General features: G+C 72.1%; 102 protein-coding genes and 3 pseudogenes (2 of these 105 cut by a window edge). 45 read left to right on the forward strand and 60 right to left on the reverse strand.

The genetic code is table 11. From position 1 onward, the window contains the following. The 3 genes from ACH34Q_RS00915 to ACH34Q_RS00925 form a co-directional block, all read right to left on the reverse strand. A protein-coding gene (locus tag ACH34Q_RS00915; RefSeq protein WP_395980727.1) for a CaiB/BaiF CoA transferase family protein crosses the window boundary here: on the reverse strand, positions 1-1,021 show its 5' portion. Its footprint begins 128 nt before the window's first position; 1,021 of the gene's 1,149 nt are visible here — the first part of the coding sequence; it begins with the start codon at positions 1,019-1,021; the stop codon falls past the left edge of the window. Positions 1,022-1,118: 97 nt separating this feature from the next. Then, entirely contained in the window at positions 1,119-2,996 is a 1,878-nt protein-coding gene (locus ACH34Q_RS00920; RefSeq protein WP_395980728.1) for a hypothetical protein, read from the reverse strand. 100 nt (positions 2,997-3,096) lie between these two features. Continuing rightward, positions 3,097-4,506, reverse strand: a complete 1,410-nt coding sequence (locus tag ACH34Q_RS00925) for a carotenoid oxygenase family protein (RefSeq protein ID WP_395980729.1) — start codon at positions 4,504-4,506, stop codon at positions 3,097-3,099. A gap of 221 nt (positions 4,507-4,727) precedes the next feature. On the opposite strand from ACH34Q_RS00925, the gene ACH34Q_RS00930 reads away from it, so the two are divergent. After that, entirely contained in the window at positions 4,728-6,497 is a 1,770-nt protein-coding gene (locus ACH34Q_RS00930) for a protein kinase (RefSeq protein WP_395980730.1), read from the forward strand. A gap of 116 nt (positions 6,498-6,613) precedes the next feature. Here ACH34Q_RS00930 and ACH34Q_RS00935 read toward each other — a convergent pair whose 3' ends face one another. Both ACH34Q_RS00935 and ACH34Q_RS00940 read right to left on the reverse strand, forming a co-directional pair. Beyond that, a complete protein-coding gene (locus ACH34Q_RS00935; RefSeq protein ID WP_395980731.1) occupies positions 6,614-8,770 on the reverse strand; it encodes a fibronectin type III domain-containing protein in 2,157 nt (718 codons plus the stop codon). Positions 8,771-8,906: 136 nt separating this feature from the next. Beyond that, positions 8,907-9,050 carry a hypothetical protein gene (locus tag ACH34Q_RS00940; protein WP_395980732.1) on the reverse strand — a complete coding sequence of 48 codons (144 nt, stop codon included), beginning with the start codon at positions 9,048-9,050 and terminating at the stop codon, positions 8,907-8,909. A 42-nt stretch (positions 9,051-9,092) separates the two neighbouring features. Here ACH34Q_RS00940 and ACH34Q_RS00945 point away from each other — a divergent pair, with 42 nt between their 5' ends. After that, a complete protein-coding gene (locus tag ACH34Q_RS00945; RefSeq protein WP_395980733.1) occupies positions 9,093-9,731 on the forward strand; it encodes a hypothetical protein in 639 nt (212 codons plus the stop codon). A 16-nt stretch (positions 9,732-9,747) separates the two neighbouring features. Here the strand turns inward: ACH34Q_RS00945 and ACH34Q_RS00950 are convergent, their stop codons facing one another. The 3 genes from ACH34Q_RS00950 to ACH34Q_RS00960 all read right to left on the reverse strand — a co-directional run bounded on the left by ACH34Q_RS00950 (position 9,748) and on the right by ACH34Q_RS00960 (position 14,180). After that, entirely contained in the window at positions 9,748-11,949 is a 2,202-nt protein-coding gene (locus tag ACH34Q_RS00950) for a DUF3488 and transglutaminase-like domain-containing protein (RefSeq protein ID WP_395980734.1), read from the reverse strand. Next, complete coding sequence (locus ACH34Q_RS00955; protein WP_395980735.1) at positions 11,946-13,079, reverse strand: DUF58 domain-containing protein; 1,134 nt, start codon at positions 13,077-13,079, stop codon at positions 11,946-11,948. The genes ACH34Q_RS00950 and ACH34Q_RS00955 overlap by 4 nt, the downstream gene beginning before the upstream one ends. 111 nt (positions 13,080-13,190) lie before the next feature. After that, entirely contained in the window at positions 13,191-14,180 is a 990-nt protein-coding gene (locus tag ACH34Q_RS00960; RefSeq protein WP_395980736.1) for an AAA family ATPase, read from the reverse strand. Positions 14,181-14,485: 305 nt separating this feature from the next. Here ACH34Q_RS00960 and ACH34Q_RS00965 point away from each other — a divergent pair, with 305 nt between their 5' ends. From ACH34Q_RS00965 to ACH34Q_RS01000, 8 genes and pseudogenes are all read left to right on the forward strand, one after another. Then, a complete protein-coding gene (locus ACH34Q_RS00965) occupies positions 14,486-15,238 on the forward strand; it encodes a M50 family metallopeptidase (RefSeq protein WP_395980737.1) in 753 nt (250 codons plus the stop codon). A gap of 247 nt (positions 15,239-15,485) precedes the next feature. Next, positions 15,486-16,778, forward strand: a complete 1,293-nt coding sequence (locus ACH34Q_RS00970; protein WP_395980738.1) for an SWIM zinc finger family protein — start codon at positions 15,486-15,488, stop codon at positions 16,776-16,778. After that, positions 16,775-18,319 carry a DUF5691 domain-containing protein gene (locus ACH34Q_RS00975; protein WP_395980739.1) on the forward strand — a complete coding sequence of 515 codons (1,545 nt, stop codon included), beginning with the start codon at positions 16,775-16,777 and terminating at the stop codon, positions 18,317-18,319. The genes ACH34Q_RS00970 and ACH34Q_RS00975 overlap by 4 nt, the downstream gene beginning before the upstream one ends. Next, a complete protein-coding gene (locus ACH34Q_RS00980) occupies positions 18,316-19,398 on the forward strand; it encodes an AAA family ATPase (RefSeq protein ID WP_395980740.1) in 1,083 nt (360 codons plus the stop codon). Before ACH34Q_RS00975 ends, ACH34Q_RS00980 begins: the two co-directional genes overlap by 4 nt. Beyond that, positions 19,395-21,779, forward strand: a complete 2,385-nt coding sequence (locus ACH34Q_RS00985) for a DUF5682 family protein (RefSeq protein ID WP_395980741.1) — start codon at positions 19,395-19,397, stop codon at positions 21,777-21,779. The genes ACH34Q_RS00980 and ACH34Q_RS00985 overlap by 4 nt, the downstream gene beginning before the upstream one ends. A 153-nt stretch (positions 21,780-21,932) precedes the next feature. After that, a pseudogene (locus ACH34Q_RS00990) lies at positions 21,933-22,046 on the forward strand (IS607 family transposase); the annotation flags it as partial. Continuing rightward, entirely contained in the window at positions 22,043-23,494 is a 1,452-nt protein-coding gene (locus ACH34Q_RS00995) for a zinc ribbon domain-containing protein (RefSeq protein WP_395980742.1), read from the forward strand. The pseudogene ACH34Q_RS00990 and the gene ACH34Q_RS00995, both read left to right, overlap by 4 nt. Then, positions 23,481-24,641, forward strand: coding sequence for a VWA domain-containing protein (locus ACH34Q_RS01000; RefSeq protein WP_395980743.1), 1,161 nt, complete (start codon positions 23,481-23,483; stop codon positions 24,639-24,641). The genes ACH34Q_RS00995 and ACH34Q_RS01000 overlap by 14 nt, the downstream gene beginning before the upstream one ends. Positions 24,642-24,672: 31 nt before the next feature. On the opposite strand, the gene ACH34Q_RS01005 is transcribed toward ACH34Q_RS01000, so the two are convergent. Then, a complete protein-coding gene (locus tag ACH34Q_RS01005) occupies positions 24,673-26,217 on the reverse strand; it encodes a protein kinase (protein WP_395980744.1) in 1,545 nt (514 codons plus the stop codon). A 101-nt stretch (positions 26,218-26,318) separates the two neighbouring features. Here ACH34Q_RS01005 and ACH34Q_RS01010 point away from each other — a divergent pair, with 101 nt between their 5' ends. Genes ACH34Q_RS01010 through ACH34Q_RS01020 form a run of 3 tightly spaced genes read left to right on the forward strand, consistent with a single transcriptional unit; the run spans position 26,319 to position 28,737 of the window. Beyond that, a complete protein-coding gene (locus tag ACH34Q_RS01010; protein ID WP_395980745.1) occupies positions 26,319-27,269 on the forward strand; it encodes a DUF6777 domain-containing protein in 951 nt (316 codons plus the stop codon). Between the two features lie 32 nt (positions 27,270-27,301). Further along, entirely contained in the window at positions 27,302-27,691 is a 390-nt protein-coding gene (locus ACH34Q_RS01015; protein ID WP_395980746.1) for an ArsR/SmtB family transcription factor, read from the forward strand. Then, a complete protein-coding gene (locus tag ACH34Q_RS01020) occupies positions 27,688-28,737 on the forward strand; it encodes a cation diffusion facilitator family transporter (RefSeq protein ID WP_395980747.1) in 1,050 nt (349 codons plus the stop codon). Before ACH34Q_RS01015 ends, ACH34Q_RS01020 begins: the two co-directional genes overlap by 4 nt. Positions 28,738-28,791: 54 nt before the next feature. On the opposite strand, the gene ACH34Q_RS01025 is transcribed toward ACH34Q_RS01020, so the two are convergent. Further along, a complete protein-coding gene (locus tag ACH34Q_RS01025) occupies positions 28,792-29,712 on the reverse strand; it encodes an amidohydrolase family protein (protein WP_395980748.1) in 921 nt (306 codons plus the stop codon). A 93-nt stretch (positions 29,713-29,805) separates the two neighbouring features. After that, a complete protein-coding gene (locus ACH34Q_RS01030; protein WP_395980749.1) occupies positions 29,806-30,777 on the reverse strand; it encodes an alpha/beta hydrolase in 972 nt (323 codons plus the stop codon). Between the two features lie 226 nt (positions 30,778-31,003). Between ACH34Q_RS01030 and ACH34Q_RS01035 the strand changes: the two genes are divergently transcribed. After that, complete coding sequence (locus tag ACH34Q_RS01035) at positions 31,004-32,005, forward strand: diacylglycerol/lipid kinase family protein (RefSeq protein ID WP_395980750.1); 1,002 nt, start codon at positions 31,004-31,006, stop codon at positions 32,003-32,005. Positions 32,006-32,093: 88 nt separating this feature from the next. After that, positions 32,094-32,798, forward strand: a complete 705-nt coding sequence (locus ACH34Q_RS01040; protein WP_395980751.1) for a maleylpyruvate isomerase family mycothiol-dependent enzyme — start codon at positions 32,094-32,096, stop codon at positions 32,796-32,798. 24 nt (positions 32,799-32,822) lie between these two features. On the opposite strand, the gene ACH34Q_RS01045 is transcribed toward ACH34Q_RS01040, so the two are convergent. Then, entirely contained in the window at positions 32,823-33,407 is a 585-nt protein-coding gene (locus ACH34Q_RS01045) for a PadR family transcriptional regulator (RefSeq protein ID WP_395980752.1), read from the reverse strand. Positions 33,408-33,471: 64 nt separating this feature from the next. Continuing rightward, the gene (locus ACH34Q_RS01050; RefSeq protein WP_395980753.1) at positions 33,472-34,347 is read right to left on the reverse strand and encodes an aldo/keto reductase; all 876 of its coding nucleotides are present in this window, start codon (positions 34,345-34,347) and stop codon (positions 33,472-33,474) included. Between the two features lie 97 nt (positions 34,348-34,444). Between ACH34Q_RS01050 and ACH34Q_RS01055 the strand changes: the two genes are divergently transcribed. Further along, entirely contained in the window at positions 34,445-35,113 is a 669-nt protein-coding gene (locus tag ACH34Q_RS01055) for a DNA-binding response regulator (RefSeq protein WP_395980754.1), read from the forward strand. 18 nt (positions 35,114-35,131) lie between these two features. Here ACH34Q_RS01055 and ACH34Q_RS01060 read toward each other — a convergent pair whose 3' ends face one another. Genes ACH34Q_RS01060 through ACH34Q_RS01070 form a run of 3 tightly spaced genes read right to left on the reverse strand, consistent with a single transcriptional unit; the run spans position 35,132 to position 39,794 of the window. Then, complete coding sequence (locus ACH34Q_RS01060) at positions 35,132-35,524, reverse strand: hypothetical protein (RefSeq protein ID WP_395980755.1); 393 nt, start codon at positions 35,522-35,524, stop codon at positions 35,132-35,134. Further along, a complete protein-coding gene (locus ACH34Q_RS01065) occupies positions 35,524-37,893 on the reverse strand; it encodes a DUF4132 domain-containing protein (protein ID WP_395980756.1) in 2,370 nt (789 codons plus the stop codon). The genes ACH34Q_RS01060 and ACH34Q_RS01065 overlap by 1 nt, the downstream gene beginning before the upstream one ends. Further along, a complete protein-coding gene (locus ACH34Q_RS01070; RefSeq protein ID WP_395980757.1) occupies positions 37,890-39,794 on the reverse strand; it encodes a DUF4132 domain-containing protein in 1,905 nt (634 codons plus the stop codon). Before ACH34Q_RS01070 ends, ACH34Q_RS01065 begins: the two co-directional genes overlap by 4 nt. Before the next feature lie 167 nt (positions 39,795-39,961). Here ACH34Q_RS01070 and ACH34Q_RS01075 point away from each other — a divergent pair, with 167 nt between their 5' ends. From ACH34Q_RS01075 to ACH34Q_RS01105, 7 genes are all read left to right on the forward strand, one after another. Continuing rightward, positions 39,962-41,473 carry a flavin-containing monooxygenase gene (locus ACH34Q_RS01075; RefSeq protein ID WP_395980758.1) on the forward strand — a complete coding sequence of 504 codons (1,512 nt, stop codon included), beginning with the start codon at positions 39,962-39,964 and terminating at the stop codon, positions 41,471-41,473. A 23-nt stretch (positions 41,474-41,496) separates the two neighbouring features. Further along, positions 41,497-42,264: an SDR family NAD(P)-dependent oxidoreductase gene (locus tag ACH34Q_RS01080; protein ID WP_395980759.1), complete on the forward strand. Its 768-nt coding sequence runs from the start codon at positions 41,497-41,499 to the stop codon at positions 42,262-42,264. 168 nt (positions 42,265-42,432) lie between these two features. After that, complete coding sequence (locus ACH34Q_RS01085; protein WP_395980760.1) at positions 42,433-43,386, forward strand: DMT family transporter; 954 nt, start codon at positions 42,433-42,435, stop codon at positions 43,384-43,386. A 54-nt stretch (positions 43,387-43,440) separates the two neighbouring features. Beyond that, the gene (locus ACH34Q_RS01090) at positions 43,441-44,367 is read left to right on the forward strand and encodes an NAD-dependent epimerase/dehydratase family protein (protein ID WP_395980761.1); all 927 of its coding nucleotides are present in this window, start codon (positions 43,441-43,443) and stop codon (positions 44,365-44,367) included. Between the two features lie 9 nt (positions 44,368-44,376). After that, positions 44,377-44,697, forward strand: coding sequence for a GroES family chaperonin (locus ACH34Q_RS01095; RefSeq protein ID WP_395980762.1), 321 nt, complete (start codon positions 44,377-44,379; stop codon positions 44,695-44,697). Between the two features lie 146 nt (positions 44,698-44,843). Continuing rightward, on the forward strand, positions 44,844-46,013 hold the full coding sequence (locus ACH34Q_RS01100) for a nucleotide disphospho-sugar-binding domain-containing protein (RefSeq protein ID WP_395980763.1): 1,170 nt from the start codon (positions 44,844-44,846) through the stop codon (positions 46,011-46,013). Between the two features lie 103 nt (positions 46,014-46,116). Next, positions 46,117-47,151, forward strand: a complete 1,035-nt coding sequence (locus ACH34Q_RS01105) for a hypothetical protein (protein ID WP_395980764.1) — start codon at positions 46,117-46,119, stop codon at positions 47,149-47,151. On the opposite strand, the gene ACH34Q_RS01110 is transcribed toward ACH34Q_RS01105, so the two are convergent. The 4 genes from ACH34Q_RS01110 to ACH34Q_RS01125 are packed head-to-tail and all read right to left on the reverse strand — an operon-like array spanning position 47,120 to position 49,548. Continuing rightward, a complete protein-coding gene (locus ACH34Q_RS01110) occupies positions 47,120-47,584 on the reverse strand; it encodes a DUF1772 domain-containing protein (RefSeq protein WP_395980765.1) in 465 nt (154 codons plus the stop codon). The genes ACH34Q_RS01105 and ACH34Q_RS01110 overlap by 32 nt on opposite strands. Beyond that, the gene (locus ACH34Q_RS01115; RefSeq protein WP_395980766.1) at positions 47,581-48,438 is read right to left on the reverse strand and encodes an LLM class flavin-dependent oxidoreductase; all 858 of its coding nucleotides are present in this window, start codon (positions 48,436-48,438) and stop codon (positions 47,581-47,583) included. The genes ACH34Q_RS01110 and ACH34Q_RS01115 overlap by 4 nt, the downstream gene beginning before the upstream one ends. 1 nt (position 48,439) lies before the next feature. Then, on the reverse strand, positions 48,440-48,820 hold the full coding sequence (locus tag ACH34Q_RS01120; protein ID WP_395980767.1) for a SchA/CurD-like domain-containing protein: 381 nt from the start codon (positions 48,818-48,820) through the stop codon (positions 48,440-48,442). After that, on the reverse strand, positions 48,820-49,548 hold the full coding sequence (locus ACH34Q_RS01125) for an SDR family NAD(P)-dependent oxidoreductase (RefSeq protein WP_395980768.1): 729 nt from the start codon (positions 49,546-49,548) through the stop codon (positions 48,820-48,822). Before ACH34Q_RS01125 ends, ACH34Q_RS01120 begins: the two co-directional genes overlap by 1 nt. A gap of 205 nt (positions 49,549-49,753) precedes the next feature. Here ACH34Q_RS01125 and ACH34Q_RS01130 point away from each other — a divergent pair, with 205 nt between their 5' ends. From ACH34Q_RS01130 to ACH34Q_RS01140, 3 genes are all read left to right on the forward strand, one after another. After that, on the forward strand, positions 49,754-50,776 hold the full coding sequence (locus ACH34Q_RS01130; RefSeq protein ID WP_395980769.1) for an NADP-dependent oxidoreductase: 1,023 nt from the start codon (positions 49,754-49,756) through the stop codon (positions 50,774-50,776). Between the two features lie 214 nt (positions 50,777-50,990). Beyond that, on the forward strand, positions 50,991-52,001 hold the full coding sequence (locus tag ACH34Q_RS01135) for a methyltransferase (RefSeq protein WP_395980770.1): 1,011 nt from the start codon (positions 50,991-50,993) through the stop codon (positions 51,999-52,001). Beyond that, on the forward strand, positions 51,998-53,704 hold the full coding sequence (locus tag ACH34Q_RS01140) for an AMP-binding protein (protein ID WP_395980771.1): 1,707 nt from the start codon (positions 51,998-52,000) through the stop codon (positions 53,702-53,704). Before ACH34Q_RS01135 ends, ACH34Q_RS01140 begins: the two co-directional genes overlap by 4 nt. Positions 53,705-53,806: 102 nt before the next feature. Here ACH34Q_RS01140 and ACH34Q_RS01145 read toward each other — a convergent pair whose 3' ends face one another. Next, positions 53,807-57,658, reverse strand: a complete 3,852-nt coding sequence (locus ACH34Q_RS01145; protein ID WP_395980772.1) for a type I polyketide synthase — start codon at positions 57,656-57,658, stop codon at positions 53,807-53,809. A gap of 214 nt (positions 57,659-57,872) precedes the next feature. Here ACH34Q_RS01145 and ACH34Q_RS01150 point away from each other — a divergent pair, with 214 nt between their 5' ends. Next, complete coding sequence (locus ACH34Q_RS01150; RefSeq protein WP_395980773.1) at positions 57,873-58,916, forward strand: LLM class flavin-dependent oxidoreductase; 1,044 nt, start codon at positions 57,873-57,875, stop codon at positions 58,914-58,916. On the opposite strand, the gene asnB is transcribed toward ACH34Q_RS01150, so the two are convergent. Next, positions 58,892-60,751 carry an asparagine synthase (glutamine-hydrolyzing) gene (gene asnB / locus ACH34Q_RS01155; protein WP_395980774.1) on the reverse strand — a complete coding sequence of 620 codons (1,860 nt, stop codon included), beginning with the start codon at positions 60,749-60,751 and terminating at the stop codon, positions 58,892-58,894. The two genes, ACH34Q_RS01150 and asnB, sit on opposite strands and share 25 nt — an antisense overlap. Positions 60,752-60,934: 183 nt before the next feature. Here asnB and ACH34Q_RS01160 point away from each other — a divergent pair, with 183 nt between their 5' ends. After that, on the forward strand, positions 60,935-61,999 hold the full coding sequence (locus ACH34Q_RS01160; protein WP_395980775.1) for a methyltransferase: 1,065 nt from the start codon (positions 60,935-60,937) through the stop codon (positions 61,997-61,999). 44 nt (positions 62,000-62,043) lie between these two features. Here ACH34Q_RS01160 and ACH34Q_RS01165 read toward each other — a convergent pair whose 3' ends face one another. The 17 genes and pseudogenes from ACH34Q_RS01165 to ACH34Q_RS01245 form a co-directional block, all read right to left on the reverse strand. After that, positions 62,044-62,892 (reverse strand): NAD(P)H-binding protein, encoded by an 849-nt coding sequence (locus tag ACH34Q_RS01165; protein WP_395980776.1) that lies wholly within the window; start codon positions 62,890-62,892, stop codon positions 62,044-62,046. Positions 62,893-62,903: 11 nt separating this feature from the next. Further along, a complete protein-coding gene (locus tag ACH34Q_RS01170; RefSeq protein WP_395980777.1) occupies positions 62,904-64,115 on the reverse strand; it encodes an FAD-dependent monooxygenase in 1,212 nt (403 codons plus the stop codon). After that, entirely contained in the window at positions 64,100-65,104 is a 1,005-nt protein-coding gene (locus tag ACH34Q_RS01175) for a methyltransferase (RefSeq protein ID WP_395980778.1), read from the reverse strand. Before ACH34Q_RS01175 ends, ACH34Q_RS01170 begins: the two co-directional genes overlap by 16 nt. A 12-nt stretch (positions 65,105-65,116) precedes the next feature. Then, positions 65,117-65,278, reverse strand: coding sequence for a hypothetical protein (locus ACH34Q_RS01180; RefSeq protein WP_395981085.1), 162 nt, complete (start codon positions 65,276-65,278; stop codon positions 65,117-65,119). A gap of 39 nt (positions 65,279-65,317) precedes the next feature. Continuing rightward, a pseudogene (locus tag ACH34Q_RS01185) lies at positions 65,318-65,425 on the reverse strand (FAD-dependent monooxygenase); the annotation flags it as partial. 848 nt (positions 65,426-66,273) lie between these two features. Next, positions 66,274-66,351: pseudogene (locus ACH34Q_RS01190) on the reverse strand (hypothetical protein); the annotation flags it as partial. Next, positions 66,351-67,208, reverse strand: coding sequence for an LLM class flavin-dependent oxidoreductase (locus tag ACH34Q_RS01195; protein ID WP_395980779.1), 858 nt, complete (start codon positions 67,206-67,208; stop codon positions 66,351-66,353). The pseudogene ACH34Q_RS01190 and the gene ACH34Q_RS01195, both read right to left, overlap by 1 nt. Positions 67,209-67,301: 93 nt before the next feature. Beyond that, positions 67,302-68,855: a right-handed parallel beta-helix repeat-containing protein gene (locus ACH34Q_RS01200; RefSeq protein ID WP_395980780.1), complete on the reverse strand. Its 1,554-nt coding sequence runs from the start codon at positions 68,853-68,855 to the stop codon at positions 67,302-67,304. A gap of 183 nt (positions 68,856-69,038) precedes the next feature. Continuing rightward, positions 69,039-70,664, reverse strand: a complete 1,626-nt coding sequence (locus ACH34Q_RS01205; RefSeq protein WP_395980781.1) for an FAD-dependent monooxygenase — start codon at positions 70,662-70,664, stop codon at positions 69,039-69,041. Further along, the gene (locus tag ACH34Q_RS01210) at positions 70,664-71,395 is read right to left on the reverse strand and encodes an SDR family NAD(P)-dependent oxidoreductase (protein ID WP_395980782.1); all 732 of its coding nucleotides are present in this window, start codon (positions 71,393-71,395) and stop codon (positions 70,664-70,666) included. Before ACH34Q_RS01210 ends, ACH34Q_RS01205 begins: the two co-directional genes overlap by 1 nt. A gap of 31 nt (positions 71,396-71,426) precedes the next feature. Beyond that, on the reverse strand, positions 71,427-71,900 hold the full coding sequence (locus ACH34Q_RS01215) for an anthrone oxygenase family protein (RefSeq protein ID WP_395980783.1): 474 nt from the start codon (positions 71,898-71,900) through the stop codon (positions 71,427-71,429). Beyond that, positions 71,897-72,376, reverse strand: coding sequence for an SRPBCC family protein (locus ACH34Q_RS01220; protein WP_395980784.1), 480 nt, complete (start codon positions 72,374-72,376; stop codon positions 71,897-71,899). The genes ACH34Q_RS01215 and ACH34Q_RS01220 overlap by 4 nt, the downstream gene beginning before the upstream one ends. A gap of 20 nt (positions 72,377-72,396) precedes the next feature. Next, positions 72,397-72,660, reverse strand: coding sequence for an acyl carrier protein (locus ACH34Q_RS01225; RefSeq protein ID WP_395980785.1), 264 nt, complete (start codon positions 72,658-72,660; stop codon positions 72,397-72,399). A 34-nt stretch (positions 72,661-72,694) separates the two neighbouring features. Next, positions 72,695-73,915, reverse strand: a complete 1,221-nt coding sequence (locus ACH34Q_RS01230; protein ID WP_395980786.1) for a ketosynthase chain-length factor — start codon at positions 73,913-73,915, stop codon at positions 72,695-72,697. Further along, positions 73,912-75,180, reverse strand: a complete 1,269-nt coding sequence (locus tag ACH34Q_RS01235) for a beta-ketoacyl-[acyl-carrier-protein] synthase family protein (protein WP_395980787.1) — start codon at positions 75,178-75,180, stop codon at positions 73,912-73,914. Before ACH34Q_RS01235 ends, ACH34Q_RS01230 begins: the two co-directional genes overlap by 4 nt. Continuing rightward, positions 75,180-75,653: a cupin domain-containing protein gene (locus tag ACH34Q_RS01240; RefSeq protein ID WP_395980788.1), complete on the reverse strand. Its 474-nt coding sequence runs from the start codon at positions 75,651-75,653 to the stop codon at positions 75,180-75,182. The genes ACH34Q_RS01235 and ACH34Q_RS01240 overlap by 1 nt, the downstream gene beginning before the upstream one ends. Continuing rightward, positions 75,646-75,972, reverse strand: coding sequence for a TcmI family type II polyketide cyclase (locus ACH34Q_RS01245; protein WP_395980789.1), 327 nt, complete (start codon positions 75,970-75,972; stop codon positions 75,646-75,648). The genes ACH34Q_RS01240 and ACH34Q_RS01245 overlap by 8 nt, the downstream gene beginning before the upstream one ends. Positions 75,973-76,149: 177 nt before the next feature. Between ACH34Q_RS01245 and ACH34Q_RS01250 the strand changes: the two genes are divergently transcribed. Beyond that, positions 76,150-77,013 (forward strand): NAD(P)-dependent oxidoreductase, encoded by an 864-nt coding sequence (locus ACH34Q_RS01250; RefSeq protein ID WP_395980790.1) that lies wholly within the window; start codon positions 76,150-76,152, stop codon positions 77,011-77,013. Positions 77,014-77,041: 28 nt separating this feature from the next. Here ACH34Q_RS01250 and ACH34Q_RS01255 read toward each other — a convergent pair whose 3' ends face one another. The 5 genes from ACH34Q_RS01255 to ACH34Q_RS01275 are packed head-to-tail and all read right to left on the reverse strand — an operon-like array spanning position 77,042 to position 80,845. Next, complete coding sequence (locus ACH34Q_RS01255) at positions 77,042-77,416, reverse strand: SchA/CurD-like domain-containing protein (RefSeq protein ID WP_395980791.1); 375 nt, start codon at positions 77,414-77,416, stop codon at positions 77,042-77,044. Positions 77,417-77,447: 31 nt separating this feature from the next. Then, positions 77,448-78,212, reverse strand: a complete 765-nt coding sequence (locus ACH34Q_RS01260) for an SDR family NAD(P)-dependent oxidoreductase (protein ID WP_395980792.1) — start codon at positions 78,210-78,212, stop codon at positions 77,448-77,450. Continuing rightward, positions 78,209-78,946: an SDR family NAD(P)-dependent oxidoreductase gene (locus tag ACH34Q_RS01265; RefSeq protein WP_395980793.1), complete on the reverse strand. Its 738-nt coding sequence runs from the start codon at positions 78,944-78,946 to the stop codon at positions 78,209-78,211. The genes ACH34Q_RS01260 and ACH34Q_RS01265 overlap by 4 nt, the downstream gene beginning before the upstream one ends. Next, entirely contained in the window at positions 78,943-80,160 is a 1,218-nt protein-coding gene (locus ACH34Q_RS01270) for a cytochrome P450 (protein WP_395980794.1), read from the reverse strand. Before ACH34Q_RS01270 ends, ACH34Q_RS01265 begins: the two co-directional genes overlap by 4 nt. A gap of 13 nt (positions 80,161-80,173) precedes the next feature. Continuing rightward, entirely contained in the window at positions 80,174-80,845 is a 672-nt protein-coding gene (locus ACH34Q_RS01275; RefSeq protein ID WP_395980795.1) for a TenA family protein, read from the reverse strand. 114 nt (positions 80,846-80,959) lie between these two features. Here ACH34Q_RS01275 and ACH34Q_RS01280 point away from each other — a divergent pair, with 114 nt between their 5' ends. The 3 genes from ACH34Q_RS01280 to ACH34Q_RS01290 are packed head-to-tail and all read left to right on the forward strand — an operon-like array spanning position 80,960 to position 82,349. After that, positions 80,960-81,715, forward strand: coding sequence for an SDR family NAD(P)-dependent oxidoreductase (locus ACH34Q_RS01280; RefSeq protein WP_395980796.1), 756 nt, complete (start codon positions 80,960-80,962; stop codon positions 81,713-81,715). Between the two features lie 20 nt (positions 81,716-81,735). After that, positions 81,736-82,047, forward strand: a complete 312-nt coding sequence (locus tag ACH34Q_RS01285) for an antibiotic biosynthesis monooxygenase family protein (RefSeq protein WP_395980797.1) — start codon at positions 81,736-81,738, stop codon at positions 82,045-82,047. Beyond that, positions 82,044-82,349, forward strand: a complete 306-nt coding sequence (locus tag ACH34Q_RS01290; protein ID WP_395980798.1) for an antibiotic biosynthesis monooxygenase family protein — start codon at positions 82,044-82,046, stop codon at positions 82,347-82,349. The genes ACH34Q_RS01285 and ACH34Q_RS01290 overlap by 4 nt, the downstream gene beginning before the upstream one ends. Here the strand turns inward: ACH34Q_RS01290 and ACH34Q_RS01295 are convergent. From ACH34Q_RS01295 to ACH34Q_RS01305, 3 genes are read right to left on the reverse strand one after another with little or no spacing between them, the layout of a single operon-like run. Next, complete coding sequence (locus tag ACH34Q_RS01295; protein WP_395980799.1) at positions 82,343-83,734, reverse strand: acetyl/propionyl/methylcrotonyl-CoA carboxylase subunit alpha; 1,392 nt, start codon at positions 83,732-83,734, stop codon at positions 82,343-82,345. The two genes, ACH34Q_RS01290 and ACH34Q_RS01295, sit on opposite strands and share 7 nt — an antisense overlap. Further along, complete coding sequence (locus ACH34Q_RS01300) at positions 83,731-84,225, reverse strand: acetyl-CoA carboxylase biotin carboxyl carrier protein (RefSeq protein ID WP_395980800.1); 495 nt, start codon at positions 84,223-84,225, stop codon at positions 83,731-83,733. The genes ACH34Q_RS01295 and ACH34Q_RS01300 overlap by 4 nt, the downstream gene beginning before the upstream one ends. Further along, positions 84,222-85,919, reverse strand: a complete 1,698-nt coding sequence (locus ACH34Q_RS01305) for an acetyl-CoA carboxylase carboxyltransferase subunit alpha (protein WP_395980801.1) — start codon at positions 85,917-85,919, stop codon at positions 84,222-84,224. Before ACH34Q_RS01305 ends, ACH34Q_RS01300 begins: the two co-directional genes overlap by 4 nt. Before the next feature lie 127 nt (positions 85,920-86,046). On the opposite strand from ACH34Q_RS01305, the gene ACH34Q_RS01310 reads away from it, so the two are divergent. After that, positions 86,047-87,396, forward strand: a complete 1,350-nt coding sequence (locus ACH34Q_RS01310) for an FAD-dependent oxidoreductase (protein ID WP_395980802.1) — start codon at positions 86,047-86,049, stop codon at positions 87,394-87,396. A 74-nt stretch (positions 87,397-87,470) separates the two neighbouring features. Here ACH34Q_RS01310 and ACH34Q_RS01315 read toward each other — a convergent pair whose 3' ends face one another. The 5 genes from ACH34Q_RS01315 to ACH34Q_RS01335 all read right to left on the reverse strand — a co-directional run bounded on the left by ACH34Q_RS01315 (position 87,471) and on the right by ACH34Q_RS01335 (position 93,691). After that, positions 87,471-89,639: an MMPL family transporter gene (locus ACH34Q_RS01315; RefSeq protein WP_395980803.1), complete on the reverse strand. Its 2,169-nt coding sequence runs from the start codon at positions 89,637-89,639 to the stop codon at positions 87,471-87,473. Positions 89,640-89,896: 257 nt separating this feature from the next. Further along, positions 89,897-90,544, reverse strand: a complete 648-nt coding sequence (locus ACH34Q_RS01320; RefSeq protein WP_395980804.1) for a PadR family transcriptional regulator — start codon at positions 90,542-90,544, stop codon at positions 89,897-89,899. 119 nt (positions 90,545-90,663) lie between these two features. After that, positions 90,664-91,860: a cytochrome P450 gene (locus tag ACH34Q_RS01325; protein WP_395981067.1), complete on the reverse strand. Its 1,197-nt coding sequence runs from the start codon at positions 91,858-91,860 to the stop codon at positions 90,664-90,666. Positions 91,861-91,862: 2 nt separating this feature from the next. Beyond that, positions 91,863-92,075, reverse strand: coding sequence for a ferredoxin (locus ACH34Q_RS01330; protein ID WP_395981068.1), 213 nt, complete (start codon positions 92,073-92,075; stop codon positions 91,863-91,865). A gap of 470 nt (positions 92,076-92,545) precedes the next feature. Further along, complete coding sequence (locus tag ACH34Q_RS01335) at positions 92,546-93,691, reverse strand: FAD-dependent oxidoreductase (protein WP_395980806.1); 1,146 nt, start codon at positions 93,689-93,691, stop codon at positions 92,546-92,548. A gap of 791 nt (positions 93,692-94,482) precedes the next feature. On the opposite strand from ACH34Q_RS01335, the gene ACH34Q_RS01340 reads away from it, so the two are divergent. Next, a complete protein-coding gene (locus ACH34Q_RS01340) occupies positions 94,483-96,507 on the forward strand; it encodes an AfsR/SARP family transcriptional regulator (RefSeq protein WP_395980807.1) in 2,025 nt (674 codons plus the stop codon). Here the strand turns inward: ACH34Q_RS01340 and ACH34Q_RS01345 are convergent. The 3 genes from ACH34Q_RS01345 to ACH34Q_RS01355 form a co-directional block, all read right to left on the reverse strand. Further along, positions 96,467-96,967 (reverse strand): hypothetical protein, encoded by a 501-nt coding sequence (locus ACH34Q_RS01345; RefSeq protein ID WP_395980808.1) that lies wholly within the window; start codon positions 96,965-96,967, stop codon positions 96,467-96,469. The genes ACH34Q_RS01340 and ACH34Q_RS01345 overlap by 41 nt on opposite strands. 230 nt (positions 96,968-97,197) lie before the next feature. Next, positions 97,198-97,428, reverse strand: coding sequence for a hypothetical protein (locus ACH34Q_RS01350; RefSeq protein WP_395980809.1), 231 nt, complete (start codon positions 97,426-97,428; stop codon positions 97,198-97,200). Next, positions 97,425-97,709, reverse strand: a complete 285-nt coding sequence (locus ACH34Q_RS01355) for a hypothetical protein (RefSeq protein WP_395980810.1) — start codon at positions 97,707-97,709, stop codon at positions 97,425-97,427. Before ACH34Q_RS01355 ends, ACH34Q_RS01350 begins: the two co-directional genes overlap by 4 nt. 194 nt (positions 97,710-97,903) lie before the next feature. Between ACH34Q_RS01355 and ACH34Q_RS01360 the strand changes: the two genes are divergently transcribed. The 4 genes from ACH34Q_RS01360 (at position 97,904) to ACH34Q_RS01375 (ending at position 101,740) form a co-directional block, all read left to right on the forward strand. Next, positions 97,904-99,223: a hypothetical protein gene (locus ACH34Q_RS01360; RefSeq protein WP_395980811.1), complete on the forward strand. Its 1,320-nt coding sequence runs from the start codon at positions 97,904-97,906 to the stop codon at positions 99,221-99,223. A 152-nt stretch (positions 99,224-99,375) separates the two neighbouring features. After that, complete coding sequence (locus tag ACH34Q_RS01365) at positions 99,376-100,380, forward strand: hypothetical protein (protein ID WP_395980812.1); 1,005 nt, start codon at positions 99,376-99,378, stop codon at positions 100,378-100,380. Beyond that, positions 100,380-101,144: a hypothetical protein gene (locus ACH34Q_RS01370; RefSeq protein ID WP_395980813.1), complete on the forward strand. Its 765-nt coding sequence runs from the start codon at positions 100,380-100,382 to the stop codon at positions 101,142-101,144. The genes ACH34Q_RS01365 and ACH34Q_RS01370 overlap by 1 nt, the downstream gene beginning before the upstream one ends. After that, on the forward strand, positions 101,111-101,740 hold the full coding sequence (locus ACH34Q_RS01375; protein WP_395980814.1) for a neocarzinostatin apoprotein domain-containing protein: 630 nt from the start codon (positions 101,111-101,113) through the stop codon (positions 101,738-101,740). Before ACH34Q_RS01370 ends, ACH34Q_RS01375 begins: the two co-directional genes overlap by 34 nt. Positions 101,741-101,818: 78 nt before the next feature. Here ACH34Q_RS01375 and ACH34Q_RS01380 read toward each other — a convergent pair whose 3' ends face one another. Beyond that, complete coding sequence (locus ACH34Q_RS01380; RefSeq protein ID WP_395980815.1) at positions 101,819-102,418, reverse strand: TetR/AcrR family transcriptional regulator; 600 nt, start codon at positions 102,416-102,418, stop codon at positions 101,819-101,821. Positions 102,419-102,518: 100 nt separating this feature from the next. Between ACH34Q_RS01380 and ACH34Q_RS01385 the strand changes: the two genes are divergently transcribed. Further along, positions 102,519-103,184 carry a heme oxygenase (biliverdin-producing) gene (locus tag ACH34Q_RS01385; RefSeq protein ID WP_395980816.1) on the forward strand — a complete coding sequence of 222 codons (666 nt, stop codon included), beginning with the start codon at positions 102,519-102,521 and terminating at the stop codon, positions 103,182-103,184. 85 nt (positions 103,185-103,269) lie between these two features. Here ACH34Q_RS01385 and ACH34Q_RS01390 read toward each other — a convergent pair whose 3' ends face one another. From ACH34Q_RS01390 to ACH34Q_RS01400, 3 genes are read right to left on the reverse strand one after another with little or no spacing between them, the layout of a single operon-like run. Then, entirely contained in the window at positions 103,270-103,461 is a 192-nt protein-coding gene (locus ACH34Q_RS01390) for a ferredoxin (protein WP_395980817.1), read from the reverse strand. After that, a complete protein-coding gene (locus ACH34Q_RS01395; RefSeq protein WP_395980818.1) occupies positions 103,458-104,681 on the reverse strand; it encodes an NADH-ubiquinone oxidoreductase-F iron-sulfur binding region domain-containing protein in 1,224 nt (407 codons plus the stop codon). Before ACH34Q_RS01395 ends, ACH34Q_RS01390 begins: the two co-directional genes overlap by 4 nt. 9 nt (positions 104,682-104,690) lie before the next feature. Further along, positions 104,691-105,353, reverse strand: coding sequence for a heme oxygenase (biliverdin-producing) (locus tag ACH34Q_RS01400; RefSeq protein WP_395980819.1), 663 nt, complete (start codon positions 105,351-105,353; stop codon positions 104,691-104,693). 174 nt (positions 105,354-105,527) lie between these two features. Here ACH34Q_RS01400 and ACH34Q_RS01405 point away from each other — a divergent pair, with 174 nt between their 5' ends. The 6 genes from ACH34Q_RS01405 (at position 105,528) to ACH34Q_RS01430 (ending at position 111,867) form a co-directional block, all read left to right on the forward strand. After that, on the forward strand, positions 105,528-106,328 hold the full coding sequence (locus ACH34Q_RS01405) for a DUF1838 family protein (protein WP_395980820.1): 801 nt from the start codon (positions 105,528-105,530) through the stop codon (positions 106,326-106,328). Positions 106,329-106,458: 130 nt separating this feature from the next. After that, on the forward strand, positions 106,459-107,439 hold the full coding sequence (locus tag ACH34Q_RS01410; RefSeq protein ID WP_395980821.1) for an ABC transporter permease: 981 nt from the start codon (positions 106,459-106,461) through the stop codon (positions 107,437-107,439). Next, positions 107,436-108,353 carry an ABC transporter permease gene (locus ACH34Q_RS01415; protein WP_395980822.1) on the forward strand — a complete coding sequence of 306 codons (918 nt, stop codon included), beginning with the start codon at positions 107,436-107,438 and terminating at the stop codon, positions 108,351-108,353. The genes ACH34Q_RS01410 and ACH34Q_RS01415 overlap by 4 nt, the downstream gene beginning before the upstream one ends. A 16-nt stretch (positions 108,354-108,369) precedes the next feature. Then, positions 108,370-109,926 carry an ABC transporter substrate-binding protein gene (locus tag ACH34Q_RS01420; protein WP_395980823.1) on the forward strand — a complete coding sequence of 519 codons (1,557 nt, stop codon included), beginning with the start codon at positions 108,370-108,372 and terminating at the stop codon, positions 109,924-109,926. Then, positions 109,919-110,866 (forward strand): ABC transporter ATP-binding protein, encoded by a 948-nt coding sequence (locus ACH34Q_RS01425; RefSeq protein WP_395980824.1) that lies wholly within the window; start codon positions 109,919-109,921, stop codon positions 110,864-110,866. The genes ACH34Q_RS01420 and ACH34Q_RS01425 overlap by 8 nt, the downstream gene beginning before the upstream one ends. Beyond that, on the forward strand, positions 110,863-111,867 hold the full coding sequence (locus ACH34Q_RS01430; protein ID WP_395980825.1) for an oligopeptide/dipeptide ABC transporter ATP-binding protein: 1,005 nt from the start codon (positions 110,863-110,865) through the stop codon (positions 111,865-111,867). Before ACH34Q_RS01425 ends, ACH34Q_RS01430 begins: the two co-directional genes overlap by 4 nt. 53 nt (positions 111,868-111,920) lie before the next feature. Here ACH34Q_RS01430 and ACH34Q_RS01435 read toward each other — a convergent pair whose 3' ends face one another. After that, a protein-coding gene (locus tag ACH34Q_RS01435) for a neocarzinostatin apoprotein domain-containing protein (protein ID WP_395980826.1) crosses the window boundary here: on the reverse strand, positions 111,921-112,395 show its 3' portion. Its footprint extends 146 nt past the window's final position; the window shows 475 of its 621 coding nt (coding positions 147-621); its start codon lies off the right edge, out of view; the stop codon is at positions 111,921-111,923.

Here is a 112,395-nt window from a genome sequence, read left to right on the forward strand (position 1 = left end):
AGAACCGCGGGGCGGGCGCGGGCTGGTGGTGGCCGCCGCGCTCGACGAAGACCTCGCGCTCGGTGTTGTACGGATGCTCGTAGGCCTCCTTGAGCGACAGCACCGGGGCCACGCACGCGTCGCTCGGCAGGAAGACCTTGGCCCATTCGTCGCGGCTCCGGGTCTTGAACGCGGCGGCGAACCGCTCGCGCAGCTCGGGCCAGCGCTCCTGGTCGTGCTGCCCGGGCAGGCCCTCCTCGCCGTCGAGGCCGAGCAGCCGCAGGAACTCGGCGTAGAACTGCGGCTCGATCGCCCCGACCGCCATGTGCGCGCCGTCGGCCGTCTCGTACACGTCGTACCAGGGGGCGCCGGTGTCGAGCATGTTGACGCCGCGCTCGTCCTTCCACATCCCGGCGGCCAGGAAGCCGTGGATGAACGTGCTCAGGTGCGCGGTGCCGTCCACGATGGCGGCGTCGACGGCCTGCCCCTTGCCGCTGATCTTGGACTCCAGCAGCGCCGCCAGCACGCCGACCACCAGGTACATGCTGCCGCCGGCGAAGTCGCCCAGCAGGTTGGCCGGGATCTGCGGCGGCCCGCCCGCACGGCCGATGGCGTGCAGCGAACCGGTGATGGCGATGTAGCCGACGTCGTGCCCGGCGCTCTGCGCGAGCGTGCCCTGCTGGCCCCAGCCGGTCATCCGCCCGTACACGATCCGGGGGTTGCGGGCTAGGCAGTCGTCCGGCCCCAGGCCAAGCCGCTCGGTCACGCCCGGCCGGAAGCCCTCCAGCAGGATGTCCGACTTCTCCACCAGCCCGAGGACGACCTCCTTGCCGCGCTCGCTCTTGAGGTCGACGGCGATGGAGCGCTTGCCGCGGTTGGTGAAGTCCGCGCCTCCCGTGGTCCTGCCCTCCCTGGCGGCGGACGCGCGGTCCACCCGGATCACGTCGGCACCCAGGTCGGCCAGCAGCATCGCGGCGAACGGCCCCGGCCCGATCCCGGCCAGCTCGATCACCCGTACCCCGGACAGTGGCCCCTTGCCCATCCCAGACCCCTCTCAGCCCACACACTGAACGTTATTCGGGTCTAGTGTGCCCGATCTCGGTAAGTATGTCCTGACTGGGCTCGGTTCAAGGCTCGGTTCAGGACGGACGGGCCGTGAGCGTCACCGGCTCGGTGGGCCGCTCCCCTTCCTGCGAGGGCGTCGCGGTCAGCAGCCGCGACTTCACCGTCACCGATTTGAACGGCCCGTCGGCGTGCGGGACGAAGCCCCGTCCCGCGGCGGCCAGGTAGTACCACTTCCCGCCCGGGGACTGCCACCACGTACCGCTGACCGGCCGCCGATCATCACACCATCCGGTCGCCCGCGCGCCCTTCCCGTCCAGGAAGGCGGCCTGCGTGGCGTTCCCGCCACCGGCGAAGGCCATGTCGGTGCACATCCACTGTGCCCGTCCACCGCCCTTGGGCAGCTTGCCGGACCAGAACTCCCACGCCGTCGCCTCGTTCACCGGACGCAGGGGCCGGGAGGTCGTGCAGGCCACCCGTTCCCAGATACGTATCCCGGCCGCGTCCAGGCGGCCCTTCTCCGCCGGCTTCTCGGCCGACGGAGACGAGGTGGGCGATGGCTCCACGCCCACGCGCGACACCGCGGCCGACAGCAGCATCGCGGCGGGCTCGCGGACGGCCCTGGGAGCCCGTTCGGTGACGGCGTCGTAGAGATCGGTGAGCGCCTGTAGCGCCGAGGGCGCCCGGCCCGGTTCGGGCTTCTGCATGGGAGCGGGCTCGGGCGTGGGCGCCGGCTTCTTGGTCTTCGCGGGTGTCCTCGCGGGCGCGGACCTGCTCGTGGCGGACTTCTCGGGCTTGGCCGCCTTGGTGGTCGGGGCCGCCGCCGCTTCCGGGCCGCCCCGGGACTCCTCGCGGGAGTCCTTGGCGGAACGGTGGGTGAGCGTCACTGGGCGGGGGCCGCCGAACTCACCCACCGTGCGCGCCTTGCCGTCGCCGATGAGGTGGAGCACCGGGCCCCGCCCGCAGCGTGTACGGGCGGCGGCGGACTCGGTGATGCCGTCGGTCACGCTGACCTTGCCGCCGGTGAGGGTCTCGGCCCGCTGCCAGGGCGCGAGCAGGTAGCGGCCGGCGCCGGCCGACATCGGGTGCTCGGGGTCGGTGGAGACGGTCGAGACCGCCAGCGGGCCGTGCGGGCCGGTGAAGCGGGCGAGCCGGTCGGCGCGGCGCAGCAGGGCGACCGGACGGCCGTCGACATGGCCGGCGAAGAGGAGTTGGGGATTGCCGGGCGCCCCCGTACGGCCGGCCTCCGTCTCCTTGATCCAGGCGCGGAGGGCGCGGTCCGTGAACGCCTTGTCGGCGGCCAGATCGCCGCGAGCGGGCCAGACGTCCAGGCTGCGCGGGGCGTTCCGCCAGGCGTCCGGTACCGCCGAAACCAGGCGCAGGTTGCGGGCGGCGGCGGTGGAGGTGCCGCTGAGGTCGTTCTCGCTGACCACCAGCGCGCCGACCAGGACCACCGTGAGGGCGGTGGCGACGGCCACCGGCAGCACCGACCGGGCCTGGACGGGCCGCAGCGCCTCCGGGCCGAAGGGAGCGGCGTCCGGCGGTTCCGGTACGGACGAGGTCGCGCGGGCCTCCTCGGCCGCCTCGATCGCCGCCCAGGGCTCGCGGACGCGGAGCCTGACGAGCTGGTCGCGCACCGCGTACCGGGGCGACTCCGCCACGTACAGGAGCACGTACGCGACCCGTACCGGCGGCTCCAGCCTGGACAGCGCGGACGTCAGGACGGGGTCGGGCAGCCGGGCGGGCATGGCGCGCAGCCACGGGCCCAGGCCGGTCCGGAACCGGCGCGAGGGGCGCATCGCGCGGCGCAGCACGCGGGTCCTGCGCCGCGCCGGGTCGCGTCCCTCGGTGCGGTCGACGATGCGGCGGGCGACGGCCAGCCGGTAGATCCGCTTGCCCTTACCCGGCAGGACGAAATACGCCAACCTGACAAGGTCCTGATCCTCTGCCTTCATGCCGCTCCCCCGAGGTCATGCCGACTGGTGCGGAGGAGACATTAGGCAGCCGCGGGGCCGGGGGCGGCGAATTTGGCGGAACGATTAAGCGAGCGGGAGGCTATCTCCCGATATGGGCGACGCGTTCGGTGAACGAGCCGTGGAATCCCATCGGAATGTGGTGCCGCAGCGGGACCACGGCGAGGGGCTCGGCCTCCATGTCGCGGGCGTCCAGGACGAGCAGCCGCGAGCGATGCTCGTCCGGGTCGTAGGCGAGGGTGAGCAACCACCCGTCCCCTTCCGGGGCGGCGGGCGTACGCGGCGCGAAGACCGGCTCCCCGAAACCGTGGCCGGGCGGGAGTTCGTGCACCTTGCGGGTGCCCGTGCCGTGGTCGTACGCGTGGATGCCGATCCGGTCGCCCGAGCGTCCCGCGAAGTAGGTGTACCGGTGGGGACGGCCCGCCTGGCGGATGTCCGCGTGCGGCAATTCCATGGGAAGCGCGCAAATCTCTTCGCGCTCGATCCTGGACGACGGGGTGATGCGATAGCGCATCAGAGCGCAGCCCCAGGGGAAGTCGTGAGTACGGAAATCGCGGAAGGCCCTGGCCACCCCGTCCCAGTCGGCGAACCGCACGAACTCCACCACGATGTCGTCGCCGTCTTCGAAGGCGTTGACGAAATGGAAGCCCAGGAGCGCCTCGTGCTCGATCACGCGGGCCCGGCCCCCGTCCCGGGGAACGATCGTGAAGCAGGTCGGCCGGTGCGGCTCGTAGGCCAGCGCGTCGGCGATCGAGCCGGTGCCCAGCAGGATGCGCCCGGCCTTGGGGATCACCGGGTTGATCACGAAGACGAGATGGCGGCGGGTGAGCGCGAAGTCGTGGTTCCACGGCGTGTACGGGAGCCGCACGCGCGGCAGATGGTGCAGCCGCCCGCCCGGGTCGACCCGGTAGCAGCGCAGGCTGCGCGTACGGGTGAAGTCCATGCCGAAGTTGAACAGCTCGCCCGTGTCGGGGCAGCGGGACGGATGCGCCGAGAACGCGGCCGTCATGCGGAGCCTGCCGTCGAAGGAGTGCTCTCCCAGCGTCTCCAGGCTGTCGGGATCGAGCCGGAACGGTCGCCCGCCCTCCCACAGGGCCAGCAACTGCCCGCCATGCAAGACGACCCCCGTGTTGGCCACATTGGCCGGCGGCCGGAGCATGTTGGCGAGCATGCCCCCTGGACGCTGCGTACCGAGTCCGCGTAGCCCGACCCTGCCCTTGCGCTGCCCGTAGCGGTAGTGGCGCGTCCGCACGTAGCGGTTGCGGTAGTGGACGCTGCCGTCGCCGGGGAACGTGAACATCGACAGCATCCCGTCGCCGTCGAAGATGTGGTCGAGCAGGCTCTCCCCCACCTGCCAGCGCCCGGGGCCGTTGCGGTAGAGCGTCCCCGTCAGTTCTTCCGGGACGCCGGTCCCGTCCACCACGTAGTCGTGCTCGTCGTCCAGCGCCGCGTACATCTGGTGCCAGGCGTCGTCATCGGTACGGGTCGTCACGGATCGCTCCCTCGCTCCAACGGCACTGTGCTTCACGGCACTGGGCCGCAGCGTGGCATGGCCGAGATGCGTAGTTCAATACCTAACGACTACTCCGACCGGCATGCCGCCGTTTCGCCCCGTACTACTGTGGCGCTGCGGGGGAACCTGCGCCGACGACCCGGCGTCGTACTCCCGACACCTCCCCGAAGCCCCTCCGCGCCCTAAGGATCCGCTCTGCCATGACCGAGGACGTTCCCGGCTACCGGGTGCTCGAGCAGGTCGGCGAGGGCGGTTTCAGCATCGTCTACCGGGCCCACCAGGAGCGGCTGGACCGGATGGTCGCGCTCAAGGTGCTGTCGATCAGCGCGGTCGACGACGGCGCGATGCGGCGGTTCCAGCGCGAGTGCAAGATCACCGGCCGGCTGTCCGGGCACCCCAACGTGGTCACCGTGCTCGACACCGGGACGACGCGTTCCGGCCGCCCCTACATCGCGATGGAGTACTTCGAGCACGGCGCGCTGACCGACCGGCTCGCGCGGGAGGGGCCGCTGCCGGTCGCCGAGATCCTGCGCATCGGGGTCAAGATGGCGGGCGCGCTGGCGGCCACGCACGAGACCGACGTCCTGCACCGCGACGTCAAGCCGCAGAACATCCTGGTCTCGCGGTACGGGGAGCCCGCGCTGGCCGACTTCGGCATCGCCCGGCTGGTCGACTCGTTCGACGCCACCCACACCCAGGCGTTCACGCCCCACCACGCGGCCCCCGAGGTCCTGGAGGGGCGCACGCCGGGCGTGGGCTCCGACATCTACTCGCTCGGCTCCACGCTCTACCAGCTGCTGGCCGGGCATCCCGCGTTCAGGGGGCCCCAGGGCGAGGGCATCGCGCAGCTGATGCTGCGGATCCTGAACAACGATCCCCCGCCGTTCCAGCGCGCCGACGTACCGCCGCCGGTCGCGGAGATCATCGGCCGCGCGATGGCGAAGGCGCCCGAGCACCGGTACGCGAGCGGGGTGGAGTTCGCGCAGGATCTGCAGCGCCTGCAGCACGAGCTCGGCCTGCCCATCACCGACCTGCTGCACAGCGGTACCGGAACGGCCGCCGTGTTCCCGTCGCCGTCGTCGTCCGCGTCCACCCTGTCGCCGCCGCACCCGAGCGAGGCGCCGCCCGCGCCCTTCACCCATCCCAAGGCGCCGCACGTACCCGACTGGGCGCCCACGTCACCGGGATCCACGCAGGAGCAGCGCACGGCCGTCGCCCCACTGTCGCCCTGGCACCCGGCCGCCGAGCAGCAGCCACCCCAGCCGCAGCCGCAGCCGCAGCCGCAGCCGCACGCAAGCACGGCGCCGCAGCCACAGCCACAGCCGAACAGCAGCGCGATTCCGCCGCCTGCGCCACCCCCTCCGCCGGCTCCGCCGCTCGCCCCGGAATCGTCCCCTGGCTGGCCGCCGCCGCGACAGGACATGGACATGACGTCCGTGGCCGCCTCCGACGGGCCGCGCCGTGGCCTGATCATCGCCGCCGCCGTCGCGCTGGTCGGCGGCCTGACGCTGGGCATCGGGGCGCTCGCGCTGACGGGCGGTCCTCCGGACGATCCGCAGGACGGGCAGCCGACCGGCGCCCAGGCCGCGCAGCCGTCCGCCGGCGCCCAGGGCGGCGACGGCACGGTGGGCGGCGGGAACGGCCAGGAGCCGATCCCTCCGGCGCAGTTCCTCGCCACCCGCCCGCGCAACGTCAAGGTCAAGGCGATCGACACCCGGGCCGTCGTGGTTTGGACCGTGCCGCCCGACGCCCGCCAGCTTCCGATCATCGTGCAGACGCTCCCGGCCGGAAGCGCCGCGGCAGTGCCCGCGGTCAAGGGCACGCGCTCGGCCACCGTGACCGGCTTGGCCCCGACCAAGGGCTACTGCTTCCGGGTCGGGGCGCTGCTGCGGATCAACGAGGGCAAGCCCGCCACCATGTCCTGGTCCAAGCCGGCCACCTGCATCCGAGGCGCCCGCGTCCAGAACTGACGCCACCACCGGCTCCGCCGGCCAACCCCTCCCGTTGACTCGTGGCGTGTTCGCCTATCCGAGGCCGCAGACAGACGAACACGCCACGAGTCAACAGAGCAGGGTCAGGCGATGATCTAGCACCGCCACAGTGGCAGGCCCTTGTACGACTTCCAGTTGCTGTTGGTGTCGATCAGGTAGCCGATGATGTAGCCCGTGTCGCCGCTGTAGGTCATCCGCAAGTACATGTTGCCGGAGAGGTTCTTGTCGTTGGGGTGGGTGTACTTCGTGCCCGTGGTCTGACAGAGCACGGGCACGCTCTCCCCGTTGTTGTCCCTCATGGTGGCGACCACGTCGTTGTCGTTGTTGGCGTTGGCGCTTTTGTGGATGTACGCGGTGGAATTGCCGTTGCTCGTTACCTTGTAGCTCTGCGTCGGTCCCGTGAGTTGCGCGCTGGTGGACGCGGCGTTGCCTGTGCCCGCGTCGTTGGCGGCGGTGACGGTGAACGTGTAGCGGCCGTTGGCCGAGATCTGGCCGAGAGTCACCGACGTACCGGTCACGTTGCTCCGGCTACCGTTCGACTTCCCGCTCCAGGCGACCGTGTAGGTCGTCCCCGGCGCTCCCCCTGCGGCCTGGTTCCACGTGACTTGCGCGCCGGTCGCCACGGCTTTCGCGCTGACGTTGCTCGGAGCGCCCGGCGGCACGCACGGCCGTACGGGATCGCTCGGCTGGGACACCTGCTCGCCCGCGCGGCCCTGAGCGTCCTTGTACTGGACTGCGACACGGAACCGGTACTCCTGGGAGCACTGGCCGCCGCTGACCGTGAACGTGTACGCGCCGGCGTTGGGAGCGATGCTCTGCGGTGACACCGTCACCCCGGCGGGGACGTCCTTCAGGACGTATCCGGTGGGCGTGCCACCCGTCGAAGGCTGGAAGTCCACCTGCATGGTGCCCGAGCCGGGCGTCACGGTCAGGTTGGTGGGAGCGAGCGGCGGCTCTTGCGGGAGCGGTGTACGCGTCGGCTGGGGCTGCGGCTGTGGTTGCGGCTGGGGTCCTTGCTCGGAGCCACCGCGCCCGCCGCCCTGGTCCGCGCCACCACTCCCGTTGCCGTTGCCCCTGGGTGCGGGCAGGGGCCGCCGGTTGGGACCGCCCGCGACCTTGTCGTCGTACTTCTCGACCCGCTTGACGCTGCCCCTGTCGTCCAGGACGACCGCGCGGTGGTCGTTCGGGTCGTGCGCCCAGAGCAGTCCGTCCTTGACGAAGACCTCCAGCGCCGACGGCTTGCCGGTGACGGTGATGAAGCGCTCGAACCGCCGCGTCGCCGTGTTGTACACCACCAGCGCACCGGCGGTCTCGTCCGGGATGTAGACCTTGGAGCCGAGGATCTGCGGGGCCCCGTAGCGATGGCGCGACATCGACAGCGCCCCGCTGGTGTGGCGGCCGGTACCGGTGTCGAGCAGCAGCAGCGAGCCCGTCTCCGGTACGAGCAGCGGCACCGTCCGGCCCTCGGTGCGGGCCGGGGCGAGCACGCCGCCCTTGCCGGCCTTCCGTACGGTCGACGGCAGCGTCACGGTGAGGTGCGCGCCGGTCTCCTTGATGACCGTGGCGGTCGCGGCCGTGGAGTCGATGGCGACGGGCTCGCCGGCGGCGATGGTCAGGGCCAGCCGGTCGCCCGGCTTGCCGACGCCGACGGGTGCCTGCGCGGCGCCGTCCCGGAACGGGATCACCTGGCCGTGCTGGGGCGCCGGGACCCACAGCGTCCCCTTGGCGTCGATGCCCGCCTGCCCGAGCGGCGGGGCGACCGTGGCGGGCTTGCCCCACGCGGCCAGCGTGAACGGGTCGATCTGCTGGATCGTCCCGCGCACCGCGTCGACCGTGTACGCGCGGCCCTGGCCGACGAGGACCTGGAGGCCTGCCGTGCCGAGCCGCCGGTTCTGCTCGATCTTCAGCTGGGACGGGTCGATCCGGCTGACCACACCGCTGTCGAGGTCGACGATCAGCACGGTGGAGCCGTCCTGGACGACCTTGATCCGGTGGCCGCGCATCGCGCCCGGCAGCGCCGCCTTGCCGTCGACCTTGGCGGCCGGGCCGTTGGCGTGCACGACCATTCCCTTGTCCGGCGCGCTCAGCCAGGCGCCGACGTCGGCGAGGTCGTACTTCGCGCTCGCCACCCCGACCCCGTAGACCGCGGCCGTGACGACCAGGATCCCCACGAGCCCGATCGCGACCTGGCCCGTCACCCGGTCGCGGCGGAAAAGCGCGCGTACGGTCCCTCTGATACCGGCCTGCCCCACGTGCCGTCACCTTCCCCATAGGCGGACGCAGCGGCCAAAGTATCGGGTACGGGGCACTCCCCTCCGGAATATGGATCAAGAGGGGGCATTTTGGCCGGATCCGGTAACTTCGGAAAACCAGGGAACCGTTGACAGATCAGTGCTCGCCGGATCCGGCCGGTGCCTCGGCGGCCCGCTGATGCAGCCGTTCCCTGATCTCGTCCGGGGTATAGGACCTGCGGCGCCGTTCGTGCCGGGCGATCACCACCCCGGTCGCCGCGACACCGACGAATCCTGCCACTCCCAGTATCTTCCACCAGCGCATCTGCCTAGGGTAGCGATCATGTCCAGCACCAGCATCGGCCTCGGCCAGGCGGCAGAGCTGACCCGCACCGGCGACGTGTGGCTGTTCCGCGGCCGCACGGTCGCCGACCGGGCGATCCAGATGACCACCAACAGCCCGGTCAACCATGTCGGCATGTCGATCGTGATCGACGACCTGCCGCCGCTGATGTGGCACGCCGAGCTGGGCCGCTCGCTGCGCGACATGTGGTCGGGCAGCCACCACCGGGGCGCCCAGCTGCACGACCTGAACGACGCGGTGGTCGCGTGGGGGAACCGCTACGGGCAGCGCGCCTGGCTGCGCCAGCTGGACCCGCCGGCGGACCGGGAGATGGAGAACGCGGCGCTCAAGGCGGTGGCCCGGCTGGACGGCACGCCGTTCCCGACCACGTCCCGGATGGCCTCGCGCTGGCTGCGCGGCCGGATCCCGTTCCGCCGGCCGGCCGAACGGGACATGGACCTGGAGACCGCGTTCTGCGCCGAGATCGTGGCCGTGACGTACCAGTCGATGGGGCTGCTGCCTCCGGGGCGCCGCCCCAACTGGTTCGATCCGGGACGCTTCTGGAGCGGGGACGACCTGGAGCTGGAGGACGGCGCCCGCCTGGGCGGCGAGATCGGCGTCCTCGTTCCGGAGAAGTGAGCCCAGGGGACGGTCGCTAAGGGCGGTCCCTGCGGAGCGAGCGCGGGTGCAGGCGGCGGCGCAGGCGGCGCATCCGGCCCGCCTTGGCGGTGACCATGCGGCCCAGCTCGTCGGTGTGCTCCCACGCCTGGACGGCGGCGCGCGGCTGCGGGGGCACGGGGGCGAACCGGGTGTGGTTGACCAGGTCCGCCAAGGGCCCCAAGTGCTGCAGCGCCCTCTCGCCCAAGTGGCCTTCGCCGAAGTGGGCGACCTCGTGGGCGGTGAGAGTCCGTGCGGTGGCCAGCCCCAGGTCGCTGAGATGCTCCAGGGCTTGGCGCCATGCACCCGTGACACGTGCGGCAGGGGTGCCGTTACGGCGGCGTCGACGCTTGCGCAGGGACGGTGCCAGCAGAACGGCCGCCAGGTACCCGATGACGAGCAGCCCGACCAGCGACGCCGCGTACACCCACCAGGGCAGCGGGGAATCCTCCGCCACCGGCTTCGCGGCCGCTGCTGGTGTCTGCGGCGTCTTGCCCGCACCCGAACCGCGCTGCTGCGAGGCGGCGTTCTTCTGCAGCTGCTCCAGCTTCTGCTGGGTCTCCCCCGCCGCGACCGAGTCGGAGTCCTTGGACTGAGTGGAACGCTGGGGAGTCGGGTTGAACGGGAGCCAGCCGAGCTTGTCGAACTTCACCTCTGGCCAGACCATCACGTCCCCGGCGCGCATGTTCCGTCCATCACCTGAGGCACGTCCCCCGCTGAACCCGACCATGACGCGGGTGGGCAGCCCCAGCGAACGGGCCAGGACCGCATAGCTGGTCGCGAAGTGCTCGGGAGTTCCCCGGCGGCCCTCGGACAGGAAGTAGTCGAGCTGGCGGTAGCTGTGCCCGGGCGGCGCGGTCACGTCGTACTTGGCATAGGTCTTCAGGTGAACGGCCAGCATCGCGGCCTGCTGGACCGGCGAGGCCGCTCCGGAGGTGGCGCCTTGGGCGAACCGCCGGAACTCCTCCAGCTGTACGGGTGCTTTCGTGGCCCCCGGTCCCCAGGGCAGCTGCGTCGCCGCGCGCGCTTCGGCGTCCCTGGCGATGCTCGCGGCGGCCAGCTTGTCCGCGTTCCACTCCCGGATCTCTGAGGTCACGCGGTAGCTCTGGCCGTTCCGCAGCTCCTGCGCCACCGCCAGCGTGCCGCTTGCCGGATCGACGACCACGCCGATCCCGTCCACCTGCCGGGGACGGTCGGCGGCCGGGGCCCAGACGCCCGGCAGGTCGCGGATGGTGATCTGCTGCACCGACGAGCGCCGCTTCCCGCCTCCGCCCTCCTCCTCCGGTGCCTCCGGTACGCGGCTGCCCGTGGGAACGAACCGGGCGGTGGACGACCAGGTCACGCCGTCGAACCGGTCCAGCACGGCCAGCCGCATGTTCTCCCGCCGGGCGGCCTGCACGCTGAACAGCACCTGGTCGGGGGTCAGCAGCCAGCCGCCGACCCGGTCGAGGGGGCTGACGCCGTCGCGCTGCTGCGGCGGCGGAGCCTGCACCTGCTCGCGCGGGTCGTACGGGTCGGCGCTGACGGGCACGTACGGGCCCGCGAGCAACGCCAGCGCGCCCAGCGCGGCGGCGGCGGGCACACCGAACAGGACGGGCCGCCAGACCGCCACCTTCGATCCCTCGGACGCCTCCGGCTCGGAACGGACGAGGATCAGGACGGCGATCAGCACCACGGTCGCGGCGGCCGGCCCCAGGTTGGAGCCCGGGCCGTCCACGCCGAGGAGCAGCGCGGCCCCGAAGACCGCCAGCGCGGGCAGGCACGGCAGGGCGCGCAGCGACGTCCGCAGCGCCAGCTCGGCCGCGGCGAACGCGGCCAGCCAGACCAGCACATGCACCAGCAGCAGGAACTCCGGCTTGGCGGGCGCGGGCAGCAGCGTGGTGAGGATCGACTTCCACGAGCCGAGCACTCCGGCGCGCAGCGCCTGCGGGAGCGTGCCGTCCGAGAGCGCGGGCCGCAGTACGGTCACCGCGGCCGTACCGGCCCAGGCGACCACGGTCAGGACCAGCGAGATCCACAGCGGCCAGGACCGGTTCGCCTTGCGCGGTCCCGACAGCAGCGCGCACAGCACCGTCGGGACGATCGCCGCGACGGCCACGACCGGGACCACGGGGCCGAGGCCGAAGACCCGGTGGAACGCCAGCCCGGCCACCGCCGCCAGCGACGCCGTCACGACGAGGGAGAGGTAGCGCCGCATCATCGGGACCGTCCCAGGTGGTTCCAGGCGGACGCCAGCCCGTCCAGATCGTCGACGTCGACCAGCCGGACCCCCGGCGGCGCGGACGCGGACTCCCGCGGCCGCACGCGCAGCACGACGACGCGGTCGAACCTGGTCCGTACCGCCGCGATCCGGCCGAGATCGGCGCCGCCCGGCGTGACGACGATCAGGGACCCGCCCGCGCGCACGCGCCGTACGGCGTCGACCGTCGACCGCGGTCCCTCCTCCATGCCGATCACCGTGAGCCTGTCGAGCAGGACCTCGATGTCGTCCGGGCCGCCCCGGGTGTCGGCGACCGGGCCGTTCCCGGTGAGGACCCGTACGGGGAAGTTCGCCGCCGCCGCGCCCACCGCGACCGAGGCCGCCGCGTCGACCGCCAGCTCGAAGTCGTCGGGATCGCCCCACACGCCCGGACGCGCCTCCAGCACGACCGTCGTCGTGGGCAGGCTCGCGTCCACGAGCTGGCGCACCATCAGCGTGCCGGTACGGGCCGAGGACTTCCAGTGGATGTGCCGCATCTCGTCCCCGATCACGTACTCGCGCAGCGCGTGGAACGTCGCGGTGCCCGCCGGGGACTTGTCGCTGGTCGGCCCGTCCAGGTGGTACGCGCGCCCTGAGGCGAGCAGGGCCAGCCGCACCGTCTTGGGACGCACGAGAAGCGTCTGCGGCGTGCCGTACTCCCGTACGCGCCGCGCCAAGCGCAGCGGATCGGCCCGTACGAGACGCAGTGGGCCCACCGGGATCTCCCCGCGCCGGTCGGTCGGCAGCCGGTACGTCACCGTTCGCTTGCCGCCCGGCCGGAGCCTCGGGATGTCCACCGCCACGGCGGTCGAGCCCGCCGCGTCATGGGCGGTCAGGCCCCGTACACCGGCCCGGCCCGCGTTGATGACGTGCAAGACCCCGACGGCGGGCTCGCCCCGGCCCACCTTCAACGGCGCGATCTCCCTCGACACGTCGAGCTTCGGGCTCGGCAGCGACCACAGCAGGGCACCGGCCACCGCGACCAGCCCGGCCACCGCCAGCATCGCCGGCTCCGGATACCCCAGCCACCAGCCCGCCGCGTACAGCGACGCCGACACGACCGCCGTCCCCCACCCCAACGGCGTCAGCATGGCCGCGCCTCCCTTGGGGGCGGTCCCCCAGACCCCCTGAATGGCTTCGCCATCGACTGTGCCCCCTCTGGGGGCGGTCCCCCAGACCCCCCGAATGGCTCCGCCATTGTTTTAGTGCACCCCTGCTGCCTGCGGCGTCGGCACCTTCGCCAGGACCTCGCCGACCACGTCCGCGCCCGTCCGGCCGCGCAGCTCCGCCTCCGGGGTGACGATCAGGCGGTGCGCGATGACCGGGACGGCCAGCGCCTTGACGTCCTCGGGCACCAGGAACGACCGGGCCGCCGCCGCCGCGCGGACCCGGGCGGCGCGCAGCAGCGCCAGGCTGGCGCGGGGGCTCGCGCCGAGGCGGAGTTCCGGGTGGTCACGGGTGGCCGACACCAGGCGCACCACGTAGTCGTACAGGGGCGGGGCGACGTGCAGCCGCCCGGCGAACTCGATCATCCGCGACACGTCCTCGCGGCCCGCGACCGGCTTCATCTGGTCGAGCGTCACCCCGGTCGGCGCCCCGGCCAGCACCGCCACCTCGGAGCGGTGGTCGGGGTAGCCCATCGAGATCCGCATCAGGAACCGGTCGAGCTGGGCCTCGGGCAGCGGGTACGTGCCGTCCATGTCCACCGGGTTCTGCGTCGCGATCACCAGGAACGGGCGCGGCACCGGATGCGGTGTCCCCTCGACCGTGACCCGGCGCTCCTCCATGACCTCCAGCAGCGCCGACTGCGTCTTCGGCGAGCCCCGGTTGATCTCGTCGGCCACCACCAGGTTGGCGAAGATCGGCCCGGCGTGGAACTCGAACGAGCTGCTGCCCTGGTTGAAGATCGACACTCCGGTGATGTCGCTGGGCAGCAGGTCGGGGGTGAACTGGATCCGGGTCCACTTGGCGTCCACCGTCGCCGACATCGCCCGCGCCAGCGTCGTCTTGCCCACCCCGGGCACGTCCTCCACCAGCAGGTGCCCCTCGCTGAGCAGGCAGATCAGCGCCAGCTCGACCTTCTCGCGCTTGCCCCGCACGACCTGCTCGATCGACGCCGCCAGCGTGCCGAACAGCTGCGCGAACCGTCCCGCGACGGCGTCCGCGCCCCCCATCGCCTGATTCTCGGTCACCGATCAGTTCCCCGTGAGTTGGTCATCAGTACTCGCATTCGTAGAGCGGCGCGCCGGAGATACTCCGGTGCGCGGCGTCTCCGTCGATCCCTCGTGGAGCCGGGCGATGCCACTGGACGTCGTCGCCGGCGGCCACGCCTCGGGTAGCCAAGGTCCACTTCCGACGTAGCGGGGGCGAGGGCGGTTCCGGCGGCGTTCCGGGTGACGCGCGTCACGCTACGCCCCGTTCCGAAATGAAACTGAACGCGACCCTTATGCCGGACGTCCTACCCTGGGGCAGCGCGCGACGAGATTTCGAGGTGGACGTGGACACGGTAAGCATCGCCGACCTGTGGGACCGGGTGACGGGAACACAGCCGGACCCGCCCTGGTGGCTGGTCATCCTGGTCGCGCTGGTCGCGCTGGGGGCCGTCCTGCACGGCCCCACCTGGCGGGTGGCCCGCAACGTGGTCACGATCGCCCACGAGGGCGGGCACGCCCTGCTCGCCCTGCTCACCGGGCGCAAGCTGGACGGCATCAAGCTGCACTCCGACACCTCGGGCGTGACCGTCTCGCGGGGCAAGCCGCACGGCCCCGGGATGGTCTTCACCGCGCTGGCCGGCTACCTCGCCCCGCCGCTGCTCGGCCTGCTGTTCGCCGGGCTGCTGGCGGGCGGGCGGATCACGCTGATGCTGTGGTTCTCGCTGGCCCTGCTCGCCGCGATGCTGATCATGATCCGGAACGCGTACGGGGTGCTGTCGATCGTCGCCACCGGAGCGATCATCTTCGGCGTCTCCTGGCTCGGCGGCGCCAAGATCCAGGCGGGCTTCGCCTACCTGGCCGCGTTCTTCCTGCTGTTCGCCGCCGCCCGGCCGGTGATCGAGCTGCAGCGGATGCGCGCCCGCCACATGGCCCCCAGCTCCGACGCCGACCAGCTCGCCCACCTCACCGGCGTCCCGGGCCTCGCCTGGGTCACGTTCTTCGCGGTGGTGGCCCTAGGCGCCCTGCTCACCGGCGGGCTCCTGCTGACCCCCGACTCCACGTCCCTGCCCGACCTCCCCGCCTCGGTCGGGCAGTAGCCCGGGCCGGATGCGGTCAGGGCCCTGCCCCTCGGGGACGGAACGGGCCCACGATGGCCCATGGCCAACAAGAAGCTCGACCGCGCCGCGTACCGCCGCAAGCGCAAGTCGCGGCTGCGCAAGACCCGCCACCGCAGCCGGCCGACCACCGGCAAGGGCAGGCGCCGCTGATCGGCCCCGATCCCGCTCCCCCGCGATTCCCCCAAGAGCGGGTTGAGTGTCCGACCCTGTCGATAGTTTCGACACTGTGAGCGATCGATGGGATCGGGGGCAGGTGCTCGGGCTGGCATCCGACGCGGCATCGGCCAAGGCGGCGGGGAGCGCGTCCAAGCCCGCCAAGTGGAGCGGGACGGGGTGTGACGGCGACGCCTTGTGGGGCGAGTGCGAGGGGAGCGGCAGGAGCGTCTACCGTGCGTCGGTCGATCTGTCCGAGCCGGCGTTCCGGTGCTCGTGCCCGAGCCGCAAGTTCCCCTGCAAGCATGCCCTCGGGCTGCTGTTGCTGTGGAGCGACGGCACGGTACGGGAAGGGCCGCGACCGGGCTGGGTGGCCGAGTGGGTCGAGCAGCGGCAGGAACGTGCGGACAAGGCCCAGGAGCGCAAGCAGAGCACTGCGGCGAAGGCCAGGGATCCCAAGACCGCCGAACGGCGTGAGCAGCGGGTCGATGGAGGCCTGGCCGATCTCGACCAATGGCTGCGCGATCAGGTGGCGCATGGGCTCGCGCAGGCGGAGAAGGCGCCGTACAAGCTGTGGGACGACGCCGCGCGGCGGCTCGTCGACGCGCAGGCCGGGGCGCTCGCCGGGCAGGTCAAGGGCCTGGCGGCGATTCCGCGGCAGGCGGGCTGGCCTGACCGGCTGCTGGAGGAGTACGCGCTGCTGCGGCTGCTGGTGCGGGCCCATCAGCGGCGCGAGAAGTTGCCTGCGGCGCTGCGCGAGACCGTACGGTCGCGGATCGGCTTCACCGTCCAGCAGGAGGACGTCCTGCGCGCGGGCGAGCGGGTCCGCGACCGCTGGCACGTGATCGGGTCGCGGGACGTGCCGCAGGAGCAGCTCACGACCCGGCGGGTGTGGCTGCGCGGGAGCGTGACGGGGCGGCCCGCGCTGGTGCTGTCGTTCGCCGCCCCGGGGCGTCCGCTGGACGCCTCGCTCATGGTGGGGACCGAGATCAACGCCGAGCTGGCCTTCTACCCTGGGGCGCAGCCGCTGCGGGCTCTGGTGGCCGACCGTCTGGAGACGGCGAGTGCGAGCAGGCCGGGCGGTGTGACGATCGGGGCGTTCCTGGACGAGTACGCGACGGCGCTGGGGCGCGATCCCTGGCTGGACCGCTGGCCCGCGTTGCTGGGCGGCGTACGGCTCGCGCGGGCCGGCGGGCTCCAGGCCGTCGACGAGCACGGCGACGCCCTGCCGCTGCTGCCGGTCGAGCCGTGGCGGCTGCTGGCGGTGTCGGGGGGCGAGCCCGTGACGTTCGCCGGCGAGTGGTCGCGGCGCGGCCTGCGCCCGCTGGCCGCCTGGGCCGGCGATGAGGGGGTGGTGATCCTGTGAGCCTGTGGAGCGAGCATGTCAGCGCGGCGTTGCTGGGCACCGAACGGCGGCCCGCGCCGGCGCTGCCCGGCACCCCGGCGGGAGACGATGATCCGGCGGGCCGGCTGCTGGACCAGGCGGCCGTCCTCGCGCTGCGCCGGCGGGCGGGGCACCGGCCGCTGAGCGGCGCCGACCCGATCGCGCCCGCGCCGCAGGAGCCCGTCCCGGCCGTGCCCGCGGCGGCGGGGAGTCGGCTGGCGCGGATCCTGGGCGGCGAGCAGATCCGGGTGCTGCCCGAGTGGCTGGACGCCGCCGCCGATCATGGCTACCGGGTGCCCTCGCGGCTGCTGCCCGAGCTGCTGGAGAAGGGGCGCAGCGACCGGGTGCTGCGCCCGGCCATCGCACGGGCCGCCGGGCGGCGCGGCGTGTGGCTGGCGCTGCAGAACACCGACTGGGCCTACCTGGTCGGGTCGGGCGACGATCCGGGCGGCGACGCGGAGGTCTGGGAGACCGGGACGCGGCAGCAGCGGGTCGCGCACCTGACCCGGCTGCGCGGCACCGATCCGGCGGCGGCGCGGGAGGCTCTGGGCCAGACGTGGGCGCGCGAGCCCGCGCCGGATCGGGCGGCGTTCCTGGCGACGTTCGAGCACGGGCTCTCGTCAGGTGACGAGGAGTTCCTTGAGCAGGCCCTGGAGGACCGGGGCAAGGACGTCCGGCAGCTCGCGTCCGACCTGCTGGCCCGGCTGCCCGACTCGGCGTACGGGCGGCGGATGGCCGTGCGGGCCCGCGACTGCCTGCGGCCCGAGACCCGTACCGTACGGGAGCGCGCGGAGACCTGGATCGTGGTCGAGCCGCCCCGTACCCACGACGAGGACCTGGCCAGGGACGGCGTCCCGTTCCATCCGACCGGGTCGTTCGCGCCCGGGCGGCGGGCGGGCGGGCCGGTCGGCACCCGGGCGGCCTGGCTGCGCGAGATCCTGGCCCGGACGCCGCTGCCGGCCTGGACCGAGCTGTTCGGGCTGCCGCCGATGGAGATCGTCTGCCTGCCGGTCGCCGCCGCGTCCGACCCCGACGGCCGTAGTGCCCGCGACGTCCACATCGGCTGGGCCCGGGCAGCGCTGCGCCAGCGCGACACCGCCTGGGCCAGGGCGCTGCTCAAGGGCGGCGTGGTCGTGGACGAGCCGGAGGCGCTGGCCGACCTGCTGGCGGTGCTGCCCGTCGACGAGCGCGACGCGGCCGCCGCCGACCTGATCGGCTGGGTCGAAGGCCAGCCCGATCTGCTGCGCGTGCTGGAACGGGTTCCCGGCCCGTGGCGGGGCGCGCTCGCCGAGGCGGTCGTCGCGACGATCGGGATGGCCGCCGAACGCTCCTCGCACCGGCACGAGCACACGCTCACCCAGCTGTGCCGGCTGGCCGACCAGCGGCTGACCCCGGACGCGGCCCCCCGCCTGGAGTCCCTGGCGCCTCCGGCCGGCACCGAGGCCGCGACGGCCCACGCCCTCACCGAACTGACCGGCACCCTGCGCTTCCGCCACGAAATGCTGAAGGAGCTCTCCCTGTGACCGAGACGGTTCTCCGGCCGCATGCCGAACAGCAGTACGCCGACGAGCTGGCCCGGCTGGCCGAGCATGACGACCGCACCCGCCCGCCCGGCTGGAAGCTGTCCCCTTGGGCCGTCACCACGTACCTCCTGGGCGGCGAGCTGCCCGACGGCTCCGCCATCAGCCCCAAGTACGTGGGCTCGCGCCGCCTGATGGAGGTCGCGGTGGCGACCCTGGCCACCGACCGCGCGCTGCTGCTGCTCGGTGTCCCCGGCACCGCCAAGACGTGGGTGTCGGAGCACCTGGCCGCCGCCGTCAGCGGCGACTCGACGCTGCTCGTCCAGGGCACCGCCGGCACGGCCGAAGAGGCGATCCGGTACGGGTGGAACTACGCCCGCCTGCTCGCCGAAGGCCCTTCGGAGCAGGCGCTGGTCGAGAGTCCGATGATGCGGGCGATGCGGCGCGGCTCGGTGGCCCGGATCGAGGAACTGACCCGGATGCCCAGCGACGTCCAGGACGCCCTGATCACGATCCTGTCCGAGAAGACGCTGCCGGTCCCCGAGCTCAACACCGAGGTCCAGGCGATCAAGGGCTTCACGGTCATCGCCACCGCCAACGACCGCGACCGGGGCGTCAACGAGCTGTCCAGCGCGCTGCGCCGGCGGTTCAACACCGTCGTGCTGCCGCTGCCCGAGTCGGTCGAGGACGAGGTCGACATCGTCTCCCGCCGCGTCGGCCAGATCGGCTCCTCGCTCGAACTGCCGGAGACCCCTGCGGGCCTGGAGGAGATCCGCCGGGTCGTCACCGTGTTCCGGGAGCTGCGCGGCGGCCTCAGCGCCGACGGCCGTACCAAGCTCAAGTCGCCCAGCAGCACGCTGAGCACCGCCGAGGCGATCTCGGTGATCACCAGCGGGCTCGCCCTGGCCGCCCACTTCGGCGACGGCGTGCTGCGCGCCGCCGACGTGGCCGGCGGCATCGTCGGCGCCGTGGTCCAGGACCCGGTCTCCGACCAGGTCGTCTGGCAGGAGTACCTGGAGACCGTCGTCCGCGAGCGTCCCGAATGGCGCGACTTCTACCGCGCCTGCCGGGAGGTCTCGTGACGGTGGACCGCGGCGAGAGCGGCCGGGTCGAGGTCTACGGCATCCGCCACCACGGCCCCGGCTCGGCACGCGCCGTGCGGCGGGCCCTGGAGGACTTCAAGCCCGGCGCGGTGCTGATCGAGGGCCCGCCCGAGGCCGATCCGATCGTCGAGCTGGCCGGTGACCCCGGCATGGTCCCGCCGGTGGCCCTGCTCGCGTACGCGCCCGGCCAGACTCCGGCGCCCAGCGGTGAGACCGCGCCGGGCGGCACCGAGCGGCAGGCGGCGTTCTGGCCGTTCGCCGAGTTCAGCCCCGAGTGGCAGGCCATCCGCTACGCCCTGGACGCGGGCGTCCCCGTCCGCTTCTGCGACCTCCCGGCCGCCCATCAGCTGGCCCGATCGCCGGAGCCGGAGCCCCCGGCCGACCAGGCCGTACCCGACGAGCGGCCCGAGGAGTCCGGCGAGCAGGCGGCGGGGGCCGATGAGGGCGAACCGGCCGGTGAGGAGGCGGCCGAGCGGGAGATCCGGATGGATCCGCTCGGCTGGCTGGCCAAGGCGGCCGGGTACGACGACGCCGAGCGCTGGTGGGACGACGTGGTCGAGCATCGGCACGGCGGGCCGTCCCCGTTCCCGGCCATCGCCGAGGCGATGACCGAGTTGCGCGAGCAGCTGGCCGCGCTCCCCGGCCGTGGCTTCACCGGCCTGCCGGCCGGCTATCTGGAACGCGAGGAGCAGCGCGAGGCGCACATGCGGCGGACCCTGCGCCGCGCCCTCAAGGAGGGGCACGAGCGGGTGGCGGTGGTCTGCGGCGCCTGGCATGTACCGGCCCTGCTGGAGAAGGTCCCGGCGACCCGCGACGACCAGACGCTGCGGGGGCTGCCCAAGGCGAAGGTCGCGATGACCTGGGTGCCGTGGACGCACGGGCGGCTGGCCAACCGTTCGGGGTACGGCGCGGGCGTGCGGTCGCCTGGCTGGTACCACCACCTGTTCACGGCCCCCGACCGTCCCGTCGAACGCTGGCTGACCGAGGCCGCGCGGGTGCTCCGCGACGAGGACCTGCACGTCTCGTCGGCGCACGTGATCGAGGGCGTACGGCTCGCGGACGCGCTGGCCGCACTGCGCGGGCGGCCGCTGGCCGGGCTCGACGAGATCAACGAGGCCACCCGGGCCGTGCTGTGCGAGGGCGCCGAGCTGCCGGTGGAGCTGATCCAGCGGCGGATGGTGGTCGGCGAGCGGCTGGGCGCCGTACCGGACCGTACCCCGATGGTGCCGCTGCAGCGCGACCTGGAGGCCGAGCGGGGCCGGCTCAGGCTCAAGAAGTCGGCGCTCGACAAGGAGCAGGATCTCGACCTGCGCAGGCCGATCGACCTCGACCGCAGCCGGCTGCTGCACCGGCTCCGGCTGCTGAACGTCGACTGGGGCGTCCCTGAGGAGGGCGGCGGCCGGTCGAAGGGCACGTTCCGCGAGACCTGGACGCTGATGTGGCGGCCGGAGTTCGATGTGGAGCTGATCGAGGCCAGCGCGTGGGGCACCACCGTGCTGGGCGCCGCCACCGCCCGCGCGGAGGCCATGGCCGCGCACGCCGGGGCGCTGCCGGAGCTGACCTCGGTCGCCGAACGCTGCCTGCTGGCCGACCTCGGCGGCGCGCTGCCCGCGGTGATGCGGGCCCTGGCCGACCGCGCGGCCGTGGACGCCGACGTCGCGCACCTGATGTCCGCGCTGCCCGCGCTGGTCCGGGCGCTGCGGTACGGCGACGTGCGCGGCACCTCCACCGGCCCGCTCCGTACCGTCGTCGACGGCCTGGTCGTCCGGGTCTGCGTCGGCCTGCCGCCCGCCGTCGGCGCCCTCGACGACGACGCGGCCCGCGAGATGCTGGCGCACATCGACGCGGTGCACGGCGCGCTGGCACTGCTGAACGACGCCGATCACCTCGAGCGCTGGCGGCGCACGCTGCACGGCGTCATCGACCGTTCCGGCCTGCACGGGCTGCTCGAAGGCCGGCTGACGCGGCTGCTGCTGGACGCCGGCGGGCTGCCCGACGTGGCCGACCGGATGGCCCGCTCGGTCTCGGTCGGCGCGGCCCCCGAGCGCGCCGCCGCGTGGGTGGAGGGCTTCCTGTCCGGCGGCGGCCTGATCCTGGTCCACGACGACGACCTGCTGCGGCTGGTCGACTCCTGGATCGCGGGCCTGCCCGGCGACTCGTTCACCGACGTGCTGCCCCTGCTGCGCCGCACGTTCGGCGGCTACGCCTCCGCCGAGCGCCGCACGATCGGTGAACGCGTACGGCACCTGGACACGCCCCGCGCCCCTGCCCGCCAGGACGATCAGGACCACGACCCCGAACGCGCCTCCCGCGCCGCCGCGACCGTCCTGCAGATCCTCGGCTGGAAGGCCCCCGCGTGATCACCCGGCTCCACACTTCAAAAGATGTGATCTAGCTAGTGTCATTTTCTTGCTCATTGTTACTCAGAGTTGTTTATAGTGAGCGGCGTGTATCAGATCGGAGAGTTCGGGAAGCGTATCGGCCGCTCCCCGTCCACCGTTCGCCGGTGGGTGCGGGAGGAAATGGTGCAGGACCTGCTGGCGATCGTGCACACCTTTTCGTGTGGCCTGTACGGGCTGCGGAAGTACGAGAAGGAACTCGAGGGCGATCTTGGGGGCGGCCGGTGAAGGTCACCCGCATCGCCTACAGCCAGAATCTGAATGCGGGCAAGTACGCCCAGCTCCAAGAGCAGGCCGCGCGGCTCGGTGCCGTAAGGGCGAAGGTCTGGCGGGAGTACGGCTCCGTCGCCGGAGCCGACACCAAAGACCGCGCGATCCGCGACCGGTGGATGCGCGACGGCACTGCCGCCGGCTTCGGTGTGCTGGCGAACGCATGGAAGGAGACCGTCCGCGACGCGTTCGCCGACATCACCGCCAACCGTGAGGCCGCGAAGGTCAAGGTCCGCTCGGCCGTCGCCAAGCTGAAGGTGTCCGAGGCGGAGAAGAAGCGGCTGTTCACCGCGCTCAGGCGAGACCGGTGGGTCGACGATCGGTATCTGTCCCGGATGATGCGTGAGCACTGGCGACGAGGCCGTAGCAGCAGCCGCAACCAGATCGTGGTGCGCTCCGACCAGTACCGCACCTTCACCCTCGCCGACGGCGGCAACGTTTGGCTTGCGGTTCCCGGCCTGGTGCGGCGGCAGCTGGTCAAGATCCCGCTGGACACCACCGTCGCGCCGGCCGGAACCCTCCGGCTCATGCTCCGCACCGGCCGGGTCGAGGTGCACTACGCCATCGACGCCGACACGATGAAGTCTTCGCGACGCCCCGTCGGTAACGCCAAGATCGGCGTGGACAAGGGATACACCGAAGTCCTCACCGATTCCGACGGCGCCCACCACGGAGCATGCCTGGGCGTTCTGCTGTCCTGCGAGTCCGACTACCGCAAGGCCAAAGGCCGGCGGCGGGCCAAGCTACGCACCATCGCGGAAAAGGCCCAGGAACGCGGCGACCTGGCCAAGGCCCGCCGCATCCGTGACAACAACCTCGGCACCAGCAAGCGTGAGCGGCGATCGAGTTCCTGGAAGTGCCGCGTGCGCGACCTGACGTTCAAGGCCGTGCACGAGGTCTTCGACAAGGCCCACACCGTGGTCGCCGAAGACCTCACCAAGACGTTCTCTGGCCGCAAGAAGAGGTTGGGGAAGAACACCAACCGGCGCCTGGCTGCCTGGACCAAGGGCATCACCGCCGAGGCGCTGGCGGCCGTATCGGACCGCAGAGGTTCTGCGGTGCGGCTGGTCAACGCTGCCTACACCTCACAAGCCATCCCCCACACCGACATCCTCGGTGTCCGTGCGGGGGACCGGCTTCACTGCACCCGGTGCGGGGCGGTGTGGCAAGCGGACCACGCGGCAGCGATCAACATCCTGCACAGGGACGGAGACCCCGATATCTCCCTGCACACACCGCACACGCGGGTCAGGCAGATCCTGAAGGAACGTGACGATCGCCAACGGACCAGACTGCCGGTCCAGGACTCCAGCACCCAGCAAACCTGCCGGTGCGGAGAGCGAAACATCCGATCTTGCTCAACTCAGGGCAGCAAGGAGGAAGCAGGTTGCGTTGAACATCGATGAGCGGCTCAAGCGCTGGCGGCTGGTGCTCGGCGGCGAGGGCGGCTCCGAGGGCACCGGAGCCCGGCTCTCCGCCGAGGAGACGCGGATGGACGGTGCCCTGGAGAAGCTGTACGGCGCCGGAGAGAACGGCCGGTCCCGTTCCGGCCGCCGTGGCGCGGGCCTGGGCGACTCGGCGCCGACCGTGGCGCGCTGGCTGGGCGACATCCGCTCCTACTTCCCGTCCACCGTCGTCCAGGTGATGCAGAAGGACGCGATCGAGCGGCTCGACCTCACCCGGCTCCTGCTCGAGCCCGAGATGCTGGACGCCGTCGAGCCCGACGTCCATCTCGTCGGCACGCTGCTGTCGCTCAACCAGGTGATGCCCGACCGGGCCCGCGAGTCCGCCCGTACCGTCGTCCGCAAGGTCGTCCAGGATCTGGAGCGGCGGCTGGCCCAGCGCACCCGCTCGGCCGTCGGCGGCGCGCTGGACCGCTCGGCGCGCGTGCTCCGTCCGCGCCGCCTCGCCGACGTCGACTGGAACCGGACGATCCGCGCCAACCTGCGCCACTACCTCCCCCAGCACGGCACCCTCGTACCGGAGCGCCTGATCGGGTACGGCCGCCGGCAGCAGGCCGTCAAGCGCGACGTGGTGCTGTGCATCGACCAGAGCGGCTCGATGGCCGCCTCGGTGGTGTACGCGAGCGTGTTCGGTGCCGTGCTGGCCTCGATGCGGTCGCTGCGCACGTCCCTGGTCGTGTTCGACACGGCGGTCGTGGACCTCACCGACCAGCTGCACGACCCGGTCGAGCTGCTGTTCGGTACGCAGCTCGGCGGCGGCACCGACATCAACCGGGCGCTGGCCTACTGCCAGGGCCTGATCACCCGCCCGAACGACTCGATCATGGTGCTGATCAGCGATCTGTACGAGGGCGGCGTCCGGGCCGAGATGCTGCAGCGGGTCGCGGCGCTGACCGCCGCGGGCGTCCAGGTGATCGTCCTGCTGGCCCTGTCGGACGAGGGCGCGCCGGCCCACGACCATGACAACGCCGCCGCCCTCGCCGCGCTGGGAGTCCCGGCGTTCGCCTGCACGCCCGACGCCTTCCCCGATCTCATGGCCGCCGCCGTGGAGCGCCGCGACCTCAAGGAATGGGCCGAACGCAGCCTCTGAGCCCGAACGCAGCCGCTGGGCCCGGCGCGGGTCAGCGGGATCGCAGGCCCAGGGCCAGGAGCAGGACGACGATCGCGGTCACGCCGGCGTGCACGGCCAGCGCGGAGGCCTGCACCGTGACCAGGGCGCTCGCGGCACCCCACATCGCGACCCGGACGACCCGTACGGCCAGCACCGTCCAGGCCGCGGCCCGGCTGCCGCGCCAGGCCAGCACCACGCCCACCAGCGTGATCACCGCCAGCAGGACGAAGGAGCCCGCCACCGCCGAGAGCCACCGGCCGTCCGGCCCCCGGGTCAGGTCGGGTCGCGCGACGAAGATCGCGAGTGACGCCACGTCGAGGGCCGCCAGCAGCGCCGCCAGAACCAGTCCCGTGACCACCGCGGCACTGCGCGGCAGCCGCCGGAACGTCCTCGGCCTCCCGGGTGTCCCCTGTGCCCCACCAGGATCTCGCTGGTCGGGCACAGGCCCGCCCGGCGGCATCCCTTGCGCCGGGGCGCCTGCGCCAGGCGGACCCGCCTGACCGTACGGGCTCCACTGGTCGGGCACAGGGCCGCCCGGCGGAACCCCTTGCGCCGGGCTGCCTGAGCCCGGCTGACCGTAAGGGTTCCGCTGATCAGGCACAGGGCCGCTCGGCGGAACGGGGCCGTCTTGTGGCCTGTGCGGGACGGTCGGCTCCGGCGGGGGAGCGAGCGTGGCGCTTTGCCGGGGCGAGGCCATGGGCGTGGGCGGCGCGGGGTCGGCGGGGTGGGATGTACGGGGCGCGGTCTTGTTGGAGGACTTCTCACCGAGGAGCCAGAGGAGGGCTTCCTCGGCGGAGGGACGGGCCGTGGGGTCTTTGCGGAGGCACGCGGAGGCGACGTCGGCGATCTCGTCGGGGAGGACGGAGATGTCGGGGGTCTCGGTCAGGATCCGGTTCATCACGACGGGGACGGAGGGGCCGGCGAACGGGTCGCGTCCGGTGGCGGCGTACAGGAGGGTGACGGCCCAGGCGAACAGGTCGGCGGCGGGGCCGATGGCGGCGCCGGCGAACTGCTCGGGGGCCATGTACGTGGGGGTGCCGATGAGCTGGCTGGTGAGGGTGGCCTCGGAGTCCAGGGCGCGGGCGATGCCGAAGTCGATGACGCGGGGGCCGTCGGGGCCCATCAGGACGTTGTGCGGCTTGAAGTCGCGGTGCACGATGCCGGCGCGGTGGATGGCGGTGAGGGCGGTCACCGAGCTGATCGCCAGCCGGTCGAGGTCGGCGCCGGCACGGGGGCCGCGGTCGGTGACGAGCTCGCGCAGGGACGGGCCGGGGATGTACTCGCTGACGATGTACGGGCGGTCGCCGTCCATGTCGGCCGCCAGCATCTGGGCCGTGCAGAAGCCGGCGACGCGCTGGAGCAGGGCGAGTTCGCGGACGAAGCGGGCACGGGCGTCGGAGCCGGCGAGCACCCGGGCGTGCAGGAGCTTGATCGCGACCTGGTCGTCGCCCGATCGCGCGAGGTAGACCACGCCCTGGCCACCGGTGCCCAGCCGGGCGAGGATCTCGTACCCGCCCAGCCGTACGGGGTCGGCGGGGCTCAGTGGAAGTGTCATCGCGTCCCCGTTACGAAAATACGCACAATTGACCAGGCACAAAACCCGCCTCCGTGGCATCAAAGAGTATAGGTTTCGACCGGCCACGGGTGGGAGAGAGCATGCCGGAGATCAATTTTAGAATTCTGGGGAGCGGGGCCGTTCCCGTGCTGCTGCTGGGCGCGATGCTGGCGGGTTGCGGGGACGCCGGAGAAACGATCACGCGGCTGACGGTGGGGTCGGCGGGGCCCGATCCGTACACGGTGATGGCGAACACCGACCGGCGCGAGATCAAGCTGAGCACGAGCAAGGGCGGGACCAAGGACGGGAACGCGCCGGGCCTGTACGGGGGGACGCGCCAGGCGGCGAGCTGCGATCCGGCCAAGCTGATCGCCTTCCTGCAGGCCAATCCGGGCAAGGCGAAGGCGTGGGCGAGCGTGCACCGGATCGGGACCGGCGACATCTCGGGATTCGTCGGGCGGCTGACCCCGGTGCTGCTGCGGACCGACACGCTGGTGACCAATCATGGCTTCAAGGGCGGCAAGGCGACCCGCGGCACGGCGGTGCTTCAGGCTGGAATGGGCGTTCTTGTCAACGAATACGGCGTGCCGGTCGTGAAGTGCAATTGTGGCAATCCGTTGACCCAACCGGAGAAGAAGATCTCCACGGGGGGCGCCGAGTACACCGGGGCGTCGTGGCCCGGATTCTCCAAGCGCGGGGTGACCAAGATCCGAATTCGGACGACGGTCCAGGCCTTCGTGCTGGTGGATCCGGAGGCGACGATCGGCTTCGACCGGCCGGTCGCGACGACCGGGGGCTCGGACGGGCCGCCGGAGGAGCTGCCGGTGGAGTCGACACCGACCCCCGATCCGTCGGATTCGGGCAGCATGGATCCGAGCACGCCGCCGGTCGATCCGAGCGATCCGGGCATTCCTTCCGGCGAACCGGGTACCGAGCCTCCGCCGGTGACCGAGACGCCCGGGGACGGCGGCGAGCCGGCGCCGGACGGCGGGCCGGTCTCGGAGCCGCCGCCCGCGTCGATGGACGCGCCGCCGGAGCCGGGCCCGTCCTGAGGGCGGGCCGGCGGTAGGCTACATTTGCTCATATGAGCAGTGATTCAGACGTACGGACCGCCGACGACTGCGCGATCCGTGTGGTCGACCCCGCCAAGGTCGGCATGGTCACCGCGGCGATGCCGGCCCCGGACAAGATCGCCGAGCTGGCCCAGATCTTCGGGCTGCTGGCGGATCCGGGCCGGCTGCGGGTCATCACGGCGCTGCTCGAGGGCGGCGAGATGTGCGTGTGCGACATCGCGGCGGCCTGCGGGCACAGCGAGTCCGGGGTGTCGCACTCGCTGCGCCTGCTGCGCGCCCACCGGGTGGTCCGGGTACGGCGGTCGGGCCGCCGCGCCTACTACCGGCTGGACGACTCGCACGTGCGGATGCTCCTGGACGTCGCGCTCGCCCACATCGGCCACGAAGAGGAGGCCGTATGAGCGGGCACGACTCCAAGCCCGGGTCCGGCTCCAGGTCCGCCTCCAGGCACGGGCACGATTCCCAGCCCGCGCGCGAGGCCAAGCACGGGCACGGGCATGGGCACGCCGTCTCCGCCCACGCAGACCGGCGCTACCTGACCGCCGCGCTGGTCCTGATCCTGGTGTTCATGACCGGCGAGGTGGTCATCGGGCTGGCGGCCCAGTCGCTGGCGCTGATCACCGATGCCGCGCACATGATGACCGACGCGTTCGCGATCGCGCTGGCGCTGATCGCGATGCGGATCGCGGCCCGGCCGCCGCGCGGCGGCTACACCTACGGGCTGCGCCGTACCGAGATCCTGTCGGCCCAGCTCAACGGCCTCACGCTGATCCTGCTGGCGGCCTTCTTCGTGTACGAGGGCATCGGCCGGCTGCTCGACCCGCCGGACGTGGACGGGCCGCTGGTGTTCTGGACGTCGCTGGCCGGGATCGTGGTGAACGTCGCCGCGACCTGGCTGATCAGCCGGGCGGACCGGCGCAGCCTGAACGTCGAGGGGGCGTTCCAGCACATCCTGAACGACCTGTACGCGTTCATCTCCACCGCGATCGCCGGGCTGCTGGTCTGGACGCTCGGCTTCGCCCGGGCCGACGCGATCGCCTCGCTGGTGGTGGCGGCGCTCATGCTCAAGGCCGGGTACGGCCTGCTGCGCGACGCCGGGCGGGTGCTGATGGAGGCGGCGCCGGCGGGCCTGGACCCGGCCGAGATGGGCACCAGGCTGGCCGACCGGCCCTGCGTCGAGGAAGTCCATGACCTGCATGTGTGGGAGGTCAGCTCCGGCTACCCGGCGCTGTCGGCGCACGTTCTGGTGGAGCCGAAGGGCGACTGCCACGCCGTACGGCGCGATCTGCAGGTGCTGCTGCGCGAGTCGTACGGGATCACGCACACGACCCTCGAGGTCGATCATGTGGACGACGAGTTCCACTGCGAGGATCCGCACGGTCCCCGGCACGTGTCCGGGTGGGCCGGGCCGCACGAGCACATCGGCGACCGGCCCTGCGAGCACTGAGGGCCGGCCGAGCAGCCGACTGACCGGGCCGACCGAGCCGGCCGGTGGAGCGGGTCAGCTGAGTACGGGCGTGAGGTGCAGGAGTTTGGCGGGCGCGTCCCAGCAGACGGTGCGCAGCCAGTCGTCGCCGAAGTCCAGCCGCGCCAGGGCCTCCAGCTGGTGGGCGTACTCGTACGGGATGTTCGGGAAGTCGCTGCCGAGCAGCACGCGGCCCGCCGTGCCGAAGTCGCGCAGCCGGGGCATCAGCTCCGCCGGGAAGTGCCCGAGGCCGCCGAAGAAGTCGGTGAACGCCATCGTGGTGTCGAACCGGACCCGGTCGTACCGGTCGGCCAGGTCGAAGAAGCCCTCGAACTCGGGGGCGCCCAGATGCGCGATGATCGCCGGCAGCCGCGGATGCCGGCGCAGCACGTCGCCGAACGGGCCGGGGCCGGTGAACCCGTTGGCGACCGGCCCCGAGCCCGCGTGCACCACCACGGGCACGCCGGCGTCGGCGAGCAGGCCCCACACCTCGTCCAGTTCGGAGGCGCGCGGGTCGAAGCCGCCGACCTGGAGATGGACCTTGAAGATCCGGGTCCCGGCGTCGATGGCACGGCGGACGTAGGACAGGGCCTCGGGCTCGGGGTAGAGGGTGCCGGTGGGTACGCACTCGGGGACGCGGGCGGCGAACGCGGCCGTCCACTCGTTCAGGGACTCGGCCATGCCGGGCTTGTGCGGGTAGGCGAGGGACGTGAACGCGCGCACGCCGAGGGCGCGCAGCTGCGTGATCCGTTCCTCTTCGGGCACCTTGTAGTGGATCGGCCAGTCGGCACCGATGAGCGGCCCCGCCGAATCGAAGTATTCCCAGACCCGCGACATCAGCCGCGGCGGCATGAAGTGGACGTGCACGTCGATGACGCCGGGAAGGCCCAGCGCGCGCCAGAAATCCGGCACGTCGGCGTCGGAACCCGGACCGCGAACAGAACGAGACTCAGCCACGGACCGGACCCTATCCGCTCGGGATCCCCGGTTGGGGCCCGGGCCCGGCCAAACGCTCGCTTGGTCACCTAAACCGGGCTCTGATCAGCGGTTTCAGGTTATCTCACTCAGTAGGATGGGCAGTGCCGCATGCAGTTCGCGGCCCCAGTACGACCAGCGGTGGGTACCGGGATAGAAGTGCGTCGAGACCGGGATGCCGAGCTTGCGGAGCTTGCCGGCGAAGTCCTGGGTGACGTGGTGGGCGAGCGCCTCCAGGATGTCGGGCCCCGGGCGTGCGGCCCGTGCGCCGCCGCCGGGCCTCGGGTCGTACGGGCCGGTCGTGCCGTCGCCGGAGCTGACATAGAGGCGGACCCCGGCGAGCCGGTCGGCCAGGTCGTACGGGTTGTGGTGGCGCCACACCAGGCGCTGCCCGTCCGGGTCGCCCCACAGGTCGTTCCAGGCGGCCAGGGAGCCGCCGATCTCGACCGAGAGCTGGACCAGGTCGGGCATGTCCAGCCCGGCCGGATCCCGGTGCAGGGTGTTGAGTGCGCCACTGAACGAGGCGGCCGCCCGGAACAGCCCGCGATGCCGCGCCGCGTACGCCAGCGCGCCCATCCCGCCCATTCCGGCACCGGCGATGGCGCGTTCGGTGCCGGCCCGATATCCGCGTTCGAGAATCTGCCGCAGTTCGGCCAGATGGAACGTCTCCCACTTGGGCGGCCCGCCGCCGCCCTGATTCCACCAATCCGAATACGTGGCGCAGGGCCCGCCGTCCGGCATGACGACGATCACCTCCTGCTCGCCCGCGATCCGTTCGAGATCGGTGTGGACGGACCACGAAGCGTGGTCGGCCGAGGTGCCGCTGCCGTGCAGCAGCCACAGCACGGGCCAGGTCCGGGCCGCGTCCCGTGACCAGCCGGGCGGCAGCAGCAACCGCACGTGCGCGATTCCGGCCAGGACGGGCGAGCGTACGGTCAGGTCGAGCAGCCGGGGACCCGGCGAGCGCTCGCCGACCACCGTGGCGCCGTCATCGGAGGCGGGAAGGGCCGACGGCGCCGGTCCACCGGGCGCGATGGAGGCCAGCATGCCGGCCGTTCCCGCGAGCAATCCCGCGGCGGTGAATCCCCTACCGAGCAGGCCTCGTCGCCACATATTTTCGCCCCACCCATTCCAACGCAGCATTAACCGAAATATCCCCAGATTCGGCGCCGCTTCAACGCTCGGTAACGGAATATAAAATACCTGTCATGGGCCGGGTCCCGAGCCGTCCCGGTAGGGTGTGGCCGGACCTGAAGGGAGACGACCGGTCGAGATGCGGAGCAAAGCGGAACTGCAGTCGGCGATCCGTGGCACGGGCCGCGCGGTTCTGATGATCAACGTGCGGTCCCGGCGCGGCCGCCGGCTGTACGGCACCGCCCGGCGGCTGCTGGACGTCGCCGGGCTGGAGTTCGCCGAGGTCTTCCCGGTGGACGATCCCGACCGGCTGGGCGAGCTGTTCGAGAAGGTGCTGGCGATCGAGCCCGACCTCGTGGTGGTCGGGGGCGGCGACGGCACGATCGCCGAGGCGGTCGGCCATCTGGCGCACCGCGACATCGCGCTCGGGGTGCTCCCGCTGGGCACCACCAACAACTTCGCGCGCAGCCTGGAGCTGCCGCTCGACCTCCCGGGCGCGGTCCGCGCGCTGCGCGACGGCAAGGTCGCCGACGTCGACGTCGGCTGGTTCGAGGCCACGCCGCCCAGCGGCGCCGCCCCCGCGGGGGACGTCCCGGCCGGCGACTCCGGTGTCGAGGGCCAGGCCGAGCACATCTTCGCCAACATGATCAGCATCGGGCTGTCGGTCAACGTGGCCGAGCAGGTCCCGCACGAGCTGAAGCGGGCCATCGGCCGCGCCGCGTACGCGGTGACGGCGGTCCGGCTGCTGCCCCGGCACGAGGCGTTCCGGGCCACGATCCGGATCGGCGACGAGACGTACGAGATGGACACCCACCAGCTCAACGTGGCCAACGGCGCGCACCACAGCGGCACCCGGATCGCCCGCGACGCCAGCCCGGACGACCGGCTGCTGGCCGTCTACCGGCTGGGCGACCGGCGGCGGCTGCGGCTGGCGTCGGCGACCGCCCGGCACGTGCTCACCGGGCCGCGGCGCTCACTGTCCGAGGACGCCTTCCTCACCACCGACCACGTGCACATCAGCACCGAACCGCCGATGCAGGTGGACGTGGACGGCGAGATCAGGGGCCGTACGCCGATGACGATCCGGCTGCTCGGCAACGCGCTGCGGGTGATCGTCCCGCAGTCCTTCGTCGACACGTAGGCCCGGGCGGCGGCCCGGGGTGGCGGCCCGTCCGGTGCACCGTGCGGGCGCCCGGTTCACGGCGGCCGGAGAGGGCAGGCCTAGCGGCATGAACGCCACGATTCTCGCGGGGCTCGACCCCTTCGACCTCTTCGACACCGAGGCCGCGCGGCTGGACGCCTATTTCAGCGGCCTGACCGGCCCCGACTGGGACCATCCGTCGCGCTGCGAGGGCTGGTCGGTCCGCGACGTGCTCGGCCATCTGGCCGGCGAGGAGCTCTACAACCACGCCTGCCTGGACGACGATCTCGACGGCCTGTTCGCCCGGCTGGAGAAGGAGGGCGTCCAGGACCTCGGCGGGTTCAACGAGTGGTGCGTACGGCAGCGGCGCGCGCTGCCCGTCGAGGACGTGCTGGCGGAGTGGCGCCGCGAGAACGGCGACACCCGGCGCCGCATGCGCGAGCTGGGCGGCAACGCGACGCTCACGACGATGGCCGGGCCGTACGCGGTCCCGCTGCAGACCCTGCACTACTCCTCGGAGTACGCCACGCACGCCGACGACATCGGCGTCCCGGTCGAGCACGGCGAGGAGCCCGACCGGACGGCCTGGCGCGCCAGGGTCGGGATCTTCGTGCTGGACGAGCAGGACTCGCCCGTCCGGGTGGAGGAGATCGCCGGCGGCTACCGGGTGGAGCTGGACGAGGAGGTGGCCGAGCTGTCGGCGGCCGACTTCGTGGACGCCACGACCGGGCGGCTCGGTGCCGGCCACACGCTGGGCTCCGAGCTGCGCAGCGCCCTGGTCTGCCTCGCCTGACCGGCCCGCCGGCCAGGCCCTTGCTCAGGCCTTGGCGGTCCGGGGCGACTCCCCCGCCATCACGTACGCGCCGTTCCGCAGCCGCTCGATCAGGCCGCGCGTCCACTCGGCGGCGGTGTCGGCCGAGTACACCCACCAGCCGAGCAGCTCGTTCAGATGATCGAGCGGCTGCGGCTCGCCGCTCTCGTCCTCCAGGTGCGGGACGACCGAGGCGCGCCACTCGGCCAGCCCGTCCAGGCGCCGCCGGAACAGCTCGATGGCCTCGTCCCGGGGCAGCTCGGTCAGGAAGCCCAGCGCCGCCGACAGCAGCTCGGGACGCCGGACGTCCACCTCGACGACGGCGTCCCGCAGCAGCCGCAGGAACTCCGCCTCGCCCCGTTCGGTGATCTCGTAGTCGACCCGGGGCGGCCCGGCGTCGCTGTCGGCGATCTCGTGCGGGCGCAGCAGCCCTTCCTTGCCGAGCTGCTTGAGCGCGTGGTAGATCGAGCCGGGATTGACGTTGGCCCACTCGTCCGATCCCCAGGACAGCAGCTCCCGGCGGATCTCGTACCCGTTCGCCCGCCCGGAGGCGCGCACCCCGCCCAGCACCAGCAGCCGCGTCGCCGACATCGTCTCCCCTGTCCGCCCTGAAGTCGTCCGGCCAGGTTAGGGCGTCGCCGGGAATCAGCCGGAGTCAGCCGGCGCTGATCGTCGCGATCTCGGCCAGATCCTCCGGGGTGAGCCCGAGCCCGGCGGCGGCGACGTTCTCCTCCAGGTGGGCGGTGGACGAGGTGCCCGGGATGGCCAGCATCGCCGGCGACAGCGCGAGCAGCGCGGCCAGCAGCACCTGGGCCACCGTGGCGCCGTGCCGCCCGGCGATCTCCTTCAGCTCCGGGGCGTCGGGCAGCCCGAAGCCGCCCAGCGGGAAGTACGGCGCGTACGCGATGTTCTCGCGCTCGCACAGCCGCAGCATCTCGGTGTCCTGCGGCTTGGTCACATCGAACCAGTTCTGCACGGCGGCGACCGGCGCGATCCGCCGGGCCTCGGCGAGCTGGGCCGGCGTGACGTGGCTGACGCCGAGATGCCGGATCAGCCCCTCCTCGCGCAGCCCCGCCAGGATCTCGAACCGCTCCCCGATCGATTCGCCCGCGGGCGGCGCCAGGCCGCCGGGCCGCAGGTAGACCAGGTCCAGCCGGTCGCGGCCCAGCTCGCGCAGGTTGCGTTCCACCTCGGCGCGCAGCATGCCGGGCTCCAGCTCGCCGGTCGGCACGGGGTCCCCGGGCCCCTTGTACGGTCCCACCTTCGTGGCGACCACCAGGTTCTCGTCGTACGGGGACAGCGCCTCGCGGATCAGGTCGTTGGCGGCCAGCCCGTCGCGCTCGTAGAAGGCGGCGGTGTCGATGTGGTCGACGCCCAGCTCGACCGCGCGGCGCAGCACGGCCAGCCCGTTCGCGCGCTCGTTGGCCGGGCCGTCCAGCGCGCTCGCGGGCAGCCGCATCGCGCCGAAGCCCATCCGCGCGATCCGCAGATCGCCGCCCAGTGTCCAGTTGTCCCTGCTCTGTTCGCTCATGTCCGCCACCCTGCCGGGCGAGCGGCCCGGGACCGCGCCGGTGGCAGCTTGCTGCCAGGATTGACCGGTTCGCGAGCGCCGACGAGACTGGAGCGCGATGAGCACCGACCAGGACGTGAACGTGACCCTGCGCGGCGAGGTGGAGCTGGCCGAGCGGGCCGGGCATCTGTTCGGCCAAGCCCGCGAGGAGTTCATCTGCGCCGCCACCGACCTCAACACCTGGGTGATGCCGGAGGTCCGCGAGCAGATCCTGGCCTCCCGCTGGGAGGCACCGCCCGAGCTGCGGGTCTGCAAGCTCTACAACGCGCAGGCGCTGGCCACCGAGGCCTCCGAGCGGCATGTGCTGGCGATGGCGGCGCGCGGCGTGGAGGTACGGATCTGTACCACCCGGCTGCGGCAGGAGACGATCATCATCGACCGCCGGGTGGCGATCATGGCCGGCCCGCCGGTCCAGGGCGTCCGCACCTACACGGCCGTACGGTCGCCGGACGTGATCGAGAGCATGCGCACGCTCTACTGGGCCACCTGGGAGTCCGCGACCGAGCTGGCCGAGTACCGGCGGGACCGGCCGCCCGCGCTCGGCGAGGAGAGCCTGGAGATCCTGCGGCTGCTGGGCGGCGGCCACAAGGACGAGACGGCCGCCCGCCGGCTCGGCCTGTCGCTGCGCACCTACCGCCGCCGGGTCGCGGAGATCCTCACCCTGCTCGACGCCGACTCCCGCTTCCAGGCGGGCCGCCGCGCGCACGAGCTGGGCCTGCTCAACTGACCCCCGCCCTGGAAGGGCTCAGCCGCCCGCGAGCGCGACCAGCTTGATGAAGACCAGGTCGGGGTCGCCGGTCAGGTCGATCTCCTCGTCCAGTTCCTCCACCTGGCGGTCGCCGGCGAGCATGAAGAAGCCGTTGGACAGGAACGCCCGCTCGGCGATCTCGGCCTGCCGCTCCCAGTCCAGCCGCCGCGCCTCGCGCGGCCGGTAGCCGTTCAGCTCCACCTCCGCCTCGTCGGGCTGGACCAGGCCGTTGAAGCGGTGGACGGGCCGCGCGTTGTGCCGCGCGACCTCCTCGCGGACGCGCAGCCGGATCAGCTCGCGCGCGGTCATCCGGGCGGGCAGGTCGGCCACGTGGAAGGCGGCCGGCGCCTTGCCGGTCGCGGTCTCGTCGCGGAAGGTCACCGCGGACATCAGGCACCTCGCTTGATCTGGGACAGGATGGACGGGTCGTCGATCTTGGCGTCGGCGGCCAGCAGGAGCGCCTTGCTGAGGATCAGCGACAGCCGCTCGTCCTCGAACGGCAGGAACACCGTGCCGCCGCCGCTCCGGGCCGAGACGATGCACAGGTACGCGTCGTCGGGCTCCATCAGGATGTTGCCGCTGCCCAGATGGATCTTGTAGGTGGCCAGGTCGCCCCGTACGGCCAGGAAGCGGCCGACGATCGAGCAGCGATCGGCGATCTTGGTGCGGGGCAGGATCCGGGCCAGCGCGTCCCGCCGGACCTCGGCGGTCGCGGTCAGGTCGCCGACGCTCTCCCGCCGCCAGTAGTCGATGTGGCCGTCCTCGCCCCGGTCGGCCCATTCGGGGTCCGTGGCGATCGACGTCACGCCGACGAACAGGTCCACGTCCCGCATCGCCTCGCTGAACACCACGGCGGGCACCTCGGTGAGCGGCGCGTCGCGCCAGCCGAGGCCCTCGCGCCTGGCCAGCCGCACCTGGTCGGTGGAGCACAGCTCGCGCTCGTCCATCGACTCCACGTAGTCGTGGTGGAACGCCGCCCGCCACTCCCCCGAGGCGAGTGTCCGGTAGGCGACGGACTCGTGACCGCCGTCCCAGGGCCCGAGCATGTCGCTCTTCCAGCCGCGTCCCCTGAGCAGCGCGAACAGCTGCCGGTAGCGCAGGATGTGGGCGGCGTACCGGTTGGAATAGACCCCGGTCGCCACCTCGGCCGGGGTCAGCACGTAGATCTCGCGGAACGCCTGCTTGAACGGCTGCGCGATCCGCCGCTCGACGAGCAGATCGCGCCAGGCCCGGACCTCGTCCGGAGTCGAACGGATCGGATGCCAGAGCCGGACCGGCGCCGCGTCGTCCAGCGCCCACCCACCGGGCGCGCCGCCGCCGGGTGCGCCGTCGCCGGTCGCCGGGAGCCAGGGGCGCCATTCGCCCGCTGCGGTCTCGGCCTCCCAGATCAGGCTCCGGACGAGCGTCGCGGCGATCGGGTGCGAGCCCAGCCGGTCGCGCCACTCCCCGTACGGCATCGCGATCTCGCCCGGCAGCCCGCCCTCCAGCACGCGGGCGAGCGTGGTGACATGCGCGCGGACGCGCTTGACCAGCTCGCGCAGCTCCTTGATCGTGTCGCCGTGATCGCGGCGTACCGCGGCGGGCACCGACTTCAAGGGCTTGCCGCCCGGCCCGTTCCAGGTCAGCTCGACGGACGCGGCGACGGTGACCACGGCCTCGTACTCGCCCAGCGGCGTCCGCAGCACGCCGTCCGGCCCGAAGCCGAGATCGGGCAGCCGGAACGCGACGTCGGCGCGCTCGGCGAGCGCCGCGTCGATCCTCTTCCACTTGCGGTCGAGCTGCTTGGCCACGCCGGCGTGCCGGACGATCCGCCGGACCGCGCGCAGCGAGGTGACCAGCTCGGGCGTGGGGACCTCCTCGGCGGCACGGGCCAGCTCGAACAGCAGCGCCTGCGAGGGCAGCGTCCTGGCGGCCGTCGGCGCGACCGCGACCGCGTGCAGCATCCGGTCGAGCAGCTCGGGCAGCCACGGCTCGTCGCGTTCGAGGGCCAGCCGCGCCCCGCGGCCGAGCACGGCGACCTCGTGAGCGGTGAACGCCTTGTCGGCGGCGAACGGGATCCGCCCGGCCTGGATGTCCGCGAGCCGGGCGCCGGCCTTCTCCAGGGCCTTGCGCGCCACGGCGAGCCGGCCCTTGTCGAGCAGCCGCCGCGCGGCGTCCCGGCGCGGGGCCAGCCAGGTGACGTAGAAGTCGTCGAAGAACTCCGACATGACGGCGAAGCCCTCCACTCCCCAGTCCTCCAGCCAGCGCATCTCGTCCAGGCCGATCGGGCCGTAGTGGGACGCCAGCCGTTCCAGGACCTCGCCGTGGAGGTCGGGACCGGCCAGGATCGCCGTGCCGAGCAGCGCGTACGGGGCCCTTCGCAGCATGTCGGGCTTGTCGATGAGGTACCGGACGATCGGGCGGGCCGTCTCGGAGAGCCCGTCCGGCCAAGGACCGGTGCAGCGCAGCAGCACGCCGAGCCCCAGCCCGATGTGCGCCCCGCCGACCCCCCTTGTGCCGCGTTCGGCCAGCGCCGCGAACACGCGCTCGCACGTATGCGGGCTGAACGTGACCTCCCGGGCGGCGACGGCCTCCCTGATCAGGTTCTTCGCGCTGTAGTTCTCGCCGGCGTACGCGTCGGGGACCAGCGCTCCGAGCTCGCCGTCGCCGATGCGGCCGAGGTCGGGAGGACCGTCGGGAAACGGGTTCTCCGATCTCGGCGCGGCGAGCGCGTCGAGCAGCGCGCGCGCCGGCGGTGAAAGCGGCTCGGCTCCGGTCACCGGTTCCCCTTGATCTGGCTGAGGATCGTCTCGTCGGTGATGCCGCTGTCACCCGCCAGCAGCAGCGCCTTGCTCAGGATCAGCGACAGCCGCTCGTCCTCGAACGGCAGGAACACCTTGCCGGGGCCGCGGCGCGGGGCCGTCACGATGCACAGGTACGAGTCGTCGGGCTCCATCAGGATGTTCGCGCTGCCGAGATGGATCTTGTAGGTGCGCAGGTCGCCGCGGACCACCAGGTAGCGGCCCTCCATCGAGCAGCGGCCGGCGATCTTGGTGCGGGACAGGATGCGGACCAGCGCGTCCCGCCGGACCTCGGCGGTCGCGGTCAGGTCGCCGAAGCTCGCCCGCCGCCAGTAGTCGCCGTGCCGGTCCTCGCCCCGGTCGGTCCACTCGGGGTCGGTGGCGATCGAGGTGACCCCGACGAACAGGTCCACGTCCCGCATCGCCTCGCTGAAGATGATCTGCGGTACCTCGGTGAGCGGCGTCTCGCGCCAGCGGCCGCCGTCGCGGCGCTCGAACCTCACCTGGTCGGTGGCGGCGTACGCGGGCTGGTAGTCGGCCTCCGGGTCGGCGTTCTCATGGAAGAAGACGGCCTGCCAGGCGCCCTCGGCGAAGGTGCCCGTGGCCCGGCCTTCGTGCCCGTCGTGGTGCCGTCCGAGGAAGTTGGACCGCCAGCCGCGGGCCTTGATGAGCGCGAACAGCTGCGGATAGCGCACCACATGGGCGGCGAAGCGGTTGGAGTGGCCGCCGGTCTGCTCCTCGGCCAGCGTGAGCAGGTAGATCTCGCGGAACGCCTGCTTGAACGGCTGGCGCATCTCGTTGTCGGTCACGAACGCCCGCCAGGCCCGTACCTGCGGCGCCGTCGCCCGCAGCGGATGCCACAGCCGGACGCGGGCGCCGTCGGCCGGCCGGGACAGCGCGTCGCCGCCGACCGTCACCAGGACCTCGCCGCTCGGGGTCGCCGCGCGCCAGACCCCGTCGGTGCCCTCGAACTCCCAGATCAGCCCCTGGGTGACGGCACCGGTGATCGGGTGGTCGCGGTAGATGCGGCACCACTCCCCGTACGGCCAGGAGCGGTCGGCCGACATCAGCCCCTCGACCCGGGCCCGCTCGGCGGACAGCGTGCCGCGCACCTCCTTGGCCAGCGTCCTGATCTCCCTGATCTCCGCCGCGTGCGTCGTCTTGAGCGAGGCGGGCACGGTACGGAGCGCGCGGCCCTCGGCGCCGGTGTAGACGAGCCGCACGGTCAGCGGGTCCTCGATCGCCAGCACCGCCTGGTAGCCGCCGAGCGCGCGCGTCACCGACCCGTCCCCGCCGAGGCCGTGGTCGGGAACGCCGCGTTCGAGCAGCTGCCCCGGGGTGATGCCCTGCCGCGCGGCCGCCGCCTCGATCGCGGCCTGCACCTGCTTGCGCGCGCCCGGGTAGCCGAGCTCCTTCTCCAGCGCGCGCAGCGCGTCCAGGGCGCCCGGGCCGGGGAACGCGCCGAGCGCGTTGATCGTCGCGTTGGCCAGCGCGGCGTCCCACAGCTGCTCGCGGGTGGCGCAGCCGGCCCGCCTGATGATGGTGACCAGATCGCCGAGCGTCTCGGCACCGCCGGCCAGCGCGGCCGCCCAGACATGGCCGCGCGCGTCCTCGTCGGCCACCAGCAGCAGGGACGTGCCGCGCATCCGGTGCTGCTGGATCGGCTCGGTCAGCTCCGTCCGCGCGTAGCCGCGCACCGTCCGCCGTACGTACTCGCGCGCTCCCGGCGGCTGCAGCAGCTCCAGCGTGCGGTCCCGCCACCTGCGGCCCGGCCGTACGGCCTGGAGCTTGGCCAGGTGCGCGAAGAGGACTAAGGCGTCGGGCCCCTGGAGCGCCTCGTCCTGCGGCGCGTGCTCGGGGAGGGCGTTGTCGTTCGGCATATGTGGATCTTGGCACGCGGGTCGGACAGAACCGGTCCGGTTCCCCTTCCCGCACGGTGAATCCGCCGGCTGCCTCCTGTTCAACTGACCCATCGGTCACCTACGCTCGAAGAGGCAAAACAGAACGCAATTCGGATCGCGGAACGCGAGGACGGCAGGACGGCACGATGAGCTCTCCGCACGACGTCGTGATCATCGGAAGCGGGTTCGGCGGCATCGGCATGGCGATCCGGCTCAGGGAGCGCGGATACCGGGACGTGGTCGTCCTGGAGAAGGCCGCCGGGCTGGGCGGGACCTGGCGGGACAACACCTATCCGGGCGCGGCCTGCGACGTCCCCTCGCACCTGTACTCCTTCTCCTTCGAGCCCAAGACCGACTGGTCGCGCCGGTTCCCGCCGCAGGAGGAGATCCTCGACTACCTGCACGGCACCGCGCGCAAGTACGGGGTGCTGCCGTGGGTCCGGTTCGGTACGGAGGTCACCGAGGCCCGGTTCGACGAGGACGCCGGGCTGTGGCGGATCTCCACCGGCGGCGGCGAGCTGTCCGCGCGGATCCTGGTCTCGGCGTGCGGCCAGCTCAACCGGCCCGCGCTGCCCTCCATCCCAGGGCGCGAGACGTTCCGCGGCACCTCCTTCCACTCCGCCCGCTGGGACCACGGCGCCGACCTCGACGGCAAGCGGATCGCGGTGATCGGCACCGGCGCCAGCGCGATCCAGATCATCCCCGAGATCGCCCGCCGGGCGGAGCGGCTGACCGTCTTCCAGCGGTCCGCGCCGTACGTCATCGACAAGCCCGACCGGCCGTACCGGGACTGGGAGAAGGCGGTGCTCAGGACCGTCCCGGGCGCGCACGCGCTGAGCCGCGCCCGGACCTACACGCTGCTGGAGTCGCGGGCGATCGGCTTCATCAAGTACCCCAAGCTGATGGACATGGTGGGGCGGCGGTTCCGCGCGCAGCTGAACGAGCAGGTCGCCGATCCGGAGATGCGCCGCAAGCTGACCCCGGACTACCCGATGGGGTGCAAGCGCATCCTCATCTCCAGCGACTACTACCCCACCCTGGCCCGGCCGGATGTGGAACTGGTGACCGACCCGATCGAGCGGATCACGCCGGACGGGGTGCGCACCCGCGACGGCCGCGCGTTCGGCGCCGACGCGATCGTGTACGCCACCGGGTTCGCGGCCTCGGGCTTCCTGGCCCCGATGAAGATCGTCGGACGGAGCGGCCGGGAGCTGAACGAGGCGTGGCGGGACGGCGCCGAGGCCCATCTGGGCATCACGGTCAGCGGCTTCCCCAACCTGTTCCTGCTGTACGGGCCGTACACCAACCTCGGCCACAACTCGATCATCTACATGCTGGAGTCGCAGTTCCGGTACGTGCTGGGCTGCCTGCGCGCGATGCTGGAGGCCGGGCTCGACTGGATCGACGTCCGGCCCGACGTCCAGGACGCCTTCGGCCGCGAGATGCAGGAGCGGCTGCGTTCCACGGTCTGGGACGGCGGCTGCGAGAGCTGGTACATGAACGCCAGCGGCAAGGTGGTCAACAACTGGCCGGGGTTCACGTTCGCCTACCGCCGCGCCACCCGCCGTCCCGATCCGCGCCACTTCGTCGCGCGGCGCGCCGGCGGCCCGGGCGGCCCCGGACACGCCACGGCCGCCTCCGGGACTACCAACGGGTAGCCCGGCGGATCTAGTCTCGTCCCATGCCGACCGCACTGATCACCGGGGCCACGGCGGGCATCGGTGCCGCCTTCGCCCGCCGCCTGGCCTCCGACGGATTCGACCTCGTGCTGCTCGCCCGCAACGGCGACCGGCTCAAGGAGACCGCCCGCGACCTGCACGAGACGTACGCGATCCGTACCGAGACCCTCGTCGCCGACCTGGCCACCGAGGAGGGGCTCACCGCGGCGGAGGAGCGCTGCCGCGATGGTGTGGACCTGCTGGTCAACAACGCCGGGTTCGGGCACGGGGGCACGTTCCTCGACGTCCCGCTCGGCAACGAGATCGTCATGCTGCGGGTGCACTGCGAGGCCGTGCTGCGGCTGACCCACGCGGCGCTGCCGTCGATGCTGGAACGCGGCCGGGGCGCCGTCCTCAACGTCTCCTCGGTGTCGGCGTTCGCGACCCGAGGTACGTACGGGGCCTCCAAGGCGTGGGTGGTGTCGTTCAGCCAGGGCGTGGCGCAGGACATCGCCCGCCGGGCGCGCGGCAAGGTCCGGGTGATGGCGCTGTGCCCCGGTTTCGTGCGGACCGAGTTCCACGAGCGCGCCGGGATGAACGTCTCCAAGATCCCCGAGTTCCTGTGGCTGGACAAGGACGCGGTCGTCGACGCGGCCCTGCGCGACCTGCGCCGGGGCGTCCAGGTCAGCGTCCCGAGCCCGCAGTACAAGGCGATCGTCGGGCTCAGCCGGCTGATCCCCCGCGAGCTGGTCGGCCGGCTCTCCTCGGGTGCCGGGCGCACGTACGACTGAGCCGCTTCGCGTTCCGCGACGGACTCGACACGATCGGTTACGGGCGCTTTAATCGACGGTTACGGTCTTGTCACCCGGCGTGGAACACGGCAGTGTGTCAGGTCGATGGCGTGGGGGCGCCGACCGCGCCATCGGACCCTTGCCTTCCGTTGAAAGGTCCCCTTCCCGATGGGTCACGACCTCGGATACGCCGCCCTGGCGCTGCTGTCGACCAGCGCCTACTACGTCGCCTTCCTGGTGTTCCGGCTGGCCGCGACGCGGATGCCTCCGCTGCGCGGCAGCCGCCCGTTCCACGTCGCGTGGCACATGCTCACCGATCCCGTCTGGTTCGCCGGCGGCCTGATCCTGTTCCTCGGCCTGGCCTACCAGGTGGTCGCGTTCACCGCGATGCCGCTGGCGGTGGCCCAGCCGATCTTCGCGTTCAGCCTGGTGCTGCTGGTGATCTACGCGGTCCGGTTCCTGGGCGAGCGGCTGAACGCCCGCGAGTGGTTCAGCGTGGGGCTGTTCGTCGTGGCGGCCGTCATGATCGGGCTGTCGGCCGGCTCGGAGGGCACGCTGACCGCGGAGACCTCGCTGCTGGACACGCTCAAGGCGCCCTGGCTGATGCTGGCGGTGATGGCACCGGCCCTGATCATCGCCTCGATGGTGTGGCTGGTCGGCGACCGCCGGGCGGGCGGCCGGCACGCCCGCAAGCTGGCCGGCGTCGCGTACGGGATCGGCGCCGGGGCCTGCGCCGGGCTCGCCGAGGCCGGCATCCGCGGCGTCGCGCTGGTCTACGAGAACACCGGCAGCGTCCAGAGCGTCCTGGGCTCGCCCTACCCGTACCTGACGCTGGGCATGGCCGCGATCGCCCTGGGCCAGCTGCAGGTCGCGCTGCAGCGCTGCCGGATCGCGATCGTGGCGACCGTGCTCACCGTGATCGGCCGCGCCTACCTGATCCTCAGCAGCGTCGCGCTGTTCGGCGAGGACTGGCCCCGCGAGGCCGGCGCGTTCCTGCTGCGCGCCGGCGGCTTCACGCTCGCGCTCATCGCGCTGGCGATCTTCCCCCGGTACGAGGAGCCCGAGACCGCGGAGGCCGCCGAGGCCGCGTACGCGCAACGCACGGCACGCTCCAGCGCCTGACCACGTTGCCCCGCCCGCTCCGCTCCAGGATGCTGGGGGCAGGGGGCGAGGCCCATGCGGGTGCTGGTGACGGGTGCGGCGGGCTATGTCGGGTACGCGGTGGGGCTGCGCCTCATCGCGGCGGGCCACGAGGTCTCCGGCCTCGTCCGCCGCGCCGACCGGATGCTGCCGCCCGGGGTGCGGCCGGTCATCGGCGACCTCCTCGACCCCGCCGCGCTCGGCGCCGTCCTGGACGAGCCGTACGACGCGGTCTGCCACCTGGCCGCCCTGACCCGCGTCCGCGAGTCGTTCGCCGAGCCCCTGCGCTTCTTCACCGCCAACGTCCAGGGCACCGTGAACCTCCTGGAGGCGCTGTCCCCGCGGACCACCCGGTTCGTGTACGGATCGACCGCCGCCGTCTACGGCACCCCGGACCGGCAGCCGATCCCCGAGGACCAGACGCCCGCCCCGACCAGCCCGTACGGCGCGTCCAAGCTCGCCGCCGAGCAGGTCGTCCGCTTCCACGCCCGTACCGGTGCGATCGGCGCCACCGTCCTGCGCACGTTCAACGTCGCGGGCGCGGTCGGCGGCCGTCCCGATCCGGACCGGACCCGGCTGATCCCCAAGGCCCTCGCCGTCGCCGCCGGCGACGCCCCGCACCTGGAGATCAACGGCGACGGCGCCGCCGTCCGCGAGTACCTGCACGTGGACGACCTCGCCGCCGCCCACGTCCGCGCCCTGGAGACGGTGGCCCCGGGCCAGGACCGCCTCTACAACGTCGGCACCGGCGCCGGCACCTCCGTCCTCGAAGTGATCACGGCCGTGGAGCGGGTCACCGGACGCCCCGTGCCGACCGTCCGCCGCCCGCCCCAGCCGGAGCCGCCACTGCTGGTCTGCGACGCCCGCGCGATCCGCCGCGAGCTGGGCTGGCGCCCGGTCCGCTCCGCGCTCCCGGAGATCATCGCGGACGGCTGGGCCGTCCTGCCCTCGCGGGGCGGATAAAATCCCAGCGTGTCCCAGCCCAAGTTCGAAGTCCAGATGCTCCACGACCGCGTCATGATCAAGGTCGAGAAGGAGGCCGCCGAACGCCGCAGCACCGGCGGCATCGTCATTCCCGCGACGGTCGAGCAGACGAACCGGCTCGTGTGGGGCGAGGTCTGCGGTGTCGGGCACCACGCGCGCACCGTCAAGGTCGGCGACCGGGTGCTCTTCCATCCCGACGACCAGTACGAGGTCGAGATCCAGGGCGAGAACTACCTGGTCATGCGCGAGCGCGACCTGCACGCCATCGCCAACGAACGCCCCGAACACGGCACCGGCCTCTACCTCTGACCGAAGTCTCGTCCACACAGCGGCCACAGAACGGCGTGCGGCCTGGGGCAGCCCGGCTCCCGCTCTGGACGCGTGGCGCCCGGGGCCTCCGGCGTGCTCGAGCGACACTGGACGGGTCGGCGACCGGTGGATGCTGCCCTGGACGGATGCGCATCATCTTCACCACCTGGGCGTGGCCCTCGCACCTCTACGCGATGGTTCCTCTCGCGTGGGCCTGCCGGGCGGCCGGCCACGAAGTACTCGTCTCCAGCCAGCCCGAACTCACGGAAACCATCCTGCGCACCGGGCTGAACGCCGGTCCTGTCGGTCACGACGTGGATGCGGTGGCGGTCTTCCGGGCGCTCGCGCAATCCCCGCCCGGCCCTCCCTCGCCGCGCCCGAAGGGAACCGGCGGACCGCGCGTGCTGAGCCTGCTCAGGTCACTCGCCGAGGCCATGACGGACGACCTCGCCGCGCTCGCCCGCCGGTGGCGCGCGGACCTCATCGTGTCCGACCCGACGGCCTTCGCGGGGCCGCTCGCCGCCGCCGCGCTGGGCATCCCGTCCGTACGGCATCTGTACGGCACGGACCTGATGAGCGTCGTCGGCCGGTTCCTTCCCGACGCGATCGCCCCGCTGCGCGACGAGCTCGGGCTGGACGAGGTCGATCCTTTCGGTGCGGCGACCATAGACCCATGCCCCGGCAGGCTGCAGGTCCCCATCGCGTCCCGCCGGCTACCGATGCGATACGTCCCGTACAACGGCCCCGGCGTGGCCCCACGGGACCTTCCGGCCCGCACCAGCCGCCCTCGCGTGTGCGTCACCTGGGGTACCACGATGAGCAGGCTGGACCCCGGCCTCTTCCGCACCGGACAGGTCGCCAGGACCATCAGCGATCTCGACGTGGACGTGGTGGCCGCGGTGACGTCCCAGCAGCGGGCGATGCTCGGCCCGCTTCCCCCGGGCGTCCAGATCGTGGCGGACACGCCCCTGCACCTGATCCTGCCCGGCTGCGATCTGGTGGTCTCCCACGGCGGCGCCGGCACCCTGCTGACCGCGCTGGCCCACGGGCTGCCGCAGCTTCTCGTCCCGCGCCTGCCCGACCACGTCCGGCACGCGGGCCGGCTCGCTGAGACCGGTGCCGCGACCGTGGTACCGGTACCGGACCGCGAGGCGATACGAGACCGGCTCGCCGAACTGCTGACGGCTCCCTCCTACCGGAGCGCCGCGGAGGCACTGGGACACGAGATGCGGGCTCAGCCTTCACCCGCCCAGGTCGTACGGGAACTGGAGCTCGTCGCAACGGGTGTCGGCGCGACGGCGCCTCCCGCGCCATGACCCCGGCCCGGCCGGGCTGGAGCCATCCCCGAGTCGCGCTCCACCCACGGGTGTGAACCTCCGGGTATCCCCATCGCTCCCGTCCCGGCACAGGAGGAACGTCATGGAACCCGCTGAGACCTTCGATCACGGAGCGCACGCCCGGCGGCACCGTGGAGGCGCGCTGTTCGAGCAGCTGGGCATCGACCTCTATCCCCATCCGTACCTGGGCTTCTCGCTGCCGCCGCATCACCGTTCCGCCGCGCTCAACACCGACGGCGAAGGTTTCCGGCTGTCCGAGTCGCCGTTCGGCACGGTGGACAGCCGCGGCTGGCTCACCGCGGGCGGCGGCGGCCTGGTGCTGGGGAGCTCGGCGGCGCTGGGCTTCGGCTCCGGATCCGACGGCGGCACGCTGGCCTCCCGGCTCGCGCTGCGCACCGGGCTCCGGTGGCACAACCTCGCGGTGGTCGCGGCCAACTCGCTCCAGGAACTGATCGCCGCCGTGCCGTACCTGCACGCCGCCTCCACCGTCGTGGTGTTCAGCGGAATGGGCAACTACCTGTCGATGATGCGCACCCGCAGCCTGGACCGGCTGTTCCCGGCGGTCTTCTACGAGGGAACGTTCGCCAGGCTGACGAACATCCCGCTGTTCGATCTCGCCGAACTGGCCACCGGCATGGCGGCCTCCGACGCCGGGATCGAGATACCGCCGATGCCCGTGCCGCCCGAACCACGGCTCGGCGACGCCATCGCGCGGGTGGAGGCGGCCGCGCGCGCACAGCTGCGCGACCTCGGGTTCCTCGCGGGCGCGGCCCGGCCGGGCACGCGGCTGCTGTTCTGTCTCCAGCCGCTGGCCACCCACCGGACTCGCGCGATCACGCCCGAGGAACAGGAGCACTACGACTTCACCGAGAACGTCTTCGGCGTCCCGAACGGCGTCCTCGAAGATCACCTGCCGCTGTTCGCCGAGCTGCTCGCGCAGGGCTGCGCGGAACTCGGCGTGGATTTTCTCAACGTCTCGGCCGACCGGTTCACCGGCCGGTCCTTCGTGACCAACGGCGTCCTGACCGAGGAGGGCAACGCGCAGGCCGCGCGAATGATCCACGAAGCCCTCGGACCGGGACTCTTCAGGACAGCAGTATCGCGGCCATGCCGTTGAGGCCGAGGGCCGAAACCGCCAGCGCGGTGCGTACCAGATGCCAGCGCCGCCATACCGGCCGCGGATCCCGCCAGGACGCGGGGATGGCGTCGGGATCCGTACGGTGTATCCGCCTGTTGATCGGTACGTTCCGGAAGTGAGAGACGGCCGAGACTCCGAGGAGGCAGGCCGCCGCCGCCCCGGTGAGCCACCGGGCACCGGGGCCCGGCGCGAGCACCGCCAATGCCACGTCCAGGAAGGTCGACCCCAGCACGATCAGCGGCATCGTGGGGTCCCAGTTCCGGCCCAGCAGCGTGTGCGCGTAGACGTAACGGTCCGGCGGCATGGCCGCCAGCGCCGGCACGGTGCTGAGCGCCACCGCGAACAGCACCCCGGCGACGATTCCGCTGCCGAGCACCACCAGCACACCGAGAACATGTGTCAAAGCGATCACTCCAGAACGGTGTCGGCGATGAGGTCCGCCTGACCTGGATCCTGGACGCACGGGAAGAGGATCAGCTCGTCGCACCCCGTCTCCCGGTAACCGGCGACGAACTCGCGCAACCGACCGGCGTCGGTGAGAACGCTCCGCACGGCCATCTCGGCCTTCCAGCCGATGAACGCGTAGTAGTCGGTCAGGTACCGCTCGGCCTCCGCGCGCGCTCCCGGTCCCAGCGCGACATAGGCGATCGCCACCAGGCGGGGTTCGTCCGCACGTCCCGCGTCCTTCCATGCCTTGCGGGCACGGCCGGCCAGCTCCTCATAACCCGCGGCCGAGCTGCCTCCCGCGATCCAGCCGTCGCCGTAGGCGGCGGCCCGCTCCAGAGCGGCGGCGGAGTGACCGCCCACGAGCAGCGTCGGGCAGCCGCCGGCCGGATGCGGCCCTGGCACCGGCCCGCCCGCCGTGCCGTCCCAGGTCCCCCGCAGCTCGCCGAGCAGCCGGTCCAGGCGGCGCCCGCGATCGTCGTACCGGGTACCGCACGCCTCGAAATCGTCAGGGCGCCCCCCGGCCGCCACACCGACGGTCAGCCGTCCGCCGGAGACGCGGTCCAGGCTTGCCAGCTGTTTGACCAGCAGCGCACGGTCCCCCCGGTACGCGGCGATCAGGATGGTGGTGGCGAGCCGGATCCGGCTGGTGGCTCCGGCCGCGGCCGCGAGGGCGACCAGGGACTCGTACCCGTCGTACATCAGGCGGTCGAGCACCCCGAGTGAGGAGAACCCGCACTCCTCGGCCCGCCTGGCCCAGGCGAGGACGTCTCCGCCGGCGATGCCCGGGATCATCGTCGGCAGCCCGATCCCGACCTCCATGTCAGCGGCCCGCCGGGTGGGTATCGATCGACAACTGCGACACGCAGCGCATGACGGCGTCGCGGAAGTAGGCACCGAACGCCTCCGGGGTGGAGGTGTCCCGCCGCTCGGCGAGGTAGGGCGCGAGCTTCTCCTCCAGCAGGTGCACGCCGCGCTGCCCGGCCATGTGCGCGGCAACGGCGCCGAAGTCGCCCTCGTAGTGGATCACACGGACCATGACGTCCTCCTTGATGAACACGGCGGTGCCCAGCAGGCGCCCGGCCCGCTCACCGTCATCTCCCCGCATGACGGGGGTACTGGTCCGCTGGAAACCGGCGAAGATCTCGGCGATCTCGTCCTCGTGCCCCGGCTCGACCCGGTAAGTGATTGCTGCGAATGGCATCAGAGGCCTCCGTCCACATTGATCGTCGCCCCGCTGATGTAGCGGGAGGCGTCGCCGGCCAGGAAGAGCACGGCGGCGGCCACGTCCGCGCTGGTGCCGAGCCGGCCCAGTGCGGTCATGCCACGAATGATCTCGGCGACCGGGGGCGGCGGTCCGCTCCCCGGTCCGGTCACGATCACGCCGGGAGCGACCGTGTTGACACGGACGCCCCGGCGGCCCAGTTCTTTGGCCAGGGACCGGGCCAGCCCGGTCAGGGCCGTCTTGGAGGCTCCGTAATGCGCGCTCTCCGGCCGGCCACGCGTGCCCGCCACGGCACCGACGTACACGATCGAGCCGTGGTCGGCGAGCAGCCCGATGGCGGCCCGGGTCACCAGGAACGCACCGGTCAGGTTGGTGTCGATGACCCGTTGCCACTCCTCCTCGGTGAGCTCGTCGAATCTGCCGCGGGCATCGGCGCCGACGTTGTTGACGACGACGTCGAGACCGCCGAGCTCCTTCCGGCAGACCGCCGCGAGCCCGGCCACCTCGTCGGCGTCGGTGACGTCGGCCTGGACCACGCGGTGCGCGCCGTCCTGCTCCTTGAGCTCACGGGCCAGGTCGTCGGCCGCGGTGCGCCCGCACGCCACGACCCGGGCGCCGGCCCTGGCGAAGCCGAGCACGGTCTCCCGTCCGATCCCGCGGGTCCCGCCGGTGACGAGGACGCGCTTGCCGGCCAGTCCATGGTCCACGATTACCTCCAAGGGAACGCACAGCGACGATCGCCCGTGCCCCTCGCGTCGGACTGGAGCCCGGCTCGGGCCGTTCCTGGACCGGCGTCGCATCACCGGAGCGGAGCGGAGGGCGCTGCTCTCCCGGCGTCGAGCGGGGCTCCAGCGCGCCGCACCATGCTGGCGGATCGCCACCCGAGGGCGACCCGGCAGGAGGGACGAGCGAGTGAGCGCGACGATGCGGGCGCTGGTGGCCAGGCGGTACGGCCCGGTCGGCGAGCTGCGGCTGGAGGACGTCCCCATCCCGTCCGCCGGTCCGGGGCAGATCCAGGTCAAGGTCGCCGCGGCCGCCGTCAACCCGGCCGACATCAGGACGCTGAGCGGCGTCATGCACCGGATCACCCCCCTCGCGTTCCCGCACATCGTGGGCCTGGAGATCGCCGGGACGGTGACCGTGACGGGCTCGGGGGTCACCAGGTTCGCCGTCGGCGACGAGATCTTCGGGTTGGCCTTCCCCCGCTCCGCCTCCGCGGCGGCGGGACGCATCGCCTCGCCGCCGTCCCTGACGACCGGGACGATGGCCGAGTACACGGTGCTGGAAGCGGACACACCCGCCCTGGCGCGACGCCCGGCGGACCTCGCGGCCGACCGGGCATCGAGCCTGCCCGTCGCCGGCCTCACCGCGCTGCCCGTCCTCCGGACGGGTGATCTGGACCCCGGTGCCGCGGCCCTGGTCATCGGCGCGGGCGGCGGAGTGGGCAGCGTGGTCGTTCCCCTGCTCGCCGCCGCCGGGACGCATGTGATCGCGACGGGGCCGCCCGCGGACGAGCCGTACCTGCGGGGCCTCGGCGCCGCCGAGGTGATCGACCACCGGTCCGCCGACACGGTGACCGAGACGCTGCGGCGCCATCCCGAGGGTGTCGACGCGCTGGTGAACCTTGCCCTTCCGGGCAGCGCGCTGCCTGCGGCGAGCCGTGTCCTGCGGCCGGGGGGACGGCTCCTGAACGTCGCCTCCCCCGGCTTCGACGAGGCCGCCCTCGGCCGTGACGACATCACGGTGCGGTCCCTGTTCACCACGGCCCGCCCAGGAGACCTCGACAGGCTCGCGGCCGACGCCGTCGCGGGGATCCTGCCCCCGGCCATCGGTGCCCGCTACCGCCTCTCCGACGGCGCGCGTCCCTTCACCGACCACGTCGACCGGCATGGCAGGGGCAAGCGGGTCGTCCACATCGACGATCCGGCCTCGTAGCCCGCCTCCGTCACCGGCTCCCGCGCCGATCGAGGCTCCAGCCACGCTTGAGACGCCGGGAGCAGCATCCTCACCGGTGGCGGACACGACGAGGGAGGTACACCGTGAGCACGGACGGCCAAGGACCCCAGGGCGGGCTGCCATGACGACCGTACCGCCGGAGCCGCATCAGGTTCCCCGACCGGTGCCGGAGCCGGACCAGGCCCACTCGGACATGATGCGCTTGCTCCACGCGCCGCTCGTGACGCACTCGCTGGCGGCGGCGGCGGAACTGGGCGTGGCCGACGTGCTCGCCGACGGGCCCCGTACGGTCGAGGAACTGGCGACCTTGGTCGGCGCGGAGCCCGGGCCCCTGTACCGAATGCTGCGCACGCTCGCTTCCGCCGGGGTCTTCCGGCAGGTCGCCCCGCGCGTTTTCGGCACGACTCCACTGGCCGACAAGTTGCGCGCCGACGACGAGGGCTCGCTGCGCAACTGGGCGAGACTCTGGGGCCTTCCGGAACGGCAGGCGGCCGTCGCCGGGCTCTTGCACAGCGTGCGGACGGGACGCCCCGCGTTCGAGGACCTGCACGGCACCACCTGGTGGGCCCATCTGAAGGCGCACCCCGCCCAAGCCGCCGTGTTCGGCGCGGCGATGGGAGAGCTGGCCCGGCACCTGCACGCCGCGGCGATGGAAAGCTACGACCTGTCCGGCGTCCGGGTCCTGGTGGACGTCGGCGGTGGCGAGGGCCACCTCGTGGCGGCGGTCCTGGAGCGCTATCCGGCGATGAGCGCCATCGTCCACGACCGGCCAGAGGTCGTCCGCGACACGGTCGCGCTCCTCGCGGCGGCCGGGATCGCCGGGCGCGCGCGGGCGGTCCCCGGGGACTTCTTCCGCGCGGTGCCCAAGGGCGGGGACGCCTACCTGCTGTCGATGATCCTGCATGACTGGAACGACGACCAGTGCGTCGCACTGCTCCGGAACGTCCGGCGGGTACTGCCCCCCGGCGGACTGGTCCTGGTGATCGACGCGGTGGTGCCGGAGGACGACGCGCCGCACGACGGCAAGTTGCGGGACATCCTCATGCTCGCCCTCCATCCCGGCAGGGAGCGGAGCGAGGCGGAGTTCGCGGCCCTGTTCGCCAGGGCCGGCCTGCGCCATCTGGAGACGCGGGCGGTGTCGGCGTCCACGGGCCTTCTCGTCGCCGTCCGCGACGGTGCCGGACAGGAGGATCCGCGACGATGACCGATCAGCCGACCCCGGCCCTCGCACCCGGCGTCCGACGGCGCTGGGGGAACACTCCGTACCCGCCCGGCCACGCCGATCGCTACCGGAAGGCGGGGCTGTGGCGGGACCTCACGATCCCCGCCGCCCTGGACGAGGTCGTGCGGGGACACGCCGACCACGCCGCCGTCATCACGCCGTCGGCGCACTGGACGTACGCCGAACTCGCCGAACGGTCCGAGGCCGTCGCCGCGGGCCTACTCGAGGAGGGGCTCCGGCCCGGCGACCCCGTCGTTCTGCAGGTGACCAACAGCGTCCACACCGCCGCCGCCTGGTACGGCATGCTCAGGGCCGGCCTGGTTCCCGTGTGCACGCTGGCGTCGCACCGCCGGTACGAGATCGTGGAGATCGCTCGCCGCACCGGGGCGGTCGCCCACCTCGTCCAGGCCGACCTCCCCTCCTTCGACCTGGTGGCGTTCGCCGGCGAGGTCGCGGGCCTTCTGCCCGGCATGCGCGCCCTGCTCACGGTGGGCGCCGCCGCGGGCGCCCCGGGCACCCGGATCGAGGACCTCGAGGAGCGCCGTCCCACCCGCGCGCAGCGGGCCGCGCTCCGGAAGGTCGCCGAGGAGACGGATCTGGGCGCCCCGGCCGTCCTCCAGCTCTCCGGTGGTACCACGGGGAGCCCCAAGGTCATCCCCCGCCTGCACCCCGAGTACTGGTACAACGCCGTGGCCACCGCCCGGCACTGGGACCTCACCTCGGCCGACCGCCTGGCATTCGGCCTGCCGCTGGTGCACAACGCCGGCATCGTCAACGCCCTGCACGCGGCGCACAGCGTCGGTGCGGCACTGCTGCTCTCCACCCCGGCCGCCGGTGACCTCCTGCCCTTGATGGCCGCGGAGAACGCGTCCTGGTTCATGAGCCCCCCTGGCGTCATGGGCGACTACCTCGCGCATCCGGGCTTCGGCAAGGCCTTCACCGGCCTGCGGCACTGCGTGCTGACCGCCGCCCGGGTACCGCACCGGACCTTCGACGCCCTGGACGCCCGCGGCATTCGCGTCGGCCAGGCCTTCGGCATGACCGAAGGATTGTTCCTTTTCACCCCGGCCGGCGCGTCCCGGGAGATGCGCGCTACGACCGTGGGCGTCCCCATCAGCCCGTTGGACGAGGTTCGCCTGCTCAGACCGCACACCGGCGACACGGCCGAGCCGGGCGAGGCCGGTGAGCTGTGCGTCCGCGGGCCGTACACGATCCGCGGCTACCTCGACGCTCCCGAGCGCAACGCCGAGGCGTTCACCTCCGACGGCTTCTACCGCAGTGGAGACATCGTCCAGCCGCACGAGATCGACGGGATGACCGCCTACTCCGTCGTCGGACGGGTCAAGGACCTCATCAACCGGGGCGGTGAGAAGATCAACGCCGAGGAGGTGGAGACCCTCCTCCTCCGCCACCCCGCCGTCGCCGACGTGGCGCTCGTCGCCATGCCGGACGAACGGCTCGGTGAGCGAGGCTGCGCCTATGCCGTCGTACGACGGGGGCATCCGACGCCGTCCCTCACCGATCTCTGCGCCACCCTGGAGCACCAGGGGCTCGCCAAGTACAAGTGGCCGGAACGTCTCGAGTACGTGGACGTCCTCCCGCGCACCGCGATCGGGAAGATCTACAAGAGCGCCCTGCGCGAGGACATCGCCCAACGGCTCGCGCGGGCGGACGGCGGCGGCTGAGCCCGCTGGCTCCGGCCCGGGTGGGCACGGCCGCGTGCCGTGCCCACCCGGGCCGGAAAGCAGAGTCGGCCGGAGAACGGGGTCGGGAAGAGCGCCGGCACCTCAGCCGGCGGCCTCCTCGGAAGCCCCGAGCGACTCCGCCAAGTGGTCGCTGATCGCCGCCACGGTGGGCCTGTCCCAGAGCAGGGTGCTCGGCAGATCGATCCTGAACCGGCGGCGCAGGCGGACGCGAATGGCCTCGCTCAGCATCGAATCGACTCCCATGTCCATCAGCGGCCGGTGCGGGGAGGGGGCGTCGGAATCCAGCCGCAGTTCGTCCGCGACGATCCCGCCGACCACCCCGACCAAGTGATCATGCAAGTCCCGGCCCTCGAGTCCGAGCCATTCCCGGCCGGCATCGATGCCGGCCTCCCGGGCGGCGTCGTCCTCCGGTCCGAACTCGGCCGTCACCGCGCGCCGCACCACACCGAAGCGCACTCCCGACAGGGAGGCGGCCACGACACCGTCGGGGGCCGCGATCCGGACGTCCACCACCACGTCCTCGCCCGCCTCCCCCTCCACCAGTCGAACGGCGACCAAGGCCTCATCGGGGGGCGGCCCGTACGCGACCACCTCGCGGAACCGGCCCGGCATCCGCAGCAGCGGTCCGCCCGGAAAGATCACGGGGGCCGCCGACAGCGCTCCGTCCAGGAGCGACCCCCAGGTGGCGGCCGACATCTCCCCCTCCGGATCCGCGACGATCCTGGCGAGCAGGGTCCGGGCGGAGCGCCACGCCTCCGTCACCCGCCAGGGGAAACCGAGCCCGTCGACGTCGATGGCGGTCAGCCGTTCCAGCACGGCGCCGGGATCGACGGCCTCGGGACAGCTCGCGCGCAGCGCCGCCTCGTCCAGCAGGCCGCCCGCGTCCGGCGGGTCCACGGCCTCCGCCGTGGCATGGACCAGCCAGGCTCCGTCGTCCGGCCGGCCGGCCAGGCGTGAACTCAGGCGCAGCGAACCGTCCTGCCGCACGACCTGGACGTCGCGCGGCGCCGTGACCGCCAGCGGCACGCGGAGCGAGACGTCGGCGAGCGCCGCCGCCCGCGGCGACTCCCACCGCGCGCCCAGGAAGGTGGTCAGCAGGACCGCGGCCGGAACCACCTCGGCGCCGAGCACGGCATGGCCGCCGGGGTACGGGCGGCTCTCGCGGTCGAGGCGGGTCTGCCACAGCGCCACCGGGGAGGCTCCCTGCACCGCGACCCGGCCGCCGAGCAGATCGTGGCTCTCCACGTCATGGCCCTGCCGTGCGGCCTGCACGGCCGGAGTCTCCTCGACCCAGTAGCGGCGATGCTGCCAGGCCATCGTGGGCAACTCCGCCAAGTCCCCCTCGGGCTGCAGCACCGACCAGTCGACCGGGGCCCCATGGCAGTGCAGCATCCCCAGGTTGCCCAGCAGCGTTTCCCGCTCGGAGCGTTCGCGCCGCAGGGTGTGCGCGACGACGCCGTCCGGGACGCCGCCCGCCTCGAGCGTCTTCATGATCGAATGTGCCACCACCGGATGCGGCGAGACCTCCAGGAACAGCCGGTGGCCGTCCTTCATCGCGGCGGCGACGGCGGCGGCGAACCGCACCGGGTTGCGCAGGTTCGCCGCCCAGTACGCGCCGTCGCGCGGCGCGCCGTCGCGCGGATCCTCCAGCGCTGTTCCGAACACCGGCACGGTGGGCGGCCGCGGCCTGATCTCGGTCACCGCATCGACCAGGTCGGACATCAGTCCGTCCATGTCAGCGCTGTGGAAGGCCACGTCGGAGTCGACCCGGCGCACCACGAGTCCCTCCGACCGGAACCGCTCGACGACGTGCTCCATGGCGCAGATCGTGCCGCTGAGCACCGTCGAGCCGGGCGCGGCCGCGATGGCGGGGCCGACGTCCAGCCGTTCGGCGAGACGCGCCTCGACCTCGTCGAAGGGAAGGTTCACCATCGCCATCGCGCCCTTGCCCGCGACACGGCGCAGCAGCAGGGACCGGCGGCAGATCAGTCGCGCGGCGTCGGGCAGGGTGAGCATGCCGGCGACGACCGCGGCCGCGACCTCTCCGACCGAGTGCCCGATGATCGCCGCCGGGCGCACCCCGTAACCGCGCCAGACCCGGGCCAGCCCCACCTGCATGGCGAAGATCATCGCCTGCACCCGGTCCACATCCTCCAGGTCGTCCTCCATCAGGGCGCGGCGCGGCGCGAAACCCATCTCCTTGAGGTAGATCGGCTCGAGCTCGTCCAGCGTTCGCGCGAGAAGTGGCTCGCTGGACAGCAGGTCGCGCCCCATGCCGACCCATTGGGATCCGTGCCCGGAGAAGACCCAGACCGGACTCGGGGAGGGAGTGCCCCTGAGCACCTCCCCGGCGGCGACGCCTGCGGCGGCCCTGCCCTCGGCGAACCTGCCCAGGCGTTCGGCCAGCTGCTCCCCGCCTGTGGCGACCACGCACGCCCGCGCGGCGAGCATGGACCGGCGGTGGGCCAGCGTGTGGCCGATCGACGACAGCGACGGCGCGTCGGCGACGACGCGCTCCGCCAGCCTGCCGGCGTTCTCCCGCACACCCGTGGGGGTGGCCCCGGACAGCGGGTACACCCGTGGCCCGACGGCCGGCTGGACCTCGGGCGTCCCCGCTGCGGCCTCGGCCGGCGGCGCCTCCTCCAGGATGACGTGCGCGAGCGTGCCGCCGTACCCGTAGTTGCCGATCCCGGCCCGCCGCGGCCGGTCTCCGGCGGGCCACGGCACGGCCTCGTTGACGACCTTGAGCCCCGACTCCGCCCAGGGGATCGCCGGGTTCGGCCCGGTGACCGACAGCGTCGCCGGGATTCGGCCGTGTTCGAGGGCCAGCACCGATTTGATCATCCCGGCCACGCCGGACGCGGCCTCCAGATGGCCGATGTTCGTCTTGACCGATCCGATCAGGCAGGGCCGGTCCGGAGGACGCCCGGCGCCGACGACGGCGGCCAGCGCGCCCGCCTCGATAGGGTCGCCGATCCCGGTACCGGTTCCGTGCGCCTCCACGTAGTCCAGGTCGGAGGCGTCCAGCCCGGCGTTCCGGCATGCCAGGCGGATCAGGTTCTCCTGTGCCTGCCGGCTCGGCGCCATGATGCCGTTGGTCCGGCCGTCCTGGCAGACGGCGCTGCCACGGATGACCGCCAGGACCGGGTCCCCGTCGCGGCGCGCGTCGGAAAGCCGCTTGAGCACCACGACGGCACAGCCCTCGGCCCTGCCGTAACCATCGGCCGACGCGTCGAAGGCCTTGGACCTGCCGTCGCGCGACAGTGCGCCGGCCGCGTCGAGGACCAGGGCGAAGCTGGGGCTGGTCACCAGCATGACGCCGCCGGCGAGCGCCAGCGAGGTCTCGCCGAGGCGCAGCGCCTGGCACGCCTGGTGCACGGCCACGAGGGAGGCCGAGCAGGCGGTGTCCACCACGATGCTCGGGCCGCGCAGGTCCAGGGCGTAGGAGACCCGGTTGGCGACCCCGCACATCGAGTTGCCGATGCCGGCCCACGCCTCCAGCCGCGGCAGGTCCTCCAGGATCCTGCGCCCGTAGTCATCGGTGCAGACGCCCATGAACACCCCGGTGTCGGAGCCCGCGAGGACGCTCGCGGGAATGCCCGCGTCCTCCAGCGCCTCCCAGGCGACCTCGAGCGTCACCCGCTGCTGCGGGTCCATCAGCTCGGCTTCGCGCGGGGAGATGCCGAAGAACCCGGCGTCGAAGGCCCCGACGTCCTCCAGGTAGCCGCCGAACCTGATGGCCCCGCGCACCGCCCTGGCGTACTCGGGACCGCGCGCCGCGTACGAGTCCCAGCGCCCCGGCGGGATCTCACCATGGACGGCGCGACCCTCCTCCAGCAGGTCCCAGAACCCGCGCGGCGAGGTGATGCGGCCCGGAAACCGGCATCCCATCCCGACGATCGCGATCGACTCCGTCACTCTGTCGGATCCCATCAAGAATCTCTCCCATGTCCGCGGGTGCCCTCGACGCCGGGAACGGTCCGCAAGGCGCGCACGATGCGGTCAGGGAAGCGTCCCCGGAAAGGGTCAACCCCTGCTGGAGAGGCACTCGATCCCCGGCCGTCGAGAGTCCGTCGAGCCGCCTTCGCGTCGCCGTCCGTACCGTCGGCCGTCGAATCCGGTACGGGAACGTCGTGGGAGGACAGCGGTGAAACTCGGCGCGATCACGGAGTGGGTGGCCGACCTGTCGGATTTCCGCGAGCAGGTCCGCCTGGCCGACGACCTCGGCTACGACGTCATCGGCATCGGCGACTCCCCGGCCCGGGCCCACGAGATGTACGTCTCGCTCACAGTGGCCGCGCATGAGACCCGGCGGGCGACCCTGACGACGATGGTCACCACCCCCTTCCTGCGCCACCCGTCGGTCACCGCCACCGCGATCAGCGCGGTGCGCGAGGTGGCCGGCGACCGGCTCATGATCGCGCTCGGCAGCGGTGGCAGCGCGATCCGCGTCCTCGGCAGGCCCCGGGGGGCCACGCCGGCGGAGCTGCGCGAGTACGCGCTGGCCGTGCGGGAGATCCTGGCCGGTCGATCGGTGGTCTTCGACGGTCGCCCGACCGAGCCGCTGCGGCGGGTGGTGCGTCCGATGCCCGTGTTCGTCGCGGCCGACCATCCGGCGAGCCTGCGGATGGCGGGAGAGATCGCCGACGGGGTGATCATGACGGTGGGGCTGGACGCCGGCCGGGTCGAGCAGAAGATCGCGACGGTCCGCTCAGCGGCGGAGCGGGCCGGACGGGACCCCGGTGCGGTGGAGGTCTGGGGCTTCACGTTCGTCGCGATCGGGGGCAGCAGGGCGGCGGCGAACGCCGAGATCGCCACGGCGCTCGCCTCGGATGTGGGCATGCGCCTGCGTGCACCGCACATGCGGGCGACGGTGCCTCCGGAACTGCTCGGCGCCGTCGAGGAGGTGGAACGCCGCTACGACCGCTACGACCATGTCCTGGACGGCAAGAACGCCAGGCTGCTCCGCGAAACCGGCCTCACCGACTTCGCGGCCGGCCTCACCGCCGTGACCGGCGACGTCGCCGAAGTGGCCGACCATCTGAAGCGGCTCGAGACCCTGGGCGTGTCCTGCGTGCTCGCGACGCTTCCCGCCGTGGCCGACCCGGCGGGCACGCTCCGCCGGCTCAGCGAGGCGGCGGCCTACGTCCGACCGCGTCCGCCGGCTCAGACCTCCACCACGACCTTGTAGTGCGTGAGCCAGGCGTTGAACTGCAGTGCCATCTCGATGTGCATTCGGCTCGGCCAGTCGCGCGCCATGCCCTCCGGATCGGCCAGCGTCCGCCGTACCGCCTCCCCGTCGAGGAAGGGCAGCGCGGGCGACCGCGGGTCGGCGACGGCGGCGGCGAGCTCGTCATGCAGCATCCGCGCGTAGGCGGGGTCCTGGGTCACCGGCCATGGGCTCTTCGTGCGGCCGAGGACCGACGCCGGCACCAGATCGGCCACCGCCGCGCGCAGGATGCTCTTCTCCCGCCCGTCGAAGGTCTTGAAGCTCCATGGGGTGTTGTAGAGATACTCGACGAGCCGGTGGTCGCCGTACGGCACGCGAAGCTCCAGGCCATGGGCCATGGACAGCCGGTCACCGCGGTCGAGCAGCATGGGCAGCCACCGGGTCAGGGTGAGGTGGCCGATCGCGCGCATGCGCCGCTCCTCGACGCTCTCCGCCTCCTGGTGGGGCACCTCCGCCAGGGCCTGGTGGTAGGTGTCGGTGTAGTGCCGGCCCATGTCGAGCTTCTCCATCAGCCCCCGGTCGAAGAGCCGACGGCCCTGCCCGTCGGGTGAACCCGGCTGCAGGGTCTCGTTGACCACCCAGGGAAAGACGTCGGCGCGCACGCATTCGGGTTTGAACATCCAGTTGTAGCCGCCGAAGATCTCGTCGGCCACCTCGCCCGCCAGCGCCACGGTGGAGTGTGTCTTGATCTCCTGCGAGGTGAGGTAGTTGGAGGTGTCCATGTCGCCGAGAGTGGTCGGCATGTCCTGTGCCAGGAGCACGGCCAGACGGGTCTCCCTGTCCATCAGCCGATCCGTGCTCAGCATGATGTTGACGTGCTCGGACCTGAGGTGCCCGGCGACTTCGGCCGCGTACGGCTCATCGGCCGAGAATCGCACGTCATCCGGGCTGAAGTCGCGCGCGTAGTCGTCGAAGGTGGTCACGAAGGTCCGGACGCGCTCGCCCTCCAGCCGCCACCGCCAGCGTGCGGCAATCGCGGTGACGGCGCTGGAGTCCACGCCGCCCGACAGCGCGGTGCACAGCGGCACGTCCGCGACGAGCTCGCGCAGGACGATCTCCTCGAGCATCGACCGGACCTTGGTGATGGTCGTGGCGAGATCGTCGGTGTGCGGGCGGGCTTCCAGTTCCCAGTAGGCCCGGTCGGCCGTCCCATCGCGCCCGACGGTCATCACATGCCCGGGCCGCAGCTCGGCCATGTCGCGGAAGACCGCGCGTCCGGGCTGCTTGGCGGTGGCGAAGAGTTCCCGGAGTCCGTCGGCGGTGACAACGGGCCGTACATCCGGATGGGCGAGCAGGGCCTTGGGCTCGGAGCCGAAGAGTATGCCGCCCGGCCGGGGGGAGTAGAACAGCGGCTTCACGCCCAGCCGGTCACGGACCAGGACGAGCCGCTCGCGGCGCACGTCCCAGATCGCGAAAGCGAAGATGCCCTCGAGCCGTTCGGCGCACGCGGTCCCCCACTCCAGGTAGGCGCGGAGCACCACCTCGGTGTCGCCGCGGGTTTCGAACCGCTGACCGCGCTCGCGCAGCTCCGCCCGGAGCTGCTTGAAGTTGTAGACCTCGCCGTTGTAGACCATGACCGCGACGGTGCGGCCGTCCTCCTCGACCGTGAACGGCTGCCCACCGCCCTCGGGATCGATGACGGTCGTGCGGGTGTGCCCGAGCGCGGCGTGCCCTCGCAGCCATAGGCCCTGGCCGTCCACCCCCCGGCGGGCGAGGGTGTCGGTCATCGACTGCAGGACCGGCCGCTCGCCCACCAGATCACGCCCGAAGTCCACCCAGCCCGCGACACCGCACATCGTCACTCCCTCAGTCGGTTCCCCCAGCATGCGGGCAGGGGGCACAGGGGGCCTTGACGGTCACTCGACCGCCGTGCCCGTACCGCCCTCCGGTGGCCCCCTCTGCTCGACCAGGTCCCCAAGCGAGTTCGAGAGCCGGCGGGAAGCCTGCGGATGTGATTCGCGGACGAGAGGTGGACGCCAATGGACCCGAGCGAGAACGGACCGGCACCGCACGGCGACGTCAGCCTGTACGACCCTGATCTGCCTCCGCGGCAGCAGGTACTGGGGCTCTTCTACGCCAAATGGACCCTCGGCGCGCTCCGCGCCGTCGTCGAACTCCGGGTACCCGATGTGCTGGCCGAAGGCCCCCGCACCGTCGCGGAGATCGCGGCGGAGACCGGAGCAGACGCCGACCTCCTCTCCCGGGTGCTGCGCGCCGTCGCGGCGACCGGCGCGCTGGAAGAGCGGGCCGACGATTCCTTCGCCCTGACCCCTCTCACCGCGGGCCTGGTCACCGGGGCACCGGACGGCATCCGCGACATGTTCCTGTTCGCCTCCGACCCCATGCTGTGGCGGCCGTACGAGCACGTGGCGCACACCGTCCGCACGGGCGAAACGGCCTTCCAGCACAGCTTCGGCATGACCTTCTACGAGTACCTGAAGGCCCATCCGGCGAAGGCGGCCCTGTTCGACCGGGCCATGCTGCAGAACCGGTACCCGGCGACCGACCGGATCTTCGCCGGGTACGACTTCGGGCGCTTCCGTCGGATCGCGGACGTGGGCGGCGGCAAAGGACAGTTCCTGGCCGAGATCCTGCGACGCCATCCCGGCTGCACCGGGGTGCTGGTGGACCAGCCGCAGACGGTCGCCGACGCCAAGGAGACCTTCGAGGCGGCGGGCCTCGCGGACCGGGTGACGATCGCGCCGTCGGACTTCTTCACCGAGGTGAGCGCGGGATGCGACGCCTATTTCATCAAGCACACCCTGCACAACTGGGATGATCGGAAGGCGGCGCTGCTGCTGCGCAGCGTCCGCACGGCGATCGGCGCGGACCGGAACGCCCGGCTGCTCATCGTCGACCAGCTGCTGCACGGCCCCGGCGCGTGGGACATCGGCAAGCTCATCGACATCGAAGCGATGTCGGTGATCGGCGGCAGGGAGCGCGACCGCCGCGAATGGGACCGGATCGCCGCCCTGGCCGACTTCGCGCCGACCGGCGACCCGCGTCCCGGCAGTCTGGCGTTGCTGGAGTACCGACCGATATGACCGGCCTGGTGCCCGGCGACGGAGGCGCCGCCGGGCGTCGGGGGTCAGCCGCCGAACTCGCCGGCATGCCGCGCCAGCCAGTCGTCGAACGTGGCCGGCGGGCGACCCAGGATCCGCCGGACGGTAGGCAGTGGCGTCCCGCCCCGCGCCGGGTCGGGGTCGGCGAGCGAGGCCAGCAGCGCTTCGGCGTACTCGGCCGGAAGTCCGGCGGCGACCATGCCGTCCCGGCTCCGCTCCGGCTCCGCCCGGACGCACTCCACCCGGTGCCCGACGACGACAGAGATCCTGGCGGCCTGCTCGGAACCGGTGAGCGCCTCGGGTCCGGTGAGCTGGTACGCCCCGTCGCCGTGGTCGCCGGTCGTCAGGCACGCGACCGCGACCGCCGCCACGTCCATCGGGTCCACCAGTGCCCTGGGGATGTCGCTGTAGGGTTGGTGGATCCGGCCGGCCGGGATCGACCACCTCCATTGCAGGGCATTGGACATGAATGCGGCCGCGCGCAGAGCCGTGACATGCGCTCCCGTCTCGGCGAAGGCGCGCTCGGCCGCCGCGTGCGCCGCGCCGTAGGCGTCCCGCACCGGCCGCAGCGCGGCTACCGAGGAGAGCTTGACGACCCGCTTCACACCGTGGCCGCGTACCGCTTCGGCCACGGCCAGCTCGTGTGACGCGGCGTCGGCGCCCGCCGAGATCATGACGACGCCGGTCACGCCGTCGAAGGCGGCGGGCAGGGTATCGGGCCTGCCGAGGTCTCCCTGGACGACCCGCACGGCCGGGCCGAGCCCGGCTCCCGCCGCGTCCCGGGTGAAGGCCCGAACACCCTCCCCGGCCGCGAGCAGGCCGCGCACCACGTGCCGGCCGACGTTTCCGGTGGCACCGAACACCAGGATCATCATGTCCTCCCGGCTCAGGCCGGAACCGGCCCGGGCAGTCGCGGCGGTCGCCAGTCACCGAGGTACAGCATCCCCTCCTCGGCGGCGCGCGGTGACCGCAGCCGCATCATCACGGAGCGGCACGCCAGGTCCCAGCACCTCTCGGTCATCTTGGTCCTTCCCATCCGCCGGGAGGCCGCCGCGATGCCCTGCGTCCTCGGCCGGCGCTCTCGTTCGTAGCGGGCCAGGGCCGCGGGGACGGCAGGCTCGGTGGCCAGGGCGGCGCACAGCACGACGGCGTCCTCGAGCGCCTGGCAGGCTCCCTGCCCGAGGTCCGAGGTCATGGCGTGGGCCGCGTCGCCGAGCAGCGCCACCCGACCGGACACGTAACCGGGCAGGGGCTCCGCCAACTCGAAGACCTCGTGGTGGAGGACGTCTCCAGGAGGGGTCGCGGCGATCAGTTCGGGGATCGGACGGTGCCAGGACCCGAACCGGCGCCTGACCTCCGCGTGGCCGTCGGGGAACCGCGCGCCCTCGGGGGTGTTGGCGACCGCGAACCAGTAGACGCGGTGGCCGGGCAACGGCATGCGCCCGAACTCCAGGCCGCGGCCCCAGGTACCGCCCCCCGGTTCGGCGATCGCGCCGACGCCGCCGCCGGCGATGCCGCGCCAGACGCTGTGCCCGCTGTAGACGGGCCGGGCGGCCGACGGCCATAGCAAATGCCTGAAGCGGCTGTTCAGTCCGTCCGCCGCGATCACCACATCGCCGCGCACCCTCTCCTCACCGTGCGCGCTCCCGTACCGCACCACGGCACCGTCCGGCAGGTCCTCGACGCCGACGGCGTCGGCGCCCGTTCGCAGCGCGCCGGGCGGAAGCGCCGCGCGGAGCAGGCCGTGCAGGTCCGGTCTGAGCAGCACGATGAGGGACAGCCCGTGCCGGCTCAGGAACCGCGGATCGGCAGGGTGCTGCAGCCGCCGCCCTGACGGCGCCCGCAATCCCTCGCCGCCCGGTGCCATGCTCACCGAACGCGCCCGTACCTGGGCGCCGAAACCGAGCCGGTCGAGCGCCCGCTGCGCATTGGTCAGCAGGGAGATCCCTGCACCCGCCTCGCGCGGGCGGGTCGCCCGTTCCAGGACGGTGACCCGCCATCCCAGCCGGTGCAGCCCGGCGGCGGTGGCCAGGCCTCCGATGCCACCGCCGATCACCACCGCGTGGCGGCCGGGTGCCGTGCTCACGGCTTCGTGCACACCACGAGCGTGTCGTACTCGCCGAGCGTGCGATCCTCGACCCCGGTGAAGCCCGCCGCGAGCGCGTTCTCGCGCAGTTCGGCCACGCCGTACTCCGAACCACCATCGGTCACCAGCAGCATGTCCAGGCTGATCACCAGGTTCTCGACGCGGCTGGACGCGCGGTCGAGCATCCGGTCGTAGACCAGCAGCACGCCACCGGGCCGGACACTCTGGAAGGCCTTGTCCACCAGTGCCCTGCGCTGCTCCGCGTCCCAGTCGTGCAGGACATGACCGATGATCACGATGTCGGCCGCCGGCAGCGGGTCGGTGAAGAAGTCGCCCCCGTGGAAGGTCGCCTTGCCCTCCAGGCCCCGCTCGGCCGCCAGCTCGTCGAAGAACGGCTCCATCTGGGGCAGGTCGAAGACCCCGCCGGCCAGCCGGGGGTGCGCGGCGACGATCTGCGCGATGAGGCTGCCCTTGCAGCCGCCGACGTCCAGCACCGACCGGTACCGCGGCCAGCCGTCGTACGCGGCGATCAGTTGCGGACCGAGCACGCGGGTCAGGGCGTCCATCGACGCCACGAACCTGCCGAGGATCGCCGGTTCGTTCAGCACCGCCTCGAAGCTGCTCCCCGACTGCGGCTTGCCGGTCCGCAGTCCCTCGGCGAGCCTGGCCCACGCCGGATAAAGGTTGTGGTTGGTCCGCTGGAGGAAACCGCCGATGTAGGAGGGGTCGCCGCCCACCAGGAAGCCGTCGGCGCCCGGGCCGTTGCGGTACCGGCCGTCCCGCCGTTCCAGCAGGCCGAGTTCGGTGAGCAGCCCGAGCCAGTCGGACAGGCCGCGGCCGTGCAGGCCGAGGCGGTCGCGGATCTCCTCCGGCCCGGCCGGGCCCTCCCGCAGGACCGTGAACAAGCCCAGCTCCACCGCGGTCAGCAGCGCCTTGGCGTCACAGAAGGAGTTTCCGAGCCGCAGGATGCCGGCGGCGCTGGTGGTGTCGGTCGTGGTCATGTGCGGTTCCTTTCACGCGGGGTTCACCGAGAACTCGCGCTCGTCGAGATCGATCTTTTCGATGGACCACTTAGCGATCTTGAGCGACGTGATCGTCGCCCGGGTCGCGTACCCGACCATGTCGTCCTGGTACGCGCGCACGGCATCCACCAGCGACCGCTCGCCGCGGCTCACCGGGACCAGGGCCCGGCACAGCGCGCTCGCGTCCTGGACCGCCGTGTTGGCTCCGACTCCGCCGGACGGCGGCATGGTGTGCACCGCGTCGCCGAGCGGGACGACGCTGCCCGGCTCCCACGGTTCCACGGGAAGGGTGGCCCGCATCGCGATCGGATGGGTCTCCTCCGGCTCGGCATGTGCGAACACACCGCGGAGGTCGGGATGCCAGCCGGTGGTGCGTTCGAGCACCAGCGCGCGCAGTTCTTCGCGATGATCGCGAAGAACCGCTCGTCCGGCAGCCCGAGCACCTCCTGGTGGACGTTGAACACCGACATGTAGTAGTCCGCGACGTCGTCGAGCTCCAGGCCCGGCCAGTAGCGCGCGGCCGCCTCCGCCGGGCTGGTGCGGAAGACCATCGGCATGAGGCCGAGATGGTGCCCGTCAGAGCCCATCACGTACACGAACCTGTCGCGCAGCATCTCCGGAAGCCCTGCCTCGATGGCACGCGCCCTCGGCGTCCGCGCGAGGATCGTGCGCACCCCGAGGTCGCGAGCCCTGTCCCCAGGGCGCGACTGCGCGCGGACCTGGGAGCCCGCACCGTCCGCGGCGATCAGTACGTCCCCGACATCGCCGTCACCGTCGGCGAAGTGCGCCACGACCTTCCCGTCGGGTCGCCCGTCCGGCCGTTCCAGCCGGGTGAACCGCTTACCGAAGCGCACCACGTCGTCCAGGCCCGCGAGGAGGATCCGGCGCAGCGTGATGCGGTCCACCGCGTCCACCTTGTCCGGCGCGTCGCCACGGGGATCGTCGAAGGTGGGAGCCCACCGGGGCGCGAGCCGCTCGTCGTAGGCGGCCATCCCCTCCTCGTGGCGCTGGTTGGAGGTGGCGGTGAGGAGGTCCTGCGACCGGCCCGGCAGGCACTCCCTGAGTGCACGCTCTCCCTCCGGGCTGATCCTCAGCCGGTAGCCCTGCATCCGCCCCCGCGGCGAGGCGTCGCGTTCGTAGACGACGACGTCCTCGATGCCGGCCTGGCGCAGCCCCTGCGCGAGGCAGAGTCCACCGATCCCGCCGCCGATGATGAGGACCCGCATCAGCCCAGCACCACGGTGGCGACGCGGCCGAGGTGGTCGGGGTCGGCGGTGACCGGCAGCAGGAACAGCTCGTCGCAGCCGTTCGCCGCGTACGCGTCCACCGTGTCCCGGAGCCCGCTTTCGTCGCAGACGGCACCGGCCGCGAGGCGCTCGGCCATCGGGCCCATGAAGGAGTAGTAACCCAGCATGTGCTCGGTCGCGCGCTCCCGGCCTCCCGGACCGAGCGACACGTAGCAGTTGGCGCCCATCCGGGGAACGCCGGCACGCCCCTCCTCCGCCCACAGCTCCTTGACCGCCTTCACCAGGTCGGGAAACCTGTGCGGCGGGCCACCGGGCGAGATCCAGCCGATCCCGTATCTGGCCGCCCGCCGCAGTCCGGCAGCGGAGTGTCCGCCGCCCCAGATGGGGATGTCGCCGCGCGCCGGCCGCGGTCCCACACCGGGCACGGGGCCCTCCCCTCTCCAGATCTCCCGCATCTCCTCGATCATCCGGTCCAGCCGCTCCCCCCGGGTGGCGTGCTCGGTACCGGTCGCGACGTAGTCCTCCTCCCGCATCCCGGCCGATACGCCGAGCGTGAGCCGCCCGCCCGAGAGCCGGTCCAGGCTCGCCGCCTGCTTGGCCAGTTCCACCGCGCTCGGCCGGGCGGCGGCCAGCAGGATCGCGGTGGTGAGCCCGATGCGCTCGGTGACCGCGGCGGCGGCGGACAGCGCCACGATGCCGTCATAGTTGTCGTAGACCACCCGGTCGATCACCGTGAGGCTGGCGAACCCCAGCCGGTCGGCATCGCGCGCGAACTCGATCAGCTGCCGACCGTCCACCCCGGGCACGGTGGTCGGCAGGCAGACTCCGATATCCATGGACGTCTCCTCAACTGTCGGCGATGCCGGCAGTCTCCGAGCCGAGGCTGGGAACCGGGTCGACGCCGGGTCGATGCGCAGCGGTGCACGGTGCTACCGGCGGGCGCAGCTCCCCTGGTCGACCCCCATGTTCGGCGGCCCCTCCGACGGCACCGGGTGGCCGAAGATGTCGCGGCCGCCGTCGGACGCGATGGCGACGCCCGCGCCGGCGGCCGGGGAGCCGCAGGCGAGCCGGTAACCGTGCAGCCCGGACGGTCCGGTTCCGGTGCCCGGGGCGACCAGGCGTGGATCGGCGGTCACCGCGAACGCGTCACCCGCAGGCACCACGGCGACATTGCGGTAGAGGTCGTGGTCGTAGACGCCCTTTCCAGCGATCGTCGAGTTCGCCCCGCCGACGAAGACGTTGTTCCGGAACGTGATCTCCGTCTGCTCGTCGATCGCGATGAGCGACGCCCCTGCGGCAGTGGTGAACAGCACGTTGTTGTAGAAATCGAGGCCGGACTCGTCATTGCCGGGGCAGTTGGCGATGAGCGCGAACCTGTACGGGCCGACCTGCGCGTTCCGATCGTTCTGGCTCACGTTGTAGCGGACCGTCGCCCCGTCGGTCGGCATCCCGTCGTTCGCGCACAGCATCATGAAGCCGCCGCCGTTGTCATGGCTGAAGTTGTACTGGTAGACGACGCCGGTATTGGCGGCGTCAATGCCGAAGGCAGGGCTGGGCAGCGGAGTGGCCGCACCGTTGGACACCTCGTTGAACTGCATCACCGGCCGGTCCGAGTTCCACGCGTACAGACCGGTATGGAAGACCTGCGGGCGAAGCCCGAACCCGTCGATCCGGTTCCACTCGATGATCGGGTCCACGGCGTTCTGTACGTCGATCCCGTCTCCGCCGAGGTCACTGAGCCGGTTGCCGGCGATGTGCACCCGAGTGATCGGAACGAAGGTCCCCGTTCCGGACGGAAAGCGGTCGCGGCGGTTCCACTGGGAGGAGATCGAGATCCCGTGGCCGTCGACTCCGGTGACGGTGCTGCGCGCCACCTGGATCCCGTCGAAGCCGGTGGCCTTGGCCGATCCGGCGGCCTTGAAGACCACTCCACCGCTGAGCTCGTACTCCGGTCCCGTGGAGTCGGCCCCGACCACGTCGTGGATCGCCACATCGTCCACCACGTAATGCCGGCCGATGCCGTGGTCCTCCAGCAACACGTAGATACCGGTCCGGAAGGTTCCGTCCCTGGGACCGGGGTTGGAGATGTCCAGGCTCTGGATCCTCCACCCCGCAACGTTCTTCAGGAACACCGCCGCCCTGGCGCCATCCCCGTTGATCGCCGCCCTGCGCCCCGAACCGTACGAGCCGACCGTGATGGGGCGATCGGCCGTGCCCGACCCCATCGGCGAGAGGGTCCCATGGCAGATGGCGCCCCTGCGGAGCAGGATGGAATCGCCCGGTCTGAACCTGATCCGGTTGACCCGCTCGAGGGACCGCAATGCCCGCCCGGCCGTGGACCCGTCCGCGACGTCGTTCCCCGCGCCGCAGTCGACGTGATAGACCCGGCCTTCGGTGCTCGCCTGGACCGGTACGGCCTGGACGCCGCAGAAGGCGAACGCGGCGACCAGGCTCACGGCCGCTGGGAGGGATTTCACTTTCATGGTCGTGCTCCACCCGTTGAGTGACGTCGGCGCACCCCCGTTGGCGGCGCTGACAGGGTGGAGTACTTTTCCGAGAACCACTCGAGGCGTGCTCGACGACGCGGAATCGGCGGCACGCACAGGCCGCCGATCCCGCACGACCGATGACGCGCCCGCGGCTTCTCGCTCACGGGCGCCCACCCGTCAACGAGCCGGGACGGCCGCTTCCACAGAACCCGCCACCTGGTCGAGTACCTCGGCGAGCGCCTTGTCCGGATCCCCGGTACCGGCGCTCCGCCAGGCCACGAAGGCGTCCGGCCGTACCAGGACCGCGCCGTCGGGCGGAATGCCGTACGCCGCGGCCCAGTCGGCGCCTTCCGCGGGAACGTAGTCCCCGCCCTGGCCGATGCGCACCGAACGCAGCGGTATCCGGGTGCGGCCGGCCAGCCGGACCGCCGCCCGATGCCACGACACGCCCTCGGCCCCGGTCAGCAGCACGAACGAGTCCCAGAACAGATCGATGGTGGACGAACGCTCCCCCGCCCGGTCGAGCCAGACGTGCGGCGCCCGGGTCCCCGGTTCCCCCGCGAGTTCCAGCGGTGCCGTCAGCACCGGCCGCGGCTCCTCTGAGAGGATCGCCTTCGACCGGTAGCGGTAGCCGAGCGTGATGATGATGTCGTCCACCATCTGGGCCTTGACCTCCTCCGTGGCGAACCCGTGCCGGATGCGGTTGCGGACCATCGCCTGCTCGGCCATGGCGGAGCCCACCGCGTGCCGCTCATCGTGGTAGGTGTCCAGGAGTTCGGCGCCGGACCACCCGCCGAGTTCGGCGGCGAGCTTCCACGCCAGGTTGTGCGCGTCGTGCACGCCCGTGTTGGCACCGAAGCCGCCGGCGGGCGGATGCACGTGCGCGGCGTCCCCGGCCAGGAAGACCCGTCCGGCTCGGAACCGCTCGGCGACCAGCTGGGCCCCCTCCCAGGGGACCTTCGCCACGACCTCCACGTCCATCTGGGGGACCCCGGACGCCGACCGGATGATCTCGACACAGCGCTCGTCGGTGAAGTCGGCCGGCGTCTCGCCCTTCTCCGGGTGGTAGACGGGCGCGGCCAGCCACGGGTCGCAGCCGTGCAACCGGGACAGCCCGATCATGGTGCCACCAGCGGTGGCGTAGCAGAGGATGAACGGCCGGTCCCGCAGAATCCGCTCCAGCTCGGGCGCGCGAAAGTAGATGCTGAGCGCGTTGAACACCGTGCCGCGCCCCTGCCGTTCCACGCCCAGCAGCCGCCGCACGGTGCTACCGGCACCGTCGGCGCCGACCAGGTAGCGCGCGCGGACCTCGCTCACCGCACCGGTCCGCACATCTTCGATCCGGGCCGTCACCCCGTCCCGGTCCTGTTCGAGGGAGCGCATCCGGCTGCCGAAGCGCACCTCGGCGCCGTACTCCCGCGCCTTCGCGGCCAGGACGACCTCGTACCGGTCCTGACCGCAGCCCATCACCCGTTCCGGGCTGACTCCCGGCCCATCCAGCGACGGCGCCTCCAGCACTTCCGCGTCGGCGATCTCCGAGTAGGTACCGACCCGCAGGATCCCGCCCTCGAAGAACGGATGCGAGTCGCCGATCTCCAGCGCGCGGATGTCCGGCCCCAGCCCGGCCGCCCGGAACAGCTCCATCGTGCGGGCCTGCAGACCAGGCGCGCGCGGCAGCAGAGAGGTGTCGTCCCGCCGCTCGACCAGCAGCGAGGAGACTCCGTGCCGGCCGAGGAACACCGCGGTGGAGAGCCCGACGGGGCCGCCGCCCACGATCAGTACCGGCACCTTCGCGACGGTCATCAGATCCCCCCGTCGACGTCGATGGTCTCGCCGTTCACGAACCGCGCCAGATCGCTGGCCAGGAACGCCACCACCCCGGCGATGTCCTCGGGAGTGCCCAGCCGACCGAGCGGAATGAGATTCCGGTACCGCTCGCGCACCTCGGGCGGCACGGGCTCCTCGGTCTCGACCGGTCCGGGTGCCACCACGTTGACCCGGATGCCGCGCGGGCCCAGCTCCTTGGTGAGCGACCGCATGAGTCCGACGAGTCCCGCCTTGCTCGCGGTGTAGTGCGCGCGCATCGGGATGCCCACGGTGGCGACCTTGGACCCGATGAAGACGATCGAGCCACCCGCCGAGAGCAGGGGGAGCGTCTTCTGGGTGACCCGGTAGGGACCACCGAGGTTGTTGTCGATGACGCGAGCCCACTCCTCGTCCGAGAGCTCGGAGAACGGCACGTGGCTGATGACGCCGGCGTTGTGCACGACCGCGTCGAGGGAACCGAGCGTCGCGCGGCAGGTCTCGGCGAGTGCCTCCACCTCCGCCGGATCGCTCACGTCCGCCTTCACCAGCCGGTGGTCGCCGCCGATCTCCTTGAGTTCGCGGGCCAGGCTCGCGGCGGCCTCGCCCTCGGTGCGGTAGCAGGTCGCCACCTGGGCTCCCGCGTGGGCCAGTCCGAGGACGATCCCCCGGCCGATCCCTCGCGAACCACCCGTCACGAGCACCTTCTTGCCTGTCAGCTTGATGTCCATCGTTCCCCTGCCATCCAGTGATGGGGCCGGCTCAGAGCAGGAAGGCCGCGCCCACGAGGGCGGCGGCCAGGGAGCCCAGCGCGAGCGCGACCCGCACCTGGTTCCACTTCCGCCACGCGGCGCGCGGATCGCGCCGCGCCCAGTCCGCCGGCTCGCGAGCCGGATCGAGTGCGGTCACGTACTTGTTGATGGGGACGTTCCTGGTCACCGAGATCACCATGAGCACGGCGAGGAGCGCGGCGGCCAGGCCGAACGAGGCGGCCGCGGCCGCGCCGTCCGCGGCACCGGCCGCCATGACCGCGATGGCGATGTCCAGGACGAGCGCGAGCGCGTTGAGGATGGGCAGCATCGGGTCGTAGCGCGGCCACATGAACCTGATCAGCTCCACGTACCGGCCGTAGGGCAGCCGCATGGCCAGCTCCGCCGGCCCGAGCGCGTTGCCGAGCATCACGCCCGCGGCCACCCCTGCCGACATCAGTGCCAGCGGTACGAGCACCGGGATCATGGCGCCGTCCGCTCCGCTCCCGCCGCCTCGACCGCCGCCGCCTCGACCAGGCCTTTGATCCGGTTCATCTGGACCGCCGTGCTGCGGTTGAGATGATCGGTCATCCCGGCGTCGTCGACCGGTGCCTGCGGCTTCATCTGGAAGTCCTGCACCCAGCGCATGCGCACGCCGTTCTCGACCTCGCGGTACTCCCAGTAGATGTTCATGTGCGCGAACGGACCGGTCTCGATCCGGCGCGCGCGTACCTCCCGTCTCACCTCGTCGGGGGTGCGTTCGGAGACCCAGCTCCACACGTTGCCGTCCTCGTCGGGGTGCATCGTGAGCCGGAACGTGAGGGTGCCGCCCTCGCGGCCGAGGATCTCCGCCTCCGCGTACTCGCTGAACAGCTCCGGCCATGAGGCGACGTCGTTGGTCATGGCCCAGACAAGCTCCATGGGCGCGTTGATGACGATCGTGTTGTCGGTGTGTCCCGCCATGTCGTTCCTCCCTTCCGGCCTCAGGCCGTGGCCAGCCGATCGTTTACGTAGTCGGCGAGCGCGCGCGGTGTGGGCAGCTCTTCGGCCGCCTCCTCGGGGATCGCCACCCCCAGGCGGTTCTCGAGCTTGGCCGCCACCTCCAGCACCGCGAGCGAGTCCAGCCCGAGGTCCTCGAAGCCGATGTCGGCGATGTCGTCGTCGAAGTCCACGCCGTCGGCCTCGCCCGCGCAGGCGCGCATGATCTCCCTCAGGTCGTCCAGCGTGAACGGACTCTGCACTGCCATGTGTCTCGTCACTCCATTCGCTTGTCGCGGTCGGTCAGCCGGCGGCGGTCACGACGAGCGCCGCGTTGAACCCGCCGTGGCCACGAGCGACGACCAGGGCGGTCCTCATCCGGGCCTCGCGCGGCACCTCGCCCACCAGGTCCAGGTCACAACCCGGCGCCGGGTTGTGGACCCCCACGGTGGGCGGTACGACGCCGTCGCGCAGGGCGAGCAGCGCGGTGGCGACGTCAAGGGCCGCGCCGCCCGCGTTCAGGCGGCCGGTCATCGTCTTGGGGGCGGTGACGGGGACACCGCGCGGTCCGAAGACCGCCGTGATCGCGGCGGCCTCCCGGCGATCGAGTTCGAGCACCCCGGCCGCGTCGGCGAAGACGACGTCGACCTGCCCGGCGGTGACACCGCCATCCGCCAGCGCCAGCTCGATGGCGCGCCGCAGTCCGGGCTCGCGGCCGGACCCCGGCCGGGGGTCGAAGGTCGCCGCGTACCCGGTGATCGCACCGTAGGCGTGCGCCGCGGACCTGGCCCGGGCCTCGGTCGCCTCCTCGACCACGAGCATCGCACCGCCCTCACCGGGCACGTACCCGTTCGCGCCGGCGTCGAAGGGGAGGTAGGCGCGGTCGGGATCGTCGGACTCGCTGAGCATGCCGTTGGTGTACTGGGCGGTCACGCCGTAGGAGCACAGCGACGCGTCGGTACCGCCGGTCACCACGAGGCGGGTGCCCTGACGGACCAGATCGCGCGCCCGCCCGGCCGCGTCGAGCGCGCCCGACTGCTCGGCGCAGATGACACCGCACGGGCCCCGCATCCCGTGCCGGATGGAGATCTGGCCGGTGGTCGCCGCGTAGAACCATGCGATGGACTGGTAGGCGCCGACCCAGCGGGGCCCCTTGGACCACAGCCGCTCGATCTCCAGCTGCCCGAACTCGGTTCCCCCGGACGAGCTGGCCGTCACCACGGCCATCTCGTACTCGGGGAACTCCCGCGGGTCGGCGCCCGCGTCGTCCAGTGCCCAGGCGGCGGCGGTGAGCCCGAGGTGCGTCCAGCGGTCGGTCTGCGGAACCAGCCGGCCGGGCACATGCTCGGCGGCCGAGAATCCGGGGACCTCGCCGCTCAGCCGGATCGGATGGCCCGTGGCGTCGAAGCGGCCGAGCGGGGCGATACCGCTGCGCCCCTCCAGGGTGGCCGCCCAGTACTCCTCGACACCGAGCCCGTTCGGCGCCACCACCCCGATCCCGGTGACCACGGCGTTCCCGGTCATGCCGCCTCGTCCCGCGTGATGACCATGGCGGTCTGGAAGCCGCCGAAGCCGCTGCCCACGCTCAGGACGCCGTCGACCCGCCGCTCGCGCGCGGTCAGCGGCACATAGTCCAGATCGCACTCGGGATCGGCCTGGCTCAGGTTGGCGGTCGGCGGCACCACCTCGTGCTCGATGGCCAGCGCGCAGGCGGCGACCTCGATCGCCCCGATGGCGCCCAGCGAGTGCCCGACCATCGACTTGATCGAGCTGACCGGCACCTGGTACGCCCGCTCGCCCAGGGCGCGTTTGAAGGCGGCGGTCTCATGCCGGTCGTTCTGCTTGGTACCCGACCCGTGAGCGTTGACGTAGCCGATGTCCGCCGGGCCCCTGCGCGCCAGGCGGAGGGCATGGCCGATCGCCTCCGCCATCTCACGTCCATCGGGCTTGAGCCCGGTCATGTGGTAGGCGTTGCTACGCGACGCGACCGCGGCGATCTCCGCGTAGACGTGCGCGCCGCGGCGGCGCGCGGCCTCCCGCTCCTCGAGGACGAACATCGCGGCGCCCTCACCGAGCACGAACCCGTCCCTGCGGCCGTCGAACGGCCGCGAGGCGTGCTCGGGATCGTCGTTGTTCGGCGAGGTGGCCCTGATCGCGTCGAAGCAGGCCACGGTGATCGGCGAGATCGGCGCGTCGGTCGCCCCGGCGATCGCGATGTCCGCGCTCCCGTTCCAGATCAGCTGGGCGCCGTTGCCGACCGCGTCCAGCCCGGCCGTGCAGCCGGTGGAGACCAGCGAGACCGGCCCCTCCGCCCCCGCCGCCCACGCCACCTCGCACGCGATCGTGCTGGGCACCATGTACCCGTACAGATGCGGCACCGCGTAGGCGGGGTCGACGAGCCGGTTCCGGCCGCCGTCGCTGAGCACCACGTACTCTTCCTCGAGTCCCATGGTGCAGCCGACAGCGCTGCCGACGCTGACACCGATCCGTTCCGGCCGCACGGCGCCGGCGTCGAGGGCGCTGTCGCCCAAGGCCTCCCTCGCGCACACCACGGCGAACTGCGCGGCCCGGTCCATGCGGCGGATCTCCTGCGGGCCCAGCCCTTCCGCCGCGGGATCGAAGTCACACTCGGCCGCGATCCGGGACCTGAACCCCGTCGCGTCGAACAGCGTGACCGCGCGGGTGGCGGTGCGGCCGGCGGTCAGCAGGTCCCAGAACGCCTTGGTCCCGATGCCGCCGGGCGCGGTCACCCCGATCCCGGTGATGACCACCCGCCTGTCCCCCGTCATCAGCTCGGACCTCCGACCTCGGGCACCGGGTCCGCGTCCCCGGCAGGCGGGAGCGGCTCGGTGTCCACATGACCGAGGTCGGGCCGCGGCGCGAGCGGGCTCAGCTGGAAGACCGCGAACGTCTCCTCCGTACCCGGGTTCCAGACCCGGTGCCGCATCCCCATCGGGATCATCACGCCGTCTCCCGGCGACAGCTCGATGATCCGGTCTCCGTCGACCCTGCCGGTGAGCCGGCCCCGCACCACGTACAGGAACTCCTCGGAGTACGGGTGGTAGTGCTCGGCCACGTACCGGCCGGGCGCGAGCGTCAGCGTGCCCATGAAGCCGGACGTCGAACCGACCGTCTTCGGGCTCAGCAGAACCCGGATGTCGCCGCCGCGCCGCCGGTTGACCGCCACGTCCCGCTCGGCGATCCGCACGCACGGCACGGTCTCGGCCGGGCTCTCCGCCGGTTTCCGCACGGCCTCAGCCATCTTCGGCCTCCCATACGTAGAAGGGCGTGGCCATCGCGTCCTTCGGCTCGCGCCAGTTCGGGTCGTAGGGCCGGATGTGCTGGGACAGCCGCTGGTTGATGTCGGTATAGAGCTCGTGGCCGCGGGCCTTGTAAAGGCCTGGCGTGATGTCGTCGTCCGCCTCGACCAGATGGAAGTACAGGTCGTGGAAACGGAACAGCGTGCGCCGCGAGACGCCGACCATGCGAGGTAGTTCGGTGGCGTCCGAGTCGGCGAAGATCTGCGCCACACCGTCCGCCTCGGCAGGTTCCATCCGGGCGACGATCAATGTCCGGTGCACCCGGGCCTCCTCTCGGTTACGCCGCCATGCTCGGGGCACCGGGTTTCATCCCGGTCGAACCCCGCTCGAACCACCCGGCGTCTCCCGTGGCCGATCGCCGAGTCGTGCTCGAGCGCGCCCCCGCAGGGTGACGGCACGCGCGGCTGCGACATGCCGCCCTTCCGGAGGGGTGATCTCGTGAACGGACGCACCGGACTGGCGTTCATCGGGCTCGGAGCCATGGGCGCCGGCATGGCACGGTGCCTGCGGGCCGCCGGTTTCGGCCTGGTGGTGCACAACCGGACGGCGGCCAAGGCGGCGCCCCTGGCCGAAGCGGGCGCGCGCGTGGCCGCCTCGGCCGCGGAGGCCGTGGCCGGTGCCGAGGTGGTGGTACTCAGCCTCGCCGACCAGCCGGCGGTAGAGAAGATCCTGTTCGGGGAACTGGCCGGGCGGCTGCGGAAGGACGCTTTGGTGGTCGACACCTCGACGGTGTCTCCGGCCTATTCCCGGGCTGCCACGGAGCGGCTGAACTCGGCCGGCGTCCGGCGGGTGGAGGCCTGCGTGCTGGGCAATCCCGCGATGGCGGAGGCCGGTGACCTGCGCGTCTTCACGGCGGGTGATCGGGCCGACGCCGAAGAGGTCGGGGATGTGCTGGAGGCGCTGTCCCAGCAGACGCTGCACGTCGGCCCGATCGGGTCGGCCTGCGCGCTGAAACTGTCGTTCAACCTGATCCTCGGCAACCAGGTCGCCGCGCTGGCCGAAGCCCTCGCGTTCGGGGAGAGCTCCGGACTCGACCGGGACGTCCTCCTCGCGACCCTCGTCAAGAGTGGGTTCAGCTCGCCCACGCTCGCTTTCAGGGCCGAGCTGATGCGGACCCGCCGGTACGAGCCCGCCGCGTTCCGTAGCGTGCTGATGGAGAAGGACCTCAGGCTCGCGGTGGGCGCGGCCGCCGAGCACGGCCTCACCCTGCCGGTCACGGCGAGCGCGGCCGACCGTTTCACCGACACCGTCCTGGCGGGCGACGGCGACAAGGACGCCGCCGTCATCGCCGAACTCCGCTAGCGGCGGCCCGTCGAGGGTGCGCGCGGCGTCACCTCGCGGAGCGGGGCACCGACAGTTGGGTGACGCTGCGCAGCATGCCGCTCTTGAACGTGCGGACGAATCCCTCGACGCTGTCGGTGTCACGGGGCGCGCTGAGGAAGGGCTTCAGCTTGCGCTCCACTTCCCTGACGCCCGGTTGAGCCGCCATGTGCCGCAGCACCGCGTCGAGGTCGCCCTCGTACTCGATGAACCGCACCAGCAGGCCATCGCGGATGAAGACGGCCGTGGCCAGCATGCGGCTCGCCGGAGCCCCGTCGGTGCCCGGCACCACCGAGGAGCGCGGCCGCCGGAAGTTCCCGAACACCTCGGCGACCTCGTCCTCGTGCCCGTCCTCGATGTCATAGGTGATCGCCACGAAGGGCATCGTGTCCTCCAGGATCCACTGTCGCGCCGGCTCAGACGCTCTTGATCATTCCGCCCTCGATGAGGTACTCCACCCCGGTCACGCTGGGGACCGCCTTGGAACCCAGCAGCACCGCCAGCGCCGCCACCTCGGCAGGCTCGATCATCTTTCCGGTGGTCAGCCCCATCATCTTCGGGATCTCGGCCAGGGCCTCCTCCTCCGAGAGCCGCATCTTCGCCGCGATCTCGGACCTGCTCCAGAGGCGGGTCCGCACCGGCCCCGGCGAGATCGTGTTGACACCGACCCCCTGCGGGCTGAACTCCAGCGACAGCGCCTTGCCGAGATTGACGACGGCCGCCTTGGCCGCCGAGTAGTGCGACAGCCGGGGATCGGCCAGCGTCGCGTTGGTCGACCCGATGTTGACGATGGCGCCCTGCCGCTCGACCAGGCTCGGCAGGGCCGCCCTCGTCGCCCGCACCGTACTGAGCAGGTTCAGTTCGAGGGTCTCCGCCCAGGTGGCGTCCTCGGTGTCGAGGAAACCGGCCGCGAGCCGCACCCCGCCACCGACATTGTTGACCAGGACGTCGATGCCGCCGAAATGCCGGCGGGCGTGCTCGATCAGGCGCCCGGGGCCGTCCGGCGTGGCCAGATCGACCTCGAGCGTGTACGGGGTCGCCTCCAGCAGTTCAGGACCGACGGTGCGGGCCCCCCCGAGCACATCCGCACCGGCCTCCGTGAACGCCCGCACGCAGGCCAGCCCGATCCCCTGGCCGGCGCCGGTGACCACGGCCTTCTTCCCGGAAAGGTCGATCTTCATGCTCTCTCCCGTTCGTCCGCCCGCCGGCGCGGCACGCCGGTGCCCTGGCCTCGCCGCTCGGTGAGGAACTCCCCCGTCGGCCCGTCGTCGGGGCAGGTCGCCGCGTCGGCGACGAACGGGGCCGCGACCTCGGGCGGGTCCTGCTGCGCGGGCATCATCCGGGTACGGACGCGCCCGGGGTTCACGGCATTGACCAGGACGCCCGTCCCTCGCGTCTGCGCCGCGAACATCGACGCCAGGGCGTTCAGCGCGCTCTTGGAGACCGAGTAGCCGGGTGCCGCCGCGAACGGCCGACCGCCGAACTCCCTGGTCGTCCCGCTGGAGACGATCACCACCCGGCCCCACCCCCGCTCCACCATCGGCGGGACGAACGCCTGCAGCACCCTCCAGGTGCCGAGCAGGTTCACCCGGAGGGTCCGCTCGACCAGTTCCAGCGACACCGAGAGCGGATCGGTGCGCCCGTCCAGGAGGACGCCGGCATTGCACACCAGCACATCGACCGGGCCGCTCTCGGCTCGGGCCCTACGGATCCCGTCGGGGTCGGTGATGTCCAGGGTGCACGGCCTGGCCCTCGGGCCGAGCGCGGCGGCCGCCTCGCTCGCGGCCACCGGGTCCCGCGCGGCCACCACCACGTCCAGTCCCCGGCGGGCCAACTCGGCGGCGACGGCACGGCCGATCCCCCGGTTCGCGCCGGTGACCAGGGCGGTGCGGCCCTCGGCCGCGTTCCCGGTCACGATCGCCGCCGCATCGGCAGGTGCTTGACGCTGTTCATGAAGTTGGTCTCCGGGCGCGTCACGGGGCCGGAGATCTCCAGCCGGGGCAGCAGCGAGACGGCGCTCGACAGGAACCGCCCGATCTCCATGGCGGCCAGGCCGTTGCCGATGCAGTAGTGCGGGCCGCCGCCGCCGAAGGTGAGGTGCGGGTTGGGCGAACGGGTGACATCGAACCGGTCGGGCTCCTTGAACACCTCCTCGTCGCGGTTCGCCGAGCTGTACCACATCACCACGCGCTCCCCCGCCGAGATCGCCCGGCCGGCGATCTCGGTGTCGCGGGTCGCCCGGCGGGCGAAGTGCGTCACCGGCGTGACCCATCGGAGCACCTCGTCCACCGCACCGGGGATCAGCCCGGGGTCGCGGCACAGCCGCTCCAGCTCGGCGGGGAACTCCAGCAGCGCCTGTACCGCACCGCTGACGCCCGCGTAGGTGGTCTCGCTGCCGGCCGTGATCAGTGTCGTGGCGAAGACCGCGATCTCCTCCGGATCCAGCCGCTCGGGCAGGCCGAGCCTGCCGTCCTTGAGGCGTGCCGCGAGCAGCACCGAGAACAGGTCGTCGGCGGGTTCCCGGACGCGGTGGGCGACCAGGCTCCGGAAGTACTCCAGCAGCCGCTGGACGACATCCGCGGACGGGCCGTCCGGTCCGGTCTCGTACTCGGGATCTCCCATGTTCACCGTCCGCCGCGCCCACCCGAGCACCATCTCGCGGTCGGCGGCGGGGACACCGAGCAGCTCGGCCAGCACCTGCAGCGGCAGTCGCAGCGCGATGTCCTCGGCCAGGTCGAACTCGCCCTTGGCCATCGCCTCGTCGAGCAGGGAGTCGACGATTCGGCCGATCGGCACGGCCAGGGCGGCCAGCCGCGCCGGTGTGAAGGCCTTGAACATCAGCTTGCGCAGCCGGGTGTGCCCGGCCCCGTCCATGAACGTGATGATCGGGGCCTCTTGGTTCTCCTGCTTGCGCACCGACGTCATGGTGGTGGGACTCGACGACCACAAGGCGGTGTCACGGGAGATCCGGGCGACATCACGGTGCCGGACCACGTACCGGAGCCGCTCACCATCGGTGTCGTACCCCACCGGCAGCCCCTCCTGGCGGCGGAGCCGGCGGAAGTGGTCGTACGGTACGCCCGCGCGGAAGGCCCGCGGGTCCATCAGATCGATGTCCTGAAGCGTCATCTCGGCCTCCGTCTCAAACCGGCCATGGGGACCGTCTCAGGCATGACTCGGCGAAGGCCCATTCGTACCGGGCGCCCAGGAGGAACTGCTCGACCAGCGCCCGGCGCTGCGGCTCCGCGGCGGCCTCGCCCGCCCGGCCGGTCATGTCGACCAGCTCCTGGACGGCGGGCCGGAACGTCTCGCCCGGGTGGTAGATCCGGCTCCAGGGCTCGTACCGCGAGCCGGCCGCCACGTTGTCCCTGAGGTCGTCGGAGACGTCGGCGTGGAACCACGCCATGGGCAGCAGCGCGCCGATCCCCGCGTGGAAGGACATCGTCCCGGCGGCCGCGAAGAACGAGGCGTGCGCGTGCGTGGCGGGTTCCACGTCCGCCTGCTCGTCGAGCCCGGGCAGTCCTTCCTCGCGCGCCATGTCCGCGTACCGGCGGCGCATCTCCGCTCTGGAGGTCAGCGTGCCGACGATCGACCGTCCGAGGAGCAGCGTGTCGGCGGAGTCGGGAGCGGCGGCGGCGCACCGTGCCAGCGCTCGCGCGTAGGCGGGCAGCAGGAACCCGGTGTCCTGCTCGACGAAGCGGGCCAGTGCCTCCCCGGGGAGCGAGCCGTCGCGGAGCCCCGACCAGAAGGGATGGTCCCGGACCTTCCGCAGCACCGGGTCCCTGATCTCCATGAGTTCCTCACGCAGTGGCATCGCGCCTCCCTTTCTCGGGTCGGACGGTAGGCGCCTCGACTCAACGCGCTCTTGAGCGCCCGCCCCAGCCGTTCTCGAGCCCCGCCGCGGACAGTGGCCGGGGAAGGAGACGCGATGGATCTGGGTCTGGCGGGCAAACGGGTACTGGTCACCGGCGCCACGCGCGGTATCGGCCGAGCGACGGCAGGCGCCTTCGCCGCGGAGGGCGCCCGAGTCGCGATCACCTACCACTCCGCCGAGGACGCCGCGAAGGACGTGGTCCAGGCGTTGGGGGCCGGGGATCGGGCGATGGCGCTGCCCTTCGACCTCGCCGCCCCCGCCACCGCGCGCGCCGTGACGGCGGCGGTCGAGGAGAGGTGGGGCGGCATCGATGTGGTCGTCGCCAACGCCCAGACATGGGAGTGGATCAACCCCGAGGACGTGCCCCGCTTCGAGGACTTCCCGATGGACTACTGGCTCTCCCGGTACCGGGAGAACGTCGAAGGACACCTCTGGACCGTCAAGTACGCCCTGCGGGGCATGCGCGAGCGGGGGTGGGGACGAGTCGTCCTGCTGTCCTCGGTCACCTCGACTCGCGGCAACCCGGGCTCGGAGCTCTACAGCGCCTCCAAGGCCGCGCTGCACGGGTTCGTCCGTGGATTGATGTGGACGGGCGGCGGCGTTCTCGCCAACGTCGTCGCGCCCGGCGGGACGGTGAGCGAGAACCTCGACGCCCAGGACCCGGCCATCGTCGAGAAGGCCACCGGGGACACCCCGAGCGGCCGGCTGAGCACCGCCGAGGAGGTCGCCCGCGTCGTGGTGTTCCTCGGATCCGCGGCCAACGGCAATGTCAACGGAGAGATCGTGTACGCCGCCGGAGGCGTGCGCTGAACCAGTGGGGAGCGAACCGGATGACCTTCCGCGTGCTGCTGCGAATGCAGATCAGACCCGGTATGGGCGAGGAGTTCGAGAAGTCCTGGCACGAGCTCGGTGGCACCGTCACCGGCAATCCGGCCAACCTCGGCCACTGCCTGGCCAGGAGTACCGAGGATGACGACGTCTACTTCATCGTCAGCGACTGGCTGGACGAACCTCGCTTCCGCGAGTACGAGCACAGCCGGGAGCACGTCGTCCACCGCGAGCGGCTTCACCCCTTCCGCCTCGGCGGCTCGATGGAGACCATGCGCATGGTCTACGACGTGGAGGGGGCGGCGAAGCGATGAGCGCGGTCCGCGTCGTGCTGTACGTCGCCGATCCGGAGGACGGGCCCGGTTCCGTCGAGGCGGCCTACCACGCCGTCAGCCGTGCGCTCGCCGGGACTCCCGGGCTCGTCGGCAACTCGCTCCTGCGGGCGGTGGACGATCCGCGCAGCTTCGCCGTCCTCAGCGAATGGTCCGGCCTCGACGCGTTCCGTTCCTGGGAGGACGGGGCGGACCATCGGGGCGTGACGGCCTCGCTGCGCCCCTTCCAGGCGGTCGGCCGGGCGGAGGCCTTCCGCGTCTACGAGGTGGCCGCGTCCTACTGAGCCGAGCGGGCCGCTCCCGCCGTCGACGGACAGGACTCCGTGGCGAGCATCTCGTCCACCAGAGACGTGGTGTGCGTGCCGGCACGGAAACGGGGGTCGGCGAGCACCCGGCGGAGAAAGGGAATGGTCGTCGCCATCCCCGGGCCCGCGATGACGAACTCCGCCAGCGCGCGATCCATTCGGGCGACGGCCTGAACGCGGTCCGGTGCCCACACCACCACCTTGGCGATCAGGGAATCGTAGTCCCCGGTCACCCGGTCGCCCGGCCGGCAGTGCGTGTCCACCCGGGTGAACGGACCGGCGGGAATCTCGAACTCCTCGATCCGTCCCGGTGCCGGAACGAATCCGCGTGCCGGGTCCTCGGCGTTCACACGGCATTCGACGCTCACTCCGCGCGGGACGACCTCGGGCTGGCGGAGGGCCAGCCGTTCCCCGTCCGCGACCCGGATCTGCTCGCGGACGAGGTCGACCCCGGTGACCATCTCGCTGACCGGGTGCTCCACCTGGATGCGGCAGTTGGTCTCCATGAAATGGAACGCACCGTTCTCGTCCAGGAGGAACTCGTAGGTACCCGCCCCCGTGTAGCCCGCGTGCCCGGCCGCCCGTGCGGCCGCCATGCCGATCTCCTCGACCGTCTCGGGGGCGATGCCGGGCGGCGGGGTCTCCTCGATCAGCTTCTGCCGCCGTCGCTGCACCGAGCAGTCGCGGACACCGAGATGGACGACGTTCCCGTAGCGGTCGGCGAGGATCTGGGCCTCCACGTGGCGGGCCCGTTCCAGGAACTTCTCGATGTACAGGCGCGGGTCGCCGAAGATCGCCTGTGCGTTCGCCTCCGCGCCGGCGTGGGCGGCGGCGAGATCGGCTTCGCGCCGCACGACCGTGATACCGCGGCCCCCTCCCCCGGCGACCGCCTTGACGATCACGGGGTAGCCGATCTCCGCCGCGATCCGCCGCGCCTCGTCCGCGCCGCGCACCGCCTCCTGGGTGCCGGGCAGGACCGGCAGCCCGCCCTCGGCCGCGATGGCCCGGGCCCGCGCCTTGTCGCCGAGGCGGCCGATCACCGCCGCGTCGGGACCGATGAAGGTGAGTCCGTGCGCCTCGCAGATCTCGGCGAAGTCCGGATCCTCTGACAGGAATCCGTATCCGGGGTGGACCGCCCCGGCGCCCGCCTGCAGCGCGGCCTCCACCACCGCAGCCTGGTTCAGGTAGCTGTGGCGGGACGGCGCGGGGCCGATCTGGACCGCCTCGTCCGCGTAGGCGACAGCGGCCGACTCCCGGTCGGCGGAGGAGTGCGCGACCACGGTCCGGATGCCCATCTCCCGGCAGGTGCGCGCGATCCGAAGGGCGATCTCCCCCCGGTTCGCGATCAGGATTTTGGAGATCATCCGCCCTCCCGGCGGGTGGCCGCGGCGCCGTCCCGGTCCCCGTCGGCCAGGACGATCAGCGGCTGCCCGTGCTCGACCTGTGCGCCGTCCGGTACGAGCAGCTCCGCCACCCGCCCGCCGCGGTCGGTCTCGACCGGGATCATCAGCTTCATCACCTCGACGATGCCGACCTGGCGTCCGGGTTCCACCTTCTCCCCCACCTGGACGAACGGCGCGGCTCCCGGCTCGGGGGCACGGTAGAAGGTCCCGACCGTCGGCGCGACGATCGTGAATCCGGAGTCCGGCTCGTCCCGTACCGCTCCGTTCAACCGGGGGCCGGAGGGCGGAACGGCGGCCGGCAACGAGGCCATGGTCGGCCACTCCACCTCGACGGCCATTCCCTCGGCCTCCACCCGCAGCCTGGCCGGTGTGCCATGGGAGGTGTCCAGCAGTTCGAGCACGTTGCGGCAGAGCGCGTCGAGCGTGGGTCGTGTATTCCGTGGCTCGGTCAAGCCACTCCTCCTTTCCGCGATGTCCCGGCGGAGAAGGCGCCGAAAGCGCGGAATCGCTCCCCGCGCTCTCGCCTGCGCCGTCCGGCGTCCAGGCTGGACAGCTCCACGAGCACGGCCGCCAGCGTGTCGCGCAGCAGCCCGGCGGCCGCCGCACGGTCCTGGTGCGCTCCACCCGCGGGCTCCCGGACGACCCCGTCGGCTATGCCCTGCAGAAGCAGCGCGCGCGGGTCGATGCGGAGCGACCGCGCGGCTTGGGGCGCCGACGCGGCGTCCTTCCACAGGATCGAGGCACAGCCCTCCGGGCTGATGACGGAATATACGCTGTTCTCCATCACGTACACCCGGTCGGCCAGCGCGAGCGCGAGTGCGCCCCCGCTGCCTCCCTCCCCCGTCACGACGGCGATGACCGGCACGGAGAGTCCCGCCATCACGCGCAGATCGTCAGCGATGGCCCAGGCCTGTCCATCGCGCTCGGCCTCGATTCCGGGGTAGGCACCCGGCGTGTCGATGAGCGTCACGACCGGGACACCGAGCCTGTCCGCCAGCCGCATCAGCCGCCCCGCCTTCCGGTAGCCCGCCGGCGTCGGCATCCCGAAGTTGCGCGCCTTCAACTCGGCCGCGTCGTGCCCCTTCTGATGGCCGATCAGCATCACCGGCCGGCCCTGGAACCGGCCGAGGCCACCGACGATCGCCCGGCACTCGCCGGAGAGCCGGTCGCCGTGCAACTCCACGAACCCCTCCAGCAGCAGTCCGGCGTAGTCGAGGGCCGTCGGCCGGCCGATGTCGCGCGCCAGCCGTACGACCTCCCACGGGTCCCGTTCGGGCAGCAGGTCCGCGCGCCCGATCACCGGTGCGGGACCGAGACCGCGCGGCCGCGGCATCGGGGCCTGCGGCGAAGCGGCGGCGAGCAGCCGTCCCAGTGCCCCCCGCAGCGCGGGCCGAGGCACGACCTCGTCCACCAGACCGCGCTCGAACAGGAACTCCGCGGTCTGGAAACCGGCGGGCAACTCCTGGCCGATGGTCTGCTCGATCACCCGCGGCCCGGCGAAGCCGACGTGCGCCCCGCGCTCGGCGAGGATCACATCGGTCTGGGTGGCGAACGAGGCGGCGACCCCGCCATAGGTCGGGTCGGTGATGAGCGTGCACGTGAGGATCCCGGCCCGGCCCAGGTCGGAGATCGTTTGCGTCACCTTGGCCATCTGCATCAGCGACAGCGCACCCTCCTGCATGCGGGCGCCACCCGAGGCGGTCACCACCAGGAACGGGACGCGTTCCCGCAGCGCCTCCTCGGCCGCCGCCGCCAGGGACTCGCCCGTCGCGCACCCGAGGCTGCCGCCGAGAAAGCGGAAGTCCATAATCGCCGCCACCAGCGGGTGGCCGGCGATCGAGGCCCGCACGCAGACCACCGCATCGGGCAACCCGGTCCGCTCGCGTGCCGAGCGGAGCCGCTCGGGATACGGCCTGCTGTCGGAGAAGCCCAGAGGGTCCTCGATCACGCCCGCGGCCGCGATCGGCCGTGCGGATCCCGCATCGAAGATCTGCTCGATCCGCTCCGGTGCGCTGAGACGCGCGTACGCACCGCACGCCGGGCAGACGCGCAACGTGCGGAGCGAGCGCTTCTCGTAGATCGGCTGATGGCATCCCGCACACAAGGACCACTGCGCGGCGGGTGCCGATACGGTCTCCAACGTCACGGCGGTGTCCCTCGTCTCTGGGGGTCGGGCTCCTCATCATCGGCGCGCGTCCTTGACGGACGCTCGATCAGGCCTTCGACCGGCCTTCGATCGGTTCCTCCGACCCTGGGGTTCGAGAGGAGGGGCCATGCCACTGCACGTGATCATCATCGGCGCCGGCACCGGCGGGATGTGCCTGGCGCAGGGCCTGCTGCGGGCCGGGATCTCGGTCGCCGTCTACGAGCGCGATCGCACCCGCTCCGACGGGCTCTACGGCTACCGGATCGGCATCGACCCGACGGGTAACAAGGCGCTCAAGGAGAGCCTCCCGCCGGAGTTGTTCGACACCTTCGTCGCCACCTGCGCCCGCGCTCCCCGCTATCTCAACGTCCTCACCGAGAGACTCCGATCGGTCGCCTCGTTCCCCCTGCGCCCGGACGACGACGAACTCGACAGCGAACGCTCGGTCTCCCGCATGACCCTCCGCCAGGTGCTGCTGACCGGCCTCGAAGACGTCGTGCGCTTCGACAAGACCTTCACCCATTACGAAACCAAGGCCGACGGAACGGTCACGGCCTACTTCGAGGACGGCACGTCCGCCACCGGTGACGTCCTGGTAGCCGCCGACGGCACCGGATCCCGCGTCCGGAGGCAGTACCTCCCGCACGCCGAGGTCACCGACTCGGGCATCATCTCCGTGGCCGCGAAAGTGCCTCTGGTGCCGGAGACCAGGAAACTCCTTCGTCCCGAGGTCCTGAACGGCATATCGATGCTCTTCGCTCCGAAGGGCGCCTTCTGCATCCTGCACGTCATGGAGTTCAAGTGGGACAGGGACGCGACGGTCAAGGAGGGGATCGGCGAGACCGACGCCGGCCTCATCGCCAAGTGGCCGGGCCTCCTCTACGACAACACGCGTGACTACATCAACTGGGGCTTCTCCATGCCGCGTGAGCGGCTCCCATCGGACGTGCTCCGGATGGAGGGCGAGGCCCTCAAAGATCTGGTCCTCGCCAAGACCCCCGGATGGCACCCCGATCTGCGCCGCCTGTTCGCCTTGGCCGATCCGTCCAGCTGCGTCCCGATCGAACTGCGCAGTTCCAAGCCCGTCGCCCCGTGGGTCACCACCACCGTCACCCTCCTGGGCGACGCCATCCACACCATGACCCCGGGGCGCGGCGTCGGCGGCAACACGGCGCTCCGCGACGCCGCGCTTCTCCGCCGCGCCCTCGTCTCGGCGCACAACGGCGACCGCGGCCTCCTGGACGCACTCGCCGACTACGAGACGGAGATGATCAGGTACGGCTTCGAGCGGGTCGCCGACTCCCTCAAGCAGAACGGCACCAGTGCCGACGATCCGATGTTCAAGCCTTACACCGGCCGCGCCATGCTCGCCGTCACCCGCGCCTTCTTCCGCCTGACCGCACGCGTCCCCGCCATGCGCAGGAAGTTCATCGACGACCTGTACACCTACCGCGGCGCCGACGACCCGGCGTTCTGACCCCCGCGGTGCCCCCGGCCACCCGGCCCGGCGCGTGGCGGCGGAGTCGCGGGCCGCCTTCGGGGGCCCGCCGGTCAGGTGTCGTGTCCCTCGGTCGTGGCGTCCGCGACGCGTTCGTCACGCTGGTCGGAGGCGGCGTGCGTTCCCTGGCCAGAGGCGTCGTCGTGCCGCCGGCTCAACCGGGCGGGCCACCAGATGGCCCGTCCCATGTCGTAGGAGGCCGCCGGTACGAGCAGCGCGCGGACGATGAACGTGTCGATCAGGATGCCGACGACGATGACGAAACCGATCTGTACCAGGGGAACGAACGGCAGCACGCCGAACAGCGAGAACGTCACGCCGAGGACGACACCGGCCGACGTGATGACACCACCGGTGGCGGTCAGCCCTCGGACGATCGCCTGGCGGGTGTCGCCCAGGCGGATGCTCTCCTCCCGGACCCGGGCCATCAGGAAGATGTTGTAGTCCACCCCGACGGCGATGAGGAACGCGATGCAGAACAGCGGTAGCGACGCGTCGGAGGCCGGGAAGTCGAAGACCTGGTTGAAGGCGATCGCCGAGAGCCCGAGGGCCGCGGCGACGCTGAGCACCACGGTGGCGATGAGCAGCAGCGGGCCCGCCACCGCCCGCAACAGCACGATCATCAACAGCAGGACCACCACCAGGACGAGCGGGACGACCGTTCGCAGGTCCGCCCAGCCCGCGTCGATGGTGTCGATGGCGATCGCGGTGGTCCCGCCCACGCGAGCGTCGGGGTCGACCGCGTGCACGGCGTCCCGCAGTCGTTCGACGGTGTCCTCGGCCGCGGAGCTGTCCGGGGGATCGGACAGGGTCGCCTGCAGCAGCACCCGCCCGTCGACCACCTTCGGCGGGGACCCGGGCGCGCCGCCGTAGGCCGACGTGTCCTCCACGCCGTGCACGCCCTCGGCAGCCCGCGACAGCTCTGCCTGGACCGGGGCCGGTCCGACGATGAGCGCCGGAGCGCCGGCACCTGCCGGATAGTGCCGGGCCAGCACTTCGAGACCGACGACCGAGTCCGGCTTGTCACCGAGGAACTGCTCGCTCATCGGCGAGCCGGACGCCTTGAAGGTCGGCAGGAACGCGGCGAGGGCGATGAGGACGACCGCCACGCCGACCCAGACGGCGCGTGGGCGGTGGGAGATGACCTGTGCGGCCCGGCCCCAGATGCCGTGCTCCAGCCTGTGCTCCGACCCGTACGCCGGGCGCAGGGGCCAGAAGGCGACCCGGCCGAGCAGCACGAGCGCCGCCGGCAGGAAGGTGAACGTCGCGATGAGCGAGGCGCAGACGCCCAGTGCGAGGACCGGCCCGTAGCCGCGGTTGGAGCTCAGCTCGGACAGCAGCAGGCACATCATCGCGATGATCACCGTGACGCCCGACGCGATGATCGTCGGTGCCGACCGGCGCATCGACACCGCGATCGCCTCGTACTTGGACTCCCGGTCACGCAGTTCCTCCCGGTACCGGCCGACGATCAGCAGCGCGTAGTCGGTGGCCACGCCGATGCAGATCAGGACCAGCGCGCCCTGGCTCTGCCCGTTGAGGTCGATGACCTCCTCGCGGGCGAGGAAGTAGACCGCGACCGACGCCAGCGTCTGCGCCAGCTGGGCGGTCGTCAGCACCACGATCGGCAGGATGATGCTGCGGTAGACCAGGACCAGGATGGCGAACACGGTGATGGAGGCGATGAGCAGCAGCCGTACATCGGCGCCTTCGAAGATGTTCGCGAAGTCGCCGGCCATGCCGCCCGGCCCGGTCACATGGGCGGTGAGGCCCGGGTGGCTCTGCGCCCGGGCCCGGATGTCCTCCACCGCGCCGGGTAGCGCGGCGGCGTCTCCCGCTGTCGAGAGGGGAACAACGAGCTGGAGGGCGCGGCCGTCGGCCGAGGGGACGGGCCCGGCCACCCGGCCGGCGACGCCTTCGACGGACTGGACGGCCCGGACGTCGCCGGCGACCGCCGCCCGGTCGGCGGCCGTGATGCCGGAGTCGCGGACGTAGAGCACCACGGCCGGCGTCTGTTCGGCGCCGAAGAAGCCGGGCTCGATCTCCGCCACCTGGGTCGCCTCGGCGCCGGCCGGGAGGAACGCGGCGTTGTCGTTCTTGACGACCTCGCCCAGCGACCCGGCGTAGCCGCCGCCGACGCCCAGGAACGCGACCCAGCCGATGATGAGCAGTACGGGCACCAGCCACCGGTGACGGCGGCGCCGCGCGGTCGCCTCGCTCATCTCTCGCCACCCCCCGCCGGGTGAGGGCGGAGCGGCGGGTGGCAAGGGGTCGGGACGCCGGCGGCCGCTGGGGCGGCAGGTGCCCACACCATGTGATCGTGCATGTCTCCTCCGGTTCGGATCGCGTGAGCAGCGAACCGGAAAGGACTACGGGCTACCCTTTGGATGTCACCTTGCAGCCGATGCCCGTTTCGCGGTTCGGTTCGAGGTCGTTTCCCCCGGGGCGGTGTTGCAGCACCGCCCCGGGGGCCGGGAATCTAGTCCGGGTCGGTGCCCCTTTCTGCCAGTTCGGTCAGTTCGGCCGGAACCTCGCCCGTGCGGTGGAACTCCCGCCACTGCGGCAGGCCCGGCAGAGAACCATCGGCGATCTCTTTCCGAAAGCCGCGGACCCACCGCACTTCGGCCGTCCGTACCGCCAACTCGTACTCGGTCTCGACGAGGAACAGCCGGGGCAGCTGCGCGGCATCGCCGGCCAGTTCCGCCTCGGCCGCGGCGATCTGCTCGTCCAGCGCGCCGATCCGTCGCTCGAGCAGGTCGACGACCTCGTCCGGTGCCAGGACGCCGAGCAGAGACAGTCCGGCCTTGAACCTGTCCTCGCCGGGTTCGGGGACCCTGACCAGCTCGCGTACCCAGTCCACCAACTCGGCCCGTCCCGGCTCGGTGATCCGGTAGACCGTGCGCTCCGGCCGTCCCCCCTGCCGCTCGCTCTGTACGGCCTGGACGAAACCGTGCTTCTCCAGGTTCTGCACGACCCGGTACAGCGACCCCCACTTGAACCCCATGTGCTCGCCCTTGCTCCGGGCACGCAGCACCGAGGCGATCTCGTAGGGGTACATCGGCCTGGTCACGAGGGTGGACAGCACGGCCAGTCCCAGCAGGTTGGACACCTTGCGCCGGTCGGCCATGTTCCCTCCTTACTCCGATGCGAGCATACGCATCGGAGTAAGACCGGGCAAGCGTCGTTTGCGCCCCTCCACCCGTCCCGGTGTACCGGGCACCCTCCGGGGACGGGCCGGGCCACCGCTCAATCCCAGGCGACCGGCAGCGACCGCACGCCGAGGAAGATCTTGTCGTAGCCCATCGGCACATCCTCCGGAGGCACCGCGAGCCGCAACCCGGGCAGCCGCCGGAGCAGGGCCGTGTAGCCGATCCGCAGCTCCGCCCTGGCCAGCTGCGCGCCCACACACTGATGGATCCCGTGACCGAAGGCCAGATGAGGGACGTTCGCGCGGCGCACGTCCAGCACGTCGGGGTCGGCGAAGACCGCCGGGTCCCGGTTGGCGGCGGCCACGGAGACGACCACGGTGTCACCCGCCCGAATCGGGCGGCCGTTGATCTCCGTGTCCTCGCGGGCGGTGCGCATCATGCCGTACTGCACGATCGTGAGGTAGCGCAGCAACTCCTCGACGGCACCGTCGATGAGGGCCGGGTCGCCGCGCAGAGCGGCGAGCTGGTCGGGATGCGCCAGCAGCGCGTACACGCCGAAGCCGAGCATGTAGGCGGTCGTCTCCAGCCCGGTGATCAGCAGCAGCGCGCAGATGTTGACGATCTCGTCGTGGCCGGGCCCGCCCGCACCGTCCAGCAACTCGCTGACGATGTCGTCGGCGGGCCGCCGCCGCTTGGCCCGCACCAGCTCGTCCATGCCCTCGTAGACGCTCTGCCGTGCCGTCCGCAGTTCGTCGGGGCCCGCGTCCAGCGACAGCATCGTGGAGGTCCAGCGCTGGAAGCGCGGACGATCCTCCGGAGGCACGCCGAGCATCTCACCGATCACCATGCTGGGGAGCGGGAGGGCGAACTCATCCGCCAGGTCGGTCGGCGCGCCGCCGCCGACCATGGCGGTGATCCGCTCCTCCGCGTTCCGCTCTATCAGCCCGGTCAGTTCGCGCATCCGCCTGCGGGTGAAGTGGCGTGCGACCAGGCGGCGATAGCGTCCATGCTCGGGCGGGTCCATCACGCTGAACGTGCCCGGTGGCACCGCGAGGTCCTCCTCGGAGAGCGGCAGTTCGACCCGGGGCGTCATCTGGAGGAGCGAGGAACTGAACCGCGCGTCGGCCAGGACCGCCCTCGCGTCCTCGTACCGTGTCACCAGCACTCCGATCCGGCCGCCCGGCAGCCTGATCTCGGCGAACGGGCGGCCGGCGCGCAGCCGGGCGTACTCGTCCGGCGGATCGAACGGACAGCTTCGATTCACCGGAAGGGTGATGGGCTCGCGCGGTGTCATCCTCACGAAGGCTCCTCGGCGGACGCGTCCTTCAGGTGGATCGACCGGCTGGGGCAGTCCCGGGCCGCTTCGGCGACGGCCTCCCACAGCTCCGGCGGCGGATCGGGTCGCCGTGCCTCGGCCATCCCGTCCTCGTCCTGGCCGAAGACCCGCGGCACACGATGGACGCACAGGGTGCTCACCACGCACGTCTCCTTGTTCACCAGTACGCGCATCACGATCACTGCTCCCGTTGCCGGCGCGCGCCCGCCCGGGCCACCGGGGAGGGCGCCGTCAGGGCCAGCTTGCGAGAGCCCGGTCAGGATGGGCTCGAGCATCGCCGGGGGCGGTGCGTCGAGTGCGGCTCGACCCGGGGAACAGGTGGCCGGCGGAGGCTCTGGGCCGGACCCGGTGACCGAAGGACATCCATGATCGCTTTTACCGGAGCGGCCCTGCGGCGGGCCATGCGCTCTCTGCGTGTCGGGCTCATGTACATCGGCGCCAATGCGTGGCCGAACGCCGAGGTGTACCTCGCTCTGCGGTCGACGACCGCACCAGGGGACCCCGCCACGGCCTATGCTCATCTGCCCGCCGAGGAACGGCGGCTCCTCCTGGAGTTGGAGGAGCGTCTCCATGCGAGGCCAGAAGGCTGACGCGTGCCCGTCACTGACCACGAGCGTCGCGTACCGGCACCCGCGCCCGGGGCTCAGACGAGTCCGTCCAGCCATGCGTAGCCGCCGACGACACGCCTGCGCAGTCCGGGAACCTGGTCGGCCACCCGCAGACGGGTGCGGTGCATCGAGCCGATCAAGGGTCTGCGCAGCCGAGCGGCGCGGGTCAGACATCGCATGTGGGAGCGGTACGTCACCGAAGAGGAGTCCCGTAGGCGATTCTCGTACGCGGCGACCGCCTCGGCGATAGAGCTTCCCTGGGCGGCGGCCTCCGACAGCCGGCCGCACAGTTCCACGGCCGCGCGGAGTGTGGCGTTCGCCCCGATGCCCACGTCGGGGACCTGGAAGTGGCAGGCGTCGCCGAGGAGCGTGACCCCTGTGGGGTGCCGGGGCCGGAGGGCGCCCGCATTGACGGCGGGCCGCACCCTGACCGTGGCGGGATCGCTGCGGCTGAGCACCGTCCGGAGAGCCGGATGCCAATCGCGGGCGATATCCGCGATGTCGGCTGCGCCGGGAATGAGGGACTCCGGTCCCATCAGCCCCCACATGAGGTGGTCAGTGGTGTCGTCGTGGCGCAACCCCGGCCAGGTGTCGATGAGCGCGGCCTGGATGCCTCCCACATGGCTCTTGAGTTCTCCGGGGCGACTCCACGGGAAGTTCATCACTTGGGTGAAGAGAGAAATGCCGCGCCGGTCGTTCACCACGGTGAGGCCCTGGTGCAGCTTCGCCGCGGGAACGTTCTCGAGGTCGGCCTTGCCGTAGGCGATGGCCAGCCCGCATCCATGGACGTCCATCGACGGCCGGCTCTGTTCCCGAACCCGGGACCCCGCGCCGTCCGCCCCGATGAGGATGTCGCCGACCGCCCGCGAGCCGTCGGCGAAGTAGGCGGTCACCTTGCCTGTGGGCCCGTGCTCATAGTGGGTGAACTCCTTGCCGAAACGGACGAGGTCCTCGATTCCGGTGAGCATCACCTGGCGCAGTGTCATGGGGCTCGTGACGACGGTGCGCCCCTCCCACCCGGGAACCGGCAGATCGCTGGAGAAGAGGTCGTCGAGATCTTTGGAACAAACGCTCAGGCTGCGGGGCGGAGCCGCGCAGGTGGCGATGAACGTCTGGTAGAGATCGGGGGGGAGCGCGGCCCGCAGTGCCTGGCGCCCTTCGGCGCCGACCGCGATCCGCACCCCGAAATAGCCCTCTGGCCTGGTCCGCTCCCGTTCATAGACGGCGGCGCTGATTCCTGCGCGGTTAAGGCCATGGGCCAGGCAGGCCCCTCCCAGACCCGCGCCGATAATCAGTACATGCGGATGCCGGTCCGACAAAGCGGGAACCTTCCGTAGGAGGTGCGGGCGATAGAAATCGTCGCCTCGTCCTTCATATTCCACATCTTATCCCGATCAATGCTTCCACCAATGGAGCACCTCGGGCAAGTGATCACGAGATCCGGCTGCGAACGCAACGGCGCGCATCACGGCAGCAGATTGACGTGACGCTGTCAAGCCCTGTCCGAAAGAGGCCAGCTCCAAGAACGACCGCCCGTGCGTTGGGAAACCCACAGGGGCCGGTGATCGATTTCTCGGCCCTACACCGGAGATAACAGCGGTGCGTATACGGAGCAATTTCGTTATGTGATCGAATCACCCCTGCCCGGAACTGGGTACTGCCCGCACGGATCGAACGGACCGACACGATCGTGAGCCCGTCCCCCAGACTCGCGCCGCCGCATATGAGCATCCCCTGCCATCCCCTCCCGCGGGAACCGCCGATGACCATGGCAGAACTTGCCAATATTCCACCGGCCGCCGCCGGAAGAAAGAACGGCACGACCACAAACGACGGCGGCATCGCAATAGTCGCCACACCGAAATAATCACAGCCGAAACCGATCAAGCCGTCGTCGAGTTGACTTCGAGCAGGTCACAGTTAGCATGCGACCCATGTGCCAATGAGAACGCTCCAGCCACCAGGGGGAAGAATGGGGTTTTTCATTCTCGGGCCGCTGGCAGTACTCCACGGAGATCGAGACATTACACCGACCGCACCGAAGGTCCGCCAGGTCCTCACCTTCCTGCTGCTGCGAAGAAACCAGATGGTCCAGGTCAGCGAGTTCGTCGACGAACTGTGGGCGGATAATCCGCCCGACAGCGCGATGACGACACTGCAGACCTACATCTACAAGCTCCGTAAGGACGTGCTCGACCCGTCGGGCCTGGCCAGCTTGCACACCCAGCAATCCGGGTACCTCCTCGAGGTCCGCGATGAGAACCTCGACGTCTGCGCCTTCGAGCGGCTGATCAGCGCGGGCAGGCACGCGCTCAAGGAAGGTGACCCGGAGAGCGCCACGGATCTCCTGTCCAGGGCGCTGACGCTCTGGCGTGGCAAGGCGCTGGTCGGCGTCACCACCGGCGAGATCCTCTCGGCTCATGTGACCCGGCTGGAGGAGAACCAGCTTCGCGCACTGGAGATGCGGATCGAGGCCGACATGCGGCTCGGCCGCCATCAGGAGCTGATCAGCGAGCTCAAGCAGCTGATCTTCACCTATCCGCTGCACGAGGGCTTCCACGGGGACCTCATGACCGCGCTCAACCACTCCGGCCGGCGCTACGAGGCGCTGGAGGTCTACCGCAGACTCCGGACGACGCTCATCAACGAACTCGGTCTCGAACCGTCCACTCCACTGCAACGACTCCACCAGGGCCTGCTCAGCGCCGACCGCCCGGCCACGGACGACCAGGGCCTCCCCTCAGTGGAGGCTGCGGGGAGCATGCCAAGGGGATCGGCGAAGACCGCCTCCGAACGCGATGAGGGGTACGACGCCGACGCCCGGGACAATGCGGAGGCCGTGGACTCCGGCACGATCTCTCCCCCGGTCGGACCCCGCCGCGTCTCCGGCGGCCCGAACAGCGCGGGTGCGGCTCGGGAAGGGCTGCGCGCCTACTCCGAAACGCTCGTCCTTCCCGCCCAGATCCCGCCCGACATCGCCGACTTCATCGGGCACGCCGAACCACTCCACCGCGCACGGCAGGGGCTGGTCCCCGGCGACGATGACGCCGACACGCTCCGTACCACCGCGCGGGCCGTTTCCATCTGCGGGATGACCGGCGTCGGCAAGACCACGCTCGCACTGCACGCCGCCCACATGGAGAAGTCCCGTTACCCGGACGGTCAACTCTTCGCCAATCTGCACGGTGGCTCGCACGCGCTCGCCAGGACCACAGACGTGCTCAACGATTTCCTGCGGGCCGTCGGCATCCCGGCTCGAGAAATCCCTCCCACCCTCGAAGAACGCTCCAAACTCTTTCGCACTTGGACCAATAACAGGCGCGTTCTCATCGTCCTCGACGATGCCGGTTCGGCATCGCAGGTGGCCGCGCTGTTTCCGGCCACGCCCCGTTGCGCGGTGATCATCACCAGCCGCTGGGGACTGCAGGGGCTCCCCGGGATCGAGGCGCTCGAACTCGGAACCATGTCCACCGCCGAGTGCCTCGAACTGCTCAGTCGCATGATCGGTGCGGACCGCACCACCGCCGAGCCGCAGAGTGCGCAGGCCATCGTGGAGCACTGCGGTCATCTTCCGCTCGCCATCCGTTCGGTCGGAGCGCGGCTTGCCTCCATGCGCACCTGGTCTCTCCAGAAGATGGTGAAACTGTTGGAGTCGGACCCCGCGCCACTTGACCAGTTCCGATATGCCGAGTACGACGTCCGCGCCAGATACGACTGCAGTTACAACGTTCTCGACTTTCGTGATCGCAGTACCTTCCGACTGCTCAGCCTCCTGCCCCCCCAGAACTTCACTGCCACCACGGCAGCCGGCCTTCTCGGCGCTCCCATCCACGCCGTGGAGACCCAGCTCAACAGGCTGGTCGGCCATCATCTGCTGCAGACCGCCGTCCACAACAATTCGAACGATACGCATTACCGGCTCCACCGGCTCACCCGCTTGTACGCCCACGAACGTCTCACCTGCGAATACCTTGCACCCACTCCTTTGACGACCTGATTCCCTGACCGCCTGACTCCGTTGACGCATGTCCAGCGCGCCGTACTCCCCGGCCACCTCCAGGAACCGCCAGGAGACCGCCTCCATCACGGCCGGGCCGGGCTGCGACCGGGCCGGCAGCAGTGTGGAGGCCGATCGCGACTCCTTCGGCCACCCAGGCACGCAGTCGGGCGTCCCAGTCGGCGAGCGGGGCGGCTTCACCGACGTCGTGCCCCATCCGTTCCAGTTCCCGGCCGGCCTGGACCGCCGCCGCGGCCACCTGGCCGTCGACCGCGGTGTCCGACCACGCCTTGGCGGTCACCGCCACCCGTAGCCGGCCCCGGTCGGTCCCGATCTCGGCGGCGTACGGCCGGCGCGGGGACGGGACGGTGTACTTGTCGCCGACACCCGGTCCTTGGACGGCGTACAGGAGGTGGGCCGCGTCGCGAACGGTACGGGTCAGCGCGAACTCGTACGCCATACCGAGCATCGCCTCGCCCGTGTCCGGCCCGCACGGACGCGGCCGCGGCTCGGTTTGAGCCCGACCAGCCCGCAGCAGGCAGCGCGCCGGGCCCGTGGCTCCGGAGGCCATCCCGTGTCAGTGATCGAGGTCCTTCTATGCTCGGGACATCACCGCCATGGTGACGCTCGCCGCCTTCGACGTCGACCGTTCTCCTCAACCGTGCTTCCGGTGCGGAACTCCGTCTTCGGTCATCCTCCGGTGATCACCCGGATGCCGTGGCCGTAAAGGCGCAGCGAGAGCAGCAGCAGCGGGATGCCGAGCGGTAGCAGCAGCACGGTGGCGCAGAGGACGACCGACACCACCATGAGCACCGTGGCGAGCAGCCAGATGACGATGGCCAGGACGCCTCGCACCAGTACCGTCAGCAGGCCCACGATCGGGGCGAGCACCCCGTTGAGGAGCCCGCTCAGGGACTTCATCCTTCCTCACCTCCCTTCGAATCCGAGGGGGAATCCCTACCCATGACTTCCTGGGTCATGTGCAGGTAAAGGCCGTATTCGCGGCCTTTGATGCCGACCGGACCGTCCTTGGATGCGGATCGCGGCGAAGGCGCCGGCGCGACCGCTGGAGACGGTGACCGGCTTCGGCCGCCGGCGGCGGGCGTACGGGGCGGCTGCGCAGCGGTGTTGCGCCATTGGCGTTCCAGGTCGTCCGCATGAACGGCGCCGTTGCCGCAGATCTGAAACAGCGGTCCGGCCATTGAAACATCGTCTTCGGGACTCTTGACATCAGGGACGCTGCAGAGTTCGCTGTGGGCACTTGCGGAACATGGTTCCTGCAGGTGGAACATTTGCTGTGGGCGCCGGTCTGCGAGGCGGACTGGTGGTGCGGCGCCGGCTGCCCGCGCGTCCCGTCTCGGTGACGGGGCGCCGATATGAAGGAGCGGCACTCCTGATGGCAGGACCCCCCAGATTCACAGCGCTCGCGATGGCGGCCGCCGTCGCGGGCGCTTCGATGGTGCCGATGGCGGCCGGCCAGGCGTACGCCGGTACCGCGCAGGTGGACTACAGCTGCACGGTCCTCGGCAACGCGTTCCCCTACCCCGCTACGGTCACCGTCACGGCACCGGCGACCGCTACCACCGGCGACGATGTGACGGTCGAGGTCGAACTGAGCGACATGCCGAGCAGGTCGCCCCTGCCGGTGCTGTCCTGGACGACCAGCGGGACGATGGCGTACTCCGGCGCCGCGTCCGGCGAGTTCGCCTTCACCACCGCGAAGCAGACGGGGAACGTCCCCGCGAACCAGCCCATTCCGATCAACAAGCTGACCGGCAAGTTCAACGCCGCCGCCCCCGGCGACATCGCGATCGTTCCCAGGACGGTCACGATGGACATCGACGCCTCCGGGGTGGCGGCAACGATCGCGTGCCAGGCGCCGGCGAACCCGCCGACGCTCGCCTCGGTCAAGGTCGCCGACGCGGGGCCGTCGCTGACCATCGATCCGGGCACCGTCCACCAGGGCGGGACCATCACGGTGGGCGGTGTCCGGTGGGGCGGCGGGCCGGTGGAGCTCGCCCTCTGCGATGAGAACGGCGCCGCGTGCTCGGCCTCGGGGCTGACCGATGTGTCGGCTTCGGTGGACGGGACGGGCAAGCTCACCGGCACGGCGACGGTCGCCGAGGACGCCGGTCCGGGTGCGCGCACCGTCCGGGTCACGCAGGGGTCGGCGGAGAAGACCGTCGGGCTGACCGTGACCGAGAAGGTGCCGCCGCCGACCGGGGCGTGCGCCGGCAAGCCGGCCGGGCAGTGCGGTGAGCAGCGGATCAACCTCGGCGTGGCCGGCGGGAAGCTGACGATGTCCCAGCAGCCCGGCGAGGTCGAGCTGAGCGCCGTGACGCTGGACGGCACGCCCAGGACCGCGACCGGCGGCATCAAGCAGGTCGAGGTCATCGACGCCCGGGGCGGCGGCACCGGCTGGTCGCTGACGGCCACCATGACGGACCTCGCGTCCGCAGGAGGACCGAAGATCCCGGCGGGCAATCTCGCCTGGACGCCGCGTTGCGCGGCGGGCTCGGGTGCCACTCCGGTCATGACCGGGAGCCCCGGCCCGCTGAGCACCACCACGGCGGCGACGCTGTGCAGCGGCGCGAACGGTGACGGCGGCGCGATCGTCGGCGGCGTCTACAGCGCCGATGCCGGGCTGGAGCTCGACGTCCCGGCGGTGACCGGAGCGGGGCGGTACCAGGCCGTGCTCACCGTCGTCCTTTCCTAACCGATCGGAACCCGGCCGGGTCAGGGCGCTCCCCGCGTCCTGGCCCGGTCGGCCCGTGGAACGGCCCGCCGCCGCTGGAAGCCGTCACCGTACGGGTCGAGCTGACAGCCGGTGACGGCATCAAGGCCCGTACGCAGAGCCGGTTCGTCGAGGTGCCCGGCCTCAGTGCCGAGCCCGGCGAAGCCCCGGCGGGGACCGCCGTACGGGTCAGGGGCAGCGCCTGGACGCCGGGCGCCATGGTGCAGGTCCAGATCTGCGGGCAGAACGCGGTGCACGGCTCGGCCGACTGCGATACCCGGTTCGGAGTCACCGCGCGGATCGCTCCCACCGGCACGTTCGAGGCCGGGCTCGCGGTAGGAGCGCCGCCCAGCGCGTGCCCGTGTGTGATCCGGGCCGCGACACTGCCGGGCTCCGGCGGACGCGCGCTACAGCGAACGATCCCGTTCGCCGTGCTGGGGCACCGGACCGGCGCGATCCTCCCCGAGGTCGTCCCGGTCCAGGCCGACGTGGTCGGGCTGGACGTCGTCGGGGGCGGCGGGCGGGGCGAGCTGTTCGGCGGCACTCCGCGCCGGACCCTGGTGGTACGGATCCGCAACGCCGGCGCCGAACCGATCAAGGACGCCCCGCTGGTGGCCGGCTGGGGCGCGGGCAAGGAGCCCGACAGCCCGCTCGACGCGCCGGAGAGCGGGAGCATCGGACCGGGCGAGACCGCGACGTACCGGATCCCGGTGGAACTCCCGGCCGCGTCGTTCGGGACGTTCGTCGTGGGCGGCAGGTACGCCGGTTCCGTCCCGTTCAAGACCTCCTTCAGTACCTACCCGTGGGGCCTCATCGGCGCGAACGCGCTCGCCGCGCTGCTGCTGCTCCTCGGGATCCGGCTCACCCTCCGGCGCCGCTCGGCCCGGAGGGCGGCCGCACGAACGCGCGGGGCCATCGCCTCCGCGGGCGCCCTCGCGCCCGCGGTCCACCAGGTGGCCCCGCGCTCCGGCCCCGCCATCGAGGTGGGCGAGCTGCTCGCCCACCTCGACAGGGCCGACCTCGCGAACGGCGTCCCGGGCCAGATCGACCAGGCCGAACTGGTGGCCTACCTGCGCAGCCGCGGCGAGCCGCCGGTGGACCTGGCGGCGCTCGACCGGTTCCTCCAGGAGCGGCGGTGATGGGCTTTCGGTCCCGGGCGGAGCCGCCGCTGCTGGAGGCCCGGGCCCTGGAGACGGCACCGGACTTCGGCGGACTGCGCGGCGTCGGGCTGCGCGTCGAACCGGGCGAGGCGGTCGCGCTCTTCGGGCCCGGGGCGCGGGCCGTCGTGGGGGTCCTCGCGGGACGGACCCCGCTCTCAGGCGGCGCGGTGCTGCTGCGGGGCGCGGAGCAGCCGAAGGGAATCGGCGTCGGCCACCCCATCGGCCCCGCGACCGGCCGGGGCAGGACCCAGTCGGTCGAGGACCACCTGCGCGAGCGCGCCCGGCCGCTCGGCGACGGCGCCTCCCGTACGGCGGCCGCGGTCCTGGGCGTCTTCCCGCTGCTGCGGGCCCGGGCCCGGGCACCGGTGGGCGCGCTGACCGACGGCGAGCACCGGCTTCTCGGGCTGGCCGAGGCGCTGCTGTGCCGGCCCCGGCTGCTGCTGATCGACGGGCTCACTCCGGGACTGGCGGGACCGTCCGCCGGCGCGCTGCCGGTCGTCGTCCGGCGGCTGCTGGACGGGGGCACCGCCGCCGTCCTCGCCGAACCGGTGATCCCGGTGGCGCTCTCGATCGCCGCCCGGGCCTGCGTGCTCGGGAACGGGCGGGTCGCGGCCGAGGTCCTGGCCCCGCGCCCTGCGCGGATCGCCGAGCTGCTCCGTTCCGTCCCCCATCCGGCCACTGACCGATCCGGCAATCCTCAGGAGGAGAGATGCGTTCGTCCTACCGGCGCCTCGGCGTCGTGACCGCGATCGGAGCGGTGAGCGTACTGGGCCTCGGCCCGACCGCGCTCGCGGCCCCGTCGCTCAAGATCAGCAAGTCCACCGGGCTCAAGGCGGGCGACGCGCTCACCGTCGAGTCGTTCACCGGTCTCAAGCCGGACCTGCAGGCCATCGTCATCGGCCAGTGCAAGCCGCGGCTCGCCCAGGGGGCCTGCGTGAACGACAAGGCCCTGGTCGGCGGCAAGAGCGACGCCGAGGGCAAGTGGACCCCCGGCGGCGGAGGCCCGAAGTCGATCGTGCTGGTCGCCGAGATCGGTGACGTCGACTGCACCGCCAAGGCCGGTGCCTGCGTCATCGCCGCCACCAGCCTGCTCGATCCGACGCAGGTGCTCGCCAAGGTCCCGCTGACCTTCGGAACCGGCGGTGGCGGCGGAGATGACGAGGACGGAGATGATGGCGGCACCGGTGGCGGGGGCGGGGGCGGGGGCGGCGGAGGCGACCAGCTGCCGCACACCGGCAGCCCCGACGGCGTTCCCACGTTCGCGCTGGTCGCCTCGGCACTGGTGATGGCCGGAGGTGCCGCCCTCTTCATCATCCCGCGCCGGAGGCGCGAATCCTGAGCCTCGGCTGGCGCTCTCCCCGTTGACTCGTGGCGTGTTCGCCCCTGGCGTCGCCCTTGGAGGCGAACTCGCCACGAGTCAACGTGAGGCGGCGACGGCCGCCAGCACGAAGGCGGTGACGTTCCGTTCCGACTTGCGGATGGTGGTGGCGTCGGCGATGAGCGGGAGCCGCTCGGCCCCCACCACCGCGAGGATGCTGCGCGCGGTCGCGTCGATGTCCGTGCGGCGGAACTCGCCGGACTCCACGCCCTCGGCGAGGATGCCCGCCAGGATCCGCTGCATGGGCGCCACATGCGCGGCCAGCGCCTCGTACGCCTCGGGGCCGAGCGCCGCGGTGACCTCGGCCGCGCTCGGGTGCGGGTGCGCGATGAGCCCGCGCAGCTGCAGGCGGACGAACGCGCGGAGCCGCGTCGTCGCGTCGGCGTTCTTGGGCAGCCCCCGCTCGAAGCTCTCGATGAAGTACGCGGTGACCCGTTCGGTGAAGGCCAGCAGGAGCGCCGCCTTGTCCGGGAAGTAGTTGTACAGCGCGGTGCGGGTCACCTCGGCGGCGGTGGCCACCTGGGTCATGGAGATCGTGTCGATGCCGCGGTCACGGGAGAGCCGGGCGACCGCGTCGAAGATGCGGTCCACCGTCTGCGCACGGTGTTCGCCCAGCGTGCCGGCCGAGATCTTAGGCATGCCTCATCTTCTCACGGTTGGATCAGGCCCGCTCGAAGGCATTGTTTTCACGACAACCTGTCGTTATCTTTAGGTCATACTGTCGTGAAAAGGAGTCGTCATGCCGGCTGAGACCACCGCCGACCGGGAGCCCCTGTCCAGGCTGCTCTACCAGGGCACCACGGCGGCCCACCAGGCCGCCGAGCAGACGCCGTACATGCTCGCGATGTTCCAGGGCAGGCTGACCAGGGAGGCCTACAGCCGCTGGCTGGTGCGCTTCCACTTCGTCTACTCGGCCCTGGAGGCGACGTCCGAGGCACTGCGCGACGATCCCGCCGTGGGCCGGCTCCGGCTGCCCGAGCTCGACCGTACCGAGGCGATCGAGCGCGATCTCGCGTACTTCCACGGCCGGGACTGGCGGGCGGAGCTGAGCCCGTCGCCGGGGACGGACGCGTACGTGGCCCGCTTGCGCCACGTCCGCGAGGAATGGCCGCTCGGGCTCGTACCGCACCACTGGATCCGCTATGCCGGGTACCTGCACGGCGGGGCGACGCTCGCCAAGATGCTCACCGCCACGTACGGCCTGCCCGAGGGCGAGGGCATGCGGTTCTACGACTTCGCCGGCATCGAGGACCGGCCCGCCTTCATCCCCGGCTACCACGACCGCATGAACGCGGTCCCGACCGGGCCGGAGGACGTCGGTGCGCTGGTCGCCGAGGGCACCCGCGCGTTCGAGGCCAACACCGCCATCACGATCGAACTCGGCGACGAGGCGGGCCTGGCCTGAGTGTCCTCCTCCCCCGGTTCCGGGACGAGAAGGCGAGCCGCCCCTGCCGGACGATCCGGCAGGGGCGGCTCCGCTCAGCGGCGGTTCAGGTCAGCTTGATCGCCTGCTTGGGGCAGGCTTCCACCGCCGCCTCGGCGTTGGGGCCCAGCTCATCGGGGATCTCCTCGCTGATCACCTTGCCGTAGCCCCACTCGTCCAGGTCGAAGACCTCGGGCGCGAAGCGCTTGCAGTAGCCCTGCCCGTCGCAGGCCGCGGCGTCGATGACGACCTTCTTCATGATGACTCTCCCAACGGGATCCGGATATCGAAGGGCCGTGCCGCGGCGCAGCGGGCACAGCCCCGGACGGTGTGCGCGTCCACCAAGGAGCGGTGGTGACGGAAGAGCGAGCCGACCAGCACGCTGACGGCGTCGGGCGTGGCGCAGTTGCCGCGCCCGGCCAGACCGCCCGCCATGCGTTCCAGGCGGGCGGCCCCGGCAGGCCCGGCGGTCCCCGACATGAGCTCCGCGAGCAGGCCGGCGACCGCCTCGGTGCCGCGCACGCAGGGCCCGCACTGGCGGGCGTTCGCCCGGTCGAAGAAGGCCGCCGCGCCGGCGGCGACCTCGACCGGGCACTCGCCGGTGAGGAGCACGAAGCCGCCGCAGCCGAGCGTGCTGCCGGCCGCGGTGAAGGCCGCGTGGGTGAGCGACAGGCCGAGGCGCGCCGCCGGCAGCAGCCCGCCGGCCAGCCCTCCCGCCAGGACGCCCGTCACCGCGGCGGGGTCGCCGAGGTGAGCGCGCGCCAGTTCCCGCAGCGGTACGCCGTACGGGACCTCGTACAGCACGGGCGGGCGGCCACCGCCCGACACGGTCGCGAGGAACGTGCCGGGCGAGTCGCCGGTCCCGGCGTCCCGGTACGCGCGGGGGCCGAGCCGTACGGCCAGGGCGAGCTGGGCGAGCGTCTCCGCGTTGCTGACCAGCGTCGGCGCTCCGTACAGGCCCTCCTGCCAGGGACGCGGTGGCTTGACGACGGGCAGCGCGGGCCCACCGCCGATGGCGCGGATCACGGCGGTCTCCTCACCGGCCACATAGGCCGGCTCCACCCGGACCACCTCCAGGGACGGAAAGGGGCTCGCCGCCTTCTCCAGGGCGTCGGCGCCGATCCGGTCGGAGGCGTAGAGGTACGAGCGTTCCGCGCCGACCGCGCGGGCGGCCAGCGACAGGCCCTCGACCACCAGCCCCGGCCGTTCGCGGATGAGGAACCGGTCCTTCACCGAGCCCGGCTCGCCCTCCTCGGCGTTCGCGACCGCGTAGCGGCGCGGCGCGGCGGAGTCGGCCACCGACCGGAGCTTGGCGCCCAGCGGGAAGCCGGCCCCGCCGCGGCCGCGGATCCCGGCGGCGCCGGCGATCTCGATGATCTCGGTCCCGGACGGGCCGGGGCCGCGGGGCGCGCGGCCGCCCGGCGCCGCGGCCAGCAGGCGCGCGGGGCCGAGCGGCCGGACGTGCAGGGGGAAGCGCATCGTGGCCGTTCAGGCGACCTTGAACTCGGTCATCCGCTTGCCCAGCTCCGCCAGCACCTCGGTGTTGAGCTGGTAGGCCAGCAGCGTCTCGGCGACGATCCGCCTGGTCTCCACCTCGTCGAAGCCGAGCGCGTTCAGCCTGTCGCGGTACCCGATCTTGAACGCCTTGTAGTCGGGGATCTCCGGGAAGTTGTAGAAGCCCACGCCCTCGTCGCCGCTGAAGCCGTACGCCCGCTCGGCGGACTTGCGGATGACCTGGCCGCCCGACAGGTCGCCCAGGTAGCGGGTGTAGTGGTGCGCGACGAACCCGCCCGGCCAGTCCGCGACCTGGTTGATCCGCGCCACGTAGGTCAGCGTCGGCTTGGACGGCCGGATCGCGTCCCGCCAGCCGGCGCCGTAGAGCACCTCCAGGTCGTGCTCGAGCGCCGCCACCCGCTCCAGCTCGGGGATCACGAACGGCCCGGCGACGGGGTCGCCGGCCAGCGCGTGCCCCGCCGCCTCGAGGGCGACGTAGGCGAAGTAGTGCTGCGCGACCATCTCGGCATAGCCGTCCTTGGAGATCTGGCCGCCGAGGAGCGCCTGCATGTAATGGGTGTACTCGGCCGCCTCGTGGTCGGTCCAGGTCGCCTTCCTGAGCTGGTCGGCGAAGCCCTCGTCCGGTGTCTGGGTCACGGGATCTCCTTGTCGGCGGTCGCGCCGCCGTTGCGGACGACGCTCGGGGAAACGCTTGCGTTGAAACGATGTTTCACGACAGAGTGTCATTAAGATGGCGGCGGACGTCAAGGGCTTTGACGACATGCCGTCGTGAAACGGCCCGGCCGAGGCCGGCGCCGGAGAGGAGTGGACATGCCCCCTGAACGGGACTCCCGGCAGGCCCTGGACGACCTGGTCCGGGTGCGCGCGGCGCGCGGCGGGAGCGAGGTGTTCGTCTGGTGGACGGGGGACGTCTACGCATGGCTGCCCGGGGACGGGCCGCACCATCTGTTCGGCTTCGAGGGCGTCAACGCCGGCCGCGCGGTCGCCGTGGACGGCGGCGTCGAGCTGCTCACCCGGGAGGCGGCGAGCTATCTCGACCCGGTGTCGCGGGAGGTCGTCGACGGCTGGGACAACCGCTACACCGGCGAGCATGTGGAGATCGAGCACGTCTGGAACGACCCGGTCGACTTCCGCTGGCTCGCCGACGGACCGCGCGGCCCGTTCCGGCTGCCGATGACGCGGCTCGGCGGCGACGTCGTCTTCAACGCCGACGTGCTGCTGGCCTACCCGTCCCCGTTGCCGGTGGCCGGCTACCCGGCCAACTCCGGGGACGACGTCTACCGGGCGATGGAGCTGTTCCAGTACTTCACCCGCGCGGCCGACCTGGACGATCCCGCGCTCGACAGCGTGCCGTGCACGCTGTCGTGGACGCGGATGGCGCCCTGGCTCCCGTGGATGCGGATGGCGGACCGGCCCGGCGCCCTGCTGTACCACTGCCGGGGCATGAAGGTCGCGAGCTGGCCGGAGGTCCCCGCCGGGCTCCGGCGGTTCGTCGAGGACCGGCGGCCGGAGTTCCGGCACGCGCCGGCGGAGTGGTCGCCGGTCAGCGAGACCAGCTGGACCGCCTTCAAGAAGCGCCATCCGGCCGCTTCACCAGGGCCGACTCCCTGATGGGCAATCCATCGTTCGGATGACGCCGGTCCCGCGCGGGCGGTCCTAGCATCGGACCGCCGGCGCCCTCCTTCCTGCCTCAGGAGCGTTCCTGTGGCAGGAACCTGATTCCGGAATTCGACCGGAAGGGGTGATCCCTCTTGGCCCTGTACGTGCTCCGGCGAACGCTGTCGCTGCTGGCCACCGTCTTCGTGGTCATCTCGCTGGTGTTCTTCCTGCTGCGGCTCTCGCCCGGCAGTCCCCTCTACACACGCTGCTCGGCTACAGCTACAGCGAGGAGGGCCGCGCGGCGGTCGCCGAACGGCTGGGCCTCAACGCGTCCCTGCCCGAGCAGTACGCCCGCTACCTGCGCCGCATCCTGGCCGGGGACCTGGGCGAGTCGGTGTTCTCCGGGCAGCCGGTCTGGACCTCGCTCACCCAGCGGGTGCCCGTCTCGCTGGAACTGGCGGCGCTGTCGGGCGGGGTGTGGATGACGATCGGCGCCGTCGCCGGATGCCTGGCGGCGCTGCGCCGGGGATCGTTCTTCGACGGCTTCCTCCGCGTGTTCAGCGTGATCGCCCTCTCGGTACCGAGCTTCTGGCTGGGACTGGCCTTCGTGCTGGTCTTCGGCGTCTACATCACCGGCGTGTTCCCGGTCGGCTACGTCCCTCCCGGGGACGGGCCGGGCCCGCATCTGGCCTCCATGGTCCTGCCCTCCTTCGTGCTCGGCCTGCCCGCCTTCGCCGTGGTCGCGCGGACGCTCCGCGGCTCGCTGCTGGAGGTACTGGACCGCGACTACGTGTCGTTCGCGACCTCGATGGGGATGCGCCGCCGGTTCATCGTGCGCAAGGTGGCGCTGCGCAACGCCGCCATCCCGACCGTGACCGTCGTGGGCCTGATGCTGGGCATGCTGCTCAGCGGCGCGATCCTGATCGAGAACGTGTTCGGCATCCCGGGGCTCGGCCAGCTGATGGTCGACTCCTTCCGCCGCCAGGACTACCCCGTCGCGGCCGGCTGCTGCCTGGCGGTCGCGGTGCTCTACCTGATCACCAACCTGCTGGTCGACCTCGCCCAGATGGCCATCGATCCCCGGATCAGGGAGAGCGTGCTCTCCGGGACGGAGGCCGCATGAGCTCGGCCGGAACGCTCACCGGACCCGGCACCCGCGAGCGGGCGAGGCCGCGCCGCTGGACGTGGGGCCGTCCCCGCGACGCGCTGACCTGGTTCGGGGCCGGCTGCGCCCTGCTGTTCTGCCTGCTGGCCGTCGTGGGGCCGCTGGTCACGTCCGACCCGAACGCCGGCAGCGCCGCCGTGCTCGCCGGCCCCAGTCCCGGCCACCCGTTCGGCACCGACGAACTGGGCCGCGACCTGCTGGCCCGCGCGGCCGTCGGGACCCGGGTCTCCCTGCTGGTCAGCCTCTCGGCGGTGGCACTCGGACTGCTGGTCGCCCTGCCCCTGGGCGTGCTGGCGGGCTACCTCGGCGGCCGGCTCACCGACGACCTGATCATGCGCGCGCTGGAGACCGTCCAGGCGCTGCCGATGTTCGTGCTGGCGATGTTCGTGATCGGGCTCACCGGCACCGGGACCGGCCATCTCGGCCCCGTCGCCATCACGATCACCACCAAGGTCGTGCTGCTGCTGGGGTTCGCGTTCATCCCCTACTTCGCCCGGGTCGCCCGCTCTGCCACGATGGCGGAGGCCGGCCAGGACTACGTGGCCGCGCTGCGCGTCGTCGGCGTCCCGCGCTCGCGGATCGTCCTCGGCGAGCTGCTGCCGAACGTGCTGCCCGCGATGGTCGTGCAGGCGTTCCTGGCGATGGCCCTGGCGATCTTCGCCGAGGGCGGGCTGGGCTTCCTCGGCCTCGGCGTCCAGCTGCCGCAGGCCACCCTCGGCAACCTGACCGGCGGCGGCACCGGCTACCTGCCGGGCGGCGTCTGGTGGTACTCGGTCCTGCCCGGCGCGGTGATGCTCGCCGGGATCCTCGGCTTCAACCTGATCGGCGACGCTCTGGCCGACGGCCTCGGCGAGCGCGGTACCCCGCGATGACCCCCCGGAGGTTTCGATGATGGCCAACGCACCGACACCGGCCCTGTCGCGGCGCCGCGTCCTGGCGGCGCTGGCGTCCGGCGCCGCCGCGATCCCGCTGACCGGCTGCGCGGGGACGGACGCCTCCTCGGGCGGCGTGCTGCGGATCGGGGTCGAGGCGGGCCCGGGCAACATGAACCCGCTCGACTCCGGCAGCGAGGTGACCCGCTGGATCGCCGAGCCGATCATGGAGTCGCTGTACGACTACGACGGCGAACTGCGGTCGGTCCCGCTGCTAGCGGCCGCCGAGCCGCGGGTGTCCGAGGACGGGCTCACCGTGACGATCCCGCTCAAGAAGGGGGTCACGTTCCACAACGGCGACCCGTTCACCGCCGAGGACGTCGTGGCCTCGCTCCGGCACGTGACCGCGCTGGCCGGCGGCAGCGAATGGATCGTCTACTTCCTGCACTACTACGCCGGCGCCCGCGCGGTGGACCCGCACACGGTGGAGATCAAGCTCAACCGCCGGTACGGGCTGCTGCGGTCGCACCTGACCAACCTGCCGATCACGCACCGCTCCTTCGTCCGGCGCAAGGACACGATGATGGGCACCGGGCCGTACCGGCTCGACCGGGTGGCCGCCGGGCTCGGCTACTCGCTGAGCGCTCATCCCGGCCACCACGGGACCGGGGCGCCGTTCCAGCGGCTGGAGTACAAGATCGTCCCGGACGGCTCCACCCGCGCGGTGAACCTGCGCGCCGGCACGCTGGACGTCGCCACGAACCTGCCGGTCGCCGCGCTGCCGCTGCTGCGCGGCAACAGGCGGGTGACCGTGCACAAGGTGGACGCCCCGATCGACATCCTCACCTACGTCAAGGTGGGCGACCGGCCGTTCGACGACGCGAACTTCCGCAGGGCGATCGCGTACTCAATGGACCGGCAGGCCGTGGTCGACAAGGTCTTCGGCGGCGCCGCGACCGTCGGCCAGGGACCGATCGGGCCCGCCGAACGCGGCTACGACCCCGGCCTGAGGGTGTTCCCCGCACGGCCGGACCTGGTGCAGGCCGAGCGGTTCCTGGACGCGGCGGGCGGCGCGGAGCGCGCCTTCACCCTCACCATCGCCGCGAGCCAGACCATCGAGGGCATCGCGCAGATCCTGGTGGAGAACTGGAAGCGGCTCGGCGTGACGGTGAAGCTGGAGGTGCTGCAGAGCGGCCCGTGGGCGCAGCGCTGGATCTCCGGCGACTACCAGATGATCATGAACAGGTTCGCCAGCGGCTTCACCAGCGGCGCCGCGAACTACCTCACGCTCTCCCCCGCCCAGTCCGGCGGCGTCCTGGCCTGCGGCTACCGTGATGCCGCCGTGGACCGCGCCCTCGCGCGGGTCTGGGAGACCTCCGACCAGGCCGAGCGCGACAGGCTGCTGAAACAGGTCAACCGCACGCTCGCGGAGGACACCGTGATGTTCCCGCCGGTGTATCCGAAGATGGTCGTCGGGCAGCGCGACGGCGTGACGGCGATGGATCCGGCCCAGATGCGGATCAGCCGCCTCGGCGTCTCCCGGATCCGGCCGGCGGGAGGGTCCGGTGCCTGAGCCGATCCTGCTGGACGTCGAGGACCTGCACGTCGACTACCCCGGACCTGCCGGCGTGCCCGTCCCGGCCGTGCGCGGGGTGACCTTCCAGCTCCGCCGGGGCGAGGTGCTCGGCCTGGTCGGCGAGTCCGGCAGCGGTAAGAGCACCGTGTGCGCCGCACTGACCCGGACCCTGCCGCCCGGCGCACGATCGCGCGCCACCGGCCTGACGTTCGACGGCACCGAACTGGGCGGCCTCGCGGAGGAGGCCATGCGGCGGCTGCGCGCGAGCCGCATCGGGCTCGTACCGCAGCGGCCGATGACCTCGCTCAGCCCGGCCACCCCGGTACTGGCGCAACTGCGGTGGTACGGCGGCGGCCAGGACCTCACGCCCTTGCTGGAACAGGTCGGGCTCCGAGCCGTCCTGGACCGGCCCCGCGACTACCCGCACCGCTTCTCCGGGGGCCAGTTGCAGCGGCTGCTCATCGTGCTCGCCGCGCTGGCGCGCCGCCCCGACCTGCTGATCGCCGACGAGCCCACCACGACGCTGGACGCCACCGTCCAGGCCCAGGTGCTGCGGCTGCTGCTCGACCTCCGGGACCGGCTCGGCCTGGGCATCCTCTACATCACCCACGATCTCGCCGTCGTCGCGCAGGTGTGCGACCGGGTGGCGGTGATGTACAGCGGACGGCTCGTCGAGACCGGCACGGTCGGGCAGATCTTCGCGGCACCGCGCCACCCGTACACGCAGGCACTGCTGGCGGCACTGCCCGGCCGTACCAAGCCGGGCGACCGCCTCGGCGCCATCCAGGGCAGTGCCGTCGGCGCCGCGCGCCACCCGGGATGCGCGTTCGCGCCGCGCTGCCCGGTCGTGCTGGCGCGCTGCCAGGACGAGGCGCCGCGACAGATCGTCACGCCCGGGGCCACCGTCAGCTGCCATCGCGCCGAGGAGTCCGCATGACCGCGCCACCGGAGAAGCCGCCGCTACTCGAACTCGACCGGGTCACCCGCAGGTTCGTGCTCGGCGGGGGCCTCGACCCGCGCAGGCGCCGGATGGTGCACGCCGTCGAGGACGTGTCGCTGTCGCTGGCGCCCGGCGAGACCCTCGCGATCGTCGGCGAATCGGGCTGCGGCAAGTCGACCATCGCGCGGCTCGCGGTGGGGCTGTCGCGGCCGACCCTGGGCGAGGTGCGCATCGACGGCGTGCCGGCGAGGGCGCGGCTGCCGCGCAAGCTGCGCCGTACGGTCCAGTTCGTTTCGCAGAACCCCTGGTCGGCGCTGAACCGGCGCAAGAGCATCGGCCATGCGATCGGGCAGCCGCTGGCCGTGCACGGGCTGTGCGCGTCGGCCGCCGAACGTGCCGCGCGGGTCGCGGAGCTGCTGGAACAGGTCGGGCTGCCCCCGGAGTACGCCGCCCGCAGGCCCGCCGGCGTGAGCGGCGGCGAGCTGCAGCGCGTCACCGTGGCGCGGGCACTGGCCGCCTCGCCCCGGGCGATCGTCCTGGACGAGCCGACCGCCAGCCTCGATGTCGGTGTGAAGGCGACGCTGGTCAACCTGCTGCTGGACCTGCGCGCGTCGCTCGGGCTCGGCTACGTGCTGATCACCCACGAGCTGGACATCGCCCGGCATCTGGCGACCCATGTCGCGGTGATGTACCTGGGACGGGTGGTGGAGTCGGGCCCCGCCGAGGAGATCTTCACCTCACCTCGGCATCCGTACACGCGGATGCTGCTGGCCGCGATCCCCGTGCCCGACCCGTCCCGGCGCGGGCTGGTGGCGCTGAGCGGGGAGGTGCCCTCGGCGGTGAACCCGCCGCCGGGCTGCGCGTTCCATCCGCGCTGCCCGTACGCGGTGGACCTGTGCGGCCGCGAGCTTCCGGCGCTCGTGGACATCGGGGACCGGCGGAGCGCGTGCCTGCGCGACACCGAACTCCTCGGCACCGCGGCCACCGGGGACCGATGACGGCGGCCGGGGGCGGGACGGTCGTCCCGTCCCGCCCCCGAGCACGCCGCAGGCTAGGGCTTGCCGGGAGCGGACCGGCCGCGCCTGATCAGGAGGATCACCACGCCCGCCACGACCAGCACCGCGATGGCGCCGCCCACCAGGAGCGTGGTCCCCGAGCCCTCGTCCTTCTTCGCCGCGGGCACCGCCTGCGCCGGCGGGGAGGCGGCGACGGCGGGCGCTCCGGACGCGCCGCCGCCACCGGCGAAGGTGAGGGGCACCGTGACGAAGTTGCGGGTGGACGTGGGGTCGGCCGGATCGTTCGTCATCAGCGCGCACGAGGTCTTGGTGCAATCGGTGTCGCCGTAGACCGGCACGGCCTTGAGCTTGGCCGACAGCGAGCCGTCGGCACCGGTGGTCGCCTTGGCGTAGTTGCCGGTGTCGCAGGCCGCGCCGAGCGGCTTCTTGCTGTCGCAGACGGCCACGAACAGGATCTTCTCCGCCTCGAAGCCCGTGCCCTTGACCGTGATCCGCGTACCGGCGGCGAGG

Source organism: Actinomadura sp. 9N407, from assembly GCF_044326315.1.
Lineage (GTDB): Bacteria > Actinomycetota > Actinomycetes > Streptosporangiales > Streptosporangiaceae > Spirillospora.

Excerpts from the sequence above, each read along its gene's own strand:
- asnB (WP_395980774.1), bottom strand. The coding sequence starts at position 60,751 with ATGTGCGGTGTCGCGGGCTGGGTGGACTTCGGGCGTGATCTGGTGGGC.
- ACH34Q_RS01010 (WP_395980745.1), top strand. The coding sequence starts at position 26,319 with ATGCCGGAGATCAATTTTAGAATTCTGGGGAGCGGGGCCGTTCCCGTG.
- ACH34Q_RS00950 (WP_395980734.1), bottom strand. The coding sequence starts at position 11,949 with ATGATGCGGCGCTACCTCTCCCTCGTCGTGACGGCGTCGCTGGCGGCG.
- ACH34Q_RS01260 (WP_395980792.1), bottom strand. The coding sequence starts at position 78,212 with ATGAAGATCGACCTTTCCGGGAAGAAGGCCGTGGTCACCGGCGCCGGC.
- ACH34Q_RS01255 (WP_395980791.1), bottom strand. The coding sequence starts at position 77,416 with ATGCCCTTCGTGGCGATCACCTATGACATCGAGGACGGGCACGAGGAC.
- ACH34Q_RS01035 (WP_395980750.1), top strand. The coding sequence starts at position 31,004 with ATGCGGAGCAAAGCGGAACTGCAGTCGGCGATCCGTGGCACGGGCCGC.
- ACH34Q_RS00920 (WP_395980728.1), bottom strand. The coding sequence starts at position 2,996 with ATGAAGGCAGAGGATCAGGACCTTGTCAGGTTGGCGTATTTCGTCCTG.
- ACH34Q_RS01060 (WP_395980755.1), bottom strand. The coding sequence starts at position 35,524 with ATGTCCGCGGTGACCTTCCGCGACGAGACCGCGACCGGCAAGGCGCCG.
- ACH34Q_RS01385 (WP_395980816.1), top strand. The coding sequence starts at position 102,519 with ATGCCGGCTGAGACCACCGCCGACCGGGAGCCCCTGTCCAGGCTGCTC.
- ACH34Q_RS01355 (WP_395980810.1), bottom strand. The coding sequence starts at position 97,709 with ATGGCCGGACCGCTGTTTCAGATCTGCGGCAACGGCGCCGTTCATGCG.
- ACH34Q_RS01100 (WP_395980763.1), top strand. The coding sequence starts at position 44,844 with ATGCGCATCATCTTCACCACCTGGGCGTGGCCCTCGCACCTCTACGCG.
- ACH34Q_RS01135 (WP_395980770.1), top strand. The coding sequence starts at position 50,991 with ATGATGCGCTTGCTCCACGCGCCGCTCGTGACGCACTCGCTGGCGGCG.
- ACH34Q_RS01215 (WP_395980783.1), bottom strand. The coding sequence starts at position 71,900 with ATGATCCCGGTGCTCGTACCGCTGGCACTGATGTCGGCAGGGGTGGCC.
- ACH34Q_RS01075 (WP_395980758.1), top strand. The coding sequence starts at position 39,962 with ATGAGCTCTCCGCACGACGTCGTGATCATCGGAAGCGGGTTCGGCGGC.
- ACH34Q_RS01430 (WP_395980825.1), top strand. The coding sequence starts at position 110,863 with ATGACCGCGCCACCGGAGAAGCCGCCGCTACTCGAACTCGACCGGGTC.
- ACH34Q_RS01285 (WP_395980797.1), top strand. The coding sequence starts at position 81,736 with ATGACCTTCCGCGTGCTGCTGCGAATGCAGATCAGACCCGGTATGGGC.
- ACH34Q_RS01315 (WP_395980803.1), bottom strand. The coding sequence starts at position 89,639 with ATGAGCGAGGCGACCGCGCGGCGCCGCCGTCACCGGTGGCTGGTGCCC.
- ACH34Q_RS01225 (WP_395980785.1), bottom strand. The coding sequence starts at position 72,660 with ATGGCAGTGCAGAGTCCGTTCACGCTGGACGACCTGAGGGAGATCATG.
- ACH34Q_RS00945 (WP_395980733.1), top strand. The coding sequence starts at position 9,093 with ATGTCCAGCACCAGCATCGGCCTCGGCCAGGCGGCAGAGCTGACCCGC.
- ACH34Q_RS01240 (WP_395980788.1), bottom strand. The coding sequence starts at position 75,653 with ATGGCTGAGGCCGTGCGGAAACCGGCGGAGAGCCCGGCCGAGACCGTG.
- ACH34Q_RS01295 (WP_395980799.1), bottom strand. The coding sequence starts at position 83,734 with ATGATCTCCAAAATCCTGATCGCGAACCGGGGGGAGATCGCCCTTCGG.
- ACH34Q_RS01220 (WP_395980784.1), bottom strand. The coding sequence starts at position 72,376 with ATGGCGGGACACACCGACAACACGATCGTCATCAACGCGCCCATGGAG.
- ACH34Q_RS01195 (WP_395980779.1), bottom strand. The coding sequence starts at position 67,208 with ATGGATATCGGAGTCTGCCTGCCGACCACCGTGCCCGGGGTGGACGGT.
- ACH34Q_RS01090 (WP_395980761.1), top strand. The coding sequence starts at position 43,441 with ATGCGGGTGCTGGTGACGGGTGCGGCGGGCTATGTCGGGTACGCGGTG.
- ACH34Q_RS01080 (WP_395980759.1), top strand. The coding sequence starts at position 41,497 with ATGCCGACCGCACTGATCACCGGGGCCACGGCGGGCATCGGTGCCGCC.
- ACH34Q_RS01210 (WP_395980782.1), bottom strand. The coding sequence starts at position 71,395 with ATGGACATCAAGCTGACAGGCAAGAAGGTGCTCGTGACGGGTGGTTCG.
- ACH34Q_RS01370 (WP_395980813.1), top strand. The coding sequence starts at position 100,380 with ATGGGCTTTCGGTCCCGGGCGGAGCCGCCGCTGCTGGAGGCCCGGGCC.
- ACH34Q_RS01415 (WP_395980822.1), top strand. The coding sequence starts at position 107,436 with ATGAGCTCGGCCGGAACGCTCACCGGACCCGGCACCCGCGAGCGGGCG.
- ACH34Q_RS01275 (WP_395980795.1), bottom strand. The coding sequence starts at position 80,845 with ATGCCACTGCGTGAGGAACTCATGGAGATCAGGGACCCGGTGCTGCGG.
- ACH34Q_RS01310 (WP_395980802.1), top strand. The coding sequence starts at position 86,047 with ATGCCACTGCACGTGATCATCATCGGCGCCGGCACCGGCGGGATGTGC.
- ACH34Q_RS01015 (WP_395980746.1), top strand. The coding sequence starts at position 27,302 with ATGAGCAGTGATTCAGACGTACGGACCGCCGACGACTGCGCGATCCGT.
- ACH34Q_RS01070 (WP_395980757.1), bottom strand. The coding sequence starts at position 39,794 with ATGCCGAACGACAACGCCCTCCCCGAGCACGCGCCGCAGGACGAGGCG.
- ACH34Q_RS01040 (WP_395980751.1), top strand. The coding sequence starts at position 32,094 with ATGAACGCCACGATTCTCGCGGGGCTCGACCCCTTCGACCTCTTCGAC.
- ACH34Q_RS01085 (WP_395980760.1), top strand. The coding sequence starts at position 42,433 with ATGGGTCACGACCTCGGATACGCCGCCCTGGCGCTGCTGTCGACCAGC.
- ACH34Q_RS01320 (WP_395980804.1), bottom strand. The coding sequence starts at position 90,544 with ATGGCCGACCGGCGCAAGGTGTCCAACCTGCTGGGACTGGCCGTGCTG.
- ACH34Q_RS01105 (WP_395980764.1), top strand. The coding sequence starts at position 46,117 with ATGGAACCCGCTGAGACCTTCGATCACGGAGCGCACGCCCGGCGGCAC.
- ACH34Q_RS01020 (WP_395980747.1), top strand. The coding sequence starts at position 27,688 with ATGAGCGGGCACGACTCCAAGCCCGGGTCCGGCTCCAGGTCCGCCTCC.
- ACH34Q_RS01005 (WP_395980744.1), bottom strand. The coding sequence starts at position 26,217 with ATGACACTTCCACTGAGCCCCGCCGACCCCGTACGGCTGGGCGGGTAC.
- ACH34Q_RS01160 (WP_395980775.1), top strand. The coding sequence starts at position 60,935 with ATGGACCCGAGCGAGAACGGACCGGCACCGCACGGCGACGTCAGCCTG.
- ACH34Q_RS01375 (WP_395980814.1), top strand. The coding sequence starts at position 101,111 with ATGCGTTCGTCCTACCGGCGCCTCGGCGTCGTGACCGCGATCGGAGCG.
- ACH34Q_RS01325 (WP_395981067.1), bottom strand. The coding sequence starts at position 91,860 with ATGACACCGCGCGAGCCCATCACCCTTCCGGTGAATCGAAGCTGTCCG.
- ACH34Q_RS01200 (WP_395980780.1), bottom strand. The coding sequence starts at position 68,855 with ATGAAAGTGAAATCCCTCCCAGCGGCCGTGAGCCTGGTCGCCGCGTTC.
- ACH34Q_RS01115 (WP_395980766.1), bottom strand. The coding sequence starts at position 48,438 with ATGGAGGTCGGGATCGGGCTGCCGACGATGATCCCGGGCATCGCCGGC.
- ACH34Q_RS01405 (WP_395980820.1), top strand. The coding sequence starts at position 105,528 with ATGCCCCCTGAACGGGACTCCCGGCAGGCCCTGGACGACCTGGTCCGG.
- ACH34Q_RS01280 (WP_395980796.1), top strand. The coding sequence starts at position 80,960 with ATGGATCTGGGTCTGGCGGGCAAACGGGTACTGGTCACCGGCGCCACG.
- ACH34Q_RS01345 (WP_395980808.1), bottom strand. The coding sequence starts at position 96,967 with ATGGCGTACGAGTTCGCGCTGACCCGTACCGTTCGCGACGCGGCCCAC.
- ACH34Q_RS01030 (WP_395980749.1), bottom strand. The coding sequence starts at position 30,777 with ATGCTGGCCTCCATCGCGCCCGGTGGACCGGCGCCGTCGGCCCTTCCC.
- ACH34Q_RS01140 (WP_395980771.1), top strand. The coding sequence starts at position 51,998 with ATGACCGATCAGCCGACCCCGGCCCTCGCACCCGGCGTCCGACGGCGC.
- ACH34Q_RS01350 (WP_395980809.1), bottom strand. The coding sequence starts at position 97,428 with ATGAAGTCCCTGAGCGGGCTCCTCAACGGGGTGCTCGCCCCGATCGTG.
- ACH34Q_RS01340 (WP_395980807.1), top strand. The coding sequence starts at position 94,483 with ATGGGGTTTTTCATTCTCGGGCCGCTGGCAGTACTCCACGGAGATCGA.
- ACH34Q_RS01330 (WP_395981068.1), bottom strand. The coding sequence starts at position 92,075 with ATGCGCGTACTGGTGAACAAGGAGACGTGCGTGGTGAGCACCCTGTGC.
- ACH34Q_RS00955 (WP_395980735.1), bottom strand. The coding sequence starts at position 13,079 with ATGCTGACGCCGTTGGGGTGGGGGACGGCGGTCGTGTCGGCGTCGCTG.
- ACH34Q_RS01055 (WP_395980754.1), top strand. The coding sequence starts at position 34,445 with ATGAGCACCGACCAGGACGTGAACGTGACCCTGCGCGGCGAGGTGGAG.
- ACH34Q_RS01420 (WP_395980823.1), top strand. The coding sequence starts at position 108,370 with ATGATGGCCAACGCACCGACACCGGCCCTGTCGCGGCGCCGCGTCCTG.
- ACH34Q_RS01395 (WP_395980818.1), bottom strand. The coding sequence starts at position 104,681 with ATGCGCTTCCCCCTGCACGTCCGGCCGCTCGGCCCCGCGCGCCTGCTG.
- ACH34Q_RS01120 (WP_395980767.1), bottom strand. The coding sequence starts at position 48,820 with ATGCCATTCGCAGCAATCACTTACCGGGTCGAGCCGGGGCACGAGGAC.
- ACH34Q_RS01230 (WP_395980786.1), bottom strand. The coding sequence starts at position 73,915 with ATGACCGGGAACGCCGTGGTCACCGGGATCGGGGTGGTGGCGCCGAAC.
- ACH34Q_RS01380 (WP_395980815.1), bottom strand. The coding sequence starts at position 102,418 with ATGCCTAAGATCTCGGCCGGCACGCTGGGCGAACACCGTGCGCAGACG.
- ACH34Q_RS00930 (WP_395980730.1), top strand. The coding sequence starts at position 4,728 with ATGACCGAGGACGTTCCCGGCTACCGGGTGCTCGAGCAGGTCGGCGAG.
- ACH34Q_RS01145 (WP_395980772.1), bottom strand. The coding sequence starts at position 57,658 with ATGGGATCCGACAGAGTGACGGAGTCGATCGCGATCGTCGGGATGGGA.
- ACH34Q_RS01390 (WP_395980817.1), bottom strand. The coding sequence starts at position 103,461 with ATGAAGAAGGTCGTCATCGACGCCGCGGCCTGCGACGGGCAGGGCTAC.
- ACH34Q_RS01290 (WP_395980798.1), top strand. The coding sequence starts at position 82,044 with ATGAGCGCGGTCCGCGTCGTGCTGTACGTCGCCGATCCGGAGGACGGG.
- ACH34Q_RS01270 (WP_395980794.1), bottom strand. The coding sequence starts at position 80,160 with ATGACGCTTCAGGACATCGATCTGATGGACCCGCGGGCCTTCCGCGCG.
- ACH34Q_RS01175 (WP_395980778.1), bottom strand. The coding sequence starts at position 65,104 with ATGACCACGACCGACACCACCAGCGCCGCCGGCATCCTGCGGCTCGGA.
- ACH34Q_RS01205 (WP_395980781.1), bottom strand. The coding sequence starts at position 70,664 with ATGACCGTCGCGAAGGTGCCGGTACTGATCGTGGGCGGCGGCCCCGTC.
- ACH34Q_RS01360 (WP_395980811.1), top strand. The coding sequence starts at position 97,904 with ATGGCAGGACCCCCCAGATTCACAGCGCTCGCGATGGCGGCCGCCGTC.
- ACH34Q_RS01045 (WP_395980752.1), bottom strand. The coding sequence starts at position 33,407 with ATGTCGGCGACGCGGCTGCTGGTGCTGGGCGGGGTGCGCGCCTCCGGG.
- ACH34Q_RS01165 (WP_395980776.1), bottom strand. The coding sequence starts at position 62,892 with ATGATGATCCTGGTGTTCGGTGCCACCGGAAACGTCGGCCGGCACGTG.
- ACH34Q_RS01050 (WP_395980753.1), bottom strand. The coding sequence starts at position 34,347 with ATGAGCGAACAGAGCAGGGACAACTGGACACTGGGCGGCGATCTGCGG.
- ACH34Q_RS01235 (WP_395980787.1), bottom strand. The coding sequence starts at position 75,180 with ATGACGGGGGACAGGCGGGTGGTCATCACCGGGATCGGGGTGACCGCG.